The sequence below is a fragment of the Pseudomonas sp. NPDC090592 genome (assembly GCF_044769185.1).
GTDB lineage: Bacteria > Pseudomonadota > Gammaproteobacteria > Pseudomonadales > Pseudomonadaceae > Aquipseudomonas.
This window is the reverse complement of record NZ_JBIVXJ010000001.1, coordinates 1-112,127: the sequence shown is the minus strand read 5'-3', so window position 1 is coordinate 112,127 and position 112,127 is coordinate 1. Positions and strand designations below refer to the sequence as shown.

Below are 112,127 nucleotides of genomic sequence, written 5' to 3'. Positions count from 1 at the left end.
CCAGGCGTTCTTCGTACAGGTCGCTGGCCAGCACCACCTGGATCTTCTGGCTCATGTAGCCCGGCGACAGCGACAGCTCGGTCAGGTGCTCCAGCTGACGTGCGCCAAAACCGGCTTCTTCCTTGAGCTCCCGGTCAGCCGCCGCCAGCACATCCTCGCCCGGCTCGATCAGGCCTTTGGGCAACGACAGCTCGTACTCATCGGTGCCGCCGCAGTATTCCTCCACCAGCACAGCGTGCTCGGCGTCGAGCATGGCCACAATCATCACCGCACCGTAGCCGTTACCCCGGCCCACCAGGCGCTCGTAGGTACGCTCATTGCCATTGCTGAAGCGCAATTGCACGGCTTCGACGCGAAACAGGCGGCTGCTGGCGACGATTTCGCGACTGAGGACGGTGGGTTTCTGGCGCATGGGGCGGCTCCTTGGCGTGAACGGGTTACTATACCGTGGCTTGCCGACTGAACGAGAGTTTCCCATGCCTGTTCTTCCCTGGTCTGCCATCGATACCGTCCTGCTGGACATGGACGGCACCCTGCTTGACCTGCATTACGACAACCGCTTCTGGCTGGAGCACCTGCCCCAGCGCTATGCCGAGCTGCACGGGGTAAGCCGGGCCATGGCGGAAATGGAGCTGCAGCCGTTGTTCGAGCGCAATGCCGGCACACTGAACTGGTATTGCCTGGACTTCTGGAGCCGCGAGTTACGCCTGCCAATCCGCGAGCTGAAGCAGGAAATCGCCGACCTGATAGCCCTGCGGCCGGATGCCGATACCTTTCTGGCGGCAATCCGCAAGGCGGGCAAACGGGTGGTGATGATTACCAACGCGCATCGTGATTCGCTGTCGTTGAAGCTGGAGCGGGTAGAGCTGGCGCCGTATTTCGAACGGCTGATCAGCTCGCACGACTATGGCTACCCCAAGGAAAGCCCGCAGTTCTGGGATGCCTTGCAGGCGGATATCGGCTTTGAGCCGGGGCGCAGCCTGTTTATCGATGACACCCTGGCGATACTGCGCAGTGCGCGGCGATTTGGTGTGGGGCATCTGTTGGCGGTGCGCCAGCCGGATAGCCAGGCCGGCCCGCGGGATACTGAGGAATTTGCGGCGGTCGAGGATTACCGGGATTTGTTGGTTGGCCTGTAAGGGCCCTTTCGCGGGTAAACCCGCTCCCACAGGGATCGCGCACAGTTCAGGCCTGTAGGTGATCCTGTGGGAGCGGGTTTATCCGCGAATGGGCCGGCACTGGCAGCAGAGATTACTCAGGAATACGCAGCACCTGCCCCGGATAGATCTTGTCCGGGTGCTTGAGCATCGGTTTGTTGGCCTCGAAGATCTTGTTGAACTGGTTGGCATCCTTGTAAACCACCAAAGAGATGGCCGACAGGGTGTCGCCCTTCTTCACGGTAACGAACCTTGCCGCCGCCACCACCGGCCCGGTCACGGTGATCTGGTCCTCGACACTCGCCACACCGTTGATGTTACCCGCCGCCAAAATGATCTTCTCCTTCTCTTCCTGGCTGGCCACCTCGCCCTTGAGGATGATCTTGTCACCCTCTACAGTGGCGGAGATATTCGGGTTACCTAGGCCGACACTTTCCACGTGCTTCTTCAACTGCTCTTCGGCATTGGCATTACCGGGGGTCAGCAGGTCGATCAACTTCTCGCCCGCTTCCTTCACAAAACTGAACAAGCTCATAGCGCTCTCCTTGTTGACGAAACCTCGGACACAGCAGTCTAGGCCAGCTTTTCCCCTCCTGCCCCTGTGCGACCAATCGACGCGGTCTATCAAGGCATAGACCCTAGCGATTAGACGCCGCCGGCCCGCGAGCCTAGGCTTGTGCTATCAGAAAGCCGCCGGTATCCAGCGCCCCCGATGAACAGCAAACCTCCGGTCTGCGCGGCCTCATCGCCCTTGTCCATGCCCGCCGCCAGCAACACCTACGATTACGTCCAGCTCAGCGATGGCCAACGCGACAGCACGCCGCTGGCCGAGGAAGTGGCCTTGGCCATTGCCTACAACGGCCTCAACCAGGCAGTGATGCTGGTGAGCCCCACCGACCTCGAAGACTTCGCCGTCGGTTTCAGCGTCGGCAGTGGCATTGTCGAAGGCACGGCCGAAATCTATGACCTCAAGCTCTCCGGCAGCGGCTCGGCGATGTATGCAGACCTGGAAATTTCCAGCCGCGCTTTCTGGAACCTGAAAAACCAGCGCCGCCAACTGGCCGGTACCAGTGGGTGCGGCCTGTGCGGGGTCGAAGCGCTGGAGCAGGCCCTGCCGGAGCTGGCCGAGCTGCCGGGCGCCCCGCTGCCACCGGCGCAATGGCTGGTCGGCCTGCGCGAGCGCATCGATGCCTTCCAGCCGCTGGGCCAGCATTGCGGGGCCGTGCATGCGGCGCTGTTCATGGACCGCCATGGCCAGTTGCTGCTCGGCCGCGAAGACATTGGCCGGCACAACGCCCTCGACAAGCTGATCGGCGCCCTGCTGCGCCAAGGTATCGACAGCGCCGGAGGCCTGGCCATCGTTACCAGCCGCTGCAGCCTGGAACTGATCCAGAAAGTACTGCGTGCCGGCATCCAGACCCTGGTCAGCCTGTCGGCACCCACCGGCCTCGCCCTGCAATGGGCGCGCAAGCACAACCTCAACCTCATCCACTTGCCCAAGCACAGCGCACCGCGGGTCTATAGCCCAGCGGCGGAGTCTTAACAGCCGTGACCTCGTACCAGCACCTTCCAGACAACGCACCAGCCTCCACCCCTCGCTACAAGCCCTACCACGGCCCAGCCGGTGGTTGGGGCGCGCTGCGCAGCGTGGCCAAGGCCTGGGTCGGTAGCGACAACGCGCTGAAGAACATTCGCGCCCTGCTCAAGACCAACCAGAACGGCGGCTTCGACTGCCCCGGCTGTGCCTGGGGTGACTCGCCGGAAAGCGGCATGGTCAAGTTCTGCGAGAACGGCGCCAAGGCGGTGAACTGGGAAGCCACCAAGCGCCGTGTCGATGCGGCCTTTTTCGCCCGCTACAGCGTCACCGCGCTGCTGCAACAGAGCGATTACTGGCTGGAGTACCAGGGGCGCCTGACCGAGCCGATGGTCTACGACGCGGCCAACGACCGCTATCAGCCGATCAGCTGGGACGCCGCCTTCGCCCTGATCGGTCGCGAGCTGAACAAACTGGCCACGCCTGACCAGGCCGAGTTCTATACCTCAGGGCGGGCCAGCAACGAAGCCGCATACCTGTATCAGCTGTTCGTGCGCGCCTACGGCACCAACAACTTCCCCGACTGCTCGAACATGTGCCACGAGGCCAGTGGCGTGGCGCTGGGGCAAAGCGTCGGGGTCGGCAAAGGCACCGTCACCTTTGACGACTTCGAGCATGCCGACGCGATTTTCGTCTGGGGCCAGAACCCCGGCACCAACCACCCACGCATGCTCGACCCGCTGCGCGATGCGGTGAAGCGAGGCGCCCAGGTGGTGTGCATCAACCCGCTGAAGGAGCGGGGCCTGGAACGCTTCCAGCACCCGCAAAACCCGCTGGAGATGCTGACCAACAGTGACCGGCCGACCAACACTGCATTCTTCCGCCCGGCCCTGGGCGGCGACATGGCAATGCTGCGCGGCATGGCCAAGTTCGTCCTGCAGTGGGAACGCGAGGCCCAGGCCAACGGCGAACCGGCCGTGTTCGACCACGCGTTCATCGCCGAACATGGGCATGGCGTCGACGAATACCTGGCAGTGGTGGATGCCACGCCGTGGGAACATATCCAGGCCCAATCCGGCCTGGCGCTGGCTGATATCGAACTGGCCGCGCGCATGTATTGCCGCGGCAAGCGGGTAATCATGTGCTGGGCGATGGGCATCACCCAGCATCGCCACTCGGTGCCGACCATCCAGGAAATCGTCAACCTGCAGATGCTACGCGGCAATATCGGCGCGCCAGGCGCCGGCCTGTGCCCAGTGCGTGGGCACAGCAACGTGCAGGGTGACCGCACCATGGGCATCAACGAGCGCCCACCGGTAGCCTTGCTGGATGCCATCGAGAAACGCTTTGGCTTCCCCGTGCCGCGGCACAACGGCCACAACACTGTCGAAGCGATCCACGCCATGCTCGATGGCCGGTCCAAGGTATTCATCGGCCTGGGCGGCAACTTCGCCCAAGCCACACCAGACACCGAGCGTACCGCCCAGGCGCTGCGCAACTGCGAGCTGACCGTGCACATCAGCACCAAGCTCAACCGCAGCCACCTGGTGCATGGCAAGCAGGCGCTGATCCTGCCGTGCCTGGGCCGCACCGATATCGACCTGCAAGCTGACGGGCCACAAGCCGTAACGGTGGAAGACTCGTTCAGCATGGTGCATGCATCCAACGGCCAGCTTAAGCCACTGTCGAGGCAGATGCGCTCCGAACCGGCAGTAGTGGCCGGTATCGCTGCTGCCACCCTGGGCAAGCAACCGGTGGACTGGCACTGGCTGGTGGCCGACTACGACCGCATTCGCGACCTGATTGGCGACACCATTGCCGGCTTCAGCGGTTTCAACCAGCGCTTGCAGCACCCGGGCGGTTTCTACCTGGGCAACAGCGCCGCCAGCCGCGAATGGAAGACCGCTACCGGCCGCGCCAACTTCAAGGCCAACCTGCTGCCGGATACCTTGCTGGATGAACGTGTGCGCGCCAGCGGCCAACTGCCAGACCTCATCATGCAGTCGATGCGCTCGCATGATCAGTACAACACCACCATCTACGGCCTGGATGACCGCTACCGCGGCGTGCGCGGCCAGCGCGAGGTGCTGTTCGCCAACGAAGCCGACATCATCCGCCTGGGCTTCCAGCCGGGGCAGAAGGTGGACATCGTTTCGTTGTGGGGCGATGAGCATGTACGCCGGGTGCACGGTTTCACGCTGCTGGCGTTCGATATTCCGGCAGGCCAGGCCGCGGCTTACTACCCTGAAGTGAACCCGCTGGTGCCGCTGGAGAGCATCGGTGATGGCAGCCACACGCCGACATCCAAGTTCATTGCCATCAAGCTGGAGCGGGCGCGGGACGACGGGCGTATTCTGTAGGAATTGTGTTGGGCTTTTCGCGGGCTTGCCCGCTCCCACAGGGACCGTGCAAGGTTCAAATCCTGTGCCGTACCTGTGGGAGCGGGCATGCCCGCGAAGAGGCCGGCAGCCTCAGCGCAAAAACGAAAAAAGCCCTGTTCCGCAACGGTTCAGGGCTTTGTCATAAAGGTCTCAGACAGCCCAAAATCGATTAAGTTTCACAGTAAATACAGTAACTTAGAGAATTGTGTACAACTCGTGTTACTCGTCGGATTTCGTTTGCCAGCCACGCTGCTTAGCCTCAAATTCGCCTCGTCATCCCTATGAGGCTCTGTTGATGAAGAAGTACTCCTCGATTCTGTTGTTGTCTTTCAGCTTGCTCAGCGGCGTGGCCATGGCAGGCGGCACCACCGAGGCCGGCATTGGCGGCGCATTGGGTGGGGTACTGGGCTCGGTAGTGGGCAACTCCATCGGTGGTAGCACTGGCGGCGCCATTGGTGCCGGCCTGGGCGGCGCGGCCGGCGGTGCCTTGGGCGCCGACAAGCGCCAGCGCGGGGAGGCCGCAATTGGCGGTGCGCTGGGCGCTGCAGGCGGTAACGTGGTCGGCCGCTCGGTGGGCGGCACCACCGGTAGCTATATCGGTGCAGCAGCCGGCGGTGGTGCCGGTGGTGCGCTGGGTAACTACATGGGCAACAAGGCCGACGAAGACGAGCGCCATGACGACCGTCGCTACCGTCGTGGCTACGACGACCGTCGCCACTACGACCGTGGCCACCATTACGGCCACCGCAAGCACAAGCGCCACTGGCGCCACTAATGCCTGAGGCCTCTGCCCCGGCAATAAAAGCCCCGCCCCTGCAAGCGGGGCTTTTTTATGCCTGTTGCGCCACTACCAGGCCAGACAGGATCACCTGCAGCGCCTCTGGCAGTGTAACTGGCCGGCCACTGGCGCGCTCGATGAACACCTGCACCACCCCACCTGCCGCGCACGCTTCCTGCTCGCCCGGGCGAAACAGCGCCAGGCGGTACTCCACCGTGCTGCCCGCCAGGCGCGTTACCCCCAACCCTACTTCGAGCACATCGGGGAACCCCGGCAACGCGTAAAAATCCGCAGCCGAACTGACCACGAAAGCCGCAAGCGGGCCGTCACGCAGGTCAACCTCTGCCTGTTCCACCAGGAAGGCATGAATAGCGGTTTCGAAAAAACCATGCACCGTGGCACCCGCGATATGGCCGTTGACGTCGTTGTCCGAAGGGCGGGTGAGGATGGGGTGGAAGTGGGAGAAGGTAGTGCGCTGAGGGGATTCAGTCATGAGTTATCCACAATTGGTTGCAATCGATAAGGAAGCTTCCCACAACAAGTTCGGAAGGCCTATAGTCGCAATCAACTATAGATTGCATAGCATGGTCAGTCCCGATGAACCCGAGAAATACACCCATGCCAACTCATCATCTCGACCATGCCAACCTGAGCCGTATGGCGGAATCAGGGCGCATCAACGCTACACACATCGTCGGTCAGCCAGGGGGCTGGGCGGTTCAGGTAGATATCAACCAGCAGGAACATGTACTCACCGCCCAGCGCAGCGGTAACGTCAGGCTTTTCAAGAAGCTTGAGACCCTGGTGGCTTACCTGCTGGATCTGGGAATCGACCATTTCCAGGTCGATGCATCCACTTTCGACCCTGGGCAGATGAGTACTTACCATCGTCCTGACCGCGCCCACGCATTGAAGCGGGCTCATGAAGCAGCTGCCTATGAGGCTTGGTTCCAAGGGCAGATTACCGCGAGCCTGGAAGACACAGCGCCAGTAGTGGACGATGAGGAGGCCGAACGACTGTTTGCTGCTCGTCGTGCCACGCTGGCTACCAAGATACGTTGATGCGGCTGACGTGGCGCCAGATGGCGCTCGAAGACCGCATGCGCATCATGAATCATATCGCTCAGGAAAACCCTGCAGCGGCAATCGAGCTGGACGAAACCTTCGGGGACAAAGCCAGGCGCGCAGCACAGAATCCGGCCCTCTACAAAGTGGGTAGATACCCAGGAACCAGGGAAATCGTAGTCAGGCCCAATTATGTGATGATCTACCGCGTCGTAGATAACCGTGTCGAGATCATCCGCATTCTGCACGCCCGCCAGCAATGGCCTTGAACACCAGATACAAAAAAGCCGCCCATGAGGGCGGCTTTCCTGTTGCGGCCGGCTCAGCTTACAGCTGTGGGCCAGCAGCCTTGATGGCGTCGGAAACTTCGAACTTCTTGAAGTTTTCGATGAACAGCTTGGCCAGGCCTTTGGCGGCCTCGTCGTAGGCAGCTTTGTCAGCCCAGTTGGTGCGCGGGTTGAGCAGCTCGGTTTCAACGCCCGGAACGGCTTTTGGCACGTCCAGGTTGATGATGTCCAGGTGCTCGGTTTCGGCACCGACCAGCGCGCCGCTCTGGATCGCAGCGATCACGGCACGGGTAGTCGGGATGCTGAAGCGCTTGCCAACGCCGTAGCCACCGCCGGTCCAGCCGGTGTTGACCAGGTAAACCTTGGAGTTGAAACCGTTGATGCGCTTGATCAGCAGCTCCGCGTACTCGCCAGCCGGGCGCGGGAAGAACGGTGCGCCGAAGCAGGTGGAGAAGGTCGACTTGATGCCGCCGCCCGAACCCATTTCGGTAGAACCGACCAGCGCGGTGTAGCCGGACAGGAAGTGGTAGGCCGCCTGCTCGTTGTTCAGGATCGACACCGGAGGCAGAACACCCGTCAGGTCGCAGGTCAGGAAGATGACTGCGTTAGGCTCGCCGCCCAGGTTCGCTTCGGAACGCTTGGCAACGTGCTCCAGCGGGTAGGCCGCACGGCTGTTCTGGGTCAGGCTGACATCGGTGTAGTCGGCGTGCTTGTTGGCGTCGAGAACGACGTTTTCCAGCACTGCGCCGTGCTTGATGGCTTTCCAGATGACCGGCTCGTTCTTCTCGGACAGGTCGATGCACTTGGCGTAGCAACCGCCTTCCATGTTGAAGACAACACCTTCGCCCCAACCGTGCTCGTCGTCACCGATCAGGTAACGGCTTTCGTCGGCCGACAAGGTGGTCTTGCCAGTGCCGGACAGGCCGAAGAACAGGGTTACATCGCCTTCTTCGCCGATGTTGGCCGCGCAGTGCATTGGCAGTACGTCGGCAGCCGGCAGCAGGAAGTTCTGTACCGAGAACATGGCTTTTTTCATTTCGCCAGCGTAACGCATGCCTGCGATCAGCACTTTCTTGGCGGCGAAGTTGATGATCACGCAACCATCGGAGTTGGTGCCGTCACGCTCAGGCTCGCACACGAAGTTGGCAACGTTGAGAATCTGCCACTCGCCACGGCCAGCCGGGTTGAACTGCTCCGGGTTGATGAACAGGCAACGACCGAACAGGTTCTGCCAGGCAGTCTGGGTGGTCATCTTCACCGGCAGGTAGTGGTCGGCGGCCGCCCCTACGTGAACGTAGGAAACGAAGTGATCCTGGGCGTTGTTGAACGCCTCGACGCGGTCCCACAGGGCATCGAACTTGTCGGCCGGGAACTTGCGGTTGATCGGGCCCCAGGAAATCGCGTCCTGGGTGGAAGGTTCTTCGACGATGAAACGGTCAGCCGGCGAACGGCCAGTACGGTGACCGGTCTCTACGACCAGTGCGCCAGTATCGGCTAGTACGCCTTCACCGCGTTGCAGCGCTTCTTTTACCAGCTCATCGACGCTCAGGTCGGTGTACACGGTGTTGTTGGCTTGCGTCATGAGATACCCCATCCGGCCCGAGGCCGAGTGCTCCAAACGTTTTGTAGTTGTCTTGAAAAAACTACTACAGCGAAAAAAGTGGCCGGATTATGCCAGAAACGCCCAAAAAAAGTAGGCCCCTCCTGTCGTAACCGCGCTTTTGCGCAATTAGACAGGAGATTATCCTGTGATTAACCGTTTCAGTGGCGAGTTTCTGAGGCCGCGTCAGTGCCGCCACCGGCAAACAGTTGTGCCACATCACTGGCATCGAACAGATAGCGCTCGTTACAGAACTGGCAATCGACTTCCACTTGCCCGCCACATTCCTCAACCAGCACCTTGGCGTCAGCCTCGCCCAGGCTGACCAGCGCATTGCCCGAGCGCTCGCGCGAGCAGCTGCAGTGGAAACGCAAAGGCTCGATATCGAACAGGCGCACGGCATCCTCATGGTAGAGGCGGTGCAGCAGGGTTTCGTTGTCCAGCGCCCATTCTTCAAGCTTCAGCGTCTTGGCCAGGGCCACGACGTGCTGCCAGCTTTCTTCGCGCTCCTCATCGTCAGGCTGGCGATCACGCGGCAGCTGCTGCAGCAACAGGCCACGCGCCTTGCCGCTGGAGGTGTCGAGCCAGAAGCGGGTATTGAGCTGCTGCGACTGTACGAAGTAGTTGGTGAAGCATTCAGACAGGTTGGCACCATCAAGGTCGACGGTCCCCTGGTAGCGCTGGCCCTTGACCGGGTCGATGGTCAGGGTCAGGTGGCCGCCGGGCATCAGCTGCTCCAGGGTGGCATCGGCCGGGATCTGCTCGGCTTCATAACGGGCCATGCCGCGGATGTCACGCTCACCGGAGCATTCGACCATCAGCAAAGGGATTGGCCCGGCCGAACGCGCCTGCAGAATCAACAGGCCATCGAACTTCAGCGCGCCGACCAGCAAGGCGGTGGCGGCCATCAGCTCGCCGAGCAGCGCCTGCACCGGCTGCGGGTATTCATGACGCGCCAGCACCGCGGCGTAGCTGTCGTCGAGAGACACCCACTCGCCGCGCACATCGCGCTCGTCGAAGATGAAACGTTGGGTGAAATCGGTATCAGGCAAATCGCTCATAGGTTTTGGCTATCTAAAAATGATGACAAAATGATTACAAGGGTTATCGAAAAACTGCGAGAACCCGTGACAGAGCGCTCAAAAAGCGCTCCGATTCCTGTTTGCAATAGAGGTATTTTATGGACAATCGACCACTGTTCCAAGCAAGGTGGTCCTTGGGGCCATTGGCAGCCTGTACGCTGCTTCCCATCGCTCTACTGTGTTTCTGGTTATGGCCCATTGGCCAGATCTTGTGCCTGACTTTCGACGAGTGGCTGTTCCACAGCCTTAATGCGCCACTGGCCGACAACACCACCTGGCGCTACATCTGGACCGTCGGCAGCCTGCGCCCGTTCGACATCGTCGTCGGCCTGATCCTTCTGGCAGTGCTTATCCGCGGTGACTGGGTGTTCAAGGCAGCCCAGGTTCGTCAGGCGTTTTTCGGCTTTCTGGTCACGCTACTCCTCTTAGTGGTGATTCGCGCGCTGTTTTCCAAGTGGGTGGATGCAGCCGGTTGGCAACACAAGAGCCCGTCGATGATGTTCGACGACGTGGTGCACCTGAGTGACTACTACCCGAACCTGGAGAAGGCTTGGGAGCTGAAGGACCGCTCCAGCAAGAGTTTCCCGGGTGATCACGCTTCGGTGCTGTTGATCTGGGCCCTGTTCATGAGCGTGTTCAGCCGCCGACTGGTGCAGTTTCTGGTGGTCTGGGGGCTGGCGGTGCTGTTCATGCTGCCGCGCCTGGTTGCCGGTGCCCACTGGGGGCAGGATGACTATATAGGCGGGTTGCTGATGGCGGTGCTGGCGTTGGGCTGGAGCTACTACACGCCGTTGGCGGCCAAGGGTAGTGAAGCATTGATGCGCTGGACGGCGCCTTTGTTTTCGATTGCGGCCAAGCTACCGTTGGTCGGACGATTGGCGGTGATGCGCTAGATCCCCGGGGCTGTGTGGGAGCGGGCTTGTCCCGCGAACACCGGCGAAGCCGGTGCCATGCGCCGCGTAGCCACCTTCGCGGGACAAGCCCGCTCCCACAGCGGCCCTAGCTATTCAAAGCTCCCATGCAGCTGATGAATCTGCCGCCGCTGCTTCTTGCTCGGCCGCCCATCAGTAGTCACGCCCATCGCCCCGGCCTTGCGCAACTCAGCCGCCTGTTCCCGGCGCCGCACACTCTCTTCAGTCTCTTCATACAGCGTCTGCGCCTCCGGCGCCCCACGCCGCACCACCGACAACGCCTTCACCACCACAGTGCGCTCATCGAACCCGGTGCGCAGCACAAACTCGTCACCCACGCGTGGCTCCTTGCCCGGCTTGCAACGCTCGCCCCGGCAATGCACCTTGCCGCTCTCGATCGCCGCCTTGGCCAGCGCCCGCGTCTTGTAGAAACGCGCCGCCCACAGCCACTTGTCCAGGCGAACCTTGTCGTCGTCTTCGGCTTTTTGTGCCATCCCGTTACCTCGGATTCTGTCTTTCATCGAACTGTACTACCTTCACATACGGATGCAAAAAGTCCCCGCCATGCTTACAGTTCACCACCTTATTCGCAGGGTGCGCTTCGTGAAGACATTTGACCATTTGACTGTGATCGGCCTGCGCGAGTGGGTCGCCCTGCCTGACCTCGGCGTGGCCGGGCTACGTGCCAAGATCGACACCGGGGCCAGCACCTCCAGCCTGCACGCTACCGAGGTGGAACCGTTCGAGCGCGATGGCCAGCCCTGGGTACGCTTCACTGCACACCTGGGCACAGTGGTACAACTGCGTCACCGGCGCTGCGAGGCGCCGCTGGTGAACAGAAAAACCATCAGAAGCTCCAACGGTCACGCCCAGACCCGTTATGTCATTCGCACGTCACTGGCCTTGGGTGATCGTGTGTGGGAGGTCGAATTTACCCTGGCCTGCCGCAAGAGCATGCGCTATCGCCTGCTGCTGGGCTCCAAGGCGCTGATCCACGGCCAACTGGTGGTCAACCCTGGCCTGAAATACGTACAAGACAAACCGGCCTTTCCGGCCACTCTCTCTCCTGTCACAGGTGCTGCATGAAGATCGCTGTGCTGTCGCGCAATCCGCGTCTGTATTCCACCCGCCGCCTGGTCGAAGCCGGTACCCAGCGTGGCCACGAAATGGTGGTGATCGATACCCTGCGGGCCTACATGAACATTGCCAGCCACAAGCCGCAGATCCACTACCGTGGCAAGCCGCTGGAAGGCTTCGATGCAGTGATCCCGCGCATTGGCGCATCGGTTACTTTCTATGGCTGCGCGGTACTGCGCCAGTTCGAAATGATGGGCGTGTACCCGCTCAACGAGTCGGTGGCCATCGCCCGCTCGCGCGACAAGCTGCGCTCGTTGCAGCTGTTGTCACGGCGTGGCATCGGCTTGCCGATTACCGGCTTCGCCCACTCGCCCGACGACATCCCCGACCTGATCCAGATGGTCAATGGCGCGCCGCTGGTGATCAAGGTGCTGGAAGGCACCCAGGGCATCGGTGTGGTGCTATGCGAAACCACCCAGGCGGCCGAATCGGTGATCGAGGCGTTCATGGGCCTCAAGCAGAACATCATGGTGCAGGAGTACATCAAGGAGGCCGGTGGCGCCGACATCCGCTGTTTCGTGGTGGGCGACAAGGTCATTGCCTCGATGAAGCGCCAGGCCAAGCCGGGCGAGTTCCGCTCCAACCTGCACCGAGGGGGCGTCGCCAGCCTGATCAAGATTACCCCTGAAGAGCGGATCACCGCGATTCGTGCGGCCAAGGTGATGGGGTTGAGCGTGGCGGGTGTGGATATCTTGCGTTCAAACCATGGGCCGCTGGTGATGGAGGTGAACTCGTCGCCGGGGCTGGAAGGCATCGAAGTGACCACCGGCAAGAACGTGGCCGGGATGATCATCGAGCACCTTGAGAAGAATGGCGGGCCTAATCAGACCCGGACCAAGGGGAAAGGCTGACGTAAGCCTGTGCCGGCCTCTTCGCGGCTAAAGCCGCTCACACGTACCGTGTTGGCTCGAAGCTAGCGCAGAACCTGTGGGAGCGGCTTTAGCCGCGAAGGGGCCGTTGAATCTCACACAGCATTACGCGGCAACAACAGCCCCAGCGGCAACCGCACCCGCGCCTCAATCCCGCCACCAGAGCGATTGCGCAGCTCCACATTCCCGCCATGCTGCGCCGCAATCCGCTTGACGATCGCCAACCCCAACCCGGTGCCCTTGCCGCCCCGCGCCCGGTCGCCACGAATGAACGGGTTGAAGATAGTCTCCAACTCCGACTCGTCGATCCCGGTGCCACGGTCCAGCACGCTCAGCACCACGTAAGGTGCACTCTCGTCACCCGACACATAAGCAGCCACCTCTACGCCTTTGCCAGCATGGTGCAGGGCGTTGCCAATCAGGTTGCCCAGCATGCGCTTGAGTGAAACCCGGCGCAGCGGGAAAGGCGGAATCGGCTCCAGGCAAAGGCGCACGCGCTCTTTCGGCTGGTTGTACGGCGCTACGACTTCACGCACCAGGTCCGCCAGGTCGACCTCTTCCAACGGCTCGTCCCGCCCATCGCGGATAAAGGCCAGGAACTGATCGAGGATCGCGTCCATGTCTTCGATATCGCGGACCATGTCATCACTCAAGTCGCTGTCGCTGTTCAACAATGACAGCGACAGCCGCAGGCGGGTCAACGGCGTGCGAAGGTCATGGGAAACCCCTGCCAGCATAAGCTCGCGCTCGCGCCCGGCCTGCTCGACATCCTCGGCCATCTGGTTGAAGGCCTTGTACACCTCGGTCATCTCGCTGGGCGTATCGCTGATCGGCAGGCGCACGCTGCGCCCCTGCCCCAGCTGGCGGGCGGCGAACACCAGGCGTTTGAGCGGCTGGTTCAACTGCCGCACGAAAATCCACGCCGAAGCGGTGGACAACAAACCGATGGCCAGGAACCAGCCCAGCACGTTCCAGATCTTCTGCCCGCGCAGCGGATGCGGGTACAGCGGTACTTTCAGCCAGCCGGGGCCCAGGCTTGGCGCATTCACCCACAGCGCCGGTGGCGCATGAATACGCAACCGCACCTCGGTGTCTTCGCCCAGCTCGGCCTGCATCTGCCGCTGGTAGATTTCGCTATAGGGCCAGTGCTGCTCCCCTTCGGGCACGCCCGAGCCGGTCACGCGGATCAGCCCTGCTGCTTCGGCGATCTTGTCGCGGTTTTCTTCGTCGGCAGCCCAGTAGGCGCGCAAAGTCAACGCCACACCGTGGCTGTACTGACGGTCGACCAACACATCCTCGTTCATCAGCAGGTAGACCAGGGTCAAAGCCTTGCTGAACAGGACGACGATCAGCACCAGCCACAGGGTGCGGGCGAAGAAACTGTGCGGAAACCAGAGCGGTGTTTTCATGGACGACGAGACATCATTTACCTGCGTTTCAGTCCGGCACGAACACGTAGCCCACGCCCCAGACAGTCTGGATGTAACGCGGCTTGGACGCGTCCGGCTCGATCAGGCGGCGCAGGCGCGAGATCTGCACGTCGATGGAGCGCTCCAGTGCATCCCACTCGCGGCCACGAGCCAGGTTCATCAGCTTGTCGCGGGTCAGCGGCTCGCGGGCATGCATCACCAGGGCTTTGAGCACGGCGAACTCGCCGGTGGTAAGCATGTGCACTTCGTCGCCACGCTTGAGTTCGCGGGTCGCCAGCGACAGCTCGTAGTCGCCGAAGGTGACCGACTCGTCTTCGCTGCCCGGAGCACCCGGCACTGCCGGTGCCTGGCGGCGCAGCACGGCCTTGACCCTGGCCATCAGCTCGTCCGGGTTGAACGGCTTGGCCAGGTAGTCGTCGGCACCCAGTTCCAGGCCCTTGATACGGCTGAGCTCGTCGCCTCTGGCGGTGAGCATGATGATCGGGATCTGGTTGTTCTGCTGGCGCAGGCGCTTGCACGCGGACAGGCCATCCTCGCCCGGCAGCATCAGGTCGAGCACCACCAGGTTGAACACCTCGCGCTGCAGCAGGCGGCCCATCTGCTCGGTGTTGGGCACCGCGCGGGCACGGTAGCCCTTGCTGGCGAAGAAACGTTCCAGCAGGCTGCTAAGCCCCGGGTCGTCGTCGACGATGAGAATCTTTTCACCTTCAGCGGTGGTTGCGGTGGCGGTCATGAATAACTCCTCTGATATCGCCGCGCATTATGGCGTAGCAATTGCTGCACGTTGCGTGAGCATTGTTAGCAGATTTTTCCCCGGGCGCCAGTTCCGGCTGGCCGGGCGCTATCACCGCAAGCGGTTTGCGATGGGTATAATGCGCGGCTTTCATCCAGCGCCGCCGGGCGAAAAGCCCACAGGCGACCCCCGTATTCACAAATGTCAGGTGGTTTACATGGACAGCATCAACAGCCGTATCGCCGAGGAACTGGGCGTACGCCCCCAGCAGGTCGAGGCGGCCGTGGGCCTGTTGGACGAAGGCTCGACAGTGCCTTTCATCGCCCGTTACCGCAAGGAAGTGACCGGTAGCCTGGACGACACCCAGCTGCGCCATCTGGAAGAGCGCCTGCGCTACCTGCGCGAACTCGACGAGCGCCGCGCCAGCATCCTGTCCAGCATTGAGGAACAGGGCAAGCTGACCCCGGAACTGGCCCGCGAAATCAAGCTGGCCGACACCAAGACCCGCCTCGAAGACCTGTACCTGCCGTACAAGCAGAAGCGCCGCACCAAAGGCCAGATCGCCCTGGAAGCCGGCCTGGGCGAACTGGCCGATGGCCTGTTCAACGACCCGGCCCTGGCCCCGGAGAGCGAAGCTGCACGCTTCGTCAACGCCGAAAAAGGCGTGGCCGACGTCAAGGCTGCGCTGGAAGGCGCCAAGTACATCCTGATGGAGCGCTTCGCCGAAGACGCCGCCCTGCTCGACAAGCTGCGCAATTTCCTCAAGCAGGAGTCGGTGCTCAGCGCCCGTGTGGTGGCCGGCAAGGAAGAAGAAGGCGCCAAGTTCCGCGACTACTTCGCCCACGACGAACTGCTGCGCAACGCCCCGTCGCACCGTGCCCTGGCGATCTTCCGCGGGCGCAATGAAGGCGTGCTGAGCGCCTCGCTGAAAGTGGGCGAAGAGCTGCCTGGCACCCTGCACCCGTGCGAAGTGATGATCGGCAACCACGTCGGCATCGAAAACCGCAGCCGCCCGGCCGACAAGTGGCTGGGCGAAGTGGTGCGCTGGACCTGGAAGGTCAAGCTCTACACCCACCTGGAAACCGACCTGTTCGGCGAGTTGCGCGACAACGCCGAAGGCGAGGCGATCAACGTGTTCGCCCACAACCTGCACGACCTGCTGCTGGCCGCACCGGCCGGCCCGCGTGCCACCCTGGGCTTCGACCCGGGCCTGCGCACCGGCTGCAAGATCGCCGTGGTCGATGCCACCGGCAAGCTGCTGGACCACACCACGGTCTACCCGCACGCGCCGAAGAACGACTGGGACCGCACCATTTCTATCATGGCCGCGCTGTGCGCCAAGCACTCGGTAGAGCTGATCGCCATCGGCAACGGCACCGCCAGCCGCGAAAGCGACAAGCTGGTCGCCGAGCTGGTGAAAAAGTACCCAGCGCTGAAAATCACCAAGATCATGGTCTCCGAAGCCGGCGCGTCGGTGTACTCGGCATCTGAACTGGCCGCCCGCGAGTTCCCGGACCTGGACGTTTCGATCCGTGGCGCCGTGTCGATCGCCCGCCGCCTGCAGGACCCGCTGGCCGAGCTGGTGAAAATCGACCCGAAATCCATCGGTGTCGGCCAGTACCAGCACGATGTGTCCCAGCTGAAACTGGCACGCGGCCTGGACGCCGTGGTCGAGGACTGCGTGAACGCCGTGGGCGTGGATGTGAACACCGCCTCGGTGGCGCTGTTGACCCGTATCTCTGGCCTGAACGCCACGCTGGCACAGAACATCGTCGCCCACCGCGATGCCAACGGCCCGTTCGCCACCCGTGCGGCGCTGAAAAAGGTCAGCCGCCTGGGTGAAAAAACCTTCGAACAAGCCGCCGGCTTCCTGCGCGTGATGAACGGCGACAACCCGCTGGACGCTTCTGCAGTGCACCCCGAAGCCTACCCGCTGGTGCAACGCATTGCTGCCGACACCGACCGCGACATCCGCTCGCTGATCGGCGACAGCAGCTTCCTCAAGCGCCTGGACCCGAAGAAATTCACCGACGAGTCCTTCGGTCTGCCAACCGTCACCGACATTCTGCAAGAGCTGGACAAGCCTGGCCGTGACCCGCGCCCCGAGTTCAAGACCGCCACCTTCCAGGACGGCGTCGAAGACCTCAAGGACCTGGAGCCAGGCATGATCCTCGAAGGCGTGGTGACCAACGTCACCAACTTTGGTGCCTTCGTCGACATCGGCGTGCACCAGGACGGCCTGGTGCACATCTCGGCGCTGTCGGAGAAGTTCATCAAGGACCCGCGTGAAGCGGTCAAGGCCGGCGATGTGGTCAAGGTCAAGGTCATGGAAGTGGACATCCCGCGCAAGCGCGTAGGCCTGTCCATGCGCATGAGCGACACCCCGGGCGAAAAGGTCGAAGGCAACCGCGGCGGCAACCGTGGCAATGGCGGCAACCGTCAGCAGCAGGCCCCACGCCAGCGTGAAACTGCCACTGCCGCACCGGCCAACAACGCCATGGCCTCGCTGTTCGCCAACGCCAAGCAGTTGAAGAAGAAGTGATGGACGTACCACGCGAATACGTCGAAAGCGCCTTCAGCCAGCTGCTGGGCTGCCGCCTGCAAAGCCTGGAAACAGGTGTTGCCGAAGTGGCCCTGCCGCTCGAACCGCATTTGCGCAACCGGGGCCAGAAGCTGCACGGCGGGGCGATCTTCAGCCTGGTGGACATCGCCATGGGCCTGGCCTGCTCGGCCAGCCATGGCTTTGACCAGCAAAGCGTCACCATCGAGTGCAAGATCAACTACATGCGTGCCGTGAGTGACGGCGAAGTGGTGTGCACTGCCCGTGTGCTGCACGCCGGGCGGCGTACCCTGGTGGTCGACGCCGACGTAGTCCAGGGCGACAAACTGGTGGCGAAAGCGCAAGGAACCTTCGCGGTTCTCTAGCTCACCAAGCAGTATCTGCGGTATTTTCAGCAGTGCGCTGGCACTGCTGGAACCGCGTAAACCAGGCGACAACGCCAGTTCCTTTCTTCCTACCCTTGTAGACCGTTATCTCTACCCCCATATTGGGGCGACTGACGCGTGAAGGAATACATCTTGAGCGACCTCCTCAACCGCCGCCTGAGCCTGCTCGGCGCCAATCTCCCCCTGCTCAAGCAGTGCCTGCACGGTATTGAGCGCGAATGCCTGCGCGTGACCGATGAAGGTCGCCTGGCCCAGACCCCGCATCCGCAAGCCCTGGGATCGGCGCTGACCAACGAGCAGATCACTACCGATTATTCCGAGTCGCTGCTGGAGTTCATTACCCCAGCCCTGCCCGACCCGGCCAAGGTGCTCGAAAGCCTCGAACAGACCCACCGTTTCGTCTACAGCAAGCTGGGCGACGAATACCTGTGGAGCCCGTCGATGCCGTGCACGCTGCCGGCCGAGGAGGACATCCCGATTGCCGAGTACGGCACCTCGAACATCGGCAAGCTCAAGCACGTCTACCGCAAGGGCCTGGCCCTGCGCTACGGCCGTACCATGCAGTGCATCGCCGGTATCCATTACAACTTCTCGCTGCCCGAAGCCCTTTGGCCTCTGCTGCGCGAAGCCGAAGGCAGCACTGAAGACAACCGCGACTACCAGTCGTCGGCGTACATCGCGCTAATCCGCAACTTCCGTCGCTACAGCTGGTTGCTGATGTACCTGTTCGGCGCGTCGCCAGCGCTGGACAAAGGCTTTTTGCGTGGCCGCCCGCACCAGCTCGAAGAGCTGGACGCCGAAACCCTGTTCCTGCCCTACGCCACCAGCCTGCGCATGAGTGACCTGGGCTACCAGAGCAACGCCCAGGCCGGCCTCACGCCGTGCTACAACAACCTGGCCAGCTACACCGACAGCCTGCGCAAGGCGGTGGGCACGCCCTACCCGCCTTACGTGGAAGTCGGCACGCACGTGGACGGCGAGTGGGTGCAGCTGAACACCAACATCCTGCAGATCGAAAACGAGTACTACTCGAACATCCGCCCCAAGCGGGTCACCTACACGGGCGAACGGCCAATTCAGGCCCTGACCTCGCGCGGCGTGCAGTATGTGGAAGTGCGTTGCCTGGACATCAACCCGTTCCTGCCCGTGGGCATCGACCTGACCGAGGCGCGCTTCCTCGATGCGTTCCTGCTGTTCTGCGCGCTGGAAGACAGCCCGCAGCTGGACAATGGCGAATGCAGCCAGTGCACCAGCAACTTCCTGACCGTGGTCAAGGAAGGCCGCCGCCCAGGCCTGAAGCTGCACCGCGACGGCCAGCCGATCGGCTTGAAAGACTGGGCCAGCGAGCTGATCGAACGTATCCGGCAATTGGCCGACCTGCTCGACCAGGCTCAAGGCGGTGATGAGCACGCCAAGGCACTGGATGCACAGCAGGCCAAGGTTGACGATACCTCGCTGACACCGTCGGCCCAGGTGCTGGCACGCATGACCGAACACGACGAAACCTTCGTCCAGTTCTCCCTGCGTCAAAGCCGGATCCACGCCGAAACCTTCCGCGAGCAGCCACTGAGCAACGAGCAGCAACAGACCTTCGAAACACTGGCCCGCGACTCGCTTGCCAAGCAATCGGAGCTGGAACAGGAAGAAGTCGGTGACTTCGACCTGTTCGTCGGCGCCTACCAGGCTAGCATCCTGGCCATCAGCAACTGATGAACCGCACCGTCACCCCGCGCAAGCCGCGCGCCAGCAGCCAGGCCAGGATCGAAGCGATCCTGGCGGCTGCACGTGAGCTGCTGGCCGAACACGGGGTGGCGGCGCTGTCCATCTACAGCGTGGCCGAGCGGGCACAGATTCCGCCGTCGTCGGTGTATCACTTTTTCGCCAGCGTGCCGGCGTTGCTGGAAGCGCTGACTGCCGACGTGCACCGGGCGTTTCGCGAGGCACTGGGCGCCCCCATCGACAGCAGCATGTTCAGCACCTGGCACGAGCTGTCACGGCTGATCGAAGAGCGCATGCTTGAGATCTATAACGGCGATGCCGCAGCGCGGCAGTTGATCCTGGCCCAGCATGGACTGAGTGAGGTGGTGCAGGCCGACCGGCAGCACGACATGGAATTGGGCGACTTGATGCACAAGTTGTTCGACCAGCATTTTCACCTGCCGGTGATGCCGCTGGACGTGGACGTGTTCGCGCTGGCCATGGAGCTGAGCGACCGGGTGTATGCGCGGTCGGTGCAGCTGCACGAGGCGATCACCCCGCGCATGGCCGAGGAAGGCAAGCGGGTGTTCGAGGCGTATCTGGGGCTGTATTTGCCGCCGTTTCTGGCCAAGCGTTCCGACTGAGATTATTGGGGCCGCTTTGCGCCCCTTCGCGGGCTCGCCCGCTCCCACATGGTCCTGCGTAAAGCGGCAAAATGTGGGAGCGGGCGTGCCCGCGAAGGGCTGCAAAGCAGCCCCAATATCGAGCAGCACCATCACAGCTTGGCGATAGACACTTCAGTCGACTTCACGAAGGCAATCACTTCGCTGCCCACCTGCAGCTCCAGCTCCTTCACAGAGCGGGTGGTGATGACCGAAGTCACAATGCCCGAGGCAGTCTGCACGTCGATTTCCGACAGTACCGGGCCTTCGAGGATTTCTTTCACGGTGCCTTTGAACTGGTTGCGCACGTTGATGGCTTTGATAGTCATGATGTAATTCCTTCTCTATGGCTTCTGGGATTCAGTGAGCCCAACGCAACTGCGTGGGCAGAGGGGCTACAGGGTCCGGCTCGGGCGCAGTACCCGGGGCCGACAGAACACGGTTGAGCACTTCGCCTTCCAGCGCGGCCAGGCGGTGCGAACCACGCGCCCGGGGCCGTGCCAGGTCGACAGTGAGGTCGAGCCCGACCTCGCCGTCCTCGATCAGGATCACCCGGTCAGCCACGGCTACTGCCTCGCTGACGTCATGAGTAACCAGCAGCACGGTGAAACCATGCTGACGCCACAGGCGTTCGATCAGTTGCTGCATCTCGATCCGGGTCAATGCATCCAGCGCACCCAGCGGCTCGTCCAGCAGCAGCAGGCGCGGTTGGTGAATCAGCGCACGGGCCAACGCCACACGCTGCTTCTGGCCACCCGACAGTGCCGCTGGCCACTCATTGGCGCGGTCGGCAAGGCCAACCGCCTCGAGTGCATCCAGTGCTCGTGAACGCCAGTCGCCAGAAAGGCCCAGGCCTACGTTGTCGATCACCTTCTTCCACGGCAGCAGGCGTGCGTCCTGGAACATAAGGCGGGTTTCTTCACGGGCCTCTTCCAGCGGCGCAGCGCCGGCCAGCAGCTGCCCGGCAGTAGGCCGGTCGAGCCCGGCCAGCAGGCGCAGCAGGGTGCTCTTGCCGCAGCCGCTACGGCCAACAATGGCGACGAACTGACCAGCCGGGATGTGCAGGTCGATACCTTTCAACACTTCGCGCTGGCCAAAGGCCTTGCGCAGGCCGTTGGAAGCCAGCGGGATGCCACGCAGCAGGCGTGGCGGCTGTTCCTTGAGCACGGTCATGCGCCCTCCTTCCTGGCCACTTGATAGGCCGGGTGCCAGCGTAACCACACACGTTCCAGGCCGCGGGCGGCGAGGTCGGCGAGCTTGCCGAGCACGGCGTACAGGACAATGGCCAGTACCACCACGTCGGTCTGCAGGAACTCACGGGCGTTCATTGCCAGGTAACCGATGCCGGCGTTGGCCGAAATGGTCTCGGCCACGATCAAGGTCAGCCACATGAAGCCCAGTGCAAAGCGCACGCCCACCAGGATCGAGGGCAGCGCGCCCGGCAGGATTACCTGGCGGAAAAGGCTGAAGCCCGACAGGCCGTAGCTGCGTGCCATTTCCACCAGCGCCGGGTCGACGTTGCGGATGCCGTGGTAGGTGTTCAGGTAGATCGGGAACAGCGTGCCCAGCGCGACCAGGAAGATCTTTGCCGACTCGTCGATACCGAACCACAGGATCACCAGCGGGATCAGCGCCAGGTGGGGCACGTTGCGGATCATCTGCACCGAGCTGTCGAGCAGGCGTTCGCCCCAGTTCGACAGGCCGGTGATGAAGCCCAGCACCAGGCCGATGCTGCCGCCGATGACGAAGCCCAGGCCGGCACGCCAGCCACTGATGGCCAGGTGGGTCCAGATATCACCGCTGCGTACCAGCTCGACACCGGCGCTGACCACGGCGCTGGGTGCCGGCAGGATGCGCGTCGACAGCCAGCCAGCGCTGACCGCCAGTTGCCAGGCTGCCAACAGCAGTACCGGCAGCGCCCACGGCGCCAGGCGCTGGGACAGGTTGGAAGAAGTTGCACGACTCATGGCCCGGCCCTCAGCTCTGCGACACGGACTTGGGCAGGATGTCGTTGGCCACCATCTCGCCAAACGGGCTCACATAGCCGCCGCTTTTCGGTTGCTCCGGGCGCTGTACGTCGAGGTGCGGGAACAGCAACTCGGCAACCCGGTACGACTCTTCCAGGTGTGGGTAACCCGAGAAGATGAAGGTATCGATCCCCAGATCGGCGTATTCCTTTACCCGTGCAGCCACAGTCGGGCCATCACCCACCAGGGCGGTGCCGGCGCCGCCGCGGACCAGGCCAACGCCTGCCCACAGGTTAGGGCTGACTTCGAGGTTGTCGCGGTTGCCGCCGTGCAGGGCAGCCATGCGTTGCTGGCCCACCGAGTCGAAGCGCGACAGCGAGGCCTGGGCACGGGCAATGGTGTCGTCGTCCAGGTGCGAGATCAGCTTGTCGGCGGCGGCCCAGGCTTCTTCGTTGGTTTCACGCACGATCACGTGCAGACGAATACCGAAGCGCACTTCACGGCCCTGCGCAGCTGCCTTTTCGCGCACCTGGGCAATCTTTTCGGCAACCGCTGCGGGTGGCTCGCCCCAGGTCAGGTACAGCTCGACCTGTTCGGCGGCGAGGTCCTGGGCGGCTTCGGACGAACCGCCGAAATACAGCGGTGGGCGTGGTTGCTGAATCGGCGGGTAGAGCAGCTTGGCGCCCTTCACCTGAATGTGCTTGCCGTCATAGTCGACGTTTTCACCTTCCAGCACCTTGCGCCAGATACGGGTGAACTCGACCGAGGCTTCGTAGCGCTCCTGGTGGTTCAGGTGCAGGCCATCACCGGCCAGCTCGTCCGGGTCGCCGCCGGTCACCAGGTTGAACAACGCGCGGCCATTGGACAGGCGGTCCAGGGTGGCTGCCTGTCGGGCCGCCACGGTCGGCGAAATGATGCCGGGGCGCAGGGCGACCAGGAATTTCAGGTGCTGGGTAACGGGGATCAGCGACGCGGCCACCAGCCAGGAATCCTCACAGGAGCGGCCGGTGGGGATCAGCACCCCGCCGAAACCAAGGCGGTCAGCGGCCTGGGCGATTTGTTGCAGGTACCCGTGGTCAACCGCACGCGCACCATCGGAAGTGCCCAGGTACTTGCCGTCACCGTGGGTTGGCAGGAACCAGAAAATGTTAAGGCTCATTGGAGTTGTCTCCTCAAGGGTGGCTCAGCCAGGGCGGTGCCCCGGCACAGGCGAATCAATCAAGGCGCGCTAGCGACCTTGGCCGGGGGTGTCCAGATCACGTCCTTGATGCTCAGCGGCTTGGGTATCAGCTTGAGCGCCTGGAAGGTGTCGGCGATTTTCTGTTGTGCGGCCACGACCTCGGGAGTCAGCGGCGCGGCGCCGTAGCCTTGGCGTTTGACCGAGGTCAGGGTGATGTCGGCGGGCAGGCCGAGCAGCGGTGCAACCTGATCGGTCACCTCCTGCGGGTTGGCCTGGGACCACTCGCCCACGGCGCGCACTTCTTCGATCACGGTGTTGATCACCGCCGGGTGCTGGGTCGCGTAGTTGCGGGTGGCGAGGTAGAACTGGTGGTTGTCGACCAGGCCCTTGCCGTCACGCAAGGTGCGCGCTTGCAACTGTTGCTCGGCGGCAGCCTGGTACGGGTCCCAGATCACCCAGGCATCGACGCTGCCACGCTCGAAGGCGGCGCGGGCATCGGCCGGAGGCAGGTAGACCGGCTGGATATCGCTGTACTTGAGGCCGGCGTCTTCCAAGGCACGGACCAACAGGTAGTGCACGTTGGAGCCTTTGTTGAGGACGACTTTCTTGCCCTTGAGGTCTTTCACCGACTGGATCGGCGAGCCCTTCGGCACCAGGATCGCCTCGCTGTGCGGCGCAGGCGGCTCGTAGGCCACATAGAGCAGATCGGCGCCGGCAGCCTGGGCAAACACGGGCGGGGTCTCGCCGGTAACGCCAAAATCGATGGAACCGACGTTCAGCCCTTCAAGCAGCTGCGGGCCGCCGGGGAATTCGGTCCACTGCACCTGTACGCCCTGCTCGGCCAGGCGCTTTTCCAGCGTGCCCTTGGCCTTGAGCAGCACCAGGGTGCCGTATTTCTGGTAACCGATACGCAGGCTTTCGGCCTGGGCTTGAGTGATGGCGCCGAAGGACACAGCCGCCGCAAACAGGGCGACCAGACCGCGACGCAAGAAGACTGTGCGCATGGCGCTCTCCTGTGCGAATGAGGTTCGGGTTGCACCTGCTTGCCTCGTTGTCGGGCTAGTAAGGTGGTGAAGCGGGTTGTGCCGGTCAGATGCTCCAGCGGGCGCTGATCAGGCGTTCATTCAGTACGCCGGGGGCCACGGGGCGTGGCCGGCGGGCCAAGGCAACGTGGAAGGTTTCCAGCGAGTCCAGCAGGCGTTCTTCCAGCGCCGGTACCAATTGCGCGGGCTTTGCGCCTTCTGCGTAAGCTACCTGGCTGTCGTCGGCAAAGATCCCTTGCAGGGTCTCTTGTGCCTTGAGTGCCGACAGCACGGGTTTCAATGCGTAATCCACCGCCAGCATGTGGGCGATGCTGCCGCCGGTGGCGATTGGCAACACGATCTTGTGGGCCAGGGCGCGCTCAGGCAGCAGGTCGAGCAAGGTTTTCAGTGCACCGGCAAACGACGCCTTGTACACCGGGGTGGAAACGATCAGGCCATCGGCCTGGGCTACCAGCTGCTGGAAGTGCTGCACATGCGGGCTGTCGAAACGGGCGTGGAGCAGGTCTTCGGCGGGGAAGTCCCGTACCTGGAACGTCACGACCTCGACGCCTTGGTTCTGCAGCCACTGGCGCGAACGCTCCAGCAACACGCCGGAGCGTGAACGAGGGCTTGGGCTACCACCGATTGATACCACCAGCATTGCAGCGCTTCCTTGTGTTCTGTTGGGAGTGACATTAACAGTCACCGCATATATCTAGAAATCATATTTTTTCATTTGGTTATTCCATTTTGATTTCATGTTCCAGGCCTATTCGCGGGCATGCCCGCTCCCACAGTGGCCGCGCAAAGCTTGAGAGCTGCGCTATCCCTGTGGGAGCGGGCGCGCCCGCGAAGAAGCCCACACAGTTCTTACAGGCATAAAAAAGGGCCGTCGAAACGGCCCGAAAATCCCTGCTTGGCTAAGAGCAATGCAACGAGGAATCCATTAACGATTGGGCTGCGGGGTCAGCCGCAGATAGGGTTTGACCGCCCGGTAACCTTTGGGGAAGCGCTGCTTGATCTCTTCCTCGTCCTTCAACGAAGGCACGATCACCACTTCGTCACCGTCCTGCCAGTTACCCGGCGTGGCGACCTTGTGGTTGTCGGTCAGTTGCAGCGAGTCGATTACCCGCAAAATTTCGTTGAAGTTGCGCCCGGTACTGGCCGGATAGGTGATGGTCAGGCGCACCTTCTTGTTCGGATCGATCACGAACAGCGAGCGCACGGTGAGGGTGTCGCTGGCGTTCGGGTGGATCAGGTCGTACAGGTCGGAGACCTTGCGGTCAGCGTCGGCGATGATCGGGAAGTTGACCACGGTGTTCTGTGTTTCGTTGATGTCCTCGATCCACTTGTGGTGCGAGTCGACCGGGTCTACCGACAGGGCAATGGCCTTGACCCCGCGCTTGGCGAAATCGTCCTTGAGCTTGGCAGTCAGGCCGAGCTCGGTGGTGCACACCGGGGTGAAGTCGGCCGGGTGGGAGAACAACACCCCCCAGCTGTTGCCCAGCCACTCGTGGAAGCGGATCTTGCCTTCGCTGGAATCCTGTTCGAAATCGGGGGCGATATCGCCGAGTTTGAGGCTCATGGGCTGCGGCTCCTTGGCTGGGTTCTGTAGCGTATGGGTTCAATGTGCCTGCGTTTGGTTAAAAACAAAAAGAATAAATGACGATTTATTTATAACCACAGGGCATACGAATGTGCAGGCACAAAAAAGCCTCGCACTAGGCGAGGCTTCTTGTTCAGCTACGGCTTACAGGAAGTTGTAAGTGTAGTTCACGATGAAGCGAGTTTGATCCTTATCGACCGGAGCTTCACCCTCACCACGGTAGATACCATGACGCAGGCTGGCACCCAGGCCCTTGAGGGTACCTTCCTGGATTACATAGTCGATGCGGGCGTCACGTTCCCACTCGTGGTAAGTACCATTACCAGAGAAGTTACGAATGTCCGTACCGCGCAGGTAAGCGACCGAAGCCTTCAGGCCAGGCACGCCAGCCTGAGCGAAATCATAGCTGTACTGACCGAAGGTGGTGTTGGTACCAGCACGGGCAAACTGGTTGATCATACTATCGGTGAACAGGTAGAAGCTTGCGCCACCAGCACCTTCTGGACGGCCATTGCTATCAGTTACCGAACCTTGGTTCAGCCAGACGAAACCACCGTCATCACTGACCTGTTGATGACCCAGCATCAACGCATGGCCGCCCAAGGTGTAGGTGAACATGGCAGACCAAGTCTTGTTGTCGACCTCGCCATTGTTTTTGCGATAGCCACCGTTGTTGTTGAAGCTGTATTCGCCAGGGCCGTTCTTGCCATCGCTGCTGCTGTCGAAGTAGCGCAGGTCAGTTTTGAACGATTGGTCATCGGAAATCTTGAAGACATGGGTAGCACCCAGGAAGTGCTGTTTGTAGAAGTCTTTCAGATTCGAGTAGTAGTACTGCAGTGTCAGGTCAGGAGTGAGCTTGTAGTCCAGACCACCGTAGATGAACTTGTTGCTGTCGGCAGTTGCACCGTTGACCGACAGGCCAGTGCGGTTGCTCGAAGCACGACCCATGGCATGGGTCAGCTGGCCGGCATTGATGGTCAGGTTGTCGATTTCTTTCGACTGGATGGTGCCACCTTCAAAGGTTTGCGGCAGCAAACGACCATCGTTGGAGACCAGAATCGGCAGGTTCGGTGCCAGCGCGCTACCGAAGTGAGCTTCAGTTTTGGAGAAGCGGGCCTTGGCATTACCACCGATACGAGCCCACTGGCTCACTGCGGAGCCATCGGTGTCGCTCGGGAAGAAGGTGCTGCTATTCGGATGTTTGCCGCGGCCGCCGTCGAGATGAATTCCCCACAGAGCTTGTACGTCAACGCCGAAGCCTACGGTGCCTTGGGTGAAACCGGAAAGGTAGTCGAGCTTGAAGCCCTGACCCGACTCACGGTTGTCAGCACCACCTTCGCGGTTATCGTCATTGAAGTACATGGTGCGCGAGCTGAGCGACAGTTTGCTGTCTTCAACGAAACCGGCAGCGCCTGCTGTTTGGGCGAAAACCCCCAGTGCCACGGCCACGGCCAGGCTGGACTTATACATGTTTTGCTCCTCTACGTTCTAATTCTTGTGTATCTCTGGCGGAGGGGTCTGCTGCCCCGCTCACCGTGGATTGGCGATTTAGTCCCAAAGCGTGACCATTAAGTCAATCGTTTCTAAACGTTTCGCGACTTTGGTCTAAGACGCCACCTGCGCTACAGGATAATGACAATCCTATAAATCCAAAATGACCGTTTTGTGAATTGATAAGATTTTTACGGAATATGGTTGGAACCTTTACTGCCATTCGTTGTAGCAGACCAGCGATTAATAACTTTTGGTTATTTGCAAACGTTTGCTCATAACCTAATAACGTATCGTTCTATAGGGACGAAAAAGCCTAGCAGTTAGCTCTGATTTCGCCATTCGTCCATGTGCGCCTCACTCGGTCCCTGTAGGAGCGGCCTTGTGTCGCGATGGGGTGCGAAGCGCCCCCCAAAAATCTCAGCTGCGCCGCAGATAGTGCCGGGGCCGCTTTGCGCCCCATCGCGACACAAGGCCGCTCCTACAAGGGATCGTGTCAGGCATCAGGTCGTTAAAGCATTTGGCTCCTAAGCTAATGCAAAAAAGTTATTTATTTGTAAATTCTTAGATCATTTAGTCTTCTCGCCATCCATCACACCGATTGCCTGACGAGAGGTTCACCATGATCCCGCACGCTCCGCTGCGCCTGTTCGCCGCCCTGACCCTCGCCGGCACCAGCTGGTTTGCCCAGGCTGCCGACCTTACCGTGGCCTACCAGACCACGGTCGACCCCGCCAAAGTGGCGCAGGTAGACGGCGACTACGAAAAAGCCAGCAAGGCCAGCATCGACTGGCGCAAGTTCGACAACGGCGCAGACGTGATCACCGCCGTGGCCAGCGGCGATGTGCAGATCGGCTACCTCGGCTCCAGCCCGCTGGCCGCAGCGGCCACCCGCAAGCTGCCGGTCGAGACCTTCCTGATTGCCACACAGATTGGCGCTGGCGAAGCACTGGTCGCCCGCGACAGCATCAAGACTCCGCAAGACCTGATCGGCAAGAAGGTCGCCGTGCCATTCGTTTCCACCGGCCATTACAGCCTGCTGGCCGCCCTGAAAAGCTGGAACATCGACCCTTCCAAGGTACAAATCCTCAACCTGGCACCACCGGCCATCATTGCCGCCTGGAAGCGCGGCGACATCGACGCCACCTACGTGTGGGACCCAGCCTTGGGCGTGGCCAAGGAAAACGGCAAGGTGCTGATTACCTCGGGCGACCTGGCCCAGAAAGGCGCGCCCACCTTCGACGCCTGGATTGTGCGCAAGGACTTCGCCGACAAACACCCAGAGGTGGTCAAGGCCTTTGCCAAGGTCACCCTGGACGCCTACGCCGACTACCGCAAAGACCCGCAAGCCTGGCTGGCCGACAAGGCCAACGTAGACAAGCTGGTGAAGCTGTCCGGCGCCAAGGCCAGCGACATCCCGGTACTGCTGGAGGGCAACGTCTACCCACTGGCCGCCGACCAGGCCAACGCCCTGGGCGCACCGACCACCCAGGCACTGACCGACACGGCCAACTTCCTCAAGCAGCAAGGCAAGGTCGACGCCGTGCTGCCGGACTACTCGCCGTACGTCAGCGCCAAGTTCCTTCCAAACTGATCCGGAGCCCGTCATGGCCTTGCTCGAACTGGAGCGCATCAGCGCACAGTACCCTGGCGCCAGCACCCCGGTGCTGGCCGACATCAACCTGAGCCTGGGGCCGCGCCAGTTGCTGGTGGCCCTGGGGCCTTCCGGCAGCGGCAAGACTTCGCTGCTGAACCTGATCGCCGGTTTTGTCGCCCCCAGCGGCGGGCGCATCACCCTCGACGGCGTGCCCGTGCAAGGCCCCGGTGCCGAGCGCGGCGTGGTGTTCCAGGACGATGCCTTGCTGCCGTGGCAGAACGTGCTGGGCAATGTCGCCTTTGGCCTCGAACTGGCCGGCGTACCTCGCGCCAAGCGCGAAGCCAAGGCCCGTGAAATGCTCGCCCTCGTCGACCTCGATGGCTTCGGCGAGCGGCGCATCTGGCAATTGTCCGGTGGCCAGAAGCAGCGCGTAGGCCTGGCCCGCGCACTGGCGGCCGACCCTCGGGTATTGCTGATGGACGAACCGTTTGGCGCCCTCGATGCCTTCACCCGCGAGCAGATGCAAGAACTGCTGTTGCAGGTGTGGCAGCGCACCGCCAAGCCGGTGTTCCTGATTACCCACGACATCGAAGAAGCCGTGTTCCTCGCCAGCGAGCTGGTACTGCTGGCCCCCAACCCGGGGCGTGTGGTGGAACGCCTGCAACTGGACTTTGGCCAGCGCTATGCCGCGGGTGAATCAGCTCGGGCGATCAAGTCCGACCCCGCCTTTATCGAGACCCGCGAGCATGTGCTGGCGCGGGTGTTCTCCCAACGCCAGAACCTGCAGGAGCGCGCATGAGCAGCCTGGACCTGCCGGTTGCCGGCAAACACCAAGCCCAAACCCGGCCTGTTGCAACAGCACGACGCCAGCTTTCTACCCGCTGGATCAGCACCCTGACGCTGGCCAGCCTGCTATTGACCTGGTGGCTGGTGACGGCCGCAGGCTGGATCGAGCCGCTGTTCCTGCCTTCGCCGGGCAACATCCTGGCCAGGGCCTGGACCCTGCTGACCCAGGGTTACATGGACGCCAGCCTGTGGCAGCACCTGGGCGCAAGCCTGGGCCGTATCGGCCTGGCGCTGGTAGCCGCGACCCTGACCGCGATACCGGTCGGCATCGCCATCGGCTACAACCGCGTGGCCCGCGGCATCCTTGACCCGCTGATCGAGTTTTACCGCCCTATCCCACCATTGGCGTACCTGCCGCTGATCGTCATCTGGTGCGGCATCGGCGAGCTGTCGAAGGTGTTGCTGATCTACCTGGCGATCTTCGCCCCCATCGCCATCGCCACAGCCACCGGCGTGCGCACGGTCGACCCGGCCAGGCTGCGTGCAGCGCAGTCGCTGGGCGCCACCAAGGCCCAGCTGATCCGCCATGTGATCCTGCCCAGCGCGCTGCCCGACATCCTTACCGGTATCCGTATCGGCCTGGGGGTCGGCTGGTCGACCCTGGTGGCCGCCGAGCTGATCGCCGCCACCAGCGGCCTGGGCTTCATGGTGCAGTCGGCGGCACAATTCCTGGTCACCGACGTAGTGGTGCTGGGCATCCTGTTGATCGCCCTGATCGCCTTCGCCCTGGAAATGAGCCTGCGTGCCCTGCAACGCAAACTGGTGCCCTGGCACGGGCAGAGCCACTGATTGCCGACTGACCACGCCGGCAACCCGGCGCCAAGAACGAGAAAAGACATGAGCCTGACCGTTATTCCCCTCAGCCCGGCGCTGGGTGCGCAGATCAGCGGCGTGGACATCAGCCGCGAGATCACCGCACAAGAGCGCGACGCCATCGAACAGGCGTTGTTGCAGCACCAGGTGCTGTTCTTCCGCGACCAGCCGATCGACCCGGAGCAGCAGGCGCGCTTTGCCGCCCGCTTCGGCGACCTGCACATCCACCCGATCTACCCCAACGTGCCGGAAACCCCGCAGGTGCTGGTGCTCGACACGGCAGTGACCGACGTACGCGACAACGCCGTGTGGCACACCGACGTGACCTTTTTGCCGACCCCGGCATTGGGCGCGGTGCTCAGCGCCAAGCAATTGCCCGCTTACGGTGGCGATACCCTGTGGGCCAGCGGCATTGCGGCCTTCGAGGCCTTGTCGGCGCCGCTGAGGGGCATGCTCGACGGCCTGACTGCCACCCACGATTTCACCAAGTCGTTCCCGCTGGAGCGCTTTGGCACTACGCCTGAAGACCTGGCGCGCTGGGAGGCGACGCGGCGCAACAACCCACCGTTGTCGCACCCGGTGGTGCGTACGCATCCGGTTAGCGGGCGCAAGGCGTTGTTTGTCAATGAAGGGTTCACTACGCGCATCAATGAACTGAGCGAGTTGGAAAGCGAGGCGTTGCTGAAGCTGCTGTTCGCCCATGCCACGCGGCCGGAGTTCAGTATTCGCTGGCGCTGGCAGGAGAATGACGTGGCGTTCTGGGACAACCGCGTGACACAGCATTTTGCCGTGGATGATTACCGGCCCAATCGGCGGGTGATGCACCGGGCGACCATCCTTGGGGATGCGCCTTTTTAGTGGTTGCCTGTGCCGGCCTCTTCGCGGGCTTGCCCGCTCCCACAGATCCGGCACAGGTTTCGAAACCTGTGATGTACCTGTGGGAGCGGGCAAGCCCGCGAAGAGGCCAGCACAGGAGAGCCCGGTCAGCGGACCAGATGCAGGTACTGCATGTGCCGCTCATACTGGTCGAGGATGTCGTTGATGATCTGCTCCTTGCTGTAGCCTACCAGGTCATAATTCTGGCTGCCTTCGCTCAGGTGCACCTCCGCCCGGTAATAGCGGCGGTTCTTCAAATCCTGCGTCCCCAGCCCACCCAGGGCAAACGACGGCGTGAAGTAACCACGCATCTGCACCTGGTAAATGAACGGCTGCTCCTCGCCATGGCCGATCTTCAGGCTGACGTTGTCGTGGCTCGGGTCATCCTGGGTAATCAGCACCAGACCCTTCTGCTCGAACACCTCACGCACCTCGGCAATCGCCGGGCGCACCACGTCGTCCATGAAGCGGTACACCTCATCGCGCGACGGGAAGTGCACCGCCTGGCTCAGGCGCTGGCGCCAGCCGCCACGGCCGCGACGTGACTGGGCAAACGGGGCCAGCGAGTGCATCTGCGCGATCTGCCGTTGCGACTCCAGGTAGAACGCCTTGTGCAACCCCCACATCATGCACAGCAGGATCAGCGAGAACGGCAACGAGGTCAGCACCACCGCCGACTTCAGCGAGTCGATGCTGCCGGCAAACAACAGCGCACTGGTGATCAGCGCGGTCATAGCGCCCCAGAAGATACGCAGCCAGTTCGGCCCATCCTCATCCGCCTCACCACCCTTGGCCGACAGGGTCGACAGCACAACGGTGCCCGAGTCGGCCGAGGTCACGAAGAACACGAAGCTGATGAACACCGTGGTGGCGATTACCGCCTTGCTCCAGGGGTAAGTCTCCAGCAGCAGGTACAGGCTCATCGACGGGTTATCCAGCGCCGACTGGCCCAGCGCTGTCATGCCGTGCTTGATGACCTGGTCCAGCGCGCTGTTGCCGAAGATCGACATCCACGCCAGGGTGAAGCCCAGCGGAATCAGCAGCACACCAAAGACGAACTCGCGGATGGTGCGGCCACGGGAGATACGGGCGATGAACAAGCCCACGAACGGCGCCCAGGCAATCCACCAGGCCCAGTAGAACACCGTCCAGCCGCCCAGCCAGTCTCGGTTTTCACCGTAGGCATACACGTCGAAGCTTTTACGCGGCAAGGCGCCCAGGTAGTCGCCCAGGTTCTGGATCAGCGTGTTGAACAGGTGCTGGGTTGGCCCGGCAAACAGCACGAACAGCAGCAGCGCGCAGGCCAGGAACAGGTTGATGTCGCTCATCACCCGCACGCCCTTTTCCACCCCGGCAACGGCAACGGCCACCGCCGCGCCCATCATCAGGGTGATGAGGATCACCTGCACCCACTGGCTGTGGCTGATACCGAACAGGTAATCCAGGCCTGCGTTCAGGTGCAGCACGCCAAAGCCCATGTCGGCACCCAGGCCGAACACCGTGGCGATGATGCCGAAGCCATCGACCGCGTAGCCGATCGGCCCATTGATACGCTTGCCGATCAGTGGATACAGGGCCGAACGCAAGGCCAGTGGCAGGTTATGCCGGTAGGCGAAGTAGGCCAGTGCCATGCCGACGAAGGCGAACACCCCCCAGCCATGCAGGCCCCAGTGCAGGAACAGGATCTGCATCGCCTGGCGCCCGGCCTCGGCCGTGCCCGCCTCGCCCTGGGGCGGTTGCAGCATGTGGGTCAGCGGTTCGGATACGCAGAAGAAGAACAGGGTAATGCTGATGCCGGCGGCAAACAGCATGCCGGCCCATGACAGGTAGCTGAACTCGGGTTCGTCGTGGTCGGCACCGAGCTTGATCTTGCCGTAGCCGGACAAGGCGGTGACCACCACGAAGACCAGGTACAGCGTCATGGCCAGCATGTAGTACCAGCCGACCGTGTTGGCCGCCCAGTTCTGCGCCGCCAGCAGCCAGTCGCCTGCGGCTTGCGGGTTGGAGATGACCACCAGGCCAAAGATCAGGATGAAACTTGCCGCAAAGTAGAACACCGGGGGGTTCATGCGGATTTTGCCATTGGCAAGGGATGGGGTCGGTGCACTCATCGGGTGTGCACCTCGTCAAATGACGTAAGGTTCGGAATGAACGGGTTCAGCAAAGGAATCCTCCTGTTGAACACCGGCAGCGGACCAGCGTTTTTTCATTGAACAAGCGTTCAAGTTAAACATGGATCGGATTTCAATGCGAATTGGGGTGCTGATTGGTGTTCTCCTGTACTGGCCCTTTCGCGGGCTTGCCCGCTCCCACAGGCATTGCACAAGACCCAAGCGTTGTGCGGAACCTGTGGGAGCGGGCAAGCCCGCGAAGAGGCCGGTACAGGCAACAGCCAGATTAGTTCTTGTCCTGGCAATCCAGCTGCAGGTTGGCCTGGGTAATGTTGCTTTCGGCCGGCACACTGCGGGTCAGCCACACATTGCCACCAATGGTCGAACCTTTGCCGATGGTAATGCGCCCCAGCACCGTGGCCCCGGCATAGATCACCACATCGTCCTCGACGATAGGGTGGCGCGGCAGGCCTTTGTGCAAGGTCCCCGACTCATCGCTGGGGAAGCGCTTGGCGCCCAGGGTCACCGCCTGGTAGATACGCACGCGCTCGCCGATGATCGCGGTTTCGCCGATGACCACGCCGGTGCCGTGGTCGATGAAGAAGCTCGGGCCGATCTGCGCACCGGGGTGAATGTCGATACCGGTGGCCGAATGCGCCAGCTCCGAACTGATCCGCGCCAGCAACGGCAGGCCGGCCTGGTACAGGTGGTGCGCCAGGCGGTGGTGGATGATCGCCAGAATGCCCGGGTAGCACAGCAACACTTCATCGACGCTGCGCGCCGCCGGGTCGCCGTGATAGGCGGCCAGTACGTCGGTGTCGAGCAGCACGCGCAGGTCTGGCAGCGCGGCGGCGAAGCCCTGGATCAGGTTCAGCGCATGGGCGTCGACGCCAGCCAGCTCGGCCTTGCTTTGCCGCGCCGCGTAGCGCAGCTCCAGCCGGGCCTGGGCCAGCAGGGCGGTCAACGCGGCATCCAGGGTATGGCCAACATAGAAGTCTTCACTTTCTTCACGCAGGTCGACCGGGCCAAGGCGCATGGGGAACAGCGCACCGCACAGCTGCTCCAGAATCTGCCGCATCGCCTCGCGCGACGGCAGCTCACGCCCGCCCTGCTCGCCTATGCTGCGGCCATTGCGGGTGCGCCATTGCTCACGGGCGCCGCGCAGGCCACTGACGATGCTCTGCAACTGCCAGTGCGCGGATGAAGGTTGTTCGCTCACGGTTTTCTCCTGCCGTATAGGCCATCTGATTTTATTGTCAGGCCCGGCCTCTTCGCGGGCGCGCCCGCTCCCACAGGAATCTCGCAAACATCAGGTCCTGCGCTGTACCTGTGGGAGCGGGCGTGCCCGCGAAGAGGCCGGGCCTGGCTACATGCAATCCACTCTACGGCAAATCCGACCCTTGGAAAAAACAACGCTTTATTCCATCCTGCGCTAAGTCAGGCATAAGCAGCGATGACGGCACAGGCAACCTCGCCTACCCTCAAAGCAGCCAGCACCTGACGAAAATCAAAAAAGGAAATAACAAAATAATTTTTTAGTATTTCCTGGCCTAAGCAGCCAACCCTATAGTCGCCACCTCACTACTTACACAACAAGCGCGGGGCTCTGACATGTCGAAATTCGCCAAACCGCTACTCAACGCCACCCTGGCTCTGCTGCTGGGTACCGGCCTGCTCAACCAGGCCTTCGCCGGCGAGCAATTGAAGACCATCCAGGAAAAAGGCGTGATCAACGTCGGCCTGGAAGGCACCTACCCACCGTTCAGCTTCGTCGATGAAAACGGCAATCTGTCCGGCTTCGAGGTAGAGCTGTCCGAGCTGCTGGCCAAGGAGCTGGGGGTCAAGGCCAAGATCCAGCCGACCAAGTGGGACGGCATCCTCGCCGCACTGGAGTCCAAGCGCCTGGACGTGGTGGTCAACCAGGTGACCATCTCTGACGAACGCAAGAAGAAATACGACTTCTCCGAGCCCTACACCATCTCCGGCATCCAGGCGCTGATCCTGAAGAAGAAGGCCGAGAAACTGAACATCAAGGGCGCACAGGACCTGGCCGGCAAGAAGGTCGGTGTGGGCCTGGGCACCAACTACGAGCAGTGGGTCAACAAGGACGTGCCAAAGGCTGACGTGCTCACCTATGAAGACGACCCAACCAAGTTCGCCGACCTGCGCAACGGCCGCATCGACGCCATCCTGATCGACCGCCTGGCCGCACTGGAATACGCGCAAAAAGCCAAGGACACACAGCTGGCCGGCGACGCCTTCTCGCGCCTGGAAAGCGGCGTAGCCCTGCGCAAGGGCGAGCCTGAACTGCTGGCCGCGCTGAACAAGGCCATCGACAAGCTCAAGGCTGACGGCACGCTGGGCAAGCTGTCCGAAAAATACTTCGGTGCTGACGTCACCAAATGATTGCCGAAAGCCTGCAACTCGTTGTCGACTCCACGCCCTTCCTGCTGAAGGGCGCGGGTTATACGGTGCTGCTCAGCGTTGGCGGCATGTTCTTCGGCCTGGTGCTGGGCTTTGCCCTGGCGCTGATGCGGTTGTCGAAGCTGTTGCCGCTGAACTGGCTGGCGCGGATCTACGTGTCGTTCTTCCGCGGCACGCCGCTGCTGGTGCAGCTGTTCGTGATCTACTTCGGCATGCCGCAGATCGGCATCGAACTGGACCCCATCCCCGCCTCGCTGATTGGCCTGTCGCTGAACATGGCGGCCTACATCTGCGAAATCCTGCGCGCAGCCATTTCCTCGATTGACCGTGGCCAATGGGAAGCCGCCGCCAGCATCGGCATGACCCGCGTCCAGGCCATGCGCCGGGCGATCCTGCCACAAGCCTTGCGCACTGCCCTGCCACCGCTGGGCAACAGCTTCATTTCGCTGGTCAAGGACACCGCCCTGGCGGCCACCATCCAGGTGCCCGAACTGTTCCGCCAGGCGCAGCTGATCACCGCACGCACCTTCGAGGTGTTCACCATGTACGTGGCGGTCGCGGTCATCTACTGGGTGCTGTGCAGCATCCTCGCGCACTTCCAGAACCGCATGGAAGCGCGGGTAAACCAGCATGACCAGGAGCAATGAGCATGATTGAAGTCAAAGGCCTGACCAAGCGGTTCAAGGGCCAGACCGTGCTCAACGGTATCGACCTGACTGTACAGCCTGGCGAGGTGGTGGCCATCATCGGTCCCAGCGGCTCGGGCAAGACCACCTTCCTGCGCTGCCTGAACCTGCTGGAAACACCCGATGCCGGGCAGATCAAGATCGGCGCCATCAGCATCGATGCCAACCGCCCGCTGGGTGGCCAGCAAAGTGCGATACGCCGCTTGCGCCAGCAGGCCGGGTTCGTGTTCCAGAACTTCAACCTGTTCCCGCACCGCACCGCGCTGGAGAACGTGATCGAAGGGCCGGTGATCGTCAAGAAGACGCCCCGCGAGCAGGCCCTCGCGCTTGGCCGGCGCTTGCTGGCCAAGGTCGGCCTGGCGGGCAAGGAAGATGCCTACCCACGGCGCTTGTCCGGTGGCCAGCAGCAACGGGTGGCCATCGCCCGCGCCCTGGCCATGGAGCCGGAAGTGATCCTGTTCGACGAACCCACCTCGGCACTCGACCCGGAGCTGGTGGGTGAAGTGCTGGCGACCATCCGCGGCCTGGCCGAGGAGAAGCGCACCATGATCATCGTCACTCACGAAATGAGCTTTGCCCGGGATGTGGCGAACCGGGTGATCTTTTTCGACAAGGGCGTGATCGTGGAACAGGGTGAAGCCAAGGCGCTGTTTGCGGCGCCGAAGGAAGAGCGTACCCGGCAGTTCTTGCGCAAGTTCCTCGGGACTGCTGCTTCCGAGTAAGTCTGTTGCGGCCTCTTCGCGGGCACGCCCGCTCCCACAGGTTTTGCACCGGTATTGAGACCTGCGCTGTACCTGTGGGAGCGGGCGTGCCCGCGAAAGGGCCGGCACATCCACAGCAAATCCCTCCTTCTATATATATTCCAAAAGGTTAGTTCATAAACTTTTTATAAAGCATTAGGGTATATAAACCGGACCACCGGACCAGCACACATCTGCCGCGACCAGCTGTAGCGGCATTACTACTTTGTGAGGTCAGGAATGGTCAGGATCACAATCACCCCAGTGCGTATCGCCAGGGCATTGAGTGCAGCCAAGGAGCGGTACTGATGTCCAGCCAGCCAAATACCCAATTCCACAGCGATCTCGACAGCTCGCCCCTGCTGCTGCCGGCCAAGGTACTGCGTAACGACGCCGAAGCCCTGCAAGCGGCCCGCGAACTGGCCGAAGTTGCCCGCGAGCAGGCCGCCCGCCGCGACCAGCAACGCAAGCTGCCATGGGCCGAGATCGAGTTGTTCACCCGCAGCGGCCTGGGCAGCATCAGCGTACCCAAGGCCCACGGCGGCCCCGATGTATCGTTTGAAACCATCGCCGAAGTATTCCGCCTGATCAGCGCCGCCGACCCGGCGTTGGGGCAGATCCCGCAGAACCAGTTCGGCATGCTGCAATTGATTCGCCTGACGGCCACCGAGGCGCAGCAGGCGCTGATCTTCCGCAGCGTGCTCGACGGCTGGCGCATCGGCAATGCCGGGCCAGAGCGCGGCACCAAGGACACCCTCACCCTCAAGGCCAGGATTACCCGCGCAGGCGACGGCTATCGCATCAGCGGCGAGAAGTTCTATTCCACCGGCGCCCTGTTCGCCCATTGGGTAGCCGTGAAAGCACTGGACGACGAAGGCCGCCAGCGCCTGGCGTTCGTGCGTCGTGGCAGCCCAGGGCTGCGCATCGTCGATGACTGGTCCGGGTTCGGCCAACGCACCACCGCCAGCGGCACTGTGCTGCTCGACCAGGTGCCGGTAGACGCGGAGCTGGTAATCGACAACTGGCGTCAGCGCGATATCCCCAACATCCAGGGTGCAGCTTCGCAGCTGATCCAGGCGGCGATAGACGCCGGCATTGCCGAAGCGGCGTTCGATGATGCCATCAGCTTCGTGCGTGAGAGGTCCCGGCCGTGGATCGAAGCCAACGTGGAGCGTGCCAGCGACGACCCTTATGTGATCGCCGACATCGGCCGGCTGAAGCTTGAACTGCACGCCGCCGAAGCGCTGCTGCGCAAGGCTGCGCGCGTGCTCGATGAGGTCAATGCTGCGCCCATCGACGCTGCCAGCGCGGCACGGGCGTCAATTGCGGTGGCCGAGGCCAAGGTGCTGACCACCGAAATATCCCTGCAAGCCAGCGAGAAGCTGTTCGAACTGGCCGGCAGCCGCGCCACCCTTGCCGAGTTCAACCTCGACCGCCACTGGCGCAATGCCCGGGTGCATACCCTGCATGACCCGGTGCGCTGGAAGTACCACGCGGTGGGCGCTTACCACCTGAACGGCACCTTGCCTGCGCGGCATTCCTGGATCTGATTTGCAGCCTTTGGGGCTGCTGCGCACCCCTTCGCGGGCATGCCCGCTCCCACAGGATTACCACCGCCTGAACTGGCATCACTTTACCTGTGGGAGCGGGCGTGCCCGCGAAGGGCCGCAAAGCGGCCCCCGGAGAACAACATGACTACACATATCATCACCAGCGACACCGAAGCCCTGGCCGTCGCCGAAGACATCGCCCAGCAACTGCGCCGCGACAGCGCCCTGCGCGACCGCGAGCGCCGCCTGCCGCACGCCGAACTGGAGCTGTTCACCCGCTCCGGCCTGTGGGCCATCAGCGTGCCCAAGGCCTTCGGCGGCGCCGGCGTGTCCAACGTTACCCTGGCCAAGGTCATCGCCCGTATCGCCCAGGCCGACGGCTCGCTCGGGCAAATTCCGCAAAACCATTTCTACGGCCTGGAAGTACTGCGGGTAAACGGCACGCCCGAACAGCAGCAGCGCCTGTATGCCGAAGTACTCGCAGGCAACCGTTTCGGCAACGCCCTGGCCGAACTGGGTACCAAAACCGCCAACGAGCGCACCACCCGCCTGAGCCGTGACGGCGACGGCTTACGCATCAACGGCCGCAAGTTCTATTCCACCGGCGCCATCTATGCCCAGCGCATTCCCACCTCGGTGGTCGACGAACACGGCGTGCAGCACCTGGCCTTCGTCCCGGCCGACAGCCAGGGCCTGCAAGTAATCGATGACTGGAGCGGTTTCGGCCAGCGCACCACCGGCAGCGGTTCGGTGGTGTTCGACAACGTGTACATCAGCGCGGATGACCTGGTGCCGTTCCAGAGCGCCTTCGAGCGCCCCACCCCGGTCGGCCCGCTGGCGCAGATCCTTCACGCTGCCATCGATACCGGGATCGCCCGCGCCGCCTATGAAGACGCCCTGCACTTCGTGCGCACCCGCAGCCGCCCGTGGGTCGATTCCGGCTTGGACAAGGCCACGGATGACCCGCTGACGCTGAAAAGCTTTGGCCACCTGGCGATCCGCCTGCATGCCGCCGAAGCCCTGCTGGAGCGCGCCGGCGAATACCTCGACCGCGCCCGCGACGACAGCACTGCCGACAACGTCGCTGCCGCCTCCATCGCCGTGGCCGAAGCACGGGCCATCAGCACCGAGATTTCCCTCGCTGCCGGTACCGCCCTGTTCGAGCTGGGCGGCAGCCAGGCCACCCTGGCCGAACACAACCTCGACCGCCACTGGCGCAACGCCCGCGTGCATACCCTGCACGACCCGGTGCGCTGGAAGTACCACGCCATCGGTAACTACTACCTCAACGATGCCAACCCTCCACGCCGGGGGACCATCTGATGGCCAAACAGATCCTGCTCAATGCTTTCAACATGAACTGCATCGGGCATATCAACCACGGCCTGTGGACCCACCCACGGGACACCTCGACCCAGTACAAGACCCTGGAGTACTGGACCAGCCTGGCGCGCCTGCTGGAGCGCGGCCTGTTCGACGGGCTGTTCATTGCCGACATCGTCGGCACCTACGACATCTACGGCCAGTCGCTGGACGTCACCCTCAAGGAGTCGATCCAATTGCCGGTCAACGACCCGCTGCTGCTGGTCTCGGCCATGGCCGCAGTCACCCGCCACCTGGGTTTCGGCCTTACTGCCAACCTCACCTACGAGGCGCCTTACCTGTTCGCCCGGCGCCTTTCCACCCTGGACCACCTGAGCAATGGCCGGGTGGGCTGGAACATCGTCACCGGCTACCTCGACAGCGCTGCCCAGGCCATGGGCCTGGCGCAGCAACCGGAGCATGACCGCCGTTACGACCAGGCCGACGAATACCTGCACGTACTGTACAAACTGCTGGAGGGCAGCTGGGCCGACGACGCCGTGGTCGCCGACCGCGAGCAACGCGTCTACGCCCGGCCCGACAAGGTGCGCAAGGTCAGCCACCACGGCGAGTTCTACAACGTCGAAGGCTATCACCTGAGCGAACCCTCGCCACAGCGCACCCCGGTGCTGTTCCAGGCCGGCAGCTCGCAGCGTGGCCTGGCGTTCGCCGGCAACCACGCCGAATGCGTGTTCATCAGTGGCCAGGACAAGGCCGCCACCCGGGCCCAGGTCGACAAGGTACGCGCCGCGGCCCAGGCCGCTGGTCGCGACCCGCAAGCGGTCAAAGTGTTCATGGGCATCACGGTGATCGTCGCCCCCACCGAGCAAGAGGCCAAGGCCAAGCATGCCGAATACCTCCGCCATGCCAGCCCCGAGGCCGGCGTCGCTCACTTCGCTGCCTCCACCGGCATCGACTTTGCTGCCTACGGGCTGGATGAGCCGATTGGCTTCAGCCAGGGCAACGCCATCCAGTCCGCCACGCGCCAGTTGCAGGACAACGCCTGGACCCGCCGCCGCCTGCTTGAACAGCACGCCCTCGGTGGCCGCTACGTAACCTTGGTCGGCTCACCTGGCCAGGTCGCTGAGCAGTTGATCGCATGGCTCGATGAAACCGGCCTGGACGGCTTCAACCTGACCCGCACCGTCACCCCGGAAAGCTTTGAAGACTTCATCGACCTGGTCATCCCGCAATTGCAGCAGCGTGGTCGCTACAAGACCGCCTACGCCGAGGGCACCCTGCGCGAAAAGCTGTTCCAGGCCGACCACCCGCACTTGCCCGCCGACCACCCTGGCTCGGCGCACCGTTTTACCCCTACCCCTGCCCCGACTGGAGCCCTGCACCATGCTTGAAAAACTGTTCCGGCCCGTCGCGGCCATTGCCCTCACCCTGGGCCTGTCCGCCAGCGCCCTGGCTGCCGAACCACTGAAGATCGGCACCACTTCCGCCTTTGCCATCCCGCTGGAAGCCGCTGTGGAAGAAGCCCACAAGCAAGGCCTGGAAGTGAAGCTGATCGAGTTCAGCGACTGGATCGCGCCCAATGTCAGCCTCAACAGCGGCGACATCGACGTGAACTACTTCCAGCACATCCCGTTCCTGGAGAACGCCAAGGCTGCTGCGGGCTTCAACCTGGTGCCCTACGCGTCGGGCATCATCAACAACGTTGGCCTGTATTCGAAAAAGTACAAAAGCTTCACCGAGCTGCCCGATGGCGCCAGCGTGGCCATCGCCAACGACCCGATCAACAGCGGCCGTGGCCTGCAACTGCTGGCCAAGGCCGGGCTGATCACCCTCAAGCCAGGCGTTGGCTACAAGGCGACCGAGGATGACATCGTCGCCAACCCGAAACAGCTGAAAATCCTTCAGGTCGAGGCGGTTCAACTGGTACGCGCCTACGATGACGCCGACCTGGTGCAGGGTTACCCGGCCTATATCCGCATGGCCAATACCTTCGACGCCACCTCGGCATTGCTGTTCGATGGCCTGGAAAACAAGGAATACGTGATCCAGTTCGTCATCCGCCCGCAGAGCAAGGACGACCCGCGCCTGGCCAGGTTCGTCGACATCTACCAGCACTCGCCCGTGGTACGCGCAGCGCTGGACAAAGCCCACGGCAAGCTCTACCAGGCCGGCTGGGAAGGCTGACATGAGCCAGGCCAACGCGCTCAGGGCGCCCACCACTCAACCACTGCCGCCAACGGCCAGGGAGCAGGCCTTGCGCCCGGAGGTCAATGAAGCCCATGTGCGCTTCATCGGCCTGGGCAAGACCTACCCGGGCCAGGCACAACCGGCCTTGCAGGGCATCGACCTGAACATCCGCCATGGCGAGATCTTCGGCATCATCGGCCGCAGCGGCGCCGGCAAGTCGTCGCTGCTGCGCACCATCAACCGCCTGGAGCAACCCAGCCAAGGCCGGGTGCTGATCGACCAGGTAGACATCGCCCCGTTCGACGAGGACCAGCTGGTGGCCCTGCGTCGGCGCATCGGCATGATCTTCCAGCACTTCAACCTGATGTCGGCCAAGACCGTGTGGCAGAACGTCGAGCTGCCGTTGAAGGTGGCCGGCGTTGCCAAGGCCGAGCGCCAGCGCAAGGTGCGCGAGCTGCTGGAGCTGGTCGGCCTGCAGGAAAAGCACCACGTGTACCCGGCGCAGCTCTCCGGTGGGCAAAAGCAGCGTGTGGGCATTGCCCGGGCGCTGGTGCACGACCCGCAAATCCTGCTGTGTGACGAAGCCACCTCGGCACTGGACCCGGAAACCACTGCCTCGATCCTTGAGCTGCTGCGCGACATCAACCAGCGCCTGGGCCTGACCATTGTGCTGATCACCCACGAAATGGCGGTGATCCGCGATATCTGCCACCGGGTAGTAGTGCTGGAGCGCGGCGAAGTGGTCGAACAGGGCGAAGTCTGGCGGGTGTTCGGTGCGCCACGCCATGAGGTCACCCGCACCCTGCTCGCACCCTTGCAGGCCAAACTGCCTGCCACGCTGCAAGCCAGCTTGCGGGCCATCCCAGTCAGCCGCGATAGCGCTGTGGTACTGAAACTGACCTTGCTCGGCGAACCCGAGCTGTCGGCCCTGTTCAACGACCTGGGCGGCCGCGTACGCCTGCTGCAGGGCGGTGTGGAAACCATCGGCGAACATGCCTTGGGCCAACTGATCCTGTCGGTGCAGCACTCGCCGCATGACACCCATCAATTACTGGAACGTGCCCGCCGCTGGGCCGAGGATGTGGAGGTACTGGGCCATGTGGTTTGATCGCCTGCTGGAAGGCCTGCTCGATACCCTGCTGATGGTCGGCGTGTCGTCACTGATCGCCCTGCTGGTGGGGGTGCCGATGGCGGTGCTGCTGGTGACCAGCGACAAGGGCGGGATCTTCGCGGCGCCGCTGCTGAACCGGGTGCTGGGCGCCTTCGTCAACCTGTTCCGCTCAATCCCGTTCCTGATCCTGATGGTCTCGCTGATCCCCTTCACGCGCCTGGTGGTCGGCACTACCTATGGCGTGTGGGCGGCGGTGGTGCCGCTGACCATTGCCGCTACACCATTCTTTGCGCGGATTGCCGAAGTCAGCCTGCGCGAAGTCGACCATGGCCTGGTGGAGGCCGCACAGGCCATGGGCTGCCGGCGCTGGCACATCGTCTGGCATGTACTGTTGCCCGAAGCGCTGCCGGGCATCGTCGGGGGCTTCACCATTACCCTGGTGACCCTGATCAACTCCTCGGCCATGGCCGGAGCGATTGGTGCCGGGGGCTTGGGGGATATTGCCTACCGGTATGGTTACCAGCGTTTCGACAGCCAGATCATGTTGACTGTGATCGCCATGCTGGTGGCGTTGGTGGCGCTGATCCAGTTGGGTGGGGATCGATTGGCGAAGGGTTTGAACAAGCGTTGAATGCTTCGCGGGCACGCCCGCTCCCACAGGTCCCCACATCTCTCAGGTCCTGTGCAGTCCCTGTGGGAGCGGGCGTGCCCGCGAAGAGGCCCTCAATCCCAGCGCAAATCCCTAGCCGGCACCGGCCGCCCGAACCAGTACCCCTGCCCCAGCTGACACCGCTCCTGCAACAGGAAACCAGCCTGCTCGGCCTGCTCGATACCCTCGGCATGCACCTGCATGCCCATGCTGCGGGCCAGGGCGATGATCACCCGCACGATCGCGATGTCATCTTCATCCAGCGGCAAACCGGCAACGAAACCCTGGTCGATCTTCAGCTTCTGCACAGGCAAACGCTTGAGCCGCAGCAACGACGAATAGCCGGTGCCAAAATCGTCGATGGCCAAGGTCACCCCCAGCTCCCGCAAACGGTGCAGCTGTTCCAGCGCCACTTCCGGGTCTTCCATCACCGCGCTTTCGGTCACTTCCAGCTCCAGCAGCGCCGGCGCCAGGCCGGTCTCATGCAAAACCGCCGCTACCTGCCGGTACAGGTCGTGCTGGCCAAACAGGCGGCTGGAGATATTCACCGCCACAAACGCCAGTTGCCGGCCTTGTGCCTGCCATTGCACCATCTGCCGGCACGCCTGACGCAGCACCCAGGCATCGATCTCGGCGATCAGCCCGGTGCGCTCGGCAATCGGGATGAACTCGCCCGGGGGCACCAGCCCGCGCTGGGGATGCTGCCAGCGCACCAGCGCCTCGACCCCGACCTTGCTGCCAGTGGCCAGGTCATGCACCGGCTGGAAGTAAACCCGCAGCTCATGCTGCTCCAATGCCCGGCGCAACTCGCCGGCAGTCTCTACCCGGTGCTGGGCGTGGGCGGTCAACTCTTCGGTGTACAGCGCATAGCAGGCCCGCCCGTTGCTCTTGGCCTTGTACAACGCTGCATCGGCATTGCGCAGCAGCTGCTCGCTACTCAAGGCATCGCTGGGGAACAGGCTGATACCCGCACTGACACTGATGAACAGGCGGTGGCCATCGAACAGGAACGGCTCGCGCATGCGCTCGATGATGCATTGCGCCAGTTTGCCCGCCTGGCCGACCTGCTGGCAGTTCTCTGCCAGCACGCCAAACTCATCACCGCCCAGGCGTGCGAGGGTCACGCCGTTACCCAGCACCTCACCCAGGCGCTCGCCCACCAGCTTCAACAACTGGTCGCCGATGGTGTGGCCAAGGCCGTCGTTGATGCTCTGGAAGTGGTCCAGGTCCAGCAGCAACAGGGCACAGCCGCGCTTGTTGGCCTGGGCCGCCGCCAGCGCCTGCTCGACACGATCGTTGAACAGCAGGCGGTTGGGCAGGCCGGTCAGCGGGTCGTGGTGGGCGAGGTAGGCGAGTTCCTGCTCCGAGTGCTTGATCGCGCTGATGTCGCTGAACACCGCCACGTAATGGCTCAGTTCACCTTCGTCGTCACGAATGGCGCAAATGGTCTGCCACTGCGGGTAGATCTCGCCGCTTTTGCGCCGGTTCCAGATTTCGCCGCTCCACTCCCCCTGCTCGGCCAGGGTGGCAAAGATCTGCTGGTAGAACGCCTGGCCATGGCGGCCCGACTTGAATTTGTTCGGGCGCTGGCCGATAACCTCGTCCTGCTGGTAGCCGGTGATGCGCATGAAGGCGCGGTTGACGTGCACGATCAGGCCGTGACGGTCGGTGACCAGTACGCCTTCGAGGGTACTGTCGAACACCGCAGCGGCCATGCGCAGCCGCTCACGGTCCTCACAGCGCAAGCGTGCACCCACACCGATGAAGTTCAACAGCCGCACCCTGGACACGTAGATCAGCACGGCACTCATCAGCACCCACAACACCACATTGATCTGCCGCCCCACGGTCAGTGCCAGGGGGTCGTCAGTCATGCCGTGCAGCATCACCTCGGCGAGCGCCAGCCAGAGGATCGAGAGCACCACATACAGCGCAGCCATGCGCAAGGCGTCGCGAACAGAAACAGACATGTCGGGAGGGATAGCCCTTCAGAAAAGAATGGCGATTATAAAGGTTCTGGTGCTCTGTGGGAGCGGGCATGTCGATGCGTCGAACCGCCGCGAAGAAGGCAACCCGGTGCATGGCACCGGCTCTGCCGGTGTTCGCGGGCTCGCCCGCTCCCACATGGACCGTGCCAGCATTGCGATGTGAGCAGATCAAATGTGCCAAGCCTGAAATATCGCGTTGTCAGCTTTGACTGGTTTTATTTCCCTGCCAAGGGATAATCAGCCCCTCCTCCTGCATTCCGAGGGTTTTTACACCTATGTGGTACAACGGCCTGCTCGACTTGTCGGCCTGGCAACTGGTCGGCATCACCTTGTTGATGACCCACGTGACCATTGTCAGCGTCACGGTCTACCTGCATCGCTACTCCGCGCACCGGGCGTTGGAGCTCAATGGCGCGCTCAAGCACTTTTTCCGCTTCTGGCTGTGGCTGACCACCGCGCAGAACACCCGCGAATGGACCGCCGTCCATCGCAAGCACCACGCCAAATGCGAAACCCCCGACGACCCGCACAGCCCCGTGCACAAAGGCCTGAGCACGGTGTTGCGCAAGGGCGCCGAGCTGTACCGTGAAGAAGCGCGCAACCCCGAAACCCTGCGCATCTATGGCAAGAACTGCCCGGATGACTGGATCGAGCGCAACCTCTATTCGCGCTACAAGCTGGGCGGCATTGCGCTGATGGCCGTCATCGACCTGCTGCTGTTCGGCACGATCGGCATCACCATCTGGGCAGTGCAGATGATGTGGATTCCGTTCTGGGCGGCTGGCGTGGTCAACGGTCTGGGCCACGCGCTGGGCTATCGCAACTTCGAATGCCGCGACGCGGCGACCAACCTTGTGCCCTGGGGCATCGTCATTGGCGGCGAAGAACTGCACAACAACCACCACACCTACCCCAACTCGGCCAAGCTGTCGGTCAGGCGCTGGGAGTTCGACATGGGCTGGGCCTGGATACGCATGTTCTGCCTGCTGCGCCTGGCAAAAGTGCAGCGCGTGGCGCCCATTGCCCACCGTGTGGCGGGCAAAGCGAGCCTGGACATGGACACCGCCATGGCCATCCTCAACAACCGCTTCCAGATCATGGCCCAGTACCGCAAGCTGGTGATCGGCCCGCTGGTCAAGCAGGAGCTGGCCCGGGTGGACGCCTCGGTAAGCCACCACTTCCGCCGTGCCAAGCGCCTGCTCTCGCGCGAAACCAGCCTGCTGGAAGACCGCCACCATGTACGCATCGAGTCGATGCTTGCCCACAGCCAGGCGCTGAAGACCATTTACGAAAAGCGCCTGGCCCTGCAGCAGATCTGGGCGCGCACCAGTGCCAACGGCCACGACATGCTGGCCGCCATGAAGGACTGGGTACACGAAGCCGAAACCAGCGGCATCCACGCCTTGCGCGACTTCGCGGCGCAGCTCAAAACCTATTCCCTGCGCCCCACCGGCGCCTGACCACCGTTAGTCGGCATGCCCCTTGGCGGGGCATGCCGCCCGGAACTTCACGCCGTAGCCGCCACTCAAATCAGCACATCGCCCGCGTGGCGGGCAGGATGCTGGCCGCACGCTTTCAAGTCGAGACCTGATTCGTGCACATGGCCAAGAACATTCCCACGATCCTGCCCGGTACCCCGCCTCCCGAAGCCGCCCAGACCCTGCTGGCCTTGCTCCACGCCCAAGGCGAAGTCGCCCGTTTGAGCGAGCGCGAGCAGTTGTTCAGCTCGCTTCTCGACAGCGTCAACGCGGTGCTCTGGGCCTTCGACTGGGAAACCCGCCAGGTGCTGTACGTAAGCCCCGCCTACGAGCGCATCTTCGGTCGCCCTGTCAGCCTGGTGCTGGCCGACTACAACGAATGGCGCGACAGCATCTACCCCGACGACCTGGAGTACGCCGAGCGCAGCCTGGCCCAGGTGCTGCTCAAGGGCTCGGTGGAAGACCGCGAATACCGCATTCTCAATGCCGAAGGCCAACTGCGCTGGCTAAGTGACAAGTGCTACATCAACCAGCAGCACGATGGCGATCGGGTAATCATCGTCGGCATCGCTGAAGACATCACCGAGAAAAAGCAGCTCGAAGGTGAGCTACAGCGCTTGGCCACCACCGACGTGCTGACCCAGAGCAGCAACCGCCGGCATTTCTTCGAATGCGCCCAGCAAGCCTTCGACAGCGCCCGCGAGGGTGGTATGCCGCTGGCCTTTTTGTTGCTGGACATCGACGACTTCAAGCGTATCAACGACAGCTATGGTCACCAGGAAGGCGACCAGGTACTGCAGCGAATCGCCGACAGCGGCAAAGCCGTGCTGCGCCGTGGCGACCTGTTCGGGCGTATTGGTGGCGAGGAATTCGCGGCGGTGTTCCCGGGTTGCAGTGCCCAGGCGGCGGAGCAGATTGCCGAGCGCTTGCAGCGGGAGATCCAGCGCTTGAGCTTCACCCATGAAGAACAGACGTATGGCGTTACGGTGAGCCAGGGGCTGACCGAATTGACCGATGACGATGTGACACTGAACAGCCTGTATGCCCGGGCCGACGCGGCGATGTACCAGGCCAAGCGGCAGGGCAAGAACCAGATCGTCCGCGGCTGATCAGCCTGCGTGGGGGATGGCACCGGCTTTGGCCGGTGTTCGCGGGCTCGCCCGCTCCCACTGGGATAGCATATTCCTGCATTCAAGGCGAAACCTTTGGGAGCGGGCAAGCCCGCGAAGGGCGGCAACGCGGCCCAAAATCTCAGCTGGATACTTCGGCCTCAGCCACCGGCGGCTCTTCCTGGGGCTTCACCTCGGGGTTGTCCACCTTGCGCAGCCGGCTCAGCTCCGGCAAACCCATCTTGAGCAACCGCGCAGTCTTGCCGTTGGCCACCTTCTCCAGCCCCTGCTCGGCCGGCAGCCGCGACAACTGCCCGGCCAGGTTCATGGCCAGGATTTCCCGCGAATACACACCACCGCCCAGCTGGTAGATCGCCGCGATCAACTCGCGCAACGCCAGCGGCAGGCGCCAGCGCGTGCGTAGCGCCGAGCCGAACGCCGCACCGAACTCATCCAGCGAATGCTGCACGTTGCGTTCGTCCAGCTCGCCACCGGCCAACCGCCACTCTTGCAGGCAGCGCAGCACTGCCAGGTCGCCCAGGCAATGCAGCAGCCCCGCACAATAGCAGCGCCCTTCGTCCAGTTCGAGCATGCGCGCCAAGGTACGGCCATATTCGGCGGTGTGCAGCGAAAGGTCCCAATAACGGGCAGCGTGCTGCGCCAGCAGCGGGTCACTGAGGCGCGCACTGCGCTTAAGGGTCATGCCCAGGATCAGGTTCATGCTCTGGGTGCTGCCAAGCTTGTTCAGGGCCTGCAGCAAGGTTTGCACCGGCGCTTCACGGTGCAATGCGGCGCTGTTGGCTGCGGCAATCAGCACGGCGGTAACCTGGGGGTCGTTACGCACTTCCTCTTCGAGCACCTTCAGGTTCAGGCCCTGAGGGTTGAGCGCGCGCTTGATCGCCACCTGCACATCAGCCAGCAGCGGCCCACCATCGGCGGTAGCGCGCCGTTGCTCAAGGTAGGCAGGCAGGCTGGCACCGGCCTGCAAGGCCGGTATCGGGCAGGCGATTTCCTCGCCAACCGCCACCAGCAACTCTTCCAGCCGCTTGCGCAGGTTATCCAGGTTCAGCGGCTTGCTCAGGTAGGCGGTGGGGTGCAGCGGTAATGTTTCACGCACGCTGGCGCTGTCACTGCGGTTGCTCATGAGGATGAACGGCAACCCCGGCCCTTTGGCGCGGACCTTGCGCAGCAGGTCGAGGCCATCGACACCGGCCAGCTCGCGGGCGGCGATGATCAGGTCGGGTTTGTTGGCCAGCAGGTTGAGTGCCTGCGAACCGTCGGCGCATACGTGCAGCCGTGCATCACAGCGCACGCTGAGCAGCATTTCGCTGAGCATGTCACGTACCCAGGGGTCACCCTCGACAATCAGTACGTTTGGTGCGGTGGGGTTTGCAGCGCTCATCGCCAACAGCTCCTGATTAGCCTGACACACAGTCCGTCGCAGCTTCCTAAGCAAATCCTCCGCTAACGATAGCGCCCCGTGGCTTTTCTGGGCACAAAAAAAACCCGCCGAGGCGGGTTTTTTCAGAAGCGCGTCACATCAGGCGAGTTCAGCGAAGCACTCTTCGATGATGGCCAGGCCTTTGTCCAGCAGTGCGTCTTCGGCAGTCAGCGGTACCAGGATACGCAGGACGTTGCCGTAGGTGCCGCAGGACAGCAGGATCAGACCCTTGTCGCGAGCCTTGGCAACAACCTGGCCAACAGCAGCAGCGTTAGGGGTGTGAGTGCCTTTCTCGAACACTTCAACAGCAATCATCGAGCCCAGACCGCGGACGTCGCCGATGATCGGGAACTTCTTCTGGATTTCGCGCAGACCAGTGGTCAGGCGCTCACCCACAGCCTTGCTGCGGTCCAGCAGTTTCTCTTCTTCGAACACTTCGATCACGGCCAGGGCCGCGGCGCAAGCGATCGGCGAACCGGCGTAGGTGCCGCCCAGGCCGCCTGGAGCGATTGCGTCCATGTACTCGGCCTTGCCGCACACACCGGCCAGCGGGAAGCCGCCAGCGATGGACTTGGCGAAGGTGGTCAGGTCAGGCGCAACGCCCATCTGTTCCATGGCGAAGAAGGTGCCAGTACGGCCAGCACCGGTCTGTACTTCGTCGGCGATCAGCAGGATGCCGTGCTGGTCGCACAGGGCGCGCAGGCGTTTCATCAGCTCTTTCGGCGCTGGCAGGAAGCCGCCTTCGCCTTGTACTGGCTCGAGGATGATCGCAGCGATGTCGCGTGGCTCGGCGTCGTTCTTGAAGATGCGCTCTACCGAAGCGATAGCGTCGTCAACGCTCACGCCGTGCAGTTCGCTCGGGAACAGGGCGCGGAACACGCCGCCTGGCATCAAGCCCATGCCAGCGGAGTACGGCACGACCTTGCCGGTCAGGCCCAGGGTCATCATGGTACGGCCGTGGTAGCCGCCGGTGAAGGCGATGACGCCGGCGCGGCCAGTGGCGGCACGGGCGATTTTCACGGCGTTTTCAACGGCTTCGGAGCCGGTGGTGACCAGCAGGGTCTTCTTGTCGAAGTCGCCTGGTACCAGCTTGTTGATCTTTTCGCACAGCTCTACGTAGGGTTCGTAGGCCAGCACCTGGAAGCAGGTGTGGCTGACTTTGGTCAGCTGCTCTTGCACGGCTGCAACCACTTTCGGGTGCAGGTGGCCGGTGTTCAGTACTGCGATGCCGCCGGCGAAGTCGATCAGTTCGCGGCCTTCAACGTCGATCACGGTCGAGTTCTTCGCGGTGTCGACGAAGATCGGGTGGATCTGGCCAACGCCACGTGGGACGGCAGCTACACGACGTTGCATCAAGGATTCGTTGGTCTTGCTCATAATGCCCTCATTGCGCCGACAGGAATGGCGCTTTTATTCGGGGGTGGCTGGGAGTGCTCGTGAACAGTATTCGTTGATCGACTGCCGCAAACGCCCTGGCCACCAGGTACTGCGATGTAAAAAAGGCCAGCGAGACGTCGCTCTCGCGCCCCGCTGGCAGAGGTAAAGCCTTTACCGTGCTATCAGACGCTGATGCACAGGTATTTGATTTCGAGGTAGTCCTCGATACCGTACTTGGAACCTTCGCGGCCCAGGCCCGAGGCCTTGATGCCACCGAACGGTGCCACTTCGTTGGAGATCAGGCCGGTGTTGATACCTACCATGCCGTATTCCAGGGCTTCGGCAACACGGAACACACGGCTCATGTCGCGGGCGTAGAAGTACGAGGCCAGGCCGAACTCGGTGTCGTTGGACATGGCGATGACTTCGGCTTCGTCCTTGAAGCGGAACAGCGGCGCCAGTGGGCCGAAGGTCTCTTCCTTGGCGACGGCAGCAGTCTTCGGTACGTCAACCAGGATGGTCGGCTCGAAGAAGTTGCCTTCGATGATCTTGCCACCGGACAGCACTTTGGCGCCTTTGGAAACGGCGTCTTCAATGTGCTCCTGGACCTTGGCGACAGCCTTGCCGTCAATCAGCGGGCCAGTGGTGGTGCCATCTTCCAGGCCGTTACCGATCTTCAGCTTGGCGACTGCAGCGGCCAGCTTCTCGGCGAACGCGTCGTAGACGCCGTCCTGCACGTAGATACGGTTGGCGCAGACGCAGGTCTGGCCGTTGTTACGGTACTTGGAGATGATCGCGCCCTCGACCGCCTTGTCCAGGTCGGCGTCGTCGAACACGATGAACGGGGCGTTGCCACCCAGCTCCAGGGAAACCTTCTTGATGTCCTTGGCGCATTCTTCCATCAGCTGGCGGCCGATTTCGGTCGAGCCGGTGAAGGACAGCTTGCGTACCAGGGAGTTGCCGGTCAGTTCGCCGCCAACTTCGCCAGCGCTGCCGGTAACGACGCTCAGCACGCCAGCCGGGATACCGGCACGGTGTGCCAGCTCGACCAGGGCCAGGGCGGAGTACGGGGTTTGCGAAGCAGGCTTGAGCACCATGGTGCAGCCAGCGGCCAGGGCCGGGCCAGCTTTACGGGTGATCATGGCGGCCGGGAAGTTCCACGGGGTGATGGCCGCGGTAACGCCGATTGGCTGCTTGATGACGATCAGGCGCTTGTCTGGCTGGTGGCCAGGGATGGTGTCACCGTAGACGCGCTTGGCTTCTTCGGCGAACCACTCGATGAACGAGGCGGCGTAGGCGATTTCGCCCTTGGCTTCGGCCAGTGGCTTGCCTTGTTCGGTGGTCATCAGGCGAGCCAGGTCATCCTGGTTCTCGATCATGAGTTCGAACCAGCGACGCAGCTTGGTCGAACGCTCTTTGGCGGTCAGGGCACGCCAGGCCGGCAGGGCCTTGTCGGCGGCTTCGATGGCGCGGCGGGTTTCCGCAGTGCCCATCTTCGGCACGGTACCGATGACTTCACCGGTGGCCGGGTTGGTCACCTTGATGGTCTGGCCATTGTCCGCATCCAGCCACTCACCGTTGATATAGGCTTGCTGGCGGAACAACTGAGCGTCTTTGAGCTGCATGTCGGCTTCCCGAATTGTTGATTGTTGAAAAGCGCCCAAGGCAGGGCATCGAGCGTTTGAAATCTCAAACGAATGCTAAGCGGCTGCTGGGGTGTTGGACAATAGGCTGTTCGAAAAAAAGAACGAATGGTTGAACAGCCGGGCGGAAAACTCATCATTCTGCGTGATGGCAACTGGCCTCTTCGCGGGTAAACCCGCTCCCACAGCTACCCCACCAGTCTCGAGTTCGGTGCAGTACCTGTGGGAGCGGGCGTGCCCGCGAAAGGGCCGGTACAGGTTAGACGAATGAACTGAAAGAATTGTGAAGGGAGGACCGACGGCCCTCCCGGCAGGGATGCATCAGAACGCCTTGGCCAGGTCGATCACCAAGGCCCGGTAGCCCACGCTGCCCGGCTGTCGGCTGTGCACCTTGAGCTCAACCAGCACCTCCTGCGTCCCCCGCCTTACCTCATTCAGCACGGTAGTAGTCAGCTTCTCAGGCGTCAGGAAGTTCACCGAAGCCGAGTAGATGAACTGGGTATCGGTCTCCGGCCGGTAAGCCACCACCGAGGTTACCGGGCTGTACCACTCGTCGCCGCGCTCCTTGCCGTACTCCCACACCTGCTCGACGGTGCCCTTGGCCTCGTCGATGCGGTACTCGACCGCCCGGCTGTAGTTGCCGCTCAGCCTGGTCGGTGCAAAGTCACGGCCCCAGCCGTTGTCGAACACGGTCAGCGTGCCCTTGCCGGTCAGCCAGGCGGTGTGCTGGGTCCATGACCAGTCGAAGCCTTCGCTCTCGACCGGCTTCAGCACCTTCTCACGCAACCGCTGCGGCCAGCCTTGGGGCGAGGCAAGAATCCATTTCACCTGTTTGTCGCGGCCGATCTTCACCACGCCCTGGTGACGTGCTGAAACGATGATGCTGTCGTCATCGGCGTCGTAGTCGATGGCGTTGACGTGTGCCCAGTTACGCCCGGTACCCACCCCGGGGGTGTCACCAAATGGCAGGTCCCCCTCGGCCAGTTCGTTCGCCAGCCGGTCGTCCTGCTTCTGTACGCCCTGCGGGAGCTGGATGGCGGCCTTGCCCAAGGTTTCCAGCAGGTCGCCACGGTACGGGTCGAGAATCTGGTTCAAGTCCCAGAAGTCCAGCACATCCCCGGCCTCGCTGACCTCGATGATGTGGTCACGGATCGAACGCACACGCTTGCCGTCGGGGCGGCGGTAGTCGCTGGTACCCACCCGCAGCAGGTAGGTGCCGTTGCTGGTCTCGCGGATTTCATGGGAGAAATCGGCGAACTTGTCGGGCAGCGTGCGTTGCCAGATGCGCCGGCCCAGCAGGTCGTACTTGGAGTAGGTCTGGCCCTGGCCCCAGATAAGCTTGCCGTCGCGGGTCTGCTGGAAGCCCATGGTGCCACCCATGCTGTCACGCCGGTTGGAGTCGTGGATCTGCTCGATATCCAGGTACCAGCGCACATCGCCATTCGTGTCGGCGATCCAGTTGTTGCCCACCTGATCCCATTCCGCCGCGCCGCCCAGGGCGTTCCACTTGAAGGCACGGCCGCCCGGGATGTCGCCCTGCAAGTGGTTGAACAGGTAAAGGCGCTTTTCAAAGCCCGAGGCCACCTTGATCGGCTCAACCTCCGGCAACGCGGCTGTCTGCTTCGCCACCACTGGCAGGCGCACGGCCGGGGCGTAGATCTGGTACTGCTGGCGGATACGCTCGCCGTCCAGCTTGTAGGTCACTTCCACTTGGTTGACGTGGTCCGGGTACAGGCCGAATACCGGGATGCCGCCGTAGGTCCACAAGGACCGGTCAGACACGTCATAGACGATGTCCACGCCGCGTTCACCGCGCCCCAGCACGCGCACATGCGCGTCACTCAGGCTGCGGCCACCGTCGCGGATGATGGCGGTCAGCGGCGCCAACCGGTACGGGTTCACCACCACGTCACCCAGCAGCGCTTCGTCGTGCTGCGGCACTTTCGCGGTAAGGCAGGCGCCTTCAGGCAATGCTGGGGTTTCGGTCTTGGCATTCATGGCAAAGCTCCTTGTGCTCAGAAGTCGTAACGGGCAGTTGCGCCGAAGGTGCGCGGGGTACCGAGTACGCCGGCATAGCCACCGTTGGCGGAGTTCCACAGGCTGGTGAAGTAGGTTTTGTCGCCGGCGTTTTTCACCCAAAGCGACAGGTCGACCACGCCGTCGCCCTGGTCCAGGCGTACACCGGCGGAAAGGTTGACCAGCGCGTAGCTGGGGATCTGGCCGAAATCGGAATCGTCGATGGTGCCCACCGCCCTGGAACGGAAGGCGTAGCTGGCGGTAACGTAGGGCTCGACATGCTCGGTGGCCTGCCACTTGTACTGGGTGTTGAGGTTGGCGATGTACTTGGAGGCGCCGACTACCTGATGGCCAGACAGGTCGCACGTGGCAGTGGCATTGGCCAGGCTCACCTCAGGCGGGCATGGCGCGTCCTTGTATTCGGTGTAGCGCACGTCGTTCCACGAGCCGTTGAAGTTGACGGTAAGGCCGCGGATCGGCAGCGCCGTGGCTTCGAACTCCAGGCCGCGAGAGCGCACGCGGCCGGCGTTGGCCAGGTATTGCACGCGGTTGATCTGGTCGTAGACGTTGGCCTGGTATCCATGCACTTCGGCCCAGAACAGGTTGCTGTTGAGCTGCAGGCGGCCGTCGAACAGGGTGCTTTTCAAGCCCAGTTCGGCGTTATTGACCCGTTCGGTACCCACCAGCAGCGAATCGGTACCCAGCCGTGGCGCAGCGCCGACCGTGAGGTTGACGCCGCCAGACTTCTCGCCGTGGGTCAGGGTGGCGTAGCCCAGCAGCTGCTCGTTGAAGCGGTAGCTCAGGCCCAGCAGGCCGGAAGGGCTGAAACTGTACTGGTTGAGGTCGCCCGAATCGTAGGCACCTATCCGGGCCTGGCGCGCGGTGGCGGCGGCACCGGTCACTGCCGCGCCGCCACTGGGTGCGTCGCGGGTTACCCAGGCGCTCTTTTCCTCATAGGTACCGCGAATGCCAGCGGTGAAGTCCAGGCGGTCGGTGACGTGCCAGGTGCCTTGGGCGAACAGCGCATAGCTATCGGTATCGATATGCCCATCACCGATGGTGTTGACGTTGTTCAGCGCACCGGCCGGTGTCAGGTTCCAGACATCGGCCTGCGGCCCGTAATAAGTGAAGGACTTGTTGTCCAGGTCCTGCTTGAAGTAGTACGCGCCCAGCACGTAGTCGAAGGCGCCACCGGTGGGCGATGCCAGGCGGATCTCCTGCGAATACTGCTTGTCGCGCACCGAGACCCCGGCGCTGTAGAACACCGGCACGTTCAGGCCATCGTCATTGCGTGGGGTGAAATCCCACCAGCGGTAGGCGGTGATCGAAGTCAGGGTGAAGTCGTTGGGCAGGGTCCAGTTGGCCTCTACCGAGGTACCGCCCTGGAACACCGTCACCTGTTGGTCGGCGTCGAAATTGACCTTGCGATCCTTGCCCGACACCAGCGTTGCGCCGGCCTGGGCAGCCAGGCTTTCGTAGCGGTTGACGCCATTGATGGTCGGGCCGGTGCTGTACAGGCTGAGGATGCCGTTGTTGGAATCCTCCTCGTTGTACTCGCCGATCCAGCGCAGGTTGAAGGTTTCGCTGGGTTTGAACAGCAACTGGGTACGAAAGCCCTGGCGCTTGCCACCGTTGAGGTCGTCGCCGTTATGGATGTTTTTCACATAGCCATCGTCTTCGGTGCGGTAGGCGCTGATACGCCCGGCCAGGGTCTCGCTGATCGGCCCCGAGAAGCTGCCTTGGGTTTGCAAATAGCCGTCTTCGCCAATCGACTGCTGGATGCTGCCCTCACGGTGGAAGGTGGGCTTGCGCGTGGTGATGTTGAGCACCCCGGCCGTGGTGTTCTTGCCAAACAACGTGCCCTGCGGGCCGCGCAGCACTTCGAGCTGCTCCACGTCCAGCAGGTCGAACACCGCCATGCCTGGGCGGCCAAGGTAGACGTTGTCCAGGTAGATACCGACGCTACCCTCCAGGCCGTCACTGGCCGGGTTGTTGCCCAGGCCACGGATCGAGATGCTCGACTGGCGGGCATGTACATAGGCGACGTTGGTGCTGGGCACCAACTGTTGCAGATCCTGCACACGGTAGATGCGCTGGGTTTCCAGGGTCTCGCTGCCGAGCACGCTGATCGGCGTGGGTACGCTTTGCGCGGTTTCTTCGCGGCGGCGGGCATTGACCGTGACGGTGCCGAGCTTGGCTTCCTGTTCCACTGCCGGGGTGGCGCTGACCGGCTCTTCGGCGAAGCTGCCGGAGGACGCCGCCAGTAATACGCCGGCGGCCAAGGGTTGCAAGGTAAAGCGCGACGCGCGCGCAGGCCAACGGGAAAGTCCGGACATGCAAATGCTCCTTGAGGCATGGGCCCTGGCGAGCATTTCCGTTGGCGGAACCGAATCGCGGTCAGTCGGGCTTATATTCTTTTAAGTGATATAAATATTTGTAATTCATATTTAGTGGAATAAGTAACACCCTTTATAAGGGGACTGACCCTTGTCAGCAATTGCATTTGACCGAAGGTTTTAATGTAGAAAATGCATATCGATCTGCGCCAGCTGCGCCACTACATCGCCCTTGTCGAGCACCGCAGTTTCGTGGCTGCTGCGGCTGCCGTGAACCTGTCGCAATCGGCGTTCAGCCGCAGTATCCAGACCCTGGAGCACAACATCGGCTGCCGCCTGGTGGACCGCGCCAGCAAGGAGCTGGCGCCAACCCGCCAAGGCTTGCTGGTGCTGGAGCACTCGCGGCGGCTGGTGCATGGGGCGCACAACCTGGTCAACGAGATCCACCAGTTCAACGGCGCCACTACCGGCGTGGTGCGCTTCGGCTCCGGGCCTGCGCCGGCCGGGGGCTTGGTACCGCGAGCGGTGGCGCGCTTCGTGGCCGAGTACCCGGCAGCACGCACCTGCTTCCAGGTGGACAACTGGCAGGCGCTGAACCGCAAGCTGGTTGCCGAGGAAATCGAGTTCTTTGTTGCCGACACTCGTCAGTTCGAGTCCGACCCTGATTACCAAGTGCACAAGTTGACCCCGCAGCGCTGGCACTTCTGCTGCCGCGCCGGGCACCCGCTGACCGGGCAGGAGCGCGTGCAGGCGCGAGACCTGTTCGACTACCCGCTGGCCACCACCTTCCGCCCGCCGAACATCCGCAAGATCCTCAGCGACCTGAGCGGGCGGCAGGACTTCTTGCCATCGGTGGAGTGCGAGCATGGCTATGCGCTGCTGAATGTGGTGATGCATTCGGACACCATCGGCATCGCCTGCAATGCCAATTTGCGGCCGTATCAGCGTGATGGAGGGCTGGTGGCGCTGCAACTGGCGGACCTGACGCCAGAGCAGGAAGAGGCGTTCTATACCCGCTATGGGGTAGTGAGCCGGGTGGGATATGGCTTGTCGCCGTTGGCTCAGGGGCTGGTCAGGCAGTTGATTGCCTGTGATACCGAAATCTGAAGGATTACGCAGCACCTGTGGGAGCGGGCGTGCCCGCGAAGAATTAAACGCGGTGGCTGGCACCGGCTACGCCGGTGTTCGCGGGCACGCCCGCTCCCACAGGATTTCTCTATACGACTTGCGACCTGCGGGTCGTCCGGCTCAACTGCCCATCCACACCCACCGGCACCTCACCAGCAAGGGTCACCCGCCGCACCACCCGCGGCTGGGTCCCGTAATCATCCACCGCATAATGCTGCGTCGCGCGGTTATCCCAGATCGCCACATCCCCCGCCTGCCAGCGCCAGCGCACGGTGTTCTCCAGCCGTGTCACATGCCCTTGCAGCACCGCGAACAGGTGCTGTGAATCCGCCAGCGAATAGCCCTTGATGCGTTTCACGAAATGCCCCAGTTGCAGCACCCGCTCGCCACTGATCGGGTGCACGCGTACCACCGGGTGTTCGGTTTCGTACACCGTCGAGGTGAACACCTTGCGATAACGCTCCAGCTTGGCCGGGTCCACGTCGGGCTTGATGCTGGCGTAGTCGTATTCGTTGCTGTGCACCGCCCACAGCTTGTCGGCCAGTTCGCGCAGCGGTTCGGGCAGTTCCTGATAGGCAGCAGCCGTGTTGGCCCACACGGTATCTCCGCCCGACGCTGGCGCCACCACGCTGCGCAGGATCGAGGCCTTGGGGTAGGCGTCGACGAAGGTCACGTCGGTGTGCCAGGAGTTGGCCCGCTGGCCTTCGGCGCCATCGAGTTGCAGCAGGTAGCTGGTACCGTCCACCACCGGCACCGTCGGGTGAGCGACCGGCTCGCCGAGCAGCTTGGCAAAGCCTTCCTGGCTCTGATCATCCAGGTGGGTCTGATCGCGGAAGAAGATCACCTTGTGCTGCACCAGTGCAGCCTGGATCGCCTCGATCGTGGCTGCATCGAGGTCGGCGGACAGCCTTACCCCGCGGATCTCGGCGCCGATACGGCCTGCAACCGGGTGAATGTCGAGTTCGAGGGTTTGTGGCGCGGTGGCCAGGGCGGCATTGCTCATGGTCGTGGTCCTTGCGGTGATTGTCGGGTTGTCGGGTTTCAGCGAGCAGCCTGCACGGCCCGCTCCTGTTTCAATGCAGCATCGAGAAAGCGTGGTTCGATCCAGTCGGCTACCTGGAAGCCACGGCGGATCAGGCGCTCCTTGGCTGCCAGGTCGACGCCCTGCTGCAACTGGCCGACAAATTCGGCGTCCAGCCGTGGGTCGAAGTAGTGGGCGAGGTTTTCCTTGGCCAGGTCATCGCTGAGGATGCTGCGTGGCCAGTTGGCGTTGCTGGCCACCAGGTCCACATACGCTTCGCGGTTATGCTCATCGCGCAGCCAGCTACTGGCCTGCTCCTGGGCGTTGACCAGGCGCTGGACCAGCTCGGGGTACTTGCGGATGAAGTCGCCCGTGCCCAGCAGCACCGCCTGGGTGCTACCGGCACCTTCAAGGTCGCGCGAGTTGACCGGCAACTCGACCAGCCCCCGTTCACGCAGTGACAGCAGGTTGGACAGGCCCCAGGTGGCGTCGATCTGCTTCGCGGCCAGCGCAGCATTGGCGGCATTGAAGTCCAGGTTGATGACCTTCAGTTCGCGTTCGCTCAGCCCCTGGCTGGCCAGTGCACTGGCGAACGACAGCTGGTTGGCTGTACCGCGGAACACCGCCACGCGCTTGCCCTTGAGGTCGTGCAGGGTCTTGATGCCGGAGCCGGGCACTACGCCCAGGTAACTCTTGACCCCTCGCACACCTGCCGACAGCACGCGGGTGTCCAGGCCATTGGCCTTGCCGACGATCGCGGCCAGGTCACCCAGGTAGGCGAAGTCGGCCTGGCCGTTGGCCAAGGCCTCGTTGACCACAGGGCCGGCCCCCTTGAAGAAGTGCCAGTCGATGCGGATGCCGTCCTTGGCAAATTCCTTCTCAAGCAACTGCTGGTCACGCAGCACATCAACTACACCGCCAGCGCTGGGTTTGTTGCCTGCACTGAGGTCGGGCACGGCAATACGGATGCTCTCAGGCTTGGCTGGCTCGGCCGCCTGGGCGCCGAGGGTGAAGACCAGCCCAAGGGCGGTAGCGAGGTGGCGCAATGGGGTTTTCATGGCAAGGCTCCTTGGCAGGCTGCCACCGGCGATGGCCGGCGCTTTGGCCAGAAGCTAGGCAGGTCTGGTTAGAACCTACAAAGATCAAAACTTCATTTTTTAGTAACTGAAAAGCATAAATCAGGCGGCATGCGGGCCTGCGGGGGGCTTGCGGGAAACGCATGGAAAATATGAGGAAAACGCAACGACAGGGGGCTTCCGCATGCAGGGGACGCATGCTCTTATCTCTTGAAAGTCGCTTGTTGAAATTTTTAATTCCATAAGTGAATAAACTAACAACGCTTCGAGAGATGGCCGATGAATGGAGTTCTGAGCAGGAATAGGAGGTGGCTTCGGGGGCCGCTGCGCGGCCCTATCGCGACACAAGGCCGCTCCCACAAAGGCCTTGACCGCATATTGCCTTGGTTGCTGCCCGTGCTGATTGCGCTGCTGTGGGTGGTGGCGAGCCGGCAGCACTGGATGAGCGAGCAGATCCTGCCGGCGCCGGCACTGGTGTGGCAGAGCGCGCTGGAGTTTGGCTCTGGCGAGCTCTGGGGGCACCTGTGGATAAGCCTGCAACGGTTGTTCTGGGGGCTGGCGGTGGGTATCGGCAGCGGATTGCTGCTGGGGGTGTGGCTGGGCGCTTCGCGGCAAGCACAGACGCTGGTTTTGCCAACTTTCGTGGCGCTGGCGCAAATTCCCACCCTGGCCTGGATTCCGCTGTTCATGCTGTTCTTTGGCATCGGTGAACTGCTCAAGCTCGTGGTGCTGGTAAAAGCCGTGGTGGTGCCCGTCACCTTGCACACACTGGTGGGTGTGCGCGATGCCCAGCCAAAACTGCGTGAAGCCGCTGCGGCCCTGCGCCTGCCACGCCACCTGCTGTTCCTGCGCCTGCTGCTGCCAGCTGCCCTGCCCGCTTTTCTCACCGGCGTGCGCCTGGCCCTGGCCACCGGCTGGACCTCGCTGCTGGCGGTGGAGTTGCTGGCATCCAGCGAAGGGATCGGCTACCTGATGGTGTGGGGTCGCCAGCTGTTCATGCTCGACCTGGTGCTGCTGTGCATTCTGGTAATCGGCCTGGTGGGTGCCGTACTGGAGCGCAGCTTCTCCGGCCTGGAAAAGCGCCTGTTGTACTGGCCACAACCCGCCACGGGAGAACAGCAGCGCGGGCCGCTGCCACGCGGATGGCAAAGCCTGCTGCTGCCTCTGGCACTGCTGGCGCTGTGGCAAGCCAGCAGCAGCTTCGGCTGGGTTGACCCGAACATCCTCACTTCGCCACTTGAGGTACTGCGCACACTGCTGATCGGCCTGGCCGATGGGTCACTGCCGCAGGCCTTGCTGCTAAGCCTGGAGCGCACCCTCACCGGCCTGCTGCTGGGTGGTGGCGCCGGCCTGCTGACCGGCTTGCTGCTGGGGCTCTCAAAACCGGCAGATCGCCTTTTCGGACCTGGCCTTACGGCGCTGCGCCAGGTAGCACTGTTCGCTTGGGTGCCGTTGCTCACCGCCTGGTTCGGCCTGGGTGAGGGTGCCAAGCATGTGTTCGTCGGCCTGGCCGCATTCTTCCCGCTGCTGATAGCTACCCAGCGCGGTATCGCCAGCCTCTCGCCACAGCTGGGCGAAGCGGCCCGCACGTTACGCCTGGGCCTGTGGCAACGCTTGCGCCTGCTGGTGCTGCCCGGGGCGGCCCCAGCCATTTTTGCCGGCCTGCGCCTGTCGCTGATCTACGCCTGGCTGGGCACCATCGGCGCCGAATACTTCATGCCTTCGGACGGCGGCATCGCCAGCCTGATGATCGGCGCCCAGCAACTGTTCCGCATGGACCAGGTAATGGCTGCGATGGTCCTGATCGGCCTGGTCGGCGCCCTGCTCGGCACCCTTGGACAACGCCTCGAATCGCGCGCCACGCGCTGGAGAACTGCATGAACGCCTTCAACACCTCGCACCTGCACGCGGCCAACCAGCCCGACACCACACCGCCCTTGGTCAGCTTCGAGGGCGTCAGCAAGGTTTTCACCGTGGACGGCCAGCCGTTCGAGGCGATCCGCAACTTCAACCTGTCGATCAATGAAGGCGAGTTCATCGCCATTGTCGGTGCATCCGGTTGTGGCAAGTCCACCTTGCTGCGCTTGCTGGTAGGCCTGGACACCGACTACAGCGGCAGCATCCGCGTAGACGGGCACAGCGTGAGCGGCATTGGTGGCGAACGCGGCATCGTGTTCCAGGAACACCGGTTGTTCCCCTGGCTGAACGTTGAACAGAACATCGCCTTGGGCCTGGTCAATGAGTCGCTTACCCAAGGCGAGCGTGCGCGGCGCGTACACGAGTTCGTGCAGTTGGTGGGCCTGGTGGGCTTCGAGTCGGCCTACCCGCACCAGCTATCAGGCGGCATGGCCCAGCGCGTGGCCATCGCCCGCGGCCTGGTTGCCAGCCCACGGATCTTGCTGCTCGATGAGCCCTTCGGTGCGCTGGATGCACTGACCCGCCAGCAATTGCAGGACGAACTGCTGGCCATTCGCGAACGCGCGGGCATCACCACCTTGCTGGTCACTCACGATGCAGAAGAAGCAACGTACCTGGCTGACCGGGTAGTGGTGCTGGAGCCACGCCCGGGCAGGATCAAGTCGGTGGTCGAAATCGATCTGCCGCACCCACGGTTGCGCACGGGCGTTGCGCTGCATGGCCTGCGCGAGAAGGTGCTGCACCAGATCACCGGGGATGGCGGTTACCAGCCGCTGCCGGTGCGACGCGTGGAAGGACTGAGGCCGGAACTGATTGCGCTCTGAGCGTGTTCGCGGGCAAGCCCGCGAAGAAGACTCACTGGCCAGTCAGGTCACGCAGGTAGGCCCAAGGGTAGATACCCCGCTCATGCCCATCGCTGAACACCAGTTGCACACCGTACCCTTGCGCCTCGATCTGCACCACACGCACATCGTCGGGCACCAGGTTGATCCCGCCCGACAGCCGGGTGGCACGGCATCGTGAACAAGGGCAAGCACCGCGCAAACGGATATGACTGAGGCGGTGCTCGCCGTCTTCCCATTGCAGTACCAACTGCCCTGGCCCGCGCAGGTTACGAATGACTTGCGGGGCGTTCATCAGGCAGCCCCGCGCAGTTGCGCCAGGGCAATCCGCACCGCCTTGCGCACCTCGGGGTCGCTATCGGCCTCGGCGGCCTGCAGCACCGGCAAGGCACGCGCCTGGCCCAGCTCGCCCAGGGCCAGCGCTGCTTCCTTGCGCAGGTTGGCAATGCCGTGGCCAAGCAATGCGCCAAGCGGGTCCAGTGCAGCGGCATAGCGCAGCCGACCTAGTGAACGCGCTGCCCGCAGGCGTACCTGCCAGAAGTCATCGGCAAGGGCATCCACCAGCGCCGGGCCTGCTTGGTCCTGACCGATTTTGCCTAACGTGGTGGCGGCTTCCTCGCGCACTTGCCAGGCCTGGTCAGCCAATGCCGCCACCAACGCAGGCAGCACCGAACTGTCCCGGGCAAGGCCCAACGCGCCGATGGCCGCGCGGCGCACCTCGGTGTCCGGCTCGGCCTCGGCGAGCGCTGCCAGCGCCAGTAATGCCGGCTGGTGCTTGAGCCAACCTAGAATGCCTACAGCCTCACGCCGCACGGCGGCGTCGTCATCGGCCAGCGCCAGCAGCGCAGGTTCGGCAGCATCCTCCAGGCGCAGCTCGCGCAAGGCTCGCAGGGCACTGGAGCGGACGAAGGCATCAGCGTGTTTGACCCATGGCAGGATCAGCTGGCCGGCTTCAAGGCTCTTGAGTTCGCTGAGGCTCTGCGCAGCTGCCAGCCGCACCGGTTCGGCTGCATCCGCCAGCGCAGCGCACAGGGCCTGCACAATTTCGGGTTCCTCCCAGGCCTCAAGCAGGCGCGCGGCCTCGGCACGCACTTCGTCGGCAGCATCCACCAGCAGTGCATCGGTCAGCCATGGCAAGCCATCCGGGTCTTCCAGGTCGGCCAGCTCAATCAGGGCGATGCGGCGCACGCCAGCATCGCTGGCATCAAGGCGAGGCAACAGGGCAAGGATGTCGGGGTTGTCAGTCGTTCGGTCAGTCATAGCGCGATCCGTAGCGGTGGGTGGTGAGTGTCCGGCAGGCCCAGCGGGGTCAGGCGCGGCAGTTCGCGGCCTTCCTCGTGGCGGAGCAATGCCAGGCAGTGACGCTTGAGGTGGGTGAATTCAGGGCTGGTCAGCAGGCTGGCGCGGCGGGGTCGCGCAAAGTCCAGGCGCAGGTCGTCGATGAAGCGACCGGGGCGCGGGCTCATCACCAGAATGCGGTCGGCCAGGAACAGCGCTTCGTCGATATCGTGGGTGACGAACACCACGGTGGTGCGGATGCTGGCCCAAATCTCCAGCAACAGCTCCTGCATGCGTGCACGGGTTTGCGCATCCAGGGCGCCGAAGGGTTCGTCCATCAGCAACAGTCGCGGGCGGTTGATCAGCACTCGGGCAATCTCGGCCCGTTGCTGCATGCCGCCGGACAGCTGGCTTGGCCAGCGCCCGGCAAAGTCGGCCAGCCCCACCAGCTGCAACATTTCACTTGCTTGCCGGTAACGTTCGGCGCGGCCAATGCCCTGCATCTTCAAGCCGAAGGCCACGTTGTCGAGCACGCTGCGCCAGGGCAGCAAGGTGTGGTGCTGGAACACCATGCCACGTTGCGGTGATGGCCCGGCAACAGGCTGGCCGTCCACGTTCAACTGGCCGCTGTTGGGCACCAGGTGCCCGGCCAGGGCGCCGAGCAACGTCGACTTGCCACAACCGGAGGGCCCCAAGATGCATACGAACTCACCCGGCTCAACGGCAAAATCCAGGCGCTGTACCGCCTCGAACGCTTCGCTGCCGTGCCCAAGGCGTATCGACAGACCACGACCATCGATACGCCCCGGTACCTGTTGATAACGGTTCATCAACTGGCCCTCCGCGTGCGGTACCACGGCGTGGCCAGCGCCCCCAGGCGCTTGACCAGGGCGCTGCTGCCCATGCCCAGCACGCCGATCAGCAGCATGCCGACGATGATGTCCGGGTAATTTTGCAAGGTGTATGACTCCCAGGTGTAGTAGCCGATGCCGAACTGCCCGGAAATCATCTCGGCAGTGACCAGGCAGAACCATGACGTCCCCATGCCGATGGCCAGGCCGGTGACAATGCTCGGCAACGCCCCAGGCAACACCACTTCGCGCAGGATCGCCCGGCGCCCTGCGCCGAGGCTACGCGCCGATGCCACCAGGCGCGGGTCGACTGCCTCGACGCCGTGCACGGTGTTGAGCAGGATGGGGAACAACGCGCCAGTGAAGGTGATGAACACCATCGACAGTTCCGACGACGGAAACATCAGGATCGCCAGCGGGATCCATGCCACCGCCGGAATCGGCCGCAGCACTTCCAGCGGCGGCAGCAGGGTGTCTTCTGCCCATTTCGAGCGGCCGATCAGCAACCCCAGGGCCACGCCAACCAGCGCCGCAGTGGCATAACCGGCAAACACCCGCGACAGGCTGCTGCCCAGGTGCGCCAGCAGGGTGCTGGAGGTCAGCAACTGCCAGGCAGCGTCCAGCACCGCCTTGGGTGTAGGGACATAGGTGAACGTCAGCAGACCGAGGTCCAGTTTCACGCTTGCCGCCACCTGCCAGAACAGCAGACAGGCCAGCAGCGAAGCCAGGCGCACCGGCCAGCGCTTGTGGTTGCGGGTCATGTCGTTGCCTCCCGGTCAGCGCTGGGCGACCAGCTTCTGGTTGGCGCTGACGAAGTCCAGCGCCTCACCACCATGAGCCTTGGCATACTGCTCGGCCTGGTCTTTGAGCAGGAACGCCGCCAGCTCGCCGTTGGCGTTGCGCACAAACCAGGCCTGGTTGGCCAGCAGCTTGATGCCACTGTCGGCGGCCTGGGCGTAGATGGCGCGGATGTCCTTGCCTTCTTGCTCCAGCTGGGCCAGGGCACCCAGGGCGGCCTCCGGCGAAGCATAGTGGCGAACCTTGTCTTCACCACGCACCCAGATCTGCGCCAGGCGGCTGAAGTCGGTGATCGGTTTGCCGGTCAGCGCGTCATTGGCCTTGAGTGGCAGCGGGTCGTAGTCTTTCAGCGCCTTGTCGTAGTCCAGGCCTGCCTGTTTGAAGGCGGCACGGATGTACTGGTCGTCGATGAACTTGTCGGTGTCCAGGCCACGGTCGGTCTTTTTAAGCAGCTTGAGGGTATCGATGGACGTAGCGACTGCCTGGCGGTATTCAGGCTTCCAGGTCAGGTCGCGGGTCTGCAGGCCGAGCGGGCCGTGGAACAGGTAATTGACCTCGGCTTCGATACCCGTGACCTTCTCGATCAACTCGCTGTACTTCTCAGGCTGCGCCGCGATCAGGCGGTCGGCCTCAAGGCTGGCGCGCAGGTAGGCGGTGACCACTTCCGGGTACTTCTTGGCATAGTCGGCATCGACCAAGGCACCATGGAACGTCGGTGCGTTGGCCTGGGCGCCGTCATAGATCTTGCGAGCGAAGCCGCGGTTGGGGAACAGCTCGGCGAACGGCACGAAGTCGGCGTGGGCTTCGATGCGGTTGCTGCGCAGGGCGGAGCCGGCGATCTCCGGCGCCTGGGCGATGATCCGTACATCCTTCTGCGGGTCCCAGCCCTGGGCTGCGACGGCCCGCAGCAGCATGCCGTGGGCGGTGGAGGCGAAGGGCACGGAAATGGTCTTGCCCTTGAGCTCAGCCAGCGACTGCACGCTGGACGCCGCAGGCACGACGATGCCGTTGCCGCTGCCATGCACGCTACCCGACAGCACACTGATGAACAGGCTGCGCTTGCCGGCATCCAGGTGCGCAACGCCGTTGAACGAGCCCGGGAAGTCGGCCATGGCGCCGAAGTCGAGCTTGCCGGCGACCATTTCGTTGGTCAGCGGCGCACCGCTGGTGAAGTTCTTCCACTCGACCTGGTAGGTGGCGTCCTTGTACTTGCCGTCGTGCGGCAGGTACTTGTCCAGCAGGCCCAGCTCGCGGATCAGCAGGCCGCCGGTGGCGCAGTTGATGGTGGTGTCCTGGGTGCCGATGGCGATGCGAATGGTTTCAGCGCTGGCATTCAGGCCAGTGAGCGCCAGCGCGAGGCCGGCCACGGTTGCAACAAGGCGCATGGGTGTTTCCCCTCGAATCGTTATAAGAGTTGGAGTCGTCTCCGCCGCCCGGCTTGGGTGGTGGGAAACGAGGGGCACATCTGAAGGGCGTCCGGTGGTTCGCCGGATGGCGGGATCAATCAGCGCAGCAGGTACGGGATGTCAACCTTCACCGCGCCGGTGGGGCAGTCTTTCTCGCAGGGCATGCAGTACCAGCATTCGTCGAAGGCCATGTAGGCTTTTTGCGTGGCAGGGTTGATTGCCAGCAGGTCCATGGGGCAGACCTCGACGCACACGGTGCAGCCTTTTTCGGCGATGCATTTGTCCTCGTCGATGGTGACCGGGGCGCTGCTGCGGAAGAAGATTTCTTGCGGCTGGTAGGCCATTTCACGGCGTCCTTGGGGCCTTCATGGGCTCCCTTTTATCTAAAGGCTTGCACATTTCCCTGTGGGAGCGGGTTTACCCGCGAAGAATCCAACACGGTGGATGGCACCGGCTTCGCCGGTGTTCGCGGGTAAACCCGCTCCCACAAGGAGAGGTGTCGCTTAGGCGGCATCGGCTTTGACCCGCAACCGGTCATAGGCGGTCTGCTCATCTGCATCCAATGGGACCAGGTACGGTTCGACGGCCTTCTTGAAACTGGTCATTTCACCGTTCTCGCCCTTTTTCAGATGGCAATGGCAGAACCACTCGCCATCGTTGCGCTCAGGGAAGTCCACCCGGTGGTGGTACAGCCCCCAGCGGCTTTCCTCACGGAACAGCGAGGCCCGTGCAGCCATCTCGGCGCAATCGCGAATCACCGACACTTCCATCGCACGCATCAGTTCATGAGGGTTGCTGGCCTTCATCTGCTCCAGATCGCGCTCGATCTCGGCAAAACGCGCCAGGCCGATTTCCATCTTCTTGGTCACCTTCGGCGGCTGCAGGTAGTCGTTGACCATGCGCCTGAGCTTGTACTCGACCTGGGCTGGCGGCAGGCCATGCTCACGCTGCAGCGGGGCAAACACCCGCGCACGCTCGCGTTCAACCTGCTCGGTATCTACCTCGGCGAGTTCGCGCCCGGCCACGTAATGCGCAGCGTTCACACCGGCAAACCAACCGTAGGTAAAGGCGCCGAGCATGTAGTTGTGCGGCACCGCAGCCATGTCCCCCGCGGCATACAGCCCTTTGACGCTGGTCTCGGCCTTTTCATTGACCCACACCCCAGATGCCGAATGCCCGGAGCAGAAACCGATCTCGGAAATATGCATCTCGACCATGTGCTGGCGGTAGTCGGTGCCACGCCCGGCGTGGAACTGGCCACGGCTGGGGCGTTCGTTGCTGTGCAGGATCTCTTCGATATTCTGGATAGTCTCCTCGGCCAAGTGATCCAGTTTGAGGAACACCGGGCCATTACCGCCCTCGAGCTCCTGGTGGAACTCCCACATCATCTGGCCGCTCCAGTAGTCGCACTCGATGAAGCGCTCACCCTTGCTGTTGGCGGTATACCCACCCAGCGGGCCGGTGACATAGGCACAGGCCGGGCCGTTGTAGTCCTTGATCAGCGGGTTGATCTGGAAGCACTCGAGGTTGGCCAGCTCGGCGCCTGCGTGGTAGGCCATGGCATAGCCATCACCGGCGTTGGTCGGGTTCTCGTAGGTGCCCATCAAATAACCCGACGACGGTAGCCCCAGGCGCCCGGCGGCACCACAGGCAAGGATCACTGCCTTGGCCCGCACCACACGAAACTCGCCGCTGCGGCAGTCAAAGCCCAGCACACCCGCGGCGGCACCTTCGCCATCGAGCAGCACACGGGTGCAGACCATACGGTTGCTGATCTCGACCCGTGCACGCTTGAGCTGGCGGTACAACACCTTCTTGATGTCGTGGCCTTCGGGCATGGGCAGCACATAAGCGCCCATGTGGTGAACCTTCTTCACCGCGTAGTCGCCGGTCTCGTCCTTCTCGAACTTCACGCCCCAGCGGTCGAGCTGCTCAATGGTTTCAAAGCTGTGGGTTGCGTAGGCATGCACGGTGGCCTGGTTGACGATGCCGTCATTGGCCACGGTGATTTCCTTGGTGTACTGCTCGGGGGTGGCATGGCCGGGGATGATGGCGTTGTTCAAGCCGTCCATACCCATGCTGATGGCACCGCTGCGCTTGACATTGGCCTTGTCCAGCAGCAGCACGCGCAGGCTTTTGTCCTGCTCCTTGGCCTTGATCGCCGCCATCGGCCCGGCGGTGCCGCCACCGATGACGATGATGTCGTAGTCCTGGGTATGGATACTCATGCCTTGCCCCCTTTCTGGCGATCAATGCGCAGGCGGTACTGGAAGGCATCGCCGCGGTAGTACAGGTGTTCGAAGTCCAGTGGCGTGCCGTCGGCAGCATGGGTCAGGCGCTCGATGCGCATGATCGGCGAGCCTTCTTCAACATCCAGGGCCTGGGTCAGGTCGCTGTCGGCCAGTACCGCATCAATGGCCAGGTCGGCGTGGCCAAGGGCTATGCCGCAGTCGTTTTCCAGCAGCAGGAAGATGTCGCGGGTAACCAGGTCGGCCTTCTCCAGTTTTTCGCCAACAGCCTTGGGCAGCCAGGTGAGCTCCAGCGATACCGGCTCGCGGTTGATCAGGCGGACCCGGCGGATCTCGGTAACCAGGCTGCCCTCCTCGACCTGCAGCCGGGCCGCCACCAAGGCGTTGGCCGGCACATGGCGAAAGCTGCGCAAGCGGTTGATCACTTCGTAGCCCATCTGCGTCATCGACTCGCCCAGGCCCTGCAGGGTGCTGACGTTCTGGAACGCCTTGGGCTTGGCAACGAAAGTGCCTTTGCCGTGGATCTTGAAGATCAGCCCTTCCTTCTGCAGGTCGCCCAGCGCCTGGCGCACGGTGATGCGGCTGACGTCGAAGGCCTTGCCCAGCTCGCTTTCAGACGGCATACGGCTATGCGATGGATAAGTGCCGTCGAGAATGCGCTCGCGCAGCAGTTCCTTGAGCTGGGTATAGAGCGGTACCGGGGACAGGGGGAGCAGTTGGGCCATGGGGTCTCTTCGCTGATCAATTACTTGTTATAACAAGTTGTGACCAGAGAGTAGTGGGCATAAGAATGATTGGGGAAATACCGATATCGCATATTGATAGATGAAGTCTCGGCTGTCGGTGCTGGCAACAAGGGAAAAATGGCTACAGATCAAGGCGATGGACGCCACCGATTCAGATGGGTATCATGCGTGCGCGTTGCACTCGTAGCTCAGCTGGATAGAGTACTGCCCTCCGAAGGCAGGGGTCGTGGGTTCGAATCCCGCCGAGTGCGCCATATCAAAAAGCCCTGGGCCTGAGCCCGGGGCTTTTTCGTTTGTGCGACATGTCGCGTTTCTGGCACTCCCGTGCCACGGGTCATTGGTGTTAGCGTGGGCGTCTTCCCGTTTCCTGACGGGTAACCCATAACAATGATTGGCGAAGGAATGCGCACAACCATGCACCTGAAAAAACTGACCGCCACCACCCTGCTGCTGGCCAGCATCGGCCTGTTCACCCAGCCAGCCCAGGCCAACCTCACCCAGCAACAATCCGCTGCCATCGTCAAAGCCTTCGACGGCAGCAACCCGAGCGACTTCAAGCAGTTTCTCGGCAAGCTCAAAGGCAGCGACCTGGCCAAGGCCGACAACCTTGAGGGGACCCTGGACGCCTACCTGGCCAACAAGCCACTCGCCGCTGAACAGCAAGACGAAATCAACCGCCTGCTGGGCCTGTATACCCGCGTCAAGTACGGCAAGGCCGCCACCGAAACCCTGCGCGAACTGGTGGCCATCCCCACCTTCAGTGTCGAGGGTACGCCACAGCACGAGAACCCCGAGTTCCTGAAGATTGCCGACAAGCTCAAGGCCCTGGCCGACAGCTTTGGCCTGGCCTTCCGCAACATCGACAACCGGGTGTATGAGGTTTCGCTCGGCAGCGGCAAGGAAGTGATCGGTATCCATGCCCATGCCGACGTGGTGCCGGTCAACCCGGACAACTGGAAACTGGCCGACGGCACGCGCCTGGACCCGTTCAAGGTCACCCTGGTCGGCGACCGCATGTACGGCCGTGGCACCGAAGACGACAAGAACGGCATCGTGGTAGCGATGTACGCCCTGAAAGTGGCCAAGGACGAGAACCTGCCGCTGGCCCGGCAATTCAAGCTGCTGATCGACACCACCGAAGAAACCAGCGGCGACGCCATCCCCTACTACTTCGAGCGCAACCCCACGCCCGACTACAACCTGGCCCTCGACGGCGGCTACCCTGTGGTAATTGCCGAGAAAGGCTACGGCACGGTGATGGCCAGCTTCAGCAAGCGAGCGGGCACCGGCAAGGGCGCAGAAATCGTCAACCTGACTGGCGGCCTGGCCACCAACCAGATACCGACTACCTCGGTGGCGACCCTGGTTTCGGACAACCCGGCGCAGCAGGCCAAACAGTTGCAGCAAGCCGGCGCCAAGTACGTGAAGAAACATGGCGGCGACTTCAGCATTGACGCCAAAGCCGATGGCAAACAGGTGTTACTCACCGTGACCGGTGTTTCCGCCCACTCCTCGGAGCCAGAGTCTGGGGTAAACCCGGTAGCGCGCATGCTCGGTTTCATCAACGGGCTGGACCCGCAGGTGCCACTCAAGCACAACCATTTCACCGACGCTGCCCGCTACGCTGCCGACAACTGGGGCCTGGATTATCTGGGCAACAAGCTCGGCGTTGCGTTCAAGGACGTATTCATGGGCCCGCTGACCGCCTCGCTGACTTTTGTCGGGGTGGATGACAAAGGCCTGAAACTGGCGGTGAACCTGCGCATCCCCAAAGGCAAGCCAATCGCAACCATCAAGGACGAGTTGGCCGACAAACTGGGCAAGTGGGCCCGGCAAAGCCACACCTCGGTGGCCTTCGACTACAGCCTGGACGAACCGATGTATCGCAACCCCGAGGGCGAATGGGTCAAGGCCCTGCTCGCGGTGGCCACCGAGAACCTGGGCATGAAGCATGAGTTTGGCACCTCTGCCGGCGCAACCTCGGTGCACGACCTGCCCAACGGCGTGCAGTTCGGCCTGGCCATGCCGGATGTGAAGTACACCGGCCACAACGACAACGAGTTCAAGACTGTGGACCAGTTCATGCTGGACCTGCAGATCGTGAGCGAGATGGTGGCGCGGCTCGGGCAAATGCCGAAGCTTTGATTGGCAATACCGGCCTCTTCGCGGGTAAACCCGCTCCCACAAAACTGCGCATCACTTACTGATTTAGCAGGGACCCTGTGGGAGCGGGCGTGCCCGCGAAGAATCCAACGCGGTGCATGGCACCGGCTGCGCCGGTGTTCGCGGGCGCGCCCGCTCCCACAGGGTACGCGGTGTGCCCGGCATCAGTTCTCTGCGCGACAGCGCAGCCCAATGGGCTGGGCAATCTCCCACAAGGACTCCGTATGCCTGAGGCCTGCGATGTAACTGTGCGGCTTCAGCCGCGAAGAGGCCGGCACAGGCGACACCCATGACGTTTTTCAATCGACTCCATGCCGTTTCCTGCATTGCCGTGCAGAGCGCCGTACCGGATGCTTTAGTTACACCGAGACAGCGCTTTTTCCACCCGCAGAGGCCCACATGAAAACCGTCGAACAAATCCTCAAGACCAAGTCCCAGCACCAGACCGTGTACACCATCGGCCCGGATGACTCGGTGCTCGACGCGCTGAAAATGCTGGCGGAGAAAAACGTCGGTGCGCTGCCCGTGGTCGAGGGCAACCAGGTGGTGGGTATCGTCAGTGAACGGGACTATGCACGCAAACTGGTGCTGAAGGGGCGCTCGTCTGCGGCCACCCCGGTACGCGAAATCATGAGCGCCCCGGTCGTTACCGTGGAGCCGAAGCAGAACCTTGAGTACTGCATGAACCTGATGACCAACCGTCACCTGCGCCACCTGCCGGTGGTCAGCAATGGTGAGCTGCAGGGCCTGCTGTCGATTGGCGATCTGGTCAAGGAAACCATCGCCGAACAGGCCAGCCTGATCCTGCAACTGGAGCAATACATCCGCGGCGAATGAGGTGCCTCAATGGTAGGCGCGCTCCAGCTCGTCCAGTTGATGGTCGAAGCTGCGCAGGCGCGCCGACCAGGTGTATACCAGCACTTCCAGGTCACGGTTCAGCACTGCCGTGTTGCCGTGGCCGCTGTGCGTAGGCTCCCCCAGGTCCAGCTGGTAACGTTCACGTGCCATGGCCTGAGCCACGCTGGACAGGTCGCGAGCGTTGGCCAGCCAGTGATGATGGTGGTCATGGATTTCACGGTCGAGCACGCGGCACTGGCGCTTCAGGGCATCCAGGCTCTGCTCCAGCGGTGTGCCCTTGAGCTCGCCCATGACTTCTTCGAAGGTACGCCCCGAATGCCAGTAGCTGCCCCAGAAATAACGGTCGAACACCGTTTCAACGCGGCGTAGCGCCACCTTGGTGTTCCAGATGGTCAGCAATGTTCGCCCCTGGATCACTTCTCGTTTGTTCAGGTGCAGCTGCTGCCAGGCGATCCAGGTCAGCGTCACCAGTGCAAACGCCACAGTGACAGCGGCAGCGGCATACAGGAAATGCACTGCCTGGTTCATCTGTTGCGCCTGCCTGATGCCGTAGAAGTAACTGGCCGTCAGGGTGCCCAGGATCGTCACGGAGCACCAGAAGCCTGGTGCGTAGGGATCTTTCATTGCGCTATCCCCTTATTGTTTTCCTGAGCATAGCAACGGCCGATCACTCGTCAGGTGCCGCTCGGCGCTTTATTTTCGGGGGCGACGCAGCGCTTCGTTGAGTTGATCGAAGGGCACGGCCCAATCGGCATCTTCAATGATGCTCTCCTTGAGAAAGGCCCGCTGAGCCTCGGTCCAGAACGGCGCATCCACCAGCTTGATTTCATTCTTCAGGGGTGAATGGCTGGTGATGAACTGATCGATACTCTTGGGATCGTCGGGCAATCCCAACTGCTTGAACAGCTCGGAAAACTGATGGGTCGGCGCTTCCATGGTTCCTCCTCGGGGCCAGGCAAGCCGTCCACGACGCCCGCCTGGCATTGGTGTGAAAACATCAGCACAGCTCACGCACTTCGGCTTGAGGTACCAGCTTCATGAACTGCTCCATGCTCATGTGGATCAAGTGATCGTGGTCACCCGCCTCCAGATAGACATCGCCTTGGCGGGTTAGGCTCGGATCGAGCAGCATTTTTATCTGGTAGGCATCGCCAAGCGCTGGTACGGCGCCGCGCTCGCAGTCATTGAACAGGCTCGGCAGGCCGCTTTCACGGGTCAGTTGCCAGGCGCCGGACGTGCGCACCTTGCTCATGTCCAGGTGCCGGTTGGCCGGCAGCACGGCCATGATGTAGTTGCCACGCCGGTCATCGAGCATCACCGACTTGGCGACCCGCTCGGCGGGCACACCGGCCGTACGGGCAGACTCCAGGCTGGTGGCCGAATGTGGATGGGGAATGATGTCGTAGTCGCAGTTGGCCTTGTCCAGGCGGGCCTGTAGGGTCTTTGCCATACGCATGATGCACCTCCGGTTTCGCCCCCCAATCTTCAATTTTAGGCCTGGCAGCGCAAGGCAGGGCTAAAGTTGTGCAAGAGAAGCAAACGAGGTGACGACAGGTGATTGCCTGCTGCTGGCCTGACGAGCAGCCATATAGATGGGGCCTCGACGAGGCCCCAACGGTCTATCAGAGAGGTGCGCGGCGCAGGGTCGCCAGGAAGGTTGCCGCACCAATGAACAACCCGGCAAAGGTCCGGTTCAAACGCTTCTGCTGCCTGGGCGTACGCAGCAGGCGCAACACCCGCGAAGCCAACCCGGTGTAACCCGCCATCACCAGCATGTCCACGCTGACCATGGTCACGGTGATTGCCACATACTGCGGCAACAGCGGCGCATGCGGGTTGAGAAACTGCGGCAGCACCGCCAGCATGAACACCAGTGCCTTGGGGTTGCTGACGTTGACCAGGAAACCACGGAACACCAGGCTCAGCGGTTTGCCGATCGGGCGCACGCCGGACTCATCGGCCATGTCCATGGGCAGGGCGCGCCACTGCTTGTAGGCCAGGTAGACGAGGTAGGCGACGCCGAACCATTTGATGACCTGGAAGGCCGTGGCCGAGGCGGCCAGGATGGCGCCGACGCCAGCGGCGATGATGGCGATCTGCACGATCAGGCCTAGCTGCAGGCCCAGGGCATTCCAGTAACCACGCCAGAAGCCGTATTGCAGGCCACTGGACATCGAGGCGATCGCCCCGGCTCCGGGTGAAAGGCTGATCACCCAACAGGCGGCAAAGAAGCCCAACCATACTTCCATCGACATCACACACCTCGCTCGAACATATGTTGCAAAACGTTAAGCTAAGGTGTTGGTGAAAAAATAACCAGTAGATTTTGAGGAATTTCACTGCCAGTACCGGCCTCTTCGCGGGCGCGCCCGCTCCCACAGGTACAGTGCAGGCTTGCGGTTCTGTGGGAGCGGGCATGCCCGCGAAGAGGCCGGCACAGGTTTAGTCGGCCTCGACAGTCGCCTCTTTGTGCAGGGCCTGCACCTCGGCCCCGCGCCAGCGCCGTACCGATTTCTGGAAGAACTGGCTATTGGGCACCTGCACCAGCGCCCCGCCCGCCTCGGGCATTTCCAGCAGGGTGGTGAACAGCAGGTTGATGGCGATCACACGGCCTTTGACGCCGGGCTTGTCTAGCGTATCGACCAGCTCGACCACATCGCCGATGCGAAACGGCCCGACGGTAAAGATCAGCACCGCGCACAGCAGGTTGGACAACACGCTCCACATGGCGAAGAACGCCACTGCCGCCACCGCGACGAAGCCTGACAAAGCAGTCCACAGCACAGTCGCAGAAACACCCAGCCGCTCCAGCACAAACAGCAGTGCGCTGCCCATGATCAGCCAGCGCAAGCCACCGCGCACCGGCACCAGCAACTCTGGTGGCAACGGGTAACGCTGACCCAGGCGGCTCAGCCCGCGAGCGATGATGCGCTGCAGGACGAAGGCCGCCACCAGGATCAACAGGATCTGCAAGCCCAGCCAGAAGGTATCCATCCATTGCCCTGGCAGCAGCGAACGCAGCTCCTCCATCAGGACAGCGCCTCGAGCTCGGCCTGCATGCTTTCGAGGGTTTCCAGCGCTTCCATCCAGGCTTCTTCCAGCTCGCCTTCGCGTTGCTTGAGCTTGGTCTGGCGCGCCAGCAGGTCACGCAGCTCGTCCTTGCGCGCAGCCTCATAGAGGCCGCCATCACCCAGGGCGGTCTCGATCTCGGCCAGTTGCGCATGCACCTGGTTAAGCTCGGTTTCCAGCTTGTCGGCGGCCTTCTTGTGCGGTGCCAGCTGCTGGCGCAAGGCCGCGGCAGCCTGGCGCTGGGCTTTCTTGTCGGTCTTGTCCGGGTTGACCGCAGCCGTACTGGCCGGTGCGCTGCGCTGGCGGTACTCGACCAGCCAGCGGCTGTAGTCGTCCAGGTCACCGTCGAAGGTATCAACCTTGCCGTCGGCCACCAGCAGGAAGTCGTCGGTGGTGCTCTTGAGCAGGTGACGGTCGTGGGATACCACCACCACGGCACCGGCAAACTCCTGCAACGCCATGGTCAGCGCCAGACGCATTTCCAGGTCGAGGTGGTTGGTCGGTTCGTCGAGCAGCAGCAGGTTCGGCCGCTCCCAGGCGATCAGCGCCAGCGCGAGGCGGGCCTTTTCACCACCGGAGAAGTTCACCACCGGCTCGTCAGTACGGTCGCCATGGAAGTCGAAACCACCCAGGAAGTCGCGCAGGGTCTGCTCACGCTCAGCGGGGGCAATACGCTGCAGGTGCAGCAGCGGGCTGGCCTTGTCGTCCAGCGAATCCAGCTGGTGCTGGGCAAAGTAACCAACAGCCAGGTTCTCGCCACGCACCAGGCGGCCCGACAACGGTTCCAGGTCGCCCGCGAGGTTCTTGATCAGGGTCGACTTGCCCGCGCCGTTAGGCCCGAGCAAACCAATACGTGCGCCAGGGGTGAGCTGCAACTTGACCTTGTCGAGGATGGCCTTGTCGCCATACCCCAGGCGGCCTTCGGACAGACTCAGCAACGGGCTGGAGATTTTCTGCGACTCGCGGAAGACGAAGTCGAACGGTGAATCGACATGCGCCGCCGACAGCTCCTCCATGCGCTCCAGGGCCTTGATCCGGCTTTGTGCCTGGCGGGCCTTGGTGGCCTGGGCCTTGAAGCGGGCGATGTACTTTTCCATGTGCGCGCGCTGCGCCTGTTGCTTCTCGTAGGCCTGCTGCTGCTGCGCCAGGCGCTCGGCACGGGTGCGCTCGAAGGCGGTATAGCCGCCCTTGTAGAGGTTGAGCTTGCGTTGCTCGACGTGCAGCACATGGTCGACCACGGCGTCGAGGAAGTCACGGTCGTGGGAGATCAGCATCAGCGTGCCGGGGTAGCCCTTGAGCCAGTCTTCCAGCCACAGGATGGCATCCAGGTCCAGGTGGTTGGTGGGCTCGTCGAGCAACAACAGGTCGGACGGACACATCAGTGCCTGGGCCAGGTTAAGGCGCATCCGCCAGCCACCGGAGAAGTCGCCGACGCGGCGGTCCATCTGCTCGTTGGTGAAGCCCAGGCCCGCCAGCAATTTGCGGGCGCGGGCGTCGGCGGTATAGCCGTCGGCGCTTTCCAGCTCACTGTGCAGACGCGCCAGGGCGGTGCCGTCGTGGGCCTGCTCGGCCGCGGCCAGGTCGGCCTGGACCTTGCGCAGGCGCACGTCGCCATCAAGCACATAGTCCACGGCCACGCGGTCGAGGGTATCGACTTCCTGGCGCATGTGGGCGATGCGCCAGTCGCCGGGCAGCTGGCAATCGCCGCCGTCAGGCGTCAGCTCCCCGCGCAGCAAGGCGAACAGGCTGGATTTACCGGCGCCATTGGCGCCGATCAGGCCGGCCTTGTGACCGGGGTGCAGGGTCATGTCGGCGCCGTCTAGCAAGCGCTGCGGACCACGCTGTAAAGTGAGGTTGGATAGTCTGATCATGATGGTCGCGGAGTCTATCAGCTTCCTCGGCCCATAGCGCGAGTAGAACCATGTACACCGACCTGTGGAATCACGCCCTGGCCCTGTATGCCAGGCCCGGCGTGGAAACGGCTTGCCTGGAGCTCCAGGCGCAAGGTGGCGATGTCTGCCTGCTGTTGTGTGCAACCTGGTTGCAGACGCGTGCCGTGGCTGTGCTGGATGAGCGCGCCCAGGCGTTGAACGAAATTGCCGGGCCTTGGCAGCGTGAAGTGGTCTTACCGTTACGTAGCCTGCGCCAGCAATGGCGAGTAGCAGCGCAGAATGATGTGCAGCTCGGAGCCATACGTGAACAGGTGAAGGGGCTGGAGTTGCAGGCGGAAAGGACCTTGCTGGAGCGTTTGCAGGATTGCTCGCGAGAGTGGCCCGCAGACTCGGGTGAGCCTACGGACGACTGGCTGGCCCGGCTGGCGCCAGAGCCCGCCCGCCACCACGACGCGCTGACTCAGCTGCGCGTCGCGGCGGCTACGCTTCAGGACGCCGAAGACGGCGACTGAGCCGGGGTGCTGGCGGGTGCCGAGGGCGCTACCGAAGCAGCCGGGGTGGCCGAGTTGGTTGCTGCAGCCGGGGTGCTGGCGGCAGGCGTAGCGGGTTTGGTTTCCGCTGGCTTGCTGGCAACAGGTTTGGCGGCGGCTGGCTTGGCGGCAGTGCGGGTCGGGGCTTTGGCGGCAGCAGGTTTCGCGGCTGGTTTGGCTGCAGGTTTGGCCGCAGCGGTCGCTTTGGCAGCAGGCTTAGCCGCAGGCTTGGCAGCAGCGGTCGCTTTGGCAGCCGGCTTAGCCGCAGGCTTGGCAGCAGCGGTCGCTTTGGCAGCCGGCTTAGCCGCAGGCTTGGCAGCAGCGGTCGCCTTGGCGGCCGGCTTAGCCGCAGGCTTGGCAGCAGCGGTCGCCTTGGCGGCCGGCTTAGCCGCAGGCTTGGCAGCAGCGGTCGCCTTGGAAGCTGGCTTAGCCGCAGGCTTGGCAGCAGCGGTCGCTTTGGAGGCTGGCTTAGCCGCAGGCTTGGCAGCAGCAGTCGCTCTCGCGGCTGGCTTGGCGGCAGGCTTGGCAGCAGCGGTCGCCTTGGCAGCTGGCTTAGCCGCAGGTTTGGCGGCAGCAGCGGTTCTGGCAGCTGGCTTAGCCGCAGGTTTGGCGGCAGCAGCGGTTCTGGCAGCGGGCTTGGCTGCAGGTTTGGCAGCCGCTGGTTTGGTGGTTTTGGCAGCACGCGAATCCAGCGCTTTGGCTGCTGCTTCGCGAACTTTGCCTACACCCTGGGCCAGCCTCAGGCTGTCCTGGGCGTCACGTTTGAGTTGCTGGATGTAAGAGCGGGTCTGGGTTTGACGTTCCTTGAGGGAGTCGAGCAGCCCTTCAAGTTCGCCAATGGCTTTTTGCGCTTTGGTCTGCGCCTTGGCTTTACCTGCCTTGGCCGCATCCTGCAATTTCAGGCGACCGGTGTGCAGTTTTTCCTGGGCTTTGCCACGCTGTTTTTCCAACTTGGCCAGCAGTTTTTCCGCATCAGCCAGCGCTTGCGAGCAGGCATCTTCCAAGTGTTCGAGCAGGCTGCCCGAAAGTTGCTGGAGCAGGTGTAACGGCGTACTTACTGGCTTCTTTTTGGCCGACATGGTTTACCTCCTGGCTGACGAGATTGCGGCTCATACTATGCTTCTGCTGCTACCGCCGCTAGGGCATGTTGACCGTAATATTTACGCCGCGTTGCATGCCTGGGCAAAGTTGTTATCTTGCAGCTCCGTGCAAGTGTAGTTGCTGAATAAATCATTGCTGATATTTGGCAATTGCCTGACTTGCAGCACATCCCTTGTAGGAGCGGCCTTGTGTCGCGATGGGCTGCGAAGCAGCCCCGGGATTTCAGCGTCTGCGCAAATATTGATGGGGCTGCTTCGCAGCCCACCGCAACACAAGGCCGCTCCTACAAGGACCGCGAGCACACCATAGATAATCTAACGCTGGCATACTTCCCCGCTCATTGGCGCAGGAACTGACCATGCCTCGATATCTTGTTTTAGGTTTATGCCTGCTGGCCCCCATCGCCTTGGCCGACAGCGACGAGCACGACCTGGCCTACAGCCTGGGCGCCAGCCTGGGTGAGCGCCTGCGCCATGAAATGCCGGGCTTGCAACTGGATGCACTGGTCGAAGGCCTCAAGCAGTCCTATCAGGGGCAACCGCTGAAGCTCGACAAGGCGCGCATGCAGGCGGTGCTTCAGCAGCATGAAACACAGGAAAGCGATGCCGCCACGCAAAAATTGCAGGCAGCCGAAACACGCTTCATGGCCAACGAGCGTGGTCGTTATGGGGTACACGAACTGCCGCAAGGGGTGCTCTACAGCGAACTGCAGGCAGGCACGGGCGCGCAACCCAAGGCAGGTGGCAAAGTACAAGTGCGCTATGTGGGCAGGTTGCCGGATGGCTCGGTGTTCGACCAGAACCAGACACCGCAGTGGTTCAACCTGGATTCTGTAATCGAGGGCTGGCAGGTAGCCCTGCCGCAGATGCACGCCGGCGCCAAATGGCGCCTGGTGATTCCTTCAGCGCAAGCCTATGGCGCCGAAGGAGCGGGCGACCTGATCGCACCCTATACACCCTTGGTATTCGAGATCGAGCTGCTGGCGGTTGGCGACTGACGCCAACCTTCAGGCCTCGACTGCGCCCTCTTCCTTGTGCGCGTTGTGCAGCACTTCGATCAGGCAGTCTTCCAGTTCGAAGCGCTCATGCAGCAGTCCACCCAGCTTGCCCAGTTTTTCGGCGAAGCGTTCGGTGTCTTTACATTCACCTTTCGCGCAATGGTCATTGAAGGCCAGGGCGATCTGGGTAATGTCGTTGATCCGCGGATTGATCTCTTCGGCCAGCCTCAGCGCTTTCTCGTCATCGAAAGCCTTGGCCTCACTGACCAGCTGCTCGCAGACCTCGAAATGCCACGCCGAACAGTAGTCGACCAGCAGACCGCAAAAATCCCCGTTGGTGTCTTTGTCGGCAAAGGCCAGCTTTACATCGCGCAGCGCGCGAAAAGCCTGCACCAACTCCTGGCGCTCCTTCAGCCAACGGTCGATCAGGTCGTGAACCCCACCCCAGCGTTCCTGGGCATTCTGACAACTATCGAGCATGGCGATCTCTTCCCTTCTGGGTAGATGCCGCTGCACCTCGCACCACGACCGCGCAGCACAAAGGTGACATCAGCAGGACGGCATCGAGCAGTTGTATTTTCGGTATTCGTGCTGGGAGATTATTCCCGTGCGTGCTGCCCATCAAGGTACGCAGCAGACAAAGTTCATACAAGTGTTTAATACCCTGATACAGCACCATTGGTCGCGCTATCGGCCCAGCCTTGCGCCAGGTCAACTGATTGCCAGGCTGCGGAAACGATACGCCAGCAGGCAACTCAAGGGCAGCGCCGCCAACAGCAGGAAGGCCAGCAGGCTCCACTCGGGCAGCGTCAGGTCGAGAAAGCTCCAGGTCAACGAGTTGCAATCCGGGCCACCCAGCAACAGTTGCCGTGCCGCCTCGCCCCAGGACTGCTCGAACACTCTCCCGATCGGCACCGGGCACACAGGTGTTGCCCCGCCAGCGCCCTGCAGCCAGACGTGCCGCGCCGCCAGCAACGCCCCGGCCAGCGAGCAGCCCAGCGTTGCCTGCGCGTAACGGCGGATGCCCTGCATGCCCGGTGCCTGCAGCACTGCCCCCAGGCACAGTAGCGCATACACGCCAAGCAGCAGCCGCTGGCTGAAGCACAGGGGGCACGGCACCAGCCCTGGCATGTTTTCCAGTTGGAAAGACGCAGCCAGTACCGCCAGTGCGGCCAGGCAGGCAGGAACGAAAAATGTGCGTAAACGGGCCGGCAGCATGGGCAGTGAAGGTCCCGGGGAAAAGGTGGTGGCTTGAAACGGTAGAGGAAAGACGCACTTTGTTTCAAGGCGCGACAGTAACGACAAGTCGCTGAATCGTGTAGGAAATTTCTAGCGATGCGGCAGGAGGTGCCTGAAGAAATGGTTTGCAGAGGTAACTTGCAACAGTAGACAACTTACCAACCCCCAAAGCCCGCACCTTGGCGCGGGCTTTGGGGTAGGTCAGGCGCGCACGCCCTCTGGCAGCGGCAGGGCCAGCAGGCGCTCGTCCAGCAGGCCAAGGCCCTCCTGGAACAACTGGTTACTGCGCTCGGTCTCGCCCAGGCCAGCGAGCAGGCGGGCCAGTTCGGCACAGGCCTCAGGGTTGCGCTCCATGCGCAGGCTGCTTTCCAGGTAGTCACGCGCCTTGCCCCAAAGGCGGTTCTGCAGGCTCAGGCGGCCCAAGGTCAACAGCAGGCTGGCATCTTGCGGATGAGCCTTGAGCCAGCCTTCGGCGGTTTGCAACTGGCGCGCCGGATCATCACCACGCACCAGGCCATACAAGCGGGCCAGGTGGCTTTCGTAGTCGCGCTTGAGGGCCGTGCGCAGTACTTGCTCGGCCTCGCTCTGTGCACCTATCTGACGCAATTGCTCGGCGTAGGCCAAGACCAGCTGTGGTTCCTGGCGCTGCGCCGCTGTCAGTTGCTGCCAGGCGCGCTCCAGCGCTTGACGTGCACTTTGCGTGTCTTCACCACGGGTGGTGGCCAGGCTCAGGTTCTGGCCCCAGGCACGCTGCTCCAGGGCAGCCAGCTCGGCGGGCGGCAGCACTTTGCCCTTGCGCAGGTCGGGTAGCAGGCGGATCAACGCCGACCAGTCGCCCCGCTCCAGGTGCAGGCGCTGCAGCAGGCGCAGTACCTGGCCGTTGTGCGGGTGGCGCTCCTGCATGGCCAGCAGGGTTTCCAGGGCACCCTCACTTTCACCACGGTCCATCTGCAACTGGGCATGGGTCAGGGCAATGGCAAGTTCCGCTTGCGGTTGGCGCTCCAGCGCACGCTCCAGCAGGTTGTCGCTGTCTTCGCTGCGGCCTTGCTCGTTGGCTGCACGCGCAGCACCGAGGTAGTAAAGCAGCGGCTGGCGCTCGGCCTCGGCAGCACGGTGCAAGTGGCGTTGGGCACTGGCCCAGCGGCCTTCGGCGAGGTCCAGCTGGCCCTGCTCGATGGCCACGCGGATACGCCGGCTGCGGTTACGCCGCGACCACGGGTTGACCACGCCACTGGAGGTCAGCACCAGGCCGACCAGGTAACGCAACAACCACACCAGTGCGACCACGGCCAGCAGGCCGGCCAGGGCCGCCCACAGCCCCGACTGATAGCGGAAGCTTCCGTAGGAAACCAGCACATAGCCGCTGTGTTTGGCGACCGCGATACCCAGCGCTGTGGCAACCACAATCGCCAGCACGGCCAGCAGGTAGACTCGCTTCATGGCTTGCCCCCTTCAGCCTCGGCCGGCAGGTGACGGCGCTGAATGTAGGCCTGCACGGCCGCCAGGCTTTCACTGAGGTCGGGGGTTACCACCGACACGGGTTGATCGGCCAAGGCATTGAGGCTGTCGAGCATGGCCTTGCTTTGCGGGTTGTCGGCATTGAAGTTGGCCAGCAGCACGCTGCGGGCGTCGTCCAGCGCCTGGGTATAGACCTTGGCGTCACCATTGAGTGCTGCCCATTGAGCCTGCTCGATGGTCAGGCTCAGGGCCAGCCGCAGCTGGTTGAGTTGCTGCCCGGCCAGCAACGGCCGCACGTTGTCATCGGCATTGAAGTCGATCTGGAAGTACTTGGAGATCTCTGCCCACCACTGCGACAGGCGGCTGGCACCATCACCGTCAGAGGTCAGGGCGCCAAGCGCATCGGCGTTGCTGGCGAACTCGGGCGACTGGGCGCTGAGCTGCTGCACCAGCTCGCGCTGTGCGGCCAGTTTCAGGAACAGGCCGGTACGGTCCGGTTGCTGGGTGCTGTTGAGCGTGGCCAGGCTGCGCGCCAATTGTTCGCGGGCGGCAAAGGCACCTGGGTCGCTCTGCTCGCGCAGGATTTCGTCGGCGCCCTCGACCAGGGCCTTGGCACTGGTAATGTCCTGCAGCGCCGACAGGCGCAGTGTAGCCAGGCGCAGCAGGTGCTCGGCCTCGGCCAGGCGCCATTCCTTGCGGCTCTCGCCCAGCACGGTTTCCACCCGCTGGCTAAGGCGCTGCTGGTCGCCTTGCAACTGCGCGACCAGGCGGCGGCGATCTTCCAGCTCGCTGGCAGCCGGCAGGCTGGCCAGTTGCGCACTGATCTGCTGTTCGCGCTGCTGCAGGGCCTCGGCGCGCTGGTTAAGCGCCTCGATGTGCTGGCCCTGGTTGAACTCACTGCCTTGCAGTTGACGCACCTGCCAGACACCCCAGCCACCTACCGCCACCCCGGCAGCGCCCAGCAGCAAGGCCAGTGCTGCCAGGCCAGTGCCGGAGCGCTTGGCGGGTGGGGTGGTGACGGGTTCTGCCGGCGCCTGTGCCGACGGCTGATCGTTATTGGACAAGACAGTCTCGCTCACGTATCCATCCTTTGCATGGGGGCGCATCGCGTTCAGCTTAGCGCCTTAAGAGGCAGGTGCAGCGCTACGCTGCACGGCTGCCAGCAAGGCCGTGGCACTGGCGCCACGGCAATCCACAACCTGTTGGGCTCCGGCGGCCCTGGCCTGTTCGGCGACCCGGGAGCTGGGCACGAACAGCGGCAGCTGTGCCAGCTGCGGCCAATCGGCGCCGGCCAGCTGCTGCAGATGTTCAAAACCCTGCCCACTGCTGACCACCAGGCCATTGAGGCGTTCCGCTTCGATGCGGCGCACCAGGGTGCCTGCCGGGTACGCCGGCAGGCAGCGACGATACAGTTCCAGATATTCGACACTAGCACCTTGCTCTGCAAGACGCTCTGCCAGCAGTTCGCGACCTCCGACCCCGCGCACGATCAATACACGCGGCGCAGGCACGGCAACGGCCTGAAGCAGGGCCGGCAGCGCCAGCAAGGCTTCGCTGTCATCGCCACGCGGCGGAGTACTTACCGCCAGCCCCGCGCCCTGCAGCACCGCAGCGGTTGCCTCGCCCACGGTGAACCAGCCTTGCCGTGGCGCCTGCATGCGGGCTTCGGCCAGTTGCTCAAGCAGCAACCGGGCAGCCGGCTTGCTGACCACGATGATAGCCTGGAAGCCATGCAGGCCCTCCAGCAGCAGCCGTTGCCAGGGCTCCACGCTGACGGGTTCTATCGCCAGCAGCGGCAGGCAGCTACTGCCTACCCCCGCTGCTGCCAGGCTTTGCGCCAGCGCCGCGCAGTCCTCGGCAGGCCGGGTCAGCAACAGGCGCCATTGGCTCACGGGTGACCGGCCTCGCCGTAGACTTCCTTGAGGATGGCCTCGGCGCCCTGGCCCAGCAGGTCTTCGGCCACCTGTACACCCAAGGTCTCGGCAGCCGCGCGAGGGGCACGGGCTTCGGCCACCAACAGGGTGCCGCCGCTCGGCTGGCCGACCAGGCCACGCAGCCACAGCTGGTCACCTTCGAGCACCGCGTAGCAGGCAATCGGCACTTGGCAGCCGCCATTCAGGTGTTTGTTCAGGGCGCGTTCGGCCACCACCCGGTCGGCAGTGTCGGCATGATGCAGCGGCGCCAGCAGCGCATGAATCTCGAGGTCGGCACTGCGGCATTCGATGCCCACCGCACCCTGGCCGCCAGCGGGCAGGCTGTCATCGACGCTGATGGTGGCGGTGATGCGGTCTTCGAAGCCGAGGCGGATCAGGCCAGCCGCAGCGAGGATGATGGCGTCGTACTCACCGGCATCCAGCTTGGCCAGGCGGGTGTTGACGTTGCCCCGCAGGAAGCGGATTTGCAGGTCTGGGCGGCGCGCCAGCAACTGGGCCTGGCGGCGCAGGCTGGAGGTGCCGACGATGCTGCCGGCAGGCAGCGCTTCGAGGCTGGCAAAGGTGTTGGAGACGAAGGCATCGCGCGGGTCTTCGCGCTCGCAGATGCAGTACAGGCCCAGGCCTTCAGGGAAGTCCATGGGCACGTCCTTCATCGAGTGCACGGCGATGTCGGCTTCGTTGTCCAGCAGGGCAGTTTCCAGTTCCTTGACGAACAAGCCCTTGCCGCCGATTTTTGCCAGCGGCGCGTCGAGCAGTTTGTCACCACGGCTGACCATGGGCACCAGGGTCACGAGCAGACCGGGGTGGGCCTGCTCGAGGCGGGCTTTGACGTATTCGGCCTGCCACAAGGCCAAGGCACTTTTACGGGTGGCAATGCGGATTTCGCGAGTGGACATGGAACGCCCCGATCCAGAGAAATGCCGCCGATGATAACAGCATCGCCGGGATCGCTAGCAGATGTGGATCAGCTGAGGGCCCCTTCGCGGCTAAAGCCGCTCCCACAGGTACGGTGCCGCTCTGAAGGGCAATGATGACCCTGTGGGAGCGGCTTTAGCCGCGAACAAGGGCGCAGCCCTTGCCATGCGGGCACCGTATCAGAGGGTTTGCATCATCTTGCGCACACCGGCCACATGCCGCCGGCTGACGGTCAAGGCATCCCCATTCAGGCCTTTCAGGTACAGCTGGAAGTGCCCCAGCTGCGTGCGCTGCAGGCGTTCGATGCGGTCGCGCGCGACCAGCGCATTACGGTGGATACGCACGAAGCGGTCGCCAAACTCGTCTTCCAGGGCCTTGAGCGGCTCGTCGAGCAGCACTTCCCCAGCCTCGTGGCGCAACGTCACGTACTTGTGGTCGGCAATGAAATAGATCACCTGGGGCAAGGGGATCAACTCGATGCCTTTGCGCGTGCGGGCGCTGATGTGGCTACGTGGGCCGCCACCTTCATTGGCTGGCCGGGTGAGCGCCGCCAACTGCGCACGATTGGGTTTTTCGGCCTTGCGCAAGGCATCGCGCAGCGTCTGGGCCTGGAAAGACGTGGTCACGGTCACATGGCTGAGGGTACTGCCCTTGAATGCCTCGGCACCGTGTTCATCATCCCCGGTGCAAAACACCACCGCCGGCGGCGCCTCGCGTTCGCACAAACGTGCGGCCACCTGCAGGCCGTCCAGGCCTGGCATGCCGATGTCCAGCAGGACCACATCGGGCTTGAGGCTTTCGATCAGCGCCAGGGCCTCCTCGCCGTTGGTGGCGCTGGGCTCCAGCACGGTGTAGCCCTCCAGTTCGCCGAGCAGCCGGCTGAGCCGTTCACGGCCTTGGGGTTCGTCATCAACGATCAGGACATTCATAATTGCGCTGGATTCCTGAATGAGTCTCGCACAGGTATAGCGTAGACAGGTGTGGTTCGAGCGACACTGCGGTCACGCTCTAGACCGGTGCGATGGCCAAAGATTCACTCGGCCGGCAGATTCACTGCCAGTCCTCTGTCCAACTGTAGACGGTCCGTGGAACACTGCCGTTCATTCCTTAAAATCCTTCTCTGCCGTTTTACGGGCATTTCTCTCGACCGGTGCCCTGCGGCAGCCAGCCCAACCCTGCTATCATCGGCGCCACTTTTTCGTTCACGCCTGCAATGAGTGAATCCATGAGCACCGACAAGACCAATCAGTCCTGGGGCGGCCGCTTCAGTGAGCCAGTCGACGCCTTCGTCGCCCGTTTCACCGCCTCGGTCGACTTCGACAAGCGCCTGTACCGCCACGACATCATGGGTTCGATCGCCCATGCCACCATGCTGGCGCAGGTCGGCGTGCTCAGCGATGCCGAGCGCGACACCATCATCGATGGCCTGAAGACCATCCAGGGTGAAATCGAGGCCGGCAACTTCGACTGGCGCGTCGACCTCGAAGACGTGCACATGAACATCGAAGCACGCCTGACCGACCGCATCGGCATCACCGGCAAGAAGCTGCACACCGGCCGTAGCCGCAATGACCAGGTGGCCACCGATATCCGCCTGTGGCTGCGCGACGAAATCGACCTGATCCTGGCCGAAATCACCCGCCTGCAGCAGGGCCTGCTGGAGCAGGCCGAGCGTGAAGCCGCAACCATCATGCCTGGCTTCACCCACCTGCAGACTGCCCAGCCGGTCACCTTCGGCCACCACCTGCTGGCCTGGTTCGAAATGCTCAGCCGCGACTACGAGCGCCTGGTCGACTGCCGCAAGCGCACCAACCGCATGCCGCTGGGCAGCGCCGCGCTGGCCGGTACCACCTACCCGATCGACCGCGAACTCACCTGCAAGCTGCTGGGCTTCGAGGCCGTGGGCGGCAACTCGCTGGACGGCGTCTCGGACCGCGACTTCGCCATCGAATTCTGCGCAGCGGCCAGCGTGGCGATGATGCACCTGTCGCGCTTCTCCGAAGAGCTGGTGCTGTGGACCAGCGCGCAGTTCCAGTTCATCGACCTGCCGGACCGCTTCTGCACCGGCAGCTCGATCATGCCGCAGAAAAAGAACCCGGACGTGCCAGAACTGGTACGTGGCAAGACCGGCCGTGTGTTCGGCGCCCTGACCGGCCTGCTGACCCTGATGAAAGGCCAGCCGCTGGCCTACAACAAGGACAACCAGGAAGACAAGGAGCCGCTGTTCGACGCCGCCGACACCCTGCGTGACTCGCTGCGTGCCTTTGCCGACATGATCCCGGCGATCAAGCCCAAGCACGCCATCATGCGTGAAGCGGCCCTGCGCGGTTTCTCCACCGCTACCGACCTGGCCGACTACCTGGTACGCCGTGGCCTGCCGTTCCGTGACTGCCACGAGATCGTTGGCCATGCGGTGAAGTATGGTGTGGACACTGGCAAGGACCTGGCCGAGATGAGCCTGGACGAACTGCGCCAGTTCAGCGACCAGATCGAGCAGGACGTGTTTGCCGTGCTGACCCTGGAAGGCTCGGTGAATGCCCGTGACCACATTGGTGGTACGGCGCCGGCGCAGGTGCGTGCAGCCGTCGTTCGCGGCAAGGACCTGCTGGCTTCGCGTTAAGGCCTATTGCGAGGGCTTTGCCCTCGTTCGCGGGCACGCCCGCTCCCACAGGTACGGCGTTTCCCTGTGGGAGCGGGCGTGCCCGCGAAGGGTCCAACACTGATCTCAGCGCTTGCCGCTGCGAATCATCTCCATGAAGGCCGGCATCGACGCCTCCTTGTCTGCCACGATCCGCGCCATGTGCGGGTTCTCGCCCATCACTTGCAGCAACGCCTTGGCCTGCGGGAAGTCCGCCAGGAAGTCGATGTTCAGCACCTTCTTGCCCACCGCGTAGGCCAGATCGACCGAGAAGCAGAACATCAGGTCTGCCAGCGTCAGCTGCTCACCCGCTACATACGGCGCAAAACGCCCGTTGCGCTTGAGGGTGGCAAAACCGGCCAGCAAATCGGCCCGGGCCTTCTCCTTGACCAGCGGCTCAACCGACATGCCAAAGAACGACTCGGCATAGCAGGTACGCGCCGGCAGCTCGATGTACAGCTCGATTTCCTTGAGCAGCTCACGCACCTTGGCCTGGCCAAACGGATCGGCTGGCAGCAGTGCCTTGCCGCCCTGGGTCTGCTCGATATAGTCGAGGATTACATTGGTTTCGCTGAGGAAACCGTGTTCGGTTTCAAGCACTGGCACCTTGCCGCGCGGGCTCACTGCCAGCGCCTGAGGCGCCTGGCCGCCATAGAACGCGACTTCCTCGAAGGGCAGGCCTTTTTCCAACAGGGCCAGCTTGACCATGTTGTAGTAGTTGCTGACCGAGAATCCATGAAGCTTGAGCATGAGGTAACAGCCTCCAGGCCGTAAGGGGTTGGCTGGGCTTTTATAGACCCATCGCCCGCCCCTGACCAGCGTCATGCACCCCGTCAATGCCCGGGCATTGCCGACACGGGCATGGCACACTGTGTGTCCCACAACAGGAGTAGCGCCATGAGCGAGCCCACCGACATCGACAATGACGACGACGAAGCCTTCGCCGAGGCGACGCTGACCCAGGCTATCGAGAACCAGATTGAGAGCGGCGAACCGGCTGCGGCCAAGGCCACCTTCAACAAGCTGACACTGGTTGGCTACGAGCGTGAAGACATTCTCAACCTGATGGCCCATGTGCTGGCCTTCGAGATCGACAACATGCTGGTAGAAGACCGTGCATTCAACGGCGAGTGGTATGAAAACGCTCTGCGGGCGCTGCCGGAGCTGCCGCCTGAGATGGATCAAGGCGAGGACGAATAACCCGACTACACTCGAAGGTCAGGCACCGCTGACGGTGCCGCCATCCTTGTCTGGAAGTCAGGAGCTGCCATGCCTTTTACCCCCGATCTGATCGACGAACTGGAAGTACTCGCGCTGTTCAAACACGACAGCAGCCAGGAAGGCATCAAGATAACCAGCACCGCCGCCCCGGCCCTGATCGCGGCTGCGCAACGCCTGCATGAAAAAGGGCTGACCGATCAACCTGATGGCGGCTACCTGACCAGCCTGGGTCATGACGCCGTAGAAAGTGTCCAGCTGCTGCAGAACATTCTCAAGGCGCCACAACCGGCCTGATCCGAGATTGCATGGGGCTGCCTTGCAGCCCATCGCCGGCAAGCCAGCTCCCACAGGTACTGCACATGGTTTGAAATCGATGCGGTCGGTGTGGGAGCTGGCTTGCCGGCGATGGGCCGCAGCGCGGCCCCTTTCAGTTAGCCGCTGCCCTGCGCTTCTCTGCCAGCCACGAGCGCCCGTACAGGAACACGATTGCCAGCAAGGCCACCGCCTGCGCCGACAGCGAGTAGGCGTCGGCATGAATGCCCAGCCAGTCGAACTCGAAGAACGTCACCGGCCGCGTGCCCAGCACCCCCGCTTCTTGCAGCGCCTTCACGCCATGCCCGGCGAACACCACCGACAGCGCACACAGCAGCGCGGCGTTGATGCTGAAGAACAGCGACAGCGGTAGCTTGGCCGAACCACGCAGGATCACCCAGGCCAACCCCACCAACAACACCAGCGCCGTGGCGCCACCAGCCAACACCGCCTGGTGCCCGGCAGGGCCTGCCTGCAGCCACAGGGTTTCGTAGAACAGAATCACTTCGAACAGTTCGCGGTACACCGAGAAGAACGCCAGCATGGCAAAGCCGAAGCGCCCGCCGCCGCTGACCAGGCTGCTCTTGATGTAGTCCTGCCAGGCGGCAGCATGGCGGCGGTCGTGCATCCATACGCCGAGCCACAGCACCATCACTGCGGCGAACAGCGCCGTGCAACCTTCGAGCAATTCACGCTGGGCACCGCCCACGTCGATCACGTATGCCGCCAGGGCCCAGGTGGCGAAACCTGCGACCAGCGCCAGCGCCCAGCCGATATTGACGCTGCGTACCGCCGATTGCTGGCCGGTATTGCGCAGAAACGCCAGGATCGCGGCCAGTACCAGAATCGCTTCGAGGCCTTCGCGCAGCAGGATCAACAAACCGGAGATATAGCTCAGCGACCAGCTCAGGCCATCGCTGCCCAGCAGCTTGGAGGCCTGGTCGAGCTTGCTTTTGGCTTCGGCCAGACGTTGTTCAGCCTGGGCTACAGGCAAGCCGTCCTGCAGGGACTGCCGGTAGGCCATCAGCGATTTCTCGGTGTCCTTGCGCACCTGGGTGTCGATGTTGTCCAGCGAGCTTTCCACCAGCTCAAAGCCTTCCAGGTAGGCCGCTACCGACAGGTCGTAGGCCTGGTCGTGGTCACCTGCGCGGTAGGCCGCCAGGCTCTTATCCAGGGTGCTGGCGGTGTACTCCAGCAATTGCGCCGGGCCGCGTTTGACCTGGGGCGGCTGGGCACGCTGGGCGCGGAACGCCTCCAAGGCGCCTGCCCCCTCGTTGGCAGCCACTTCTGCGGGTGTCTGGCGAGCCAGGTCGGCGATATTCCAGGTTTTGTCGCCTTTGCCGGCTTCCGGCTTGGCGGTGAAGCTGGCGATGTAGGCGGCGACGTCCCAGCGCTAGCGGTCGTCCAGCTGGTCGGCAAACGATGGCATCTCGGTGTTGTCGATGCCCAAGGCCAGGGTGTTGTAGAGGTCGAACAGGCTCAACTGGTCAAGGCGCGCGGCATCACGCAGGTTGGCCGGGGCTGGCTCCAGGCCCACACCTGCCGGGCCATCCCCGGCGCCGGTGTCGCCGTGGCAGATTGAGCAGTTTTGCGCATACAGCGATGCGCCACGGGCCGGGTCCGGGGTAATCACCGGGGCTTGGCTGACTTCATAAGCAACTGCCAGGCGAGCACCTAACTGCCGGGCCTGCTTGGCAACGGCCGCACCGTTCTGGCGTTGGTCGATAGCCAACTTCAACGCCTGGACGCCCTGCTCAAGGCCCGCTTGCTCGGCGTTTGCCGGCAAGGCCTTCACCAGGTCGGCCAATACCGAGCTGAACTCCTGTTGTTCACGGTATTCGCCTTCGTCGATCACCTTGCCTTCACGCACGGTTGGCGGGTAGTCGGCGCCGATGTAATCGAGCAAATGCAAGGCCTTGGCGGCCTCGGCGGGGGCTTCGGCCATCGCCATGGTGCTGCACAGCGCCAGCATCGGCCACAGAAGCCAGGCAAGCAGACGGGAACGGGTATTCATGGCCAGTCTCGAGGGGAATGCGAAAGAGAACATTGTTCACTCCGACTTGGCTTCGCTCAAGGGTGCTGGGCGGATTTCATGAAAAATCTTGGTACAAATAAGATGAAGCGGGGCGTCCTGAGCGACGACATGATGCTATCTCTGTGGAAGCTGTCTTGTATTGCCTGTCAGAGCCTCATCGCTGGCAAGCCAGCTCCCACAGGTATCGCGCTGTCCTCAGGCCCATTACTGGACCTGTGGGAGCTGGCTTGCCGGCGATGAAGGCGACACCGATGTCACAGGAAACACCGGGTACCAAATGATTCAGCGCGGTTAGGTCCATACCCACTAGCCTGTAGAGCCACTATTCAGGAGGCAGGGAACATGGATCGTCCCCATTCAAAGCAGCTACGGCTTGGCCGATTTTCGGAAACCAGTCGGTTGTATTTGCTTACCAGCACCACCCTTGAAAGAGCCCCAATCTTCAGTGATTTCCACTCGGCCCGCTTGCTGGTGGCCGAGTTCCGCCACGCTGAAGAGGAAGGTGCCGCCAGATCGCTGGCCTGGGTGGTGATGCCTGACCATTTCCACTAGTTGGTCGAGCTTGGGCCGGCCAGCCTGAAGCGCTTGATGCGCAGAGTGAAGTCTCGTAGCACCATGATGATCAACAGGCATCAAGGGCGAAGCGGTCAGCTCTGGCAGAAGGGGTTTCATGACCGGGCGTTGCGCCGGGAGGAGGATGCGCAAGATGTGGCGCGCTATATCGTCATGAACCCCAAGCGTGCGGGTCTGGTTGCGAGGGCTGGGGATTATCCGCATTGGGATGCGATCTGGCTCTGACCGGATGTTGCCTGCGAGGGCCCTATCGCCGGCAAGCCAGCTCCCACAGGGTCCTCATCTGCCTTACAGGTGCTGCTGACCTGTCAGGGCCTCATCGCTGGCAAGCCAGCTCCCACAGGGCCCTCATTTGCCTTACAGGTGCTGCTGACCTGTCAGGGCCTCATCGCTGGCAAGCCAGCTCCCACAGGGCCCTCATTTGCCTTACAGGTGCTGCTGACCTGTCAGGGCCTCATCGCTGGCAAGCCAGCTCCCACAGGACCCTCATTTGCCTTACAGGTGCTGCTGACCTGTCAGGGCCTCATCGCTGGCAAGCCAGCTCCCACAGGACCCTCATTTGCCTTACAGGTGCTGCTGACCTGTCAGGGCCTCATCGCTGGCAAGCCAGCTCCCACAGGGCCCTCATTTGCCTTGCAGGTGCGGCTGACCTGTCAGGGCCTCATCCTGGCAAGCCAGCTCCACAGGACAATCACAGTGCTCAAGGGCAGTGGAGAACCTGTGGGAGCTGGCTTGCCGGCGATGGGCCGCACAGCGGCCTTAGTTTCTTGAAGGGACTTCGATCATTGCTAGTGTCATGTATGCCCCCCTACCTGGCGAATGATGGCTCGCTTGTCTTCGATGGTGAACGTCACTCGCTTACCCCCACTCAGCCGAATCTGGTAGAGGTTGGTTTTTTTTTGCAACAACTTGTAGTTGGCATCACCCATCCGCTTCGCAGCATCTCTAGGGGATACACCATCATTATGAATAGCATTCTGAAAGCTATCGAAAGATTTCTGCTCAGCCTTCGTCAGCACAAACTCTTTGAAATTTACATTCGATTTATCCAACGTCCAACCTAGGTCTTGCCCTGAGGATGTACTGGAGAACACAGAACTTTGCGAGCTGTACCTTTCGCTTAGTGGGGAAATCCCCAGTGATTCCGTTGAGGGCGTCGGAGATGCCGTAGAACTGGACGTCCCTGAACTTGATCGAGAGCTCGACCGCGCCGATTCAACAGGAGGGTTATGTTTCTGGGGTCGCACGGCCAAAGAATCTGGCCTTTTTACCAGCTGTCTCGGAGCTTTCTGAGAGTACTTCATATGCCCTGTAGGGTCGCAGAAATTCACCGGGTCACACGACACGTAGGCATAACTATTCCACCCGCCTTCGCCGAAGGGGCTCCAGCTGTCCGGGCTGTTGAAGCGCAGCAGTGCCGGGCTGAAGGCGCGGTAGCCGGCGCCCAGCAGATAATACCCCGCCACCCAGTCACGAGGCTGGCCATTGAAGCCCAGCACCTTGGTTGGCCGAGTGGCATCGAAACCGTAGGGTGCATAGCTGGACTTTACACAAGCGCGCCCAAGCCGCTCTTTCACAATGCCATCAGGCATACCACAAGTAACTTTAGCCATGTTCCATCTACCTGATTAAGTCAGGTAGAGCATGACGAACTTTTAAACATTCACGTAACTGGTAGAACTATGGGCGTGGCTGCTCAGGCGAACTTTCCTTCCACCCCCCACCCAATGCGAGGAAAACCCCAATCTGCCCCAACGCCACCTGGCTATTGGCCGCTGCCAACTGCGCGCGCATATCGGTATAAGTCCGCGTCGCCTGCAAATCCGCCAGGAACGACTCACGCCCGGCCTGGTAATAGCGGTGGGTCTGGTCTGCCGCTTCCTTGGCTGACTTCTCCGCCTCGGCCAGCGCATCGCGCCGGTCCAGCAGGGCGCTGTATTGCGCCAGGCGGGTCTGGGTTTCGCGGACGGCGTTCAGTACTACCCCGTCGAAGCTGGCCAGGGCTGCCTGGGTCGAGGCCTCGGCCATGCGAATGCGGGCGCGGGTACCGTTGGTGGGAATGCTCCAGCTGACCTGCGGGCCGACCCCCCAGCGGTTGGTCGACGGGTCGCCAAGGTCCTCGAGGATACCGATGGTACCCACCTGGGCGCCGATGCTGATATCCGGGTACAGCGCGCCGGTCGCTACACCAATGTAAGCAGTGGCCGCAGCCAGCTGGCGCTCGGCCTGGCGAACATCTGGGCGGCGCTTGAGCAAGGCCGCGCCATCGCCTACCGGAATCAGCTGGTTCAGGTGCGGCAGCTCGGAACAATCAGCGGTACCGGCAGGCAGCTGGTCCACCGGCTTGGCCAGCAACGCAGCCAGGGTGTACATGCCGGTCTCACGCTCAGCCTTGAAGCGCGGCAGTTCGGCCCGCAAGGACTTGAACTGGGTCTGCGAGCGGGTGACCTGGGTTTCGTCGCCACGACCGGCATCACGCAGGCGCTGGTTGAGCTTCACGCTCTGCTCCTGCAAATCCAGCGACTCGCGGGCGATGTGGTATTCCTCGTTGGCCGAGCACACTTGGGTATAGGCCTTGACGACGTCTGCCACCAAGGTGATGCGCGCGGTATCGGCAGCAGCCTGCACCGCATCGGCATTGGCCTTGGCGGCCTCGGTGCCGCGCTTGAAGGTGCCCCACAGGTCGAACTGGTAAGAGGCACTGATAATGGCTTCACCAATGTTAGCCACCGGCACCTTCTCGGGCAGCAGGAATGCCTGGCCGGCCTCCTGCAAGCGCTGGGCGCCGAGTTTGACGCCACCGTTGAAGCCGCCTTGCGACTCGGCCACCTCGACCTGGGCGCGGGCCTTGGCGATGTTGGCCGCGGCTACGCGCAGCTCGGTATTGGCACTCAGGGCCTGGCGCACCAGCTCGTTCAGCCGTTGATCCTGATACAGCTGCCACCAGTCCTCGGGCACCGGCGCCGAGACCACGCTGTCGGCATCCTGGCGCAGCGGGCCATTGAGGTCGCTGCGTTGCACCGCCGCGTCCTTCGGCACCTCATAGTCGGGGCCGACCATCATGCAGGCCCCCAGCGACAGGCACAGGCTAGCCAGGATCAGCTGTTTCATGGGCGCTGGCCCTCGATGATCGACACCGTGGCGGTACGCCCGGCGATCATGCGGAAGTCCTCAGGCACTTCGTCAAAAGCGATGCGCACCGGAATACGCTGGGCCAGGCGCACCCAGCTGAACGCTGGGTTGACGTTGGGCAGCAGGTTGGCGCCGCTGCTGCGGTCGCGGTCTTCGATGCCGGCGGCAAAGCTCTGCACATGGCCGCGCAGGCGGGTGTTGTCGCCCATTACGCGGATATCCACGGCATCGCCGATGTGGATGCCGCCAAGCTTGGTTTCTTCGAAGTAGCCATCGACGTGGTACGAGGCACTGTCGACCACCGACAGCACCGGGCGGCCGGCGGTGACGAATTCGTGGTTACGCGGCGCACGGTCGTTCAGGTAGCCATCTACCGGGCTGCGTACCACCGAGCGGTCGAGGTTGAGCTGGGCGGTATCGACTGCCACCTGTGCCTCACTGACGGCCGAGCGGGCGCGGGCCTCGCGGGACTGGCTTTCCTCCAACTGCTCGGCAGCCACCAGGTTGCCCAGCTTGCGGTTGCGCTGTGCTTCGCGGGAGGCCTGGGCCAGGGTTTCCTGGCGCTCGCCGAGGGTGGCCTTGGCTTGGCGCAGGGCCAGGGTGAAGCGGTCCTGGTCGATGGTGAACAGCACGTCGCCGCGCTTGACGGTCTGGTTGTCGCGTACCTCGACCTTCTGGATCAGCCCGGACACGTCCGGGGCGATCTGGATCACGTCGGCGCGAATGTGACCGTCGCGGGTCCAGGGGGCAAACATGTAGTACACCACCATCTGCCACACGAGCACGGCGGCGAAGGTCACTACCAGCAAGGTCAGGACCACACGGCCCAGGGTCAGCAAAGGTTTTTTCATGGCAGCATCAGGTTTCGGCAAAAGTGGTCCACCGCGCCAAGCAGCACGGCATAAAGGGCAACGTTGAACAGCGCCCGGTGCCAGACCAGGCGGTAGAAATGCATACGCACCAGCACCGCGTGTACCCCGAGGAACAGCAGGTAGGTGCCAAACATCATCACCAGCAGCGTGGGCAGGAATACCCCGCTGATATCCAGTTCACCAATCACAGGGGTGCTCCGTCGAGGCCGGGGGGCAGTTGCGGTTGTTCGGCGGGTTCGAGCATCACTTCCACACCCGGCAGCAGCGCCAGGCGCAGGCCGCTCAGGGCATGCAGCAGGTGGGTGCGGGCATCGCCGCGCTCGTACAGCTCATCCAGGTTCAGCGCCAGCCGCGCACGTTCCATGTTGCGCAACAGCGCGGCCGGGGCATGCAGGCGCTCACCGGCACGCAGGCAGGCGGCGTAGTGCGCACCGACTTCCTCGATCACCGTGGTCAGCCGCTCACGGGCCTGCTGGCCAGCGCGTGGCAGATAAGCCAGCAGGTCGAGCAGGTTAAGCCCCACGCGCAGGTCGCGCAGGGCCACGCCGCTGTCCTGGCCGGTTTGCGACAGGCGTGGCAGGTGCTGCATCAGGCGGTCGAGCATCTGCACGCCGACCTGGCGGTGTTCGGCCAAGGTCGCCGGCTCGGTCATTTCGACGATGTCGCGCCAGGCGAAGCGGGTCATGCGCTTGGCCGCCAGCTCCACGCCGAACGGGCGCATCACAAGGGTCCAGATAAAGGCGAACAGCAGGCCAACCGGGCCGGCCAGGTTGGAGTTGAGGAAGGTGAAAAAGTCGGCGTCGTAAGCGCCCTGGATGCTGATGAAGGTCGAGGTGTTGACGATCGTCAGCAAGGTGCCCAGGTAGAAGCGCGGCTGCACGGTCAGGGTGCCGACGCAGATGAACGGCACGGCAAAGGCCAGCACCAGCATCGGGAAGTCGTGCAGGTTGGGCAGCACCAGGAACAGGTACAGGCTGGAGAAAATGACCGACATCAGCGTCCAGAAGAAGAACCGGTAGATCTGCGGCGCCGGGTCGTCCATGGCGGCAAAGAAGCTGCACGAGACGGCGGCGAGGATCACCGCACTGGCGCCGTCGTTCCAGCCCAGGCCAATCCAGAGGCCGCATGCAACGACGATTGCCAATACCGTGGAAGCGACTGAATACAGCATCAGGCCACGGTCGAAGAACGCCGTCAGGCGGCCCAGGCGCCAGTGACGATAGACCGCGCGCCAAGGCTTGGTATCATCGGTGCGCAGGGCGTGCTGCAGGGAGCAGCAGTCCTGCCACAGGTCAGCCCACTCGGTCAGGCGATACAAGGCGTTGGAAAGCAGTAGCTCGGCGCGTTGGTCGAGAGCGGCAGCGCCGGGCTGAAGGCGGTCGATCTGTTCGTGCAGCGCGGCCCAGCGCGCTACCGAAGCACTTTCGGCAGTGCCCTTGAGCCATTCGCGGGCCGCTTCAAGCACTGGCTGAAGCTGGGTGAACTGGGCTGGAGCGCGGCCTTCGAGGGCCACCAGGGCGTCGTCGAGGGCGTCAATCACCGGCAGCAGGTGAATCATCCGCCCGCGCAGTTCGCGGGCGTTCTTCAGCGTATGCGGGCCGGCGCCTTCGTGGCCGAGCTGGCCGATCATCAGCTCCAGCGAGTTGAAGGTGGCGACCATCGCCCCGCGCATGCCACCGACCTTGTCGGCGCTGACTTCGCGGGCCAGGTAGGTATCGCTGTAGCGGATCGCTTCGGTGAACCAGCTACCGGTGGCACCGACCACCACGGGGGCCAGCCGGCGCGGCCAGAAAATGGCGCCGACCACCGCCGCGCAGACAATGCCAAGGCAGATTTCCTGGGCACGGGAAGACGCCACGTCGAATACCGCCAGCGGGTTATCCACAACCGCCAGGGCGATCATCGGCAGGGTGTAGCCGGCCAGCATCAGCACGTAGTTGTTGGCCGTACGCAGGTTCAACGACAGGAACAGCAAGGTGCCAGTCCACAGGGCGATTGCGATGCTCAGCAGCAACGGCGATTGCACCAGCGGCGGCACCAGGAATATCGCCCCACCGGCACCCAGCAGCGTACCCACTGCGCGGTACAGCGCTTTGGAGCTGGTTGGGCCGACGAACGGGCTGGAGACGATGTATACCGTGGCCATCGCCCAATAGGGACGCGGCAACTGCATGAGCAGGGCGATATACAGCGCGATCATGGAGGCGCCGAAGGTTCGCACGCCGTAGAACCAGTCGCGGGCCGGAGGTACCGAACTGAAGAAGCCGTTCATGCGGCTGTGCCCGTGCTACCAAGGCCGGCCGCCTCGAAGGCGCGTAGCACGCGCAAGGCGGCTTCAAGGTCGGCTTGGTCGATGCCGTTCAACACGTCGCGGCGCAGACGCACCAGCTCGGCCTCGATGGCTTCGGCCAGGGCACGGCCTTCGGCAGTGAGGCTCAGGGCTTTGGCTCGGCGGTCCAGTGGGTCTTCGCTGCGGCACACCAGGCCGGCTTTGCACAGTTGGTCGAGCAAGCGCACCAGTGACGGGCTTTCCAGGCCGGCAGCCTGGGCCACCGCCACCTGGTGCACGCCGTCGCCCAGGCGCACGATCATCAGCAATGGCGCAGCGCAGGCTTCGGAGATGCCGTAACCGATCAGCGCGGTATGGCAGATGCGCCGCCAGTGGCGGGCGGCAACCACCATGCCGCTGCTGACTTGCAGGCGCAGGAGATCAAGGGACATGGAAGGAACCAAGGATATTCATAGTTTGCTAACTATCAATATACGCCTGTGCCTCCCCCTGTCGTCAACAGGGGGCGACGGATAGCCTGGGTTAAATGTTGTTCATTTTTCAGCCTGTACCGGCCTCTTCGCGGGCACGCCCGCTCCCACAGGTACTCCACAATTTCTGAGGCCTGTGGTTTTCCTGTGGGAGCGGGCGTGCCCGCGAAGAGGCCGGCACAGGCAACACAAAACTCAAGGCTGAATCTGGTCCTCCAGCTTCATGGTCAAGGCCAATGTGCTGCCCATCTGCACCGCCCGGTCCCGCCATGCCTGGTAACGCACCGCGTCACAGCTGCTGAAATGCACCGCCAGTTCCTCTGCCGCCTGCACCACCCCCGCCGCTGCCGCCAGTTCCAACCAGTACAGCGCGGCCTTGAGGTCAGCGTCCACGTACAAGCCATGCATCAACCGATAACCCACCTCGAAACGGCACCGAGCCTCACCGCGCTCAGCCCCGCGCATGAACCACTGGTAGGCCTGCACCAGGTCGACCTGCCAGTCCTGGTCGGCATCGCATACCTCCTCCTCATACAGGTCTCCCAATGCTGCCGCCGCGTGCAACATGCCCCGCTCGAAGGCTTGCCGGTAACACTCCGCCGCCTGCCTGTAGGAAGGGTCGATGCCTTTGCCAAAGTAGTGCTGTTGTCCAAGATTGAACCAGGCGGCGGCATTGCCTTGCAGGGCGGCCATGCGCAACAGGTGCCCAGCCAGCACGGTGTCGGCGCGCCAGTACTTGCCGTTGAGCCAGATCCAGCCGAGGTCATTCAGTGCTGCCACGCTGCCGTGCAGCGCCTGGCGGCGCAGGTCGGCATAAACCACCTGCAAGTCGCTGGCCTCATCCAGGCGGTTGACCAGCAGCGAGCGCTGGCTGGGCAAGCCCACGCCAGCAAACACGGGCAGCCGCCGCCCGGCGGGAGCAGGTGGAGCGATCACCCGCTCGGGCAGAAGGCGGGCAAGCAGCGAATGGATATTGCTGGCAGCAGACATGTTCATCCTCATTGAACGACGCACAACCCCAACCTTCGGCTGTGATGAGGCGTGATTTTGCGTGACGTCACGTCAAAACCTGTCGCGAACGATTCGGCACCAGGCAACCAAATGCGACTTCCTTGATCTGAGCAGGCTGTGGCCAATTGCCATGCCCCTCGCGTGCCGCCATCCTATTGCGGCAAGCCTAGACAAGGACGTTAACTTTTGCCGTTCGCCACTACCCGCGCCACCCTCAGCCGTCAGTGGGCGCTGCTACGCCAACTGCCCAGCCGCTCCCCGGGCATTACCAGCGCCGAGCTCGTGTGGGGCTTGCGTGACGTCGGCTTCAACGTCAGCAAGCGCACGGTCGAACGCGACCTGAACGAGCTATCGCTGATCTTCCCATTGGAGCGCAATGACAAGAGCATCCCGTTCGGCTGGCACTGGTCGGCGAGTGCCGTGGGCGAGATGCGCGGTAATTTCGACTTGTTGACGCACCTGCGTGGTGATGCATTGCAACCGGCGAAGGGTGAGGGCGTAGAGCTTGTGGCGCGGATCAGTGATGCTTTGGCACGGCAGCTGCGGGATGCGCCGTTGAGCAACGACATGCAGTTGACGGCGCTGGAGCATGGGCACCGGTTGCGGGCCACGGTGAGCGATGGCTGGCCGTTGCGCTGGTGGCTGTTGAGCCATGGCGATGGGGTGGTGGTGGAGCTGCCTGCGGGGTTGCGCGAGGAGATTGGCAGGATCCTTAGTAATGCTGCGGCCCAGTATCAGAATTTTTAGGCTTGAACCGGGAGGCGGTTTACAGACTGACGGGTTGACCCTGCCTACAGCCCCCATTCTCTATTCTCGCTGGGTCAACACACGTCCATAGACAACCTCTGATAACTGTCAAAACTGGTATTTTTACCAGTTGCTGAAAATACCGACTCTGCTCATGCTGAACCAGAGAGAAATTTGGTCGCACGGGGTTAGACACAATGAAACGCACTCAAGCCCGCAAATACTTCCATCAAAATCAAAAGCTCAATACAATATTGACGCAAAACGAGTCGTGGATAGCAATACGTGCCCACACCCAGCTAATTAGCGAATATTTGTTACATAAAGGGACGACACCGAACACACTCATTCCCTGCACTGATGCTAGCGCAAGTGTCATTACCGTGACTAATGGTGATACGCTGAGAATGCTAAGTTATACGCCTTATGGCAACCTTGACGACCACATTTTCGCCTGTGGCCGACTGCGATACAATGGAGAGATGCTAGAAAATCTTACGAATTGTTATTTGCTCGGAAATTATAGGCTATACAGTGCTCGGTTGATGCGTTTCTTCTCTGTAGACGCGTACAGTCCCTTTGCAGCTGGCGGTATCAATCCCTATGCCTATTGCAAGAATGACCCGATAAACCATGCAGATCCGAGCGGGCACGGTAGAGTTTCTAACGCTAACTCTCGCTCATCAAGTCCCACCAGAGATCTACTTAACCAGGTTGCTTCCAAGCTGAAGACACTTAAAAAAAATAATAAGGTTGCTCCCAATCGAAAGACACTTAAAGAAAATAATAAGATTGATTCACAAAGGGAAAACTTCAGTACAACCCCAGTTAACTTGCCATACGAAGGACTAAAACCTCAAGAACACCGAATCAATGCAAACAAGGCATTAATTAATTCAATCAAGAAAAGCAATCTACCAAACAAAAACAACGCAATTGATCTCGTAGTCGCGTCCACGTGGGCAATCGCAGACAAAAATGATTTAGGCACGACATACGTGACCGGCATCCACCCCAATAGCCTTTATGGGAAACACACAATTAAACTAGCAAATGAACTAAGCAGAGACTTATACCAGACCATCAAAAACAACATTGGCGATTATACTGTCACGCCAACGCCAAACCTCATTCGGCAGCCATGATGTTAAATTCGGCGCCGTAAGCTGTTAAATATCTGCGGCTGTACTATGCGGATCACGCTCCACCCACTCACTGCCTCAACGCACATCTAAAACCAGCCACATCTTGTTGCTCCGGAACTCCGGAACGAAGGGTGCCAGAGCGGCTGGAGGACGGTAATGGCTTGATTTAAGAGTGAGATGGATAAATGGAACCATCAACGCTGCATCCCCCACCGCCGCACGGTCAGTCGCTCCAGGGTATTGAACACCAGCCCTTCCACCAGCAAGCCGATCAGGATCACCACCGCCAACCCGGCAAACACCTTGTCGGTATAAAGCTCGTTGCGGTTCTGAAAGATGTACCAGCCCAGCCCGCCCTTGCCACTGCTGGCGCCGAACACCAGTTCGGCGGCGATCAGCGTGCGCCAGGCAAACGCCCAGCCGATCTTCAGCCCCGACAGAATCGACGGCAGGGCCGCCGGCACCAGGATGTGCAGCACCAACCTCAGCCCTTTCAGACCATAGTTGCGGCCCGCCATGCGCAGTGTTTCCGATACCCCGAGAAAGCCCGCATAGGTATTCAAGGCCAGTGCCCACAGCACCGAATGCACCAGCACGAAGATCAGGCTGTTGTCGCCCAGCCCGAACCACAGCAAGGCCAGTGGCAGCAGGGCAATGGCTGGCAACGGGTTGAACATGGAGGTCAACGTGCCCAGCAAGTCCCGCCCCAGTTGGGTCGACACCGCCAGGCTGGTCAGGCCGAAGGCCAGGACGATGCCCAGCGCATAGCCCTTGAGCAGGATCACCAGCGAAACCCCGACCTTGGCCGGTAGCTCACCGCTGATCAGGCCGTCCCACAGGGCTGCGGCGGTTTGCAGGAAGCTGGGCAACAGCAAGTCGTTGTCCTGATAACGGGCGACGGCCTCCCACAGCACGGCGATCACCAGCAGGATCACCGCCTTGCGCAGCCAGCCTTGCTGCCACAGGCGCTGGGCCAATGGCAATTGTCGTTCCAGCGGCACACTGAGCAAGGGCTGCAGCTGCACCTCGTATTCCTGGCGTACAGGTGTAGTGGTCATGGCTGTAGCTCCTGTCAGTAGGCGATGCGGATATCGTTGAAGCCAAGGTCGTCGGGCTGCTCCGGTACCTCTGCTTCATCGAACAGCAAACGGTGGATACGCCGGGCGCTGGCCTGGAAGTCGCTGCCACCCAGGCTGCCCAGGTCGTACTGATGGCTATGCACTTCGGCACGTACCCGTCCTGGGTGCGGCGACAGCAGCAAAATGCGGTTGCCGACCACCAGCGCCTCCTCGATGGAGTGGGTGACGAACAGCAGTGTGAAGCGCACCTCCTCCCACAACAGCAACAGTTCTTCCTGCATCTTGCGCCGTGTCAGCGCATCCAAAGCGGCGAACGGCTCATCCATCAGCAGGATCTTTGGTTGCGTGGCCAAGGCGCGGGCAATCGCCACGCGTGCCTTCATGCCACCCGACAAGGTGTGGGGATAGGCATCGGCAAAGGCGGCCAGGCCGACCTTCTCCAGGTAATGCAGTGCTCGCTCCTCAGCTTCGGTGCGCTTGAGCTGGCCAGACACCAGCAGCGGGAACATCACGTTCTGCTTGACCGTTTTCCACGGCGGCAACTGGTCGAACTCCTGGAACACCACGATTCGGTCGGGGCCTGGGCCGCGGACCTCCTGACCCTGCAGCAGAATCTGCCCCTCCTGCGGCTGAATGAAACCGGCCACGGCTTTAAGCAAAGTGGATTTGCCGCAACCGGAGGGGCCGAGCAGCACAAAACGGTCGGCACGGTCGACTTCGAAGCTGACCTGGTGGGTGGCCCGTACCACGCGTTGCGCGGTACGGTACTCGAGGCTGAGGTTGTCCACCTTGAGCAAAGGCGGCGCTGCGACACGGCTCAGGTTGCTGGCCGTGTGGCCTGGCAATGGGGCGGTCATGATCGGTCAGCTCCCCTGCAACGGGCGTTCATCCTGGAAGAAGTAGTCCTTCCACGATTCCGGCTTGTGCTTGATGGCGCCTACCCGGTAGAGAAAATCGGCCAGTTTGTAGGTGTTCTTTGGTGTGACGGTGAATTCGTACTGCGGGTTGTCGATCAGCTTGATCAGTGCGTCGCGGTCGATCTTGGCCTTGGTCACGCGGATGTAGGTATCGGCGGCGGCCGCCTTGTCTTTCTGGGCAAAGTCTGCGGCTTCGGCCAGGGCGTCGACGAAAGCCTTGTAGGTTTTAGGGTTGTCCTTGCGGAATTTCTCGGTGGCAAACAGCAAGGTCGGCGAGTTGGGGCCGAGCAGATCGTAGCTGTTGAGCACCACGTGCACGTCCTTGTTGGCCAGTACCTGATCCTGGAACGGCGGGTTGGAGAAGTGCCCGTTCAGCTCGGTGCCGCCAGCCAGCAACGCCGCGGTGGCGTCCGGGTGCGGAACAGCCAGGGTGTACTTGTCGAGACGGTTGTACTCCTTGTCGCCCCACTGCTGGGCGGCGGCGTATTGCAGGAACCGCGACTGCACCGAAACGCCTACCGCCGGCACGGCGATGCGGTCTTTGTCGGTGATGTCGGCGATGGTCTTCACGTTGGGGTTGCTGCTGACCAGGTAGTACGGGAAGTTGCCCAGCGAGGCCACGGCCTTCACGTTCTGCCGGCCCTTGGTGCGGTCCCACACGGTCAGCAGCGGGCCGACACCAGCGCCGGCGATGTCCACCGATCCGGACAGCAGTGCGTCGTTGATGGCCGAACCACCCGACAGCTGCGCCCAGTCGACTTCGATGTCGATGCCCTGCTCCTTGCCGTGTTTTTCGATCAGGTGCTGGTCACGCACCACGTTCAGCAGCAGGTAAACGATGCCGAACTGCTCGGCGATACGAATCTTGCCTTCGGCCTGGGCCACGGCGGGGGTGACCAGGCTGCCTAGACCCAAGCTTGCGCCCAGGGCGATACTTGCCGCCAGGCGGCTGATGGATTTGCGCATGATGTTTTCCTCAGTCGTCAGAACGGGGCATCGCCCTGGATGGTGGTGCGGTACAGTTTGCGCCGCAGGTGCGCGGGGCAGCCGGCGGCCAGGTGGATCAGCGAGCGGTTGTCCCAGAACACCAGATCGTGGGGCTGCCATTGGTGGCGGTAGATGTTCTGCTCCAGCACACTCAGGGCGTACAGCTGTTGCAACACGTCGCGGCTTTCGTCGTCGGGCAGGCCGACGATGCGGGTGGTGAAGCCTTCACTGACGAACAGCGCTTTGCGGCCGTTTTCCGGGTGGGTGCGGACCACCGGGTGGATGACTTCCTTTACCTGCGCCAGTTGCTCTGCCGTCAGGGTCGGGCGCCAGTTACCTTCGAATTTGGTCTCGGCGTAGCGGGCGGTGTAGGAGTGAGCGGCACCGCGGCCTTCGACGACTTTGCGCAAGGCATCAGGTACGGCATCCCAGGCTTTGTGCATATCGGCGAACAGGGTGTCGCCGCCTTCGCTGGGTAGCTCCTGGGCATGCAGCATGGAACCAAGGCTGGGCAGCTCCTTGTACGAAAGGTCCGAATGCCAGAACTTGCCGGCATCACCCAGGCCTATGTTCTGGCCGTTCTCGATGATGTTGGAGACGATCAGGATCTCGGGGTGCCCGGTAAGCAGGAACTGCTTGAGCACATGGATCTGCAATTCACCGAAGCGGCGGCTGAAGGCGATTTGCTGTTCCGGGCTGATGCGCTGGTCGCGGAACACCAGCACATGGTGGTCGAGGTGGGCGCGATGGATACGGGTGAAATCCTCGGCGTTGACCGGTTTGGCCAGGTCCAGGCCGATGATCTCGGCGCCTACGGCCCCAGAGATCGGGCGGATTTCAAACACTTGCGGCTGGGCGCTGTCGATGGTCGACAAGGCGTTCGAGGCGGCTGACATTATTCACTCCCACGCAGTGCGCGACTTCAATGGCGCGCAACGATCAGAAACGCACGGGGTTTTCCCGTGTGGGTTCAAGTCGTGCGGCGCATCGATTGGTCGACGGGTACGCAGTGGGAGTGACTATAAAGTCATAAGAGAAATATTTTAAATACCCTTAAAGAATAACCATAGCACCGAGGCTGGGCTGAGCGTTACTCAGATCAGCCCGCCCTGCTCTTCTTCATCGATCAGGTTGTTCAGGCTGCTGAGCGCCTTGCGCGCAGTGGAGCGGTTGAGCAGCTTGGCCTGGGCACCTGGGGGCAGGTCGGTGATCTTGAATACACCCTTGGCGGTCAGCACGTCGATCAGGTCTTCAAGTACGCGGATCATGTCCAGATCGCTTTGCTTGAGCTGGTTGAGGCTGTTTTCCACGACGTCATCGGCAAACCATTCCTGGACGTCGGCATGGTCAGCGGGGAGCATTTCGGTGAACTGGTCAAAAGCGGCTGCTTCTACCCGCAGCAACTGGCCGGCGGCGTCGCGTTGCACGTAGAACATGGCGGTGTCCCTCGTCACGTTGGTTCCTTGTTGGTAGACAGCAGCATAGGCAAAGATCGCCGGGCACGCAGGCCTGGCGCCAGAGTATGCGCTGTCGGAAGATGGCAGGAAAGAGCCGGTGTGCTTACCGCCTGGCTGACGCGCTCCTACAGGGGACCGCGTCAGTCGGGCAAAGGCCGCGCCTGTCAGGCACGGCCCACTCGCACATCAGCTGTCTTTGTTGTGGATGATGATGGTCGGGTCAGCACCGCTGATCAACGAGTTGATCGTGGTGTTGGACCAGTTCACCCCTTCCAGCTTGATAGTCACGTCGGCGTTGGCGACACCACCTTCGGCGTTCAGCTTGCCTTCGCTGCTGACTTGCAGCGTAGTCGTGCCTTCCACCGTGGTGAGCTTCAGGTAGTTGTCGATGGTGCTGCCCTTCTCGCCCTGGAGCAGGTCCTTCAGGTCGATGCGGTCGCCTTCGGCCACTTTGAAGTCCTTGATCACGTCGTTGCCGTAGTCGCCAGCCTTCCAGACGAAGGTGTCGGCACCGCTGCCACCGATCAGGATGTCGTTACCCAGGCCACCGATCAGGGTGTCCTTGCCGCTACCGCCCAGCAGGATGTCGTTACCTTTGCCGCCATCAAGCGTGTCATTACCACCTTGGCCGAAGAGGATATCGTTGCCATTGCCACCCAGCAGGGTGTCATTGCCATCGTTGGTACCCGAAATATCGAACTCGGTGTAGTGCTCGGTGATGTACTGGTGCATGGCCCTGCCGTCCACCTGGCTGGCATCAACTCCAGTCTGCTTGGCCACGTAGCTCTGTAGCGCTTCCACCCCATTGCCTGCAATCGACGGGAACTGGATCAGGTCACCGAACACGATGTCGTTGCCGTCACCGGCATTCACGGTGTCGCTACCCGGCAGGGTTGCTTCGGTGTGGCCGAGGATGGCGTCAGCCAGGTTGCTCGCGTCGATGTTGGTCTGTGGCTTGCCATCAGAGTCATACGGCTTCAGGTCGCTCGTGTCCACGCCGCTACCAATGCCGATGGCCTCGATGGTCGGCGACAACGCCTTGAGCACTGCAAACGCGCTCTTCGAGTTGCTGATGGTATCCGAGTCGGACCAGCTGCCCTGGCCAGCCAGGCTCGACAGCTCGTAGGTGCCATCGCCCTGGGCGTGCAAGGTACCGCTGAGCGACGAGTAGTAGCTGCCGTTCTTGTACAGGTTCAGGTTACCGCTGCTGTCGATGGTCAGGCGGTTGCTGCCGTCCAGATTGACGTTGACCACCTGGCCGAGCTTGTAGTTGATCGACGTCAGGTAGGCGTCCATCGTCAAGTTGGTCTTGTTGCCGCTGTAGCTGATCAGCGTCGGGTTGGTGCGCTCGCCAGTCTGGTAGTAGGTCGGCTGGCCGTCGGTGATGAAGAAGGTCTGGTTGGTCGCCGAAACGCCAGCATCCTTCAACGCCTGGAACCAGTTGGCCGTGGTCTTGAAGGCATCCTCATAGTTGGTACCACCGTTGGCGGTCATCGCAGCCAAGGCGTTTTTCAGGGTTTGCAGGGCACCGCTATCGGCCAGATTGACCGATACCGTTGTCTTGACCTGGGTGGCAAAGTCCACCAGCAAGATGTTCACCGTGCCGGAGTTGGAGCCTTTGACACTGTTGGCCAAGGTGGTGAAGACCGATTGCAGGGCCTTCTGCGCCGCATCCACCGAGTCTTTCATACTGCCCGAGGTGTCGACGATGAACGCAAGGTTGTAGTTCTGCCCCGGTGTCACGTGCAGGCCGCTGATGTCGGCAACGATGATTTCGCTGGCACCGGTGCCAGTGAATGTGTCGCTGTCGGTGGTCAGGTTGGTGGCCGTGTAGGTGTCCGGATAAACCGTGACCTTGATGGTCCCTTCGCTGACGGCAGTGCTGCCGCCCACGCTCTCTGTGGAGGTCGAGGTGACCTTCACATCGAACTGGCCCTGGTAATAGGCCGGTGGCTTGATGGTAAGGCTACCCAGGTTCCAGCCAGTGACATCAGCCGCCGTAGCGCCGACCGTAAGGGTATGCCCGGCACCGTCGCTGAGCACCGAGCCTGCCGGAATACCGGTCAGTTTCACGCTCAGGCTCTCGGAGCCGTCGGTATCAGTAAGTGCAGTCGAGATACCGACCAGTTTCACCGATCCACCTTCCGGCCCTTCGTTCAGTTTGTAACCGTCGTAGTAGCTCTGGCCATTCACGGTGTGCAGATCGGACACGCTCAGGCCGGCGTTGGCCATCTCGGTCACGTTCTGGTACATCTTGATGTTCGAGCTGCTCAGGTCGGTGACCGCACCCGAGCCTACCTGGATGTTCAGGTCATAGCTGCCAGGGCCGGACTGGTTGGCGTGGTAGACCTCGATCGGGTAGTAGCCGCTGGTAGTCGGGGTGAAGCTGCCCGAAACCTGGCCGCCAGCGCCCCACGTGGCCGTAACCACGGTCTTGCCGCCAATGGTGACCACGAAGCTGTCGTCGGCAGTACCGCTGAAGGTGTAGGTCTTGCCGGCTTCCAGGTAGATCAGGCCAGAGGTTTTCGAACCTGTGCCAGCGGTTACGCTGCCATCGGACTGCACATTGGTGGTGGTAGCGCTGGAGGCAGCGTTGCCAGAGTTGGCAAAGACTGTTTTGAGCGCATCACCGGTGATGCCGTTGCCATCGGTCCCCAAGCTTTTGAGGGTAGTCCAGACTTCCTTGGTCAGGCCTTTGGACGCGACATCGGCGCTGCCGAAGCTCAGGGTCGGTTTGTCGGCAACCGGGCTGATGTCGACCTTCATGGTCACTTCGCTACCCAGGTTGGTACCATCGTTCGGCTTGTACTTGAACTGCGCGTAGTCGGCCTGCTTGTTGCCCACACCGGTACCACCGTAGCCGTCCGCACCCGACTGGTTGAGGGCCGGCACGAACTTCAGGTTCTTGGCCGTGATGTCAGCCTGGCTAATCACCTGGCCTGCGGTCACATTCACCCACGCCGTACCATTGAAGAACTGCAGGGTGCCAGCGGCCGGAAGCGAAGAAATGGTCACCGACAGGCCCGTGTTGCCATCAGGATCCGTGACCTTGAAATCGCTCCAGGCAAACACATAGTCGGTGTCTTCCACACCAAACACCGCACCGCCAGGCGAATCCGGCAGGTTGTCGTTGTCGAGGATCGACGTGGTCACGCTCGACTTGGTGCTGTCGACCTGCAGGTTCTCGAAGGTGCCACCGGTGGCGGTCTCGATCTTCACGGTGAAGTTCTCGGTACCTTCGACCAGTTTGTCGTCGATGGTAGCGATGTTGAACGTGGTACCGGTGCTGTTGGCCGGGATCTTCACGGTGGTGACACCGGTGAAGTCCTCACCATTCTTGGCGGTGCCGCTGTAGCTGAGCGTGATGGTGACTTCGGACTTGGACGCGTTGCTCAGGGTCAGTGTGTACTGGCCGGTTTCGCCCTCGGTGAGCGAAGTGGTGCCGGTGATGCCGACCGTGGTGACATCGCCTTGGTTGCCTGGGCCCGAGGTACCCACACCGGCTTCGTCCTTGACGATAGTGTTGACCGAGGCTTTATCCAGGGTCAGCTGCTCGAACTTGCTCGCACCGGCACCGCCCACCGATTGCAGGCTGTTGGTGACGGTGGTCTGACCGATGTATGGGTTATCCGGCGCAGCAACCGTTACCGAACCGGTGGTAGCGTTGGCTGCCACGTTGATCACAGTCTTGTCGGCCAGGGTGAAGGTCAGTGCACCGTGGTTGTTGATCGGCAAGCCATCCGGGCCGGTCAGGGTCACGGTGTAGGTGATCGTGCCACCCTCGGTCGCTTCGGCAGACGCGGTCAGCTTGGCCACGACTTCGGTCGGGGTATCCTTGATTTCGACAGTGGCCGAAGGCTTGGTTACCACCAGGTTCTCGAACTGGCGACCATCCGGCACGCTGGTGCCGGTGATGCTGACGGTCAGGTTGCCGCC

The 112,127-nt window shown here is 62.6% G+C and carries 102 protein-coding genes, 1 tRNA gene and 2 pseudogenes (1 of these 105 running past the window's edge); 42 read left to right on the top strand and 63 right to left on the bottom strand.

Annotation, left to right across the window (positions count from 1 at the left end; all coding sequences use genetic code 11):
* Positions 1-412, bottom strand: the 5' portion of a protein-coding gene (nudE, locus tag ACIQUI_RS00525) for an ADP compounds hydrolase NudE (RefSeq protein WP_391128453.1). Its footprint begins 155 nt before the window's first position; only the first 412 of its 567 coding nucleotides appear in the window; its start codon is at positions 410-412; the stop codon falls past the left edge of the window.
* Positions 413-476: 64 nt separating this feature from the next.
* On the opposite strand from nudE, the gene yrfG reads away from it, so the two are divergent.
* The gene (gene yrfG, locus ACIQUI_RS00520; protein ID WP_403194099.1) at positions 477-1,139 is read left to right on the top strand and encodes a GMP/IMP nucleotidase; all 663 of its coding nucleotides are present in this window, start codon (positions 477-479) and stop codon (positions 1,137-1,139) included.
* A 112-nt stretch (positions 1,140-1,251) separates the two neighbouring features.
* On the opposite strand, the gene lysM is transcribed toward yrfG, so the two are convergent.
* Positions 1,252-1,692, bottom strand: coding sequence for a peptidoglycan-binding protein LysM (lysM, locus tag ACIQUI_RS00515; protein WP_403194094.1), 441 nt, complete (start codon positions 1,690-1,692; stop codon positions 1,252-1,254).
* Between the two features lie 177 nt (positions 1,693-1,869).
* Here lysM and fdhD point away from each other — a divergent pair, with 177 nt between their 5' ends.
* From fdhD to ACIQUI_RS00500, 3 genes are all read left to right on the top strand, one after another.
* Positions 1,870-2,700 carry a formate dehydrogenase accessory sulfurtransferase FdhD gene (gene fdhD, locus ACIQUI_RS00510; RefSeq protein ID WP_403194091.1) on the top strand — a complete coding sequence of 277 codons (831 nt, stop codon included), beginning with the start codon at positions 1,870-1,872 and terminating at the stop codon, positions 2,698-2,700.
* 5 nt (positions 2,701-2,705) lie between these two features.
* On the top strand, positions 2,706-5,051 hold the full coding sequence (locus ACIQUI_RS00505; protein ID WP_403194088.1) for an FdhF/YdeP family oxidoreductase: 2,346 nt from the start codon (positions 2,706-2,708) through the stop codon (positions 5,049-5,051).
* A 316-nt stretch (positions 5,052-5,367) separates the two neighbouring features.
* Complete coding sequence (locus ACIQUI_RS00500) at positions 5,368-5,847, top strand: glycine zipper domain-containing protein (protein WP_403194086.1); 480 nt, start codon at positions 5,368-5,370, stop codon at positions 5,845-5,847.
* 55 nt (positions 5,848-5,902) lie between these two features.
* Here the strand turns inward: ACIQUI_RS00500 and ACIQUI_RS00495 are convergent, their stop codons facing one another.
* The gene (locus tag ACIQUI_RS00495) at positions 5,903-6,343 is read right to left on the bottom strand and encodes an acyl-CoA thioesterase (protein ID WP_403194083.1); all 441 of its coding nucleotides are present in this window, start codon (positions 6,341-6,343) and stop codon (positions 5,903-5,905) included.
* Between the two features lie 125 nt (positions 6,344-6,468).
* Here ACIQUI_RS00495 and ACIQUI_RS00490 point away from each other — a divergent pair, with 125 nt between their 5' ends.
* Both ACIQUI_RS00490 and ACIQUI_RS00485 read left to right on the top strand, forming a co-directional pair.
* The gene (locus ACIQUI_RS00490; protein ID WP_403194080.1) at positions 6,469-6,912 is read left to right on the top strand and encodes a hypothetical protein; all 444 of its coding nucleotides are present in this window, start codon (positions 6,469-6,471) and stop codon (positions 6,910-6,912) included.
* The gene (locus ACIQUI_RS00485) at positions 6,912-7,184 is read left to right on the top strand and encodes a type II toxin-antitoxin system RelE/ParE family toxin (RefSeq protein ID WP_403194077.1); all 273 of its coding nucleotides are present in this window, start codon (positions 6,912-6,914) and stop codon (positions 7,182-7,184) included. The genes ACIQUI_RS00490 and ACIQUI_RS00485 overlap by 1 nt, the downstream gene beginning before the upstream one ends.
* Positions 7,185-7,242: 58 nt before the next feature.
* Here ACIQUI_RS00485 and ACIQUI_RS00480 read toward each other — a convergent pair whose 3' ends face one another.
* Together ACIQUI_RS00480 and hslO are read right to left on the bottom strand one after the other, a co-directional pair.
* Entirely contained in the window at positions 7,243-8,784 is a 1,542-nt protein-coding gene (locus ACIQUI_RS00480; protein ID WP_403194074.1) for a phosphoenolpyruvate carboxykinase, read from the bottom strand.
* A 179-nt stretch (positions 8,785-8,963) separates the two neighbouring features.
* Positions 8,964-9,863, bottom strand: coding sequence for an Hsp33 family molecular chaperone HslO (gene hslO, locus ACIQUI_RS00475; protein WP_403194071.1), 900 nt, complete (start codon positions 9,861-9,863; stop codon positions 8,964-8,966).
* 119 nt (positions 9,864-9,982) lie between these two features.
* Here hslO and ACIQUI_RS00470 point away from each other — a divergent pair, with 119 nt between their 5' ends.
* Entirely contained in the window at positions 9,983-10,777 is a 795-nt protein-coding gene (locus tag ACIQUI_RS00470; protein WP_403194068.1) for a phosphatase PAP2 family protein, read from the top strand.
* 110 nt (positions 10,778-10,887) lie between these two features.
* On the opposite strand, the gene ACIQUI_RS00465 is transcribed toward ACIQUI_RS00470, so the two are convergent.
* Positions 10,888-11,289, bottom strand: coding sequence for an RNA-binding S4 domain-containing protein (locus ACIQUI_RS00465; protein WP_403194408.1), 402 nt, complete (start codon positions 11,287-11,289; stop codon positions 10,888-10,890).
* 109 nt (positions 11,290-11,398) lie between these two features.
* Here ACIQUI_RS00465 and ACIQUI_RS00460 point away from each other — a divergent pair, with 109 nt between their 5' ends.
* A complete protein-coding gene (locus ACIQUI_RS00460; RefSeq protein WP_328825613.1) occupies positions 11,399-11,881 on the top strand; it encodes an ATP-dependent zinc protease in 483 nt (160 codons plus the stop codon).
* Entirely contained in the window at positions 11,878-12,783 is a 906-nt protein-coding gene (gene rimK / locus ACIQUI_RS00455; protein ID WP_012316721.1) for a 30S ribosomal protein S6--L-glutamate ligase, read from the top strand. The genes ACIQUI_RS00460 and rimK overlap by 4 nt, the downstream gene beginning before the upstream one ends.
* Before the next feature lie 113 nt (positions 12,784-12,896).
* On the opposite strand, the gene ACIQUI_RS00450 is transcribed toward rimK, so the two are convergent.
* Positions 12,897-14,210, bottom strand: coding sequence for an ATP-binding protein (locus ACIQUI_RS00450; RefSeq protein WP_403194065.1), 1,314 nt, complete (start codon positions 14,208-14,210; stop codon positions 12,897-12,899).
* Positions 14,211-14,238: 28 nt separating this feature from the next.
* Positions 14,239-14,964 (bottom strand): two-component system response regulator OmpR, encoded by a 726-nt coding sequence (gene ompR, locus ACIQUI_RS00445; RefSeq protein WP_403194062.1) that lies wholly within the window; start codon positions 14,962-14,964, stop codon positions 14,239-14,241.
* A 217-nt stretch (positions 14,965-15,181) separates the two neighbouring features.
* On the opposite strand from ompR, the gene ACIQUI_RS00440 reads away from it, so the two are divergent.
* From ACIQUI_RS00440 to ACIQUI_RS00425, 4 genes are all read left to right on the top strand, one after another.
* Entirely contained in the window at positions 15,182-17,506 is a 2,325-nt protein-coding gene (locus ACIQUI_RS00440) for a Tex family protein (protein ID WP_403194059.1), read from the top strand.
* Entirely contained in the window at positions 17,506-17,889 is a 384-nt protein-coding gene (locus ACIQUI_RS00435; RefSeq protein WP_403194057.1) for a PaaI family thioesterase, read from the top strand. The genes ACIQUI_RS00440 and ACIQUI_RS00435 overlap by 1 nt, the downstream gene beginning before the upstream one ends.
* Before the next feature lie 153 nt (positions 17,890-18,042).
* Entirely contained in the window at positions 18,043-19,620 is a 1,578-nt protein-coding gene (gshA, locus tag ACIQUI_RS00430; protein ID WP_403194055.1) for a glutamate--cysteine ligase, read from the top strand.
* Positions 19,620-20,252, top strand: a complete 633-nt coding sequence (locus ACIQUI_RS00425) for a TetR/AcrR family transcriptional regulator (RefSeq protein ID WP_403194052.1) — start codon at positions 19,620-19,622, stop codon at positions 20,250-20,252. Before gshA ends, ACIQUI_RS00425 begins: the two co-directional genes overlap by 1 nt.
* A gap of 131 nt (positions 20,253-20,383) precedes the next feature.
* Here the strand turns inward: ACIQUI_RS00425 and ACIQUI_RS00420 are convergent, their stop codons facing one another.
* The 8 genes from ACIQUI_RS00420 to ACIQUI_RS00385 form a co-directional block, all read right to left on the bottom strand.
* On the bottom strand, positions 20,384-20,599 hold the full coding sequence (locus tag ACIQUI_RS00420; RefSeq protein WP_008095172.1) for a molybdopterin-binding protein: 216 nt from the start codon (positions 20,597-20,599) through the stop codon (positions 20,384-20,386).
* 31 nt (positions 20,600-20,630) lie between these two features.
* A complete protein-coding gene (ssuB, locus tag ACIQUI_RS00415; protein ID WP_403194049.1) occupies positions 20,631-21,443 on the bottom strand; it encodes an aliphatic sulfonates ABC transporter ATP-binding protein in 813 nt (270 codons plus the stop codon).
* Positions 21,440-22,237, bottom strand: coding sequence for an aliphatic sulfonate ABC transporter permease SsuC (gene ssuC / locus ACIQUI_RS00410; RefSeq protein ID WP_403194046.1), 798 nt, complete (start codon positions 22,235-22,237; stop codon positions 21,440-21,442). The genes ssuB and ssuC overlap by 4 nt, the downstream gene beginning before the upstream one ends.
* Before the next feature lie 10 nt (positions 22,238-22,247).
* The gene (ssuD, locus tag ACIQUI_RS00405; protein ID WP_403194044.1) at positions 22,248-23,396 is read right to left on the bottom strand and encodes an FMNH2-dependent alkanesulfonate monooxygenase; all 1,149 of its coding nucleotides are present in this window, start codon (positions 23,394-23,396) and stop codon (positions 22,248-22,250) included.
* 59 nt (positions 23,397-23,455) lie between these two features.
* Positions 23,456-24,421: a sulfonate ABC transporter substrate-binding protein gene (locus ACIQUI_RS00400; protein WP_012270043.1), complete on the bottom strand. Its 966-nt coding sequence runs from the start codon at positions 24,419-24,421 to the stop codon at positions 23,456-23,458.
* 85 nt (positions 24,422-24,506) lie between these two features.
* Positions 24,507-25,100 (bottom strand): NADPH-dependent FMN reductase, encoded by a 594-nt coding sequence (gene ssuE, locus ACIQUI_RS00395; RefSeq protein WP_403194040.1) that lies wholly within the window; start codon positions 25,098-25,100, stop codon positions 24,507-24,509.
* A gap of 285 nt (positions 25,101-25,385) precedes the next feature.
* A complete protein-coding gene (locus ACIQUI_RS00390) occupies positions 25,386-26,024 on the bottom strand; it encodes a peroxiredoxin (RefSeq protein WP_016497546.1) in 639 nt (212 codons plus the stop codon).
* A 165-nt stretch (positions 26,025-26,189) separates the two neighbouring features.
* Entirely contained in the window at positions 26,190-27,515 is a 1,326-nt protein-coding gene (locus ACIQUI_RS00385) for an OprD family outer membrane porin (protein ID WP_403194038.1), read from the bottom strand.
* 643 nt (positions 27,516-28,158) lie between these two features.
* Here ACIQUI_RS00385 and tauA point away from each other — a divergent pair.
* The 4 genes from tauA to tauD are packed head-to-tail and all read left to right on the top strand — an operon-like array spanning position 28,159 to position 31,650.
* Positions 28,159-29,130, top strand: coding sequence for a taurine ABC transporter substrate-binding protein (gene tauA / locus ACIQUI_RS00380; RefSeq protein ID WP_403194035.1), 972 nt, complete (start codon positions 28,159-28,161; stop codon positions 29,128-29,130).
* A gap of 13 nt (positions 29,131-29,143) precedes the next feature.
* A complete protein-coding gene (tauB, locus tag ACIQUI_RS00375; RefSeq protein WP_391128525.1) occupies positions 29,144-29,932 on the top strand; it encodes a taurine ABC transporter ATP-binding subunit in 789 nt (262 codons plus the stop codon).
* Positions 29,929-30,768, top strand: a complete 840-nt coding sequence (gene tauC, locus ACIQUI_RS00370) for a taurine ABC transporter permease TauC (RefSeq protein ID WP_403194033.1) — start codon at positions 29,929-29,931, stop codon at positions 30,766-30,768. The genes tauB and tauC overlap by 4 nt, the downstream gene beginning before the upstream one ends.
* Before the next feature lie 48 nt (positions 30,769-30,816).
* The gene (tauD, locus tag ACIQUI_RS00365) at positions 30,817-31,650 is read left to right on the top strand and encodes a taurine dioxygenase (RefSeq protein WP_403194031.1); all 834 of its coding nucleotides are present in this window, start codon (positions 30,817-30,819) and stop codon (positions 31,648-31,650) included.
* Positions 31,651-31,775: 125 nt separating this feature from the next.
* Here the strand turns inward: tauD and betT are convergent, their stop codons facing one another.
* Together betT and epsC are read right to left on the bottom strand one after the other, a co-directional pair.
* Entirely contained in the window at positions 31,776-33,737 is a 1,962-nt protein-coding gene (betT, locus tag ACIQUI_RS00360) for a choline transporter BetT (RefSeq protein ID WP_403194406.1), read from the bottom strand.
* 328 nt (positions 33,738-34,065) lie between these two features.
* Positions 34,066-34,998, bottom strand: coding sequence for a serine O-acetyltransferase EpsC (epsC, locus tag ACIQUI_RS00355; protein ID WP_403194028.1), 933 nt, complete (start codon positions 34,996-34,998; stop codon positions 34,066-34,068).
* A 392-nt stretch (positions 34,999-35,390) separates the two neighbouring features.
* Here epsC and tcyJ point away from each other — a divergent pair, with 392 nt between their 5' ends.
* From tcyJ to ACIQUI_RS00310, 9 genes are all read left to right on the top strand, one after another.
* On the top strand, positions 35,391-36,185 hold the full coding sequence (gene tcyJ, locus ACIQUI_RS00350; protein WP_403194026.1) for a cystine ABC transporter substrate-binding protein: 795 nt from the start codon (positions 35,391-35,393) through the stop codon (positions 36,183-36,185).
* The gene (tcyL, locus tag ACIQUI_RS00345) at positions 36,182-36,850 is read left to right on the top strand and encodes a cystine ABC transporter permease (RefSeq protein WP_391128540.1); all 669 of its coding nucleotides are present in this window, start codon (positions 36,182-36,184) and stop codon (positions 36,848-36,850) included. Before tcyJ ends, tcyL begins: the two co-directional genes overlap by 4 nt.
* A 2-nt stretch (positions 36,851-36,852) precedes the next feature.
* The gene (gene tcyN, locus ACIQUI_RS00340; RefSeq protein ID WP_403194023.1) at positions 36,853-37,611 is read left to right on the top strand and encodes an L-cystine ABC transporter ATP-binding protein TcyN; all 759 of its coding nucleotides are present in this window, start codon (positions 36,853-36,855) and stop codon (positions 37,609-37,611) included.
* Between the two features lie 326 nt (positions 37,612-37,937).
* Positions 37,938-39,179 (top strand): SfnB family sulfur acquisition oxidoreductase, encoded by a 1,242-nt coding sequence (locus tag ACIQUI_RS00335; protein ID WP_403194020.1) that lies wholly within the window; start codon positions 37,938-37,940, stop codon positions 39,177-39,179.
* A gap of 141 nt (positions 39,180-39,320) precedes the next feature.
* Positions 39,321-40,502 carry an SfnB family sulfur acquisition oxidoreductase gene (locus ACIQUI_RS00330; protein WP_403194017.1) on the top strand — a complete coding sequence of 394 codons (1,182 nt, stop codon included), beginning with the start codon at positions 39,321-39,323 and terminating at the stop codon, positions 40,500-40,502.
* A complete protein-coding gene (locus tag ACIQUI_RS00325; protein ID WP_403194015.1) occupies positions 40,502-41,893 on the top strand; it encodes an LLM class flavin-dependent oxidoreductase in 1,392 nt (463 codons plus the stop codon). Before ACIQUI_RS00330 ends, ACIQUI_RS00325 begins: the two co-directional genes overlap by 1 nt.
* Positions 41,886-42,686, top strand: a complete 801-nt coding sequence (locus ACIQUI_RS00320) for a MetQ/NlpA family ABC transporter substrate-binding protein (protein WP_403194012.1) — start codon at positions 41,886-41,888, stop codon at positions 42,684-42,686. The genes ACIQUI_RS00325 and ACIQUI_RS00320 overlap by 8 nt, the downstream gene beginning before the upstream one ends.
* Before the next feature lies 1 nt (position 42,687).
* Complete coding sequence (locus tag ACIQUI_RS00315) at positions 42,688-43,797, top strand: methionine ABC transporter ATP-binding protein (protein WP_403194009.1); 1,110 nt, start codon at positions 42,688-42,690, stop codon at positions 43,795-43,797.
* A complete protein-coding gene (locus ACIQUI_RS00310; protein WP_403194007.1) occupies positions 43,787-44,431 on the top strand; it encodes a methionine ABC transporter permease in 645 nt (214 codons plus the stop codon). The genes ACIQUI_RS00315 and ACIQUI_RS00310 overlap by 11 nt, the downstream gene beginning before the upstream one ends.
* A gap of 92 nt (positions 44,432-44,523) precedes the next feature.
* Here the strand turns inward: ACIQUI_RS00310 and dibA are convergent, their stop codons facing one another.
* Positions 44,524-46,419, bottom strand: coding sequence for a phosphodiesterase DibA (gene dibA / locus ACIQUI_RS00305; RefSeq protein ID WP_403194005.1), 1,896 nt, complete (start codon positions 46,417-46,419; stop codon positions 44,524-44,526).
* Between the two features lie 293 nt (positions 46,420-46,712).
* On the opposite strand from dibA, the gene desA reads away from it, so the two are divergent.
* Together desA and ACIQUI_RS00295 are read left to right on the top strand one after the other, a co-directional pair.
* On the top strand, positions 46,713-47,897 hold the full coding sequence (desA, locus tag ACIQUI_RS00300; protein ID WP_403194002.1) for a delta-9 fatty acid desaturase DesA: 1,185 nt from the start codon (positions 46,713-46,715) through the stop codon (positions 47,895-47,897).
* A 140-nt stretch (positions 47,898-48,037) separates the two neighbouring features.
* Entirely contained in the window at positions 48,038-49,024 is a 987-nt protein-coding gene (locus ACIQUI_RS00295) for a GGDEF domain-containing protein (protein ID WP_403193999.1), read from the top strand.
* Positions 49,025-49,166: 142 nt separating this feature from the next.
* Here the strand turns inward: ACIQUI_RS00295 and ACIQUI_RS00290 are convergent, their stop codons facing one another.
* The 5 genes from ACIQUI_RS00290 to ACIQUI_RS00270 form a co-directional block, all read right to left on the bottom strand.
* Complete coding sequence (locus ACIQUI_RS00290; protein ID WP_403193997.1) at positions 49,167-50,426, bottom strand: HDOD domain-containing protein; 1,260 nt, start codon at positions 50,424-50,426, stop codon at positions 49,167-49,169.
* Positions 50,427-50,564: 138 nt separating this feature from the next.
* Positions 50,565-51,842 (bottom strand): 4-aminobutyrate--2-oxoglutarate transaminase, encoded by a 1,278-nt coding sequence (gabT, locus tag ACIQUI_RS00285; protein ID WP_391128585.1) that lies wholly within the window; start codon positions 51,840-51,842, stop codon positions 50,565-50,567.
* 182 nt (positions 51,843-52,024) lie between these two features.
* Positions 52,025-53,467, bottom strand: coding sequence for an NADP-dependent succinate-semialdehyde dehydrogenase (gabD, locus tag ACIQUI_RS00280; protein ID WP_119368460.1), 1,443 nt, complete (start codon positions 53,465-53,467; stop codon positions 52,025-52,027).
* 339 nt (positions 53,468-53,806) lie between these two features.
* A complete protein-coding gene (locus ACIQUI_RS00275) occupies positions 53,807-55,483 on the bottom strand; it encodes an aryl-sulfate sulfotransferase (RefSeq protein ID WP_403193993.1) in 1,677 nt (558 codons plus the stop codon).
* Between the two features lie 17 nt (positions 55,484-55,500).
* Entirely contained in the window at positions 55,501-57,837 is a 2,337-nt protein-coding gene (locus ACIQUI_RS00270; protein ID WP_403193990.1) for a TonB-dependent receptor, read from the bottom strand.
* A gap of 192 nt (positions 57,838-58,029) precedes the next feature.
* On the opposite strand from ACIQUI_RS00270, the gene ACIQUI_RS00265 reads away from it, so the two are divergent.
* Positions 58,030-58,944 carry a LysR family transcriptional regulator gene (locus ACIQUI_RS00265; RefSeq protein WP_403193988.1) on the top strand — a complete coding sequence of 305 codons (915 nt, stop codon included), beginning with the start codon at positions 58,030-58,032 and terminating at the stop codon, positions 58,942-58,944.
* Positions 58,945-59,053: 109 nt separating this feature from the next.
* On the opposite strand, the gene ACIQUI_RS00260 is transcribed toward ACIQUI_RS00265, so the two are convergent.
* Positions 59,054-59,968, bottom strand: a complete 915-nt coding sequence (locus ACIQUI_RS00260; protein WP_403193986.1) for a TauD/TfdA dioxygenase family protein — start codon at positions 59,966-59,968, stop codon at positions 59,054-59,056.
* 38 nt (positions 59,969-60,006) lie between these two features.
* Positions 60,007-61,044: an ABC transporter substrate-binding protein gene (locus tag ACIQUI_RS00255; RefSeq protein WP_403193984.1), complete on the bottom strand. Its 1,038-nt coding sequence runs from the start codon at positions 61,042-61,044 to the stop codon at positions 60,007-60,009.
* A gap of 297 nt (positions 61,045-61,341) precedes the next feature.
* Between ACIQUI_RS00255 and ACIQUI_RS00250 the strand changes: the two genes are divergently transcribed.
* Both ACIQUI_RS00250 and ACIQUI_RS00245 read left to right on the top strand, forming a co-directional pair.
* Entirely contained in the window at positions 61,342-62,943 is a 1,602-nt protein-coding gene (locus ACIQUI_RS00250) for an ABC transporter permease (protein WP_403193981.1), read from the top strand.
* Positions 62,940-63,803, top strand: coding sequence for an ABC transporter ATP-binding protein (locus ACIQUI_RS00245; protein WP_403193979.1), 864 nt, complete (start codon positions 62,940-62,942; stop codon positions 63,801-63,803). The genes ACIQUI_RS00250 and ACIQUI_RS00245 overlap by 4 nt, the downstream gene beginning before the upstream one ends.
* 31 nt (positions 63,804-63,834) lie before the next feature.
* Here the strand turns inward: ACIQUI_RS00245 and ACIQUI_RS00240 are convergent, their stop codons facing one another.
* From ACIQUI_RS00240 to ACIQUI_RS00205, 8 genes are all read right to left on the bottom strand, one after another.
* Positions 63,835-64,116, bottom strand: a complete 282-nt coding sequence (locus tag ACIQUI_RS00240; protein ID WP_403193977.1) for a DUF971 domain-containing protein — start codon at positions 64,114-64,116, stop codon at positions 63,835-63,837.
* Positions 64,116-65,081: a HEAT repeat domain-containing protein gene (locus tag ACIQUI_RS00235; protein WP_403193975.1), complete on the bottom strand. Its 966-nt coding sequence runs from the start codon at positions 65,079-65,081 to the stop codon at positions 64,116-64,118. The genes ACIQUI_RS00240 and ACIQUI_RS00235 overlap by 1 nt, the downstream gene beginning before the upstream one ends.
* Positions 65,078-65,929, bottom strand: coding sequence for an ABC transporter ATP-binding protein (locus ACIQUI_RS00230; RefSeq protein ID WP_403193974.1), 852 nt, complete (start codon positions 65,927-65,929; stop codon positions 65,078-65,080). Before ACIQUI_RS00230 ends, ACIQUI_RS00235 begins: the two co-directional genes overlap by 4 nt.
* Positions 65,929-66,711 (bottom strand): ABC transporter permease, encoded by a 783-nt coding sequence (locus tag ACIQUI_RS00225; RefSeq protein WP_403193972.1) that lies wholly within the window; start codon positions 66,709-66,711, stop codon positions 65,929-65,931. The genes ACIQUI_RS00230 and ACIQUI_RS00225 overlap by 1 nt, the downstream gene beginning before the upstream one ends.
* Positions 66,712-66,726: 15 nt before the next feature.
* Positions 66,727-68,133, bottom strand: coding sequence for an ABC transporter substrate-binding protein (locus ACIQUI_RS00220; RefSeq protein WP_403193969.1), 1,407 nt, complete (start codon positions 68,131-68,133; stop codon positions 66,727-66,729).
* A 119-nt stretch (positions 68,134-68,252) separates the two neighbouring features.
* Complete coding sequence (locus ACIQUI_RS00215) at positions 68,253-68,498, bottom strand: ferredoxin family protein (RefSeq protein WP_008096634.1); 246 nt, start codon at positions 68,496-68,498, stop codon at positions 68,253-68,255.
* Between the two features lie 159 nt (positions 68,499-68,657).
* Positions 68,658-70,382: a fumarate reductase/succinate dehydrogenase flavoprotein subunit gene (locus tag ACIQUI_RS00210; RefSeq protein ID WP_403193966.1), complete on the bottom strand. Its 1,725-nt coding sequence runs from the start codon at positions 70,380-70,382 to the stop codon at positions 68,658-68,660.
* The gene (locus ACIQUI_RS00205; protein ID WP_403193963.1) at positions 70,379-71,128 is read right to left on the bottom strand and encodes a GntR family transcriptional regulator; all 750 of its coding nucleotides are present in this window, start codon (positions 71,126-71,128) and stop codon (positions 70,379-70,381) included. Before ACIQUI_RS00205 ends, ACIQUI_RS00210 begins: the two co-directional genes overlap by 4 nt.
* Before the next feature lie 198 nt (positions 71,129-71,326).
* On the opposite strand from ACIQUI_RS00205, the gene ACIQUI_RS00200 reads away from it, so the two are divergent.
* The 3 genes from ACIQUI_RS00200 (at position 71,327) to ACIQUI_RS00190 (ending at position 74,149) form a co-directional block, all read left to right on the top strand.
* Positions 71,327-71,403 (top strand) — tRNA-Arg (locus tag ACIQUI_RS00200).
* A 160-nt stretch (positions 71,404-71,563) separates the two neighbouring features.
* A complete protein-coding gene (locus tag ACIQUI_RS00195) occupies positions 71,564-73,294 on the top strand; it encodes a dipeptidase (protein WP_403193961.1) in 1,731 nt (576 codons plus the stop codon).
* A 417-nt stretch (positions 73,295-73,711) separates the two neighbouring features.
* Complete coding sequence (locus ACIQUI_RS00190) at positions 73,712-74,149, top strand: CBS domain-containing protein (protein WP_403193958.1); 438 nt, start codon at positions 73,712-73,714, stop codon at positions 74,147-74,149.
* Positions 74,150-74,155: 6 nt separating this feature from the next.
* Here ACIQUI_RS00190 and ACIQUI_RS00185 read toward each other — a convergent pair whose 3' ends face one another.
* The 6 genes from ACIQUI_RS00185 to ACIQUI_RS00160 form a co-directional block, all read right to left on the bottom strand.
* Positions 74,156-74,794 (bottom strand): NADH:ubiquinone oxidoreductase subunit N, encoded by a 639-nt coding sequence (locus ACIQUI_RS00185; protein WP_403193956.1) that lies wholly within the window; start codon positions 74,792-74,794, stop codon positions 74,156-74,158.
* A 69-nt stretch (positions 74,795-74,863) separates the two neighbouring features.
* Positions 74,864-75,106 carry a DUF2789 domain-containing protein gene (locus ACIQUI_RS00180; RefSeq protein ID WP_403193954.1) on the bottom strand — a complete coding sequence of 81 codons (243 nt, stop codon included), beginning with the start codon at positions 75,104-75,106 and terminating at the stop codon, positions 74,864-74,866.
* A gap of 61 nt (positions 75,107-75,167) precedes the next feature.
* Positions 75,168-75,626 carry an aminoacyl-tRNA deacylase gene (locus ACIQUI_RS00175; protein ID WP_403193951.1) on the bottom strand — a complete coding sequence of 153 codons (459 nt, stop codon included), beginning with the start codon at positions 75,624-75,626 and terminating at the stop codon, positions 75,168-75,170.
* A gap of 166 nt (positions 75,627-75,792) precedes the next feature.
* Positions 75,793-76,425 carry a LysE family transporter gene (locus ACIQUI_RS00170; protein WP_403193948.1) on the bottom strand — a complete coding sequence of 211 codons (633 nt, stop codon included), beginning with the start codon at positions 76,423-76,425 and terminating at the stop codon, positions 75,793-75,795.
* Positions 76,426-76,612: 187 nt separating this feature from the next.
* The gene (locus ACIQUI_RS00165) at positions 76,613-77,200 is read right to left on the bottom strand and encodes a mechanosensitive ion channel domain-containing protein (RefSeq protein ID WP_403193945.1); all 588 of its coding nucleotides are present in this window, start codon (positions 77,198-77,200) and stop codon (positions 76,613-76,615) included.
* On the bottom strand, positions 77,200-79,110 hold the full coding sequence (locus ACIQUI_RS00160) for an ATP-binding cassette domain-containing protein (RefSeq protein WP_403193942.1): 1,911 nt from the start codon (positions 79,108-79,110) through the stop codon (positions 77,200-77,202). Before ACIQUI_RS00160 ends, ACIQUI_RS00165 begins: the two co-directional genes overlap by 1 nt.
* Before the next feature lie 50 nt (positions 79,111-79,160).
* On the opposite strand from ACIQUI_RS00160, the gene ACIQUI_RS00155 reads away from it, so the two are divergent.
* Positions 79,161-79,643: a TIGR02444 family protein gene (locus ACIQUI_RS00155; RefSeq protein WP_403193939.1), complete on the top strand. Its 483-nt coding sequence runs from the start codon at positions 79,161-79,163 to the stop codon at positions 79,641-79,643.
* Here ACIQUI_RS00155 and ACIQUI_RS00150 read toward each other — a convergent pair.
* Positions 79,619-80,740, bottom strand: a complete 1,122-nt coding sequence (locus ACIQUI_RS00150; protein WP_403193936.1) for an AlgP family protein — start codon at positions 80,738-80,740, stop codon at positions 79,619-79,621. The genes ACIQUI_RS00155 and ACIQUI_RS00150 overlap by 25 nt on opposite strands.
* 380 nt (positions 80,741-81,120) lie before the next feature.
* Between ACIQUI_RS00150 and ACIQUI_RS00145 the strand changes: the two genes are divergently transcribed.
* Positions 81,121-81,759: an FKBP-type peptidyl-prolyl cis-trans isomerase gene (locus ACIQUI_RS00145; protein WP_403193933.1), complete on the top strand. Its 639-nt coding sequence runs from the start codon at positions 81,121-81,123 to the stop codon at positions 81,757-81,759.
* Between the two features lie 9 nt (positions 81,760-81,768).
* Here the strand turns inward: ACIQUI_RS00145 and rsd are convergent, their stop codons facing one another.
* From rsd to ACIQUI_RS00110, 7 genes are all read right to left on the bottom strand, one after another.
* The gene (rsd, locus tag ACIQUI_RS00140) at positions 81,769-82,239 is read right to left on the bottom strand and encodes a sigma D regulator (RefSeq protein ID WP_403193930.1); all 471 of its coding nucleotides are present in this window, start codon (positions 82,237-82,239) and stop codon (positions 81,769-81,771) included.
* A 231-nt stretch (positions 82,240-82,470) separates the two neighbouring features.
* Positions 82,471-82,977, bottom strand: coding sequence for a disulfide bond formation protein B (locus ACIQUI_RS00135; protein ID WP_403193927.1), 507 nt, complete (start codon positions 82,975-82,977; stop codon positions 82,471-82,473).
* Between the two features lie 222 nt (positions 82,978-83,199).
* On the bottom strand, positions 83,200-84,438 hold the full coding sequence (locus ACIQUI_RS00130; RefSeq protein WP_403193924.1) for a heme biosynthesis protein HemY: 1,239 nt from the start codon (positions 84,436-84,438) through the stop codon (positions 83,200-83,202).
* Positions 84,435-85,535: a uroporphyrinogen-III C-methyltransferase gene (locus ACIQUI_RS00125; RefSeq protein ID WP_403193921.1), complete on the bottom strand. Its 1,101-nt coding sequence runs from the start codon at positions 85,533-85,535 to the stop codon at positions 84,435-84,437. Before ACIQUI_RS00125 ends, ACIQUI_RS00130 begins: the two co-directional genes overlap by 4 nt.
* A gap of 45 nt (positions 85,536-85,580) precedes the next feature.
* Complete coding sequence (locus tag ACIQUI_RS00120) at positions 85,581-86,348, bottom strand: uroporphyrinogen-III synthase (RefSeq protein WP_403193920.1); 768 nt, start codon at positions 86,346-86,348, stop codon at positions 85,581-85,583.
* The gene (hemC, locus tag ACIQUI_RS00115) at positions 86,345-87,286 is read right to left on the bottom strand and encodes a hydroxymethylbilane synthase (RefSeq protein ID WP_403193918.1); all 942 of its coding nucleotides are present in this window, start codon (positions 87,284-87,286) and stop codon (positions 86,345-86,347) included. The genes ACIQUI_RS00120 and hemC overlap by 4 nt, the downstream gene beginning before the upstream one ends.
* A gap of 198 nt (positions 87,287-87,484) precedes the next feature.
* Positions 87,485-88,234, bottom strand: coding sequence for a LytR/AlgR family response regulator transcription factor (locus ACIQUI_RS00110; RefSeq protein WP_403193916.1), 750 nt, complete (start codon positions 88,232-88,234; stop codon positions 87,485-87,487).
* A 296-nt stretch (positions 88,235-88,530) separates the two neighbouring features.
* Between ACIQUI_RS00110 and argH the strand changes: the two genes are divergently transcribed.
* Positions 88,531-89,925, top strand: coding sequence for an argininosuccinate lyase (gene argH, locus ACIQUI_RS00105; protein ID WP_403193913.1), 1,395 nt, complete (start codon positions 88,531-88,533; stop codon positions 89,923-89,925).
* Between the two features lie 105 nt (positions 89,926-90,030).
* Here the strand turns inward: argH and ACIQUI_RS00100 are convergent, their stop codons facing one another.
* Entirely contained in the window at positions 90,031-90,693 is a 663-nt protein-coding gene (locus ACIQUI_RS00100) for a glutathione S-transferase (RefSeq protein WP_403193910.1), read from the bottom strand.
* Positions 90,694-90,840: 147 nt separating this feature from the next.
* Here ACIQUI_RS00100 and ACIQUI_RS00095 point away from each other — a divergent pair, with 147 nt between their 5' ends.
* Both ACIQUI_RS00095 and ACIQUI_RS00090 read left to right on the top strand, forming a co-directional pair.
* Complete coding sequence (locus ACIQUI_RS00095) at positions 90,841-91,143, top strand: hypothetical protein (RefSeq protein WP_403193908.1); 303 nt, start codon at positions 90,841-90,843, stop codon at positions 91,141-91,143.
* A 69-nt stretch (positions 91,144-91,212) separates the two neighbouring features.
* On the top strand, positions 91,213-91,458 hold the full coding sequence (locus tag ACIQUI_RS00090) for a TIGR02647 family protein (protein ID WP_016714401.1): 246 nt from the start codon (positions 91,213-91,215) through the stop codon (positions 91,456-91,458).
* Positions 91,459-91,591: 133 nt separating this feature from the next.
* Here the strand turns inward: ACIQUI_RS00090 and ACIQUI_RS00085 are convergent.
* A pseudogene (locus ACIQUI_RS00085) lies at positions 91,592-93,523 on the bottom strand (FTR1 family protein).
* A 330-nt stretch (positions 93,524-93,853) separates the two neighbouring features.
* Here ACIQUI_RS00085 and ACIQUI_RS00080 point away from each other — a divergent pair.
* A pseudogene (locus ACIQUI_RS00080) lies at positions 93,854-94,309 on the top strand (REP-associated tyrosine transposase).
* A 569-nt stretch (positions 94,310-94,878) separates the two neighbouring features.
* On the opposite strand, the gene ACIQUI_RS00075 reads toward ACIQUI_RS00080, so the two are convergent.
* The 7 genes from ACIQUI_RS00075 to ACIQUI_RS00045 form a co-directional block, all read right to left on the bottom strand.
* Positions 94,879-95,697 (bottom strand): RHS repeat-associated core domain-containing protein, encoded by an 819-nt coding sequence (locus tag ACIQUI_RS00075; RefSeq protein ID WP_403193906.1) that lies wholly within the window; start codon positions 95,695-95,697, stop codon positions 94,879-94,881.
* A 67-nt stretch (positions 95,698-95,764) separates the two neighbouring features.
* On the bottom strand, positions 95,765-97,195 hold the full coding sequence (locus ACIQUI_RS00070; protein ID WP_403193903.1) for an efflux transporter outer membrane subunit: 1,431 nt from the start codon (positions 97,193-97,195) through the stop codon (positions 95,765-95,767).
* On the bottom strand, positions 97,192-98,067 hold the full coding sequence (locus ACIQUI_RS00065) for an HlyD family secretion protein (protein ID WP_300027353.1): 876 nt from the start codon (positions 98,065-98,067) through the stop codon (positions 97,192-97,194). The genes ACIQUI_RS00070 and ACIQUI_RS00065 overlap by 4 nt, the downstream gene beginning before the upstream one ends.
* Positions 98,064-98,276, bottom strand: coding sequence for a DUF1656 domain-containing protein (locus ACIQUI_RS00060; protein ID WP_201201605.1), 213 nt, complete (start codon positions 98,274-98,276; stop codon positions 98,064-98,066). Before ACIQUI_RS00060 ends, ACIQUI_RS00065 begins: the two co-directional genes overlap by 4 nt.
* On the bottom strand, positions 98,273-100,360 hold the full coding sequence (locus ACIQUI_RS00055) for an FUSC family protein (protein ID WP_403193898.1): 2,088 nt from the start codon (positions 100,358-100,360) through the stop codon (positions 98,273-98,275). The genes ACIQUI_RS00060 and ACIQUI_RS00055 overlap by 4 nt, the downstream gene beginning before the upstream one ends.
* Positions 100,357-100,809: a MarR family winged helix-turn-helix transcriptional regulator gene (locus ACIQUI_RS00050; protein WP_403193896.1), complete on the bottom strand. Its 453-nt coding sequence runs from the start codon at positions 100,807-100,809 to the stop codon at positions 100,357-100,359. Before ACIQUI_RS00050 ends, ACIQUI_RS00055 begins: the two co-directional genes overlap by 4 nt.
* A gap of 234 nt (positions 100,810-101,043) precedes the next feature.
* On the bottom strand, positions 101,044-101,838 hold the full coding sequence (locus tag ACIQUI_RS00045; RefSeq protein WP_403193894.1) for a tetratricopeptide repeat protein: 795 nt from the start codon (positions 101,836-101,838) through the stop codon (positions 101,044-101,046).
* A 207-nt stretch (positions 101,839-102,045) separates the two neighbouring features.
* Between ACIQUI_RS00045 and ACIQUI_RS00040 the strand changes: the two genes are divergently transcribed.
* Positions 102,046-102,606 carry a WYL domain-containing protein gene (locus ACIQUI_RS00040; RefSeq protein ID WP_403193891.1) on the top strand — a complete coding sequence of 187 codons (561 nt, stop codon included), beginning with the start codon at positions 102,046-102,048 and terminating at the stop codon, positions 102,604-102,606.
* Positions 102,607-102,803: 197 nt separating this feature from the next.
* On the top strand, positions 102,804-103,751 hold the full coding sequence (locus ACIQUI_RS00035) for an RHS repeat-associated core domain-containing protein (RefSeq protein ID WP_403193888.1): 948 nt from the start codon (positions 102,804-102,806) through the stop codon (positions 103,749-103,751).
* A 194-nt stretch (positions 103,752-103,945) separates the two neighbouring features.
* Here ACIQUI_RS00035 and ACIQUI_RS00030 read toward each other — a convergent pair whose 3' ends face one another.
* From ACIQUI_RS00030 to ACIQUI_RS00005, 6 genes are all read right to left on the bottom strand, one after another.
* On the bottom strand, positions 103,946-104,809 hold the full coding sequence (locus ACIQUI_RS00030; RefSeq protein ID WP_403193884.1) for an ABC transporter permease: 864 nt from the start codon (positions 104,807-104,809) through the stop codon (positions 103,946-103,948).
* A 14-nt stretch (positions 104,810-104,823) separates the two neighbouring features.
* The gene (locus tag ACIQUI_RS00025; RefSeq protein WP_403193881.1) at positions 104,824-105,687 is read right to left on the bottom strand and encodes an ABC transporter ATP-binding protein; all 864 of its coding nucleotides are present in this window, start codon (positions 105,685-105,687) and stop codon (positions 104,824-104,826) included.
* A 6-nt stretch (positions 105,688-105,693) separates the two neighbouring features.
* Positions 105,694-106,713 carry an ABC transporter substrate-binding protein gene (locus ACIQUI_RS00020; protein WP_403193879.1) on the bottom strand — a complete coding sequence of 340 codons (1,020 nt, stop codon included), beginning with the start codon at positions 106,711-106,713 and terminating at the stop codon, positions 105,694-105,696.
* Positions 106,714-106,730: 17 nt separating this feature from the next.
* On the bottom strand, positions 106,731-107,630 hold the full coding sequence (locus tag ACIQUI_RS00015) for a TauD/TfdA dioxygenase family protein (RefSeq protein ID WP_403193876.1): 900 nt from the start codon (positions 107,628-107,630) through the stop codon (positions 106,731-106,733).
* A 198-nt stretch (positions 107,631-107,828) separates the two neighbouring features.
* A complete protein-coding gene (locus tag ACIQUI_RS00010) occupies positions 107,829-108,170 on the bottom strand; it encodes a tryptophan synthase subunit beta (protein ID WP_105947449.1) in 342 nt (113 codons plus the stop codon).
* Positions 108,171-108,377: 207 nt separating this feature from the next.
* Positions 108,378-112,127 (bottom strand): immunoglobulin-like domain-containing protein (locus tag ACIQUI_RS00005; protein ID WP_403193873.1); only part of this gene is annotated, 3,750 nt, incomplete at its 5' end.

Bases quoted from the DNA above. Each gene is read 5' to 3' on its own strand.
- ACIQUI_RS00220 (WP_403193969.1), bottom strand. From the start codon at position 68,133: ATGCGCCTTGTTGCAACCGTGGCCGGCCTCGCGCTGGCGCTCACTGGC.
- ACIQUI_RS00185 (WP_403193956.1), bottom strand. From the start codon at position 74,794: ATGAAAGATCCCTACGCACCAGGCTTCTGGTGCTCCGTGACGATCCTG.
- ACIQUI_RS00330 (WP_403194017.1), top strand. From the start codon at position 39,321: ATGACTACACATATCATCACCAGCGACACCGAAGCCCTGGCCGTCGCC.
- ACIQUI_RS00480 (WP_403194074.1), bottom strand. From the start codon at position 8,784: ATGACGCAAGCCAACAACACCGTGTACACCGACCTGAGCGTCGATGAG.
- ACIQUI_RS00440 (WP_403194059.1), top strand. From the start codon at position 15,182: ATGGACAGCATCAACAGCCGTATCGCCGAGGAACTGGGCGTACGCCCC.
- ACIQUI_RS00490 (WP_403194080.1), top strand. From the start codon at position 6,469: ATGCCAACTCATCATCTCGACCATGCCAACCTGAGCCGTATGGCGGAA.
- betT (WP_403194406.1), bottom strand. From the start codon at position 33,737: ATGAACCCCCCGGTGTTCTACTTTGCGGCAAGTTTCATCCTGATCTTT.
- ACIQUI_RS00205 (WP_403193963.1), bottom strand. From the start codon at position 71,128: ATGGCCCAACTGCTCCCCCTGTCCCCGGTACCGCTCTATACCCAGCTC.
- ACIQUI_RS00195 (WP_403193961.1), top strand. From the start codon at position 71,564: ATGCACCTGAAAAAACTGACCGCCACCACCCTGCTGCTGGCCAGCATC.
- ssuE (WP_403194040.1), bottom strand. From the start codon at position 25,100: ATGCTGGTGGTATCAATCGGTGGTAGCCCAAGCCCTCGTTCACGCTCC.
- tauC (WP_403194033.1), top strand. From the start codon at position 29,929: ATGAGCAGCCTGGACCTGCCGGTTGCCGGCAAACACCAAGCCCAAACC.
- ssuB (WP_403194049.1), bottom strand. From the start codon at position 21,443: ATGACCGTGCTCAAGGAACAGCCGCCACGCCTGCTGCGTGGCATCCCG.
- ACIQUI_RS00450 (WP_403194065.1), bottom strand. From the start codon at position 14,210: ATGAAAACACCGCTCTGGTTTCCGCACAGTTTCTTCGCCCGCACCCTG.
- tcyN (WP_403194023.1), top strand. From the start codon at position 36,853: ATGATTGAAGTCAAAGGCCTGACCAAGCGGTTCAAGGGCCAGACCGTG.
- ACIQUI_RS00095 (WP_403193908.1), top strand. From the start codon at position 90,841: ATGAGCGAGCCCACCGACATCGACAATGACGACGACGAAGCCTTCGCC.
- ACIQUI_RS00130 (WP_403193924.1), bottom strand. From the start codon at position 84,438: ATGAAGCGAGTCTACCTGCTGGCCGTGCTGGCGATTGTGGTTGCCACA.
- lysM (WP_403194094.1), bottom strand. From the start codon at position 1,692: ATGAGCTTGTTCAGTTTTGTGAAGGAAGCGGGCGAGAAGTTGATCGAC.
- desA (WP_403194002.1), top strand. From the start codon at position 46,713: ATGTGGTACAACGGCCTGCTCGACTTGTCGGCCTGGCAACTGGTCGGC.
- ACIQUI_RS00240 (WP_403193977.1), bottom strand. From the start codon at position 64,116: ATGAACGCCCCGCAAGTCATTCGTAACCTGCGCGGGCCAGGGCAGTTG.
- tcyL (WP_391128540.1), top strand. From the start codon at position 36,182: ATGATTGCCGAAAGCCTGCAACTCGTTGTCGACTCCACGCCCTTCCTG.
- ACIQUI_RS00435 (WP_403194057.1), top strand. From the start codon at position 17,506: ATGGACGTACCACGCGAATACGTCGAAAGCGCCTTCAGCCAGCTGCTG.
- ACIQUI_RS00215 (WP_008096634.1), bottom strand. From the start codon at position 68,498: ATGGCCTACCAGCCGCAAGAAATCTTCTTCCGCAGCAGCGCCCCGGTC.
- yrfG (WP_403194099.1), top strand. From the start codon at position 477: ATGCCTGTTCTTCCCTGGTCTGCCATCGATACCGTCCTGCTGGACATG.
- ACIQUI_RS00385 (WP_403194038.1), bottom strand. From the start codon at position 27,515: ATGTATAAGTCCAGCCTGGCCGTGGCCGTGGCACTGGGGGTTTTCGCC.
- ACIQUI_RS00390 (WP_016497546.1), bottom strand. From the start codon at position 26,024: ATGAGCCTCAAACTCGGCGATATCGCCCCCGATTTCGAACAGGATTCC.
- ACIQUI_RS00025 (WP_403193881.1), bottom strand. From the start codon at position 105,687: ATGACCGCCCCATTGCCAGGCCACACGGCCAGCAACCTGAGCCGTGTC.
- ACIQUI_RS00030 (WP_403193884.1), bottom strand. From the start codon at position 104,809: ATGACCACTACACCTGTACGCCAGGAATACGAGGTGCAGCTGCAGCCC.
- ACIQUI_RS00310 (WP_403194007.1), top strand. From the start codon at position 43,787: ATGTGGTTTGATCGCCTGCTGGAAGGCCTGCTCGATACCCTGCTGATG.
- ACIQUI_RS00110 (WP_403193916.1), bottom strand. From the start codon at position 88,234: ATGAATGTCCTGATCGTTGATGACGAACCCCAAGGCCGTGAACGGCTC.
- ssuC (WP_403194046.1), bottom strand. From the start codon at position 22,237: ATGAGTCGTGCAACTTCTTCCAACCTGTCCCAGCGCCTGGCGCCGTGG.
- ACIQUI_RS00055 (WP_403193898.1), bottom strand. From the start codon at position 100,360: ATGAACGGCTTCTTCAGTTCGGTACCTCCGGCCCGCGACTGGTTCTAC.
- rsd (WP_403193930.1), bottom strand. From the start codon at position 82,239: ATGCTCGATAGTTGTCAGAATGCCCAGGAACGCTGGGGTGGGGTTCAC.
- ACIQUI_RS00325 (WP_403194015.1), top strand. From the start codon at position 40,502: ATGGCCAAACAGATCCTGCTCAATGCTTTCAACATGAACTGCATCGGG.
- ACIQUI_RS00420 (WP_008095172.1), bottom strand. From the start codon at position 20,599: ATGACTATCAAAGCCATCAACGTGCGCAACCAGTTCAAAGGCACCGTG.
- ACIQUI_RS00245 (WP_403193979.1), top strand. From the start codon at position 62,940: ATGAACGCCTTCAACACCTCGCACCTGCACGCGGCCAACCAGCCCGAC.
- ACIQUI_RS00015 (WP_403193876.1), bottom strand. From the start codon at position 107,630: ATGTCAGCCGCCTCGAACGCCTTGTCGACCATCGACAGCGCCCAGCCG.
- ACIQUI_RS00135 (WP_403193927.1), bottom strand. From the start codon at position 82,977: ATGCTGCCGGCCCGTTTACGCACATTTTTCGTTCCTGCCTGCCTGGCC.
- ACIQUI_RS00065 (WP_300027353.1), bottom strand. From the start codon at position 98,067: ATGAAAAAACCTTTGCTGACCCTGGGCCGTGTGGTCCTGACCTTGCTG.
- ACIQUI_RS00075 (WP_403193906.1), bottom strand. From the start codon at position 95,697: ATGGCTAAAGTTACTTGTGGTATGCCTGATGGCATTGTGAAAGAGCGG.
- tcyJ (WP_403194026.1), top strand. From the start codon at position 35,391: ATGTCGAAATTCGCCAAACCGCTACTCAACGCCACCCTGGCTCTGCTG.
- ACIQUI_RS00050 (WP_403193896.1), bottom strand. From the start codon at position 100,809: ATGTCCCTTGATCTCCTGCGCCTGCAAGTCAGCAGCGGCATGGTGGTT.
- ACIQUI_RS00290 (WP_403193997.1), bottom strand. From the start codon at position 50,426: ATGAGCGCTGCAAACCCCACCGCACCAAACGTACTGATTGTCGAGGGT.
- ACIQUI_RS00495 (WP_403194083.1), bottom strand. From the start codon at position 6,343: ATGACTGAATCCCCTCAGCGCACTACCTTCTCCCACTTCCACCCCATC.
- ACIQUI_RS00100 (WP_403193910.1), bottom strand. From the start codon at position 90,693: ATGCTCAAGCTTCATGGATTCTCGGTCAGCAACTACTACAACATGGTC.
- ACIQUI_RS00070 (WP_403193903.1), bottom strand. From the start codon at position 97,195: ATGAAACAGCTGATCCTGGCTAGCCTGTGCCTGTCGCTGGGGGCCTGC.
- ACIQUI_RS00180 (WP_403193954.1), bottom strand. From the start codon at position 75,106: ATGGAAGCGCCGACCCATCAGTTTTCCGAGCTGTTCAAGCAGTTGGGA.
- rimK (WP_012316721.1), top strand. From the start codon at position 11,878: ATGAAGATCGCTGTGCTGTCGCGCAATCCGCGTCTGTATTCCACCCGC.
- ACIQUI_RS00165 (WP_403193945.1), bottom strand. From the start codon at position 77,200: ATGGAGGAGCTGCGTTCGCTGCTGCCAGGGCAATGGATGGATACCTTC.
- ACIQUI_RS00265 (WP_403193988.1), top strand. From the start codon at position 58,030: ATGCATATCGATCTGCGCCAGCTGCGCCACTACATCGCCCTTGTCGAG.
- ACIQUI_RS00090 (WP_016714401.1), top strand. From the start codon at position 91,213: ATGCCTTTTACCCCCGATCTGATCGACGAACTGGAAGTACTCGCGCTG.
- dibA (WP_403194005.1), bottom strand. From the start codon at position 46,419: ATGTCTGTTTCTGTTCGCGACGCCTTGCGCATGGCTGCGCTGTATGTG.
- ACIQUI_RS00465 (WP_403194408.1), bottom strand. From the start codon at position 11,289: ATGGCACAAAAAGCCGAAGACGACGACAAGGTTCGCCTGGACAAGTGG.
- hslO (WP_403194071.1), bottom strand. From the start codon at position 9,863: ATGAGCGATTTGCCTGATACCGATTTCACCCAACGTTTCATCTTCGAC.
- ACIQUI_RS00160 (WP_403193942.1), bottom strand. From the start codon at position 79,110: ATGATCAGACTATCCAACCTCACTTTACAGCGTGGTCCGCAGCGCTTG.
- ACIQUI_RS00335 (WP_403194020.1), top strand. From the start codon at position 37,938: ATGTCCAGCCAGCCAAATACCCAATTCCACAGCGATCTCGACAGCTCG.
- ACIQUI_RS00155 (WP_403193939.1), top strand. From the start codon at position 79,161: ATGTACACCGACCTGTGGAATCACGCCCTGGCCCTGTATGCCAGGCCC.
- gabD (WP_119368460.1), bottom strand. From the start codon at position 53,467: ATGCAGCTCAAAGACGCTCAGTTGTTCCGCCAGCAAGCCTATATCAAC.
- fdhD (WP_403194091.1), top strand. From the start codon at position 1,870: ATGAACAGCAAACCTCCGGTCTGCGCGGCCTCATCGCCCTTGTCCATG.
- ACIQUI_RS00145 (WP_403193933.1), top strand. From the start codon at position 81,121: ATGCCTCGATATCTTGTTTTAGGTTTATGCCTGCTGGCCCCCATCGCC.
- ACIQUI_RS00295 (WP_403193999.1), top strand. From the start codon at position 48,038: ATGGCCAAGAACATTCCCACGATCCTGCCCGGTACCCCGCCTCCCGAA.
- ACIQUI_RS00255 (WP_403193984.1), bottom strand. From the start codon at position 61,044: ATGAAAACCCCATTGCGCCACCTCGCTACCGCCCTTGGGCTGGTCTTC.
- ACIQUI_RS00470 (WP_403194068.1), top strand. From the start codon at position 9,983: ATGGACAATCGACCACTGTTCCAAGCAAGGTGGTCCTTGGGGCCATTG.
- ACIQUI_RS00035 (WP_403193888.1), top strand. From the start codon at position 102,804: ATGAAACGCACTCAAGCCCGCAAATACTTCCATCAAAATCAAAAGCTC.
- ACIQUI_RS00230 (WP_403193974.1), bottom strand. From the start codon at position 65,929: ATGAACCGTTATCAACAGGTACCGGGGCGTATCGATGGTCGTGGTCTG.
- ACIQUI_RS00425 (WP_403194052.1), top strand. From the start codon at position 19,620: ATGAACCGCACCGTCACCCCGCGCAAGCCGCGCGCCAGCAGCCAGGCC.
- argH (WP_403193913.1), top strand. From the start codon at position 88,531: ATGAGCACCGACAAGACCAATCAGTCCTGGGGCGGCCGCTTCAGTGAG.
- ACIQUI_RS00225 (WP_403193972.1), bottom strand. From the start codon at position 66,711: ATGACCCGCAACCACAAGCGCTGGCCGGTGCGCCTGGCTTCGCTGCTG.
- ACIQUI_RS00270 (WP_403193990.1), bottom strand. From the start codon at position 57,837: ATGTCCGGACTTTCCCGTTGGCCTGCGCGCGCGTCGCGCTTTACCTTG.
- ACIQUI_RS00170 (WP_403193948.1), bottom strand. From the start codon at position 76,425: ATGTCGATGGAAGTATGGTTGGGCTTCTTTGCCGCCTGTTGGGTGATC.
- ACIQUI_RS00150 (WP_403193936.1), bottom strand. From the start codon at position 80,740: ATGTCGGCCAAAAAGAAGCCAGTAAGTACGCCGTTACACCTGCTCCAG.
- ssuD (WP_403194044.1), bottom strand. From the start codon at position 23,396: ATGAGCCTTAACATTTTCTGGTTCCTGCCAACCCACGGTGACGGCAAG.
- ACIQUI_RS00315 (WP_403194009.1), top strand. From the start codon at position 42,688: ATGAGCCAGGCCAACGCGCTCAGGGCGCCCACCACTCAACCACTGCCG.
- tauA (WP_403194035.1), top strand. From the start codon at position 28,159: ATGATCCCGCACGCTCCGCTGCGCCTGTTCGCCGCCCTGACCCTCGCC.
- ACIQUI_RS00010 (WP_105947449.1), bottom strand. From the start codon at position 108,170: ATGTTCTACGTGCAACGCGACGCCGCCGGCCAGTTGCTGCGGGTAGAA.
- ACIQUI_RS00210 (WP_403193966.1), bottom strand. From the start codon at position 70,382: ATGAGTATCCATACCCAGGACTACGACATCATCGTCATCGGTGGCGGC.
- ACIQUI_RS00320 (WP_403194012.1), top strand. From the start codon at position 41,886: ATGCTTGAAAAACTGTTCCGGCCCGTCGCGGCCATTGCCCTCACCCTG.
- ACIQUI_RS00500 (WP_403194086.1), top strand. From the start codon at position 5,368: ATGAAGAAGTACTCCTCGATTCTGTTGTTGTCTTTCAGCTTGCTCAGC.
- ACIQUI_RS00235 (WP_403193975.1), bottom strand. From the start codon at position 65,081: ATGACTGACCGAACGACTGACAACCCCGACATCCTTGCCCTGTTGCCT.
- ACIQUI_RS00485 (WP_403194077.1), top strand. From the start codon at position 6,912: ATGCGGCTGACGTGGCGCCAGATGGCGCTCGAAGACCGCATGCGCATC.
- ompR (WP_403194062.1), bottom strand. From the start codon at position 14,964: ATGACCGCCACCGCAACCACCGCTGAAGGTGAAAAGATTCTCATCGTC.
- ACIQUI_RS00020 (WP_403193879.1), bottom strand. From the start codon at position 106,713: ATGCGCAAATCCATCAGCCGCCTGGCGGCAAGTATCGCCCTGGGCGCA.
- tauD (WP_403194031.1), top strand. From the start codon at position 30,817: ATGAGCCTGACCGTTATTCCCCTCAGCCCGGCGCTGGGTGCGCAGATC.
- hemC (WP_403193918.1), bottom strand. From the start codon at position 87,286: ATGTCCACTCGCGAAATCCGCATTGCCACCCGTAAAAGTGCCTTGGCC.
- ACIQUI_RS00190 (WP_403193958.1), top strand. From the start codon at position 73,712: ATGAAAACCGTCGAACAAATCCTCAAGACCAAGTCCCAGCACCAGACC.
- tauB (WP_391128525.1), top strand. From the start codon at position 29,144: ATGGCCTTGCTCGAACTGGAGCGCATCAGCGCACAGTACCCTGGCGCC.
- ACIQUI_RS00045 (WP_403193894.1), bottom strand. From the start codon at position 101,838: ATGTCTGCTGCCAGCAATATCCATTCGCTGCTTGCCCGCCTTCTGCCC.
- ACIQUI_RS00275 (WP_403193993.1), bottom strand. From the start codon at position 55,483: ATGAATGCCAAGACCGAAACCCCAGCATTGCCTGAAGGCGCCTGCCTT.
- ACIQUI_RS00175 (WP_403193951.1), bottom strand. From the start codon at position 75,626: ATGCGTATGGCAAAGACCCTACAGGCCCGCCTGGACAAGGCCAACTGC.
- gabT (WP_391128585.1), bottom strand. From the start codon at position 51,842: ATGAGCAAGACCAACGAATCCTTGATGCAACGTCGTGTAGCTGCCGTC.
- ACIQUI_RS00260 (WP_403193986.1), bottom strand. From the start codon at position 59,968: ATGAGCAATGCCGCCCTGGCCACCGCGCCACAAACCCTCGAACTCGAC.
- ACIQUI_RS00250 (WP_403193981.1), top strand. From the start codon at position 61,342: ATGAATGGAGTTCTGAGCAGGAATAGGAGGTGGCTTCGGGGGCCGCTG.
- ACIQUI_RS00400 (WP_012270043.1), bottom strand. From the start codon at position 24,421: ATGCGCACAGTCTTCTTGCGTCGCGGTCTGGTCGCCCTGTTTGCGGCG.